This window comes from Streptomyces sp. NPDC005551 (assembly GCF_042871785.1).
Lineage (GTDB): Bacteria > Actinomycetota > Actinomycetes > Streptomycetales > Streptomycetaceae > Streptomyces.
The window spans coordinates 733,341-848,131 of sequence record NZ_JBIAJE010000001.1; the positions used below are offsets into that span (position 1 = coordinate 733,341).

Annotated in this window: 98 protein-coding genes and 1 pseudogene (1 of these 99 only partly in view); 55 read left to right on the forward strand and 44 right to left on the reverse strand. The window is 71.8% G+C overall.

Annotated elements, in window-relative coordinates; genetic code table 11:
* Nucleotides 1-13: 13 nt before the first annotated feature.
* Both allB and alc read left to right on the forward strand, forming a co-directional pair.
* On the forward strand, nt 14-1,351 hold the full coding sequence (gene allB, locus ACFYP4_RS03245; protein ID WP_388782316.1) for an allantoinase AllB: 1,338 nt from the start codon (nt 14-16) through the stop codon (nt 1,349-1,351).
* Between the two features lie 62 nt (nt 1,352-1,413).
* Nucleotides 1,414-2,553: an allantoicase gene (alc, locus tag ACFYP4_RS03250; RefSeq protein ID WP_388782318.1), complete on the forward strand. Its 1,140-nt coding sequence runs from the start codon at nt 1,414-1,416 to the stop codon at nt 2,551-2,553.
* 150 nt (nt 2,554-2,703) lie between these two features.
* On the opposite strand, the gene ACFYP4_RS03255 is transcribed toward alc, so the two are convergent.
* Nucleotides 2,704-3,477 (reverse strand): SDR family oxidoreductase, encoded by a 774-nt coding sequence (locus tag ACFYP4_RS03255; protein WP_358851549.1) that lies wholly within the window; start codon nt 3,475-3,477, stop codon nt 2,704-2,706.
* Between the two features lie 95 nt (nt 3,478-3,572).
* Between ACFYP4_RS03255 and ACFYP4_RS03260 the strand changes: the two genes are divergently transcribed.
* On the forward strand, nt 3,573-4,388 hold the full coding sequence (locus tag ACFYP4_RS03260; RefSeq protein WP_388782321.1) for an AIM24 family protein: 816 nt from the start codon (nt 3,573-3,575) through the stop codon (nt 4,386-4,388).
* Between the two features lie 143 nt (nt 4,389-4,531).
* On the forward strand, nt 4,532-5,140 hold the full coding sequence (locus ACFYP4_RS03265) for a dihydrofolate reductase family protein (protein WP_388782324.1): 609 nt from the start codon (nt 4,532-4,534) through the stop codon (nt 5,138-5,140).
* Here the strand turns inward: ACFYP4_RS03265 and ACFYP4_RS03270 are convergent.
* Nucleotides 5,134-5,331, reverse strand: coding sequence for a hypothetical protein (locus ACFYP4_RS03270; protein WP_388782327.1), 198 nt, complete (start codon nt 5,329-5,331; stop codon nt 5,134-5,136). The two genes, ACFYP4_RS03265 and ACFYP4_RS03270, sit on opposite strands and share 7 nt — an antisense overlap.
* A 258-nt stretch (nt 5,332-5,589) precedes the next feature.
* Here ACFYP4_RS03270 and ACFYP4_RS03275 point away from each other — a divergent pair, with 258 nt between their 5' ends.
* From ACFYP4_RS03275 to ACFYP4_RS03285, 3 genes are all read left to right on the forward strand, one after another.
* On the forward strand, nt 5,590-6,828 hold the full coding sequence (locus tag ACFYP4_RS03275; RefSeq protein WP_388782701.1) for a sensor histidine kinase: 1,239 nt from the start codon (nt 5,590-5,592) through the stop codon (nt 6,826-6,828).
* A 495-nt stretch (nt 6,829-7,323) separates the two neighbouring features.
* Nucleotides 7,324-8,064, forward strand: coding sequence for a hypothetical protein (locus tag ACFYP4_RS03280; RefSeq protein WP_388782330.1), 741 nt, complete (start codon nt 7,324-7,326; stop codon nt 8,062-8,064).
* A 146-nt stretch (nt 8,065-8,210) separates the two neighbouring features.
* The gene (locus ACFYP4_RS03285) at nt 8,211-8,882 is read left to right on the forward strand and encodes a response regulator transcription factor (RefSeq protein WP_358851545.1); all 672 of its coding nucleotides are present in this window, start codon (nt 8,211-8,213) and stop codon (nt 8,880-8,882) included.
* Here the strand turns inward: ACFYP4_RS03285 and ACFYP4_RS03290 are convergent.
* Nucleotides 8,879-9,895, reverse strand: coding sequence for a Gfo/Idh/MocA family oxidoreductase (locus ACFYP4_RS03290; protein WP_358851544.1), 1,017 nt, complete (start codon nt 9,893-9,895; stop codon nt 8,879-8,881). The two genes, ACFYP4_RS03285 and ACFYP4_RS03290, sit on opposite strands and share 4 nt — an antisense overlap.
* A gap of 128 nt (nt 9,896-10,023) precedes the next feature.
* Here ACFYP4_RS03290 and ACFYP4_RS03295 point away from each other — a divergent pair, with 128 nt between their 5' ends.
* The 10 genes from ACFYP4_RS03295 (at nt 10,024) to ACFYP4_RS03340 (ending at nt 24,068) form a co-directional block, all read left to right on the forward strand.
* A complete protein-coding gene (locus ACFYP4_RS03295; RefSeq protein ID WP_358851584.1) occupies nt 10,024-10,761 on the forward strand; it encodes a GntR family transcriptional regulator in 738 nt (245 codons plus the stop codon).
* A gap of 151 nt (nt 10,762-10,912) precedes the next feature.
* Nucleotides 10,913-11,905: a sugar ABC transporter substrate-binding protein gene (locus ACFYP4_RS03300; protein ID WP_388782334.1), complete on the forward strand. Its 993-nt coding sequence runs from the start codon at nt 10,913-10,915 to the stop codon at nt 11,903-11,905.
* Nucleotides 11,906-11,973: 68 nt separating this feature from the next.
* A complete protein-coding gene (locus ACFYP4_RS03305; RefSeq protein WP_388782337.1) occupies nt 11,974-12,978 on the forward strand; it encodes a sugar ABC transporter substrate-binding protein in 1,005 nt (334 codons plus the stop codon).
* Complete coding sequence (locus tag ACFYP4_RS03310; protein ID WP_388782340.1) at nt 12,975-14,030, forward strand: ABC transporter permease; 1,056 nt, start codon at nt 12,975-12,977, stop codon at nt 14,028-14,030. Before ACFYP4_RS03305 ends, ACFYP4_RS03310 begins: the two co-directional genes overlap by 4 nt.
* Entirely contained in the window at nt 14,027-14,878 is an 852-nt protein-coding gene (locus tag ACFYP4_RS03315) for an ATP-binding cassette domain-containing protein (protein ID WP_358851540.1), read from the forward strand. The genes ACFYP4_RS03310 and ACFYP4_RS03315 overlap by 4 nt, the downstream gene beginning before the upstream one ends.
* Nucleotides 14,879-14,938: 60 nt before the next feature.
* Nucleotides 14,939-16,120, forward strand: a complete 1,182-nt coding sequence (locus ACFYP4_RS03320) for an ROK family glucokinase (protein ID WP_358851539.1) — start codon at nt 14,939-14,941, stop codon at nt 16,118-16,120.
* Nucleotides 16,117-16,698, forward strand: coding sequence for a sugar kinase (locus ACFYP4_RS03325; protein ID WP_358851538.1), 582 nt, complete (start codon nt 16,117-16,119; stop codon nt 16,696-16,698). The genes ACFYP4_RS03320 and ACFYP4_RS03325 overlap by 4 nt, the downstream gene beginning before the upstream one ends.
* Before the next feature lie 135 nt (nt 16,699-16,833).
* Nucleotides 16,834-19,815, forward strand: coding sequence for a DEAD/DEAH box helicase (locus tag ACFYP4_RS03330; RefSeq protein WP_358851537.1), 2,982 nt, complete (start codon nt 16,834-16,836; stop codon nt 19,813-19,815).
* On the forward strand, nt 19,812-22,295 hold the full coding sequence (locus ACFYP4_RS03335; protein ID WP_388782344.1) for an SWIM zinc finger family protein: 2,484 nt from the start codon (nt 19,812-19,814) through the stop codon (nt 22,293-22,295). The genes ACFYP4_RS03330 and ACFYP4_RS03335 overlap by 4 nt, the downstream gene beginning before the upstream one ends.
* 447 nt (nt 22,296-22,742) lie before the next feature.
* Entirely contained in the window at nt 22,743-24,068 is a 1,326-nt protein-coding gene (locus ACFYP4_RS03340; protein WP_388782347.1) for a sulfite oxidase, read from the forward strand.
* Nucleotides 24,069-24,132: 64 nt separating this feature from the next.
* Here the strand turns inward: ACFYP4_RS03340 and ACFYP4_RS03345 are convergent, their stop codons facing one another.
* Together ACFYP4_RS03345 and ACFYP4_RS03350 are read right to left on the reverse strand one after the other, a co-directional pair.
* Complete coding sequence (locus ACFYP4_RS03345; protein ID WP_358851534.1) at nt 24,133-25,818, reverse strand: ribonuclease J; 1,686 nt, start codon at nt 25,816-25,818, stop codon at nt 24,133-24,135.
* An 80-nt stretch (nt 25,819-25,898) separates the two neighbouring features.
* Nucleotides 25,899-26,684, reverse strand: a complete 786-nt coding sequence (locus ACFYP4_RS03350; protein ID WP_358851533.1) for an MBL fold metallo-hydrolase — start codon at nt 26,682-26,684, stop codon at nt 25,899-25,901.
* A gap of 89 nt (nt 26,685-26,773) precedes the next feature.
* Here ACFYP4_RS03350 and ACFYP4_RS03355 point away from each other — a divergent pair, with 89 nt between their 5' ends.
* On the forward strand, nt 26,774-27,373 hold the full coding sequence (locus ACFYP4_RS03355; RefSeq protein ID WP_388782350.1) for a CGNR zinc finger domain-containing protein: 600 nt from the start codon (nt 26,774-26,776) through the stop codon (nt 27,371-27,373).
* A gap of 409 nt (nt 27,374-27,782) precedes the next feature.
* On the opposite strand, the gene ACFYP4_RS03360 is transcribed toward ACFYP4_RS03355, so the two are convergent.
* Nucleotides 27,783-28,310, reverse strand: a complete 528-nt coding sequence (locus ACFYP4_RS03360) for a peptidoglycan DD-metalloendopeptidase family protein (RefSeq protein ID WP_388782353.1) — start codon at nt 28,308-28,310, stop codon at nt 27,783-27,785.
* A gap of 288 nt (nt 28,311-28,598) precedes the next feature.
* On the opposite strand from ACFYP4_RS03360, the gene ACFYP4_RS03365 reads away from it, so the two are divergent.
* Both ACFYP4_RS03365 and ACFYP4_RS03370 read left to right on the forward strand, forming a co-directional pair.
* A complete protein-coding gene (locus ACFYP4_RS03365) occupies nt 28,599-28,964 on the forward strand; it encodes a hypothetical protein (RefSeq protein ID WP_388782355.1) in 366 nt (121 codons plus the stop codon).
* A 330-nt stretch (nt 28,965-29,294) separates the two neighbouring features.
* Nucleotides 29,295-29,639, forward strand: a complete 345-nt coding sequence (locus tag ACFYP4_RS03370) for a hypothetical protein (protein ID WP_388782358.1) — start codon at nt 29,295-29,297, stop codon at nt 29,637-29,639.
* 38 nt (nt 29,640-29,677) lie between these two features.
* Here the strand turns inward: ACFYP4_RS03370 and ACFYP4_RS03375 are convergent, their stop codons facing one another.
* The 16 genes from ACFYP4_RS03375 to ACFYP4_RS03450 form a co-directional block, all read right to left on the reverse strand.
* Complete coding sequence (locus ACFYP4_RS03375) at nt 29,678-31,003, reverse strand: DUF6519 domain-containing protein (protein ID WP_388782361.1); 1,326 nt, start codon at nt 31,001-31,003, stop codon at nt 29,678-29,680.
* A 53-nt stretch (nt 31,004-31,056) separates the two neighbouring features.
* Nucleotides 31,057-33,168 carry a hypothetical protein gene (locus ACFYP4_RS03380; RefSeq protein WP_388782364.1) on the reverse strand — a complete coding sequence of 704 codons (2,112 nt, stop codon included), beginning with the start codon at nt 33,166-33,168 and terminating at the stop codon, nt 31,057-31,059.
* Nucleotides 33,165-36,311, reverse strand: coding sequence for a putative baseplate assembly protein (locus ACFYP4_RS03385; protein ID WP_388782367.1), 3,147 nt, complete (start codon nt 36,309-36,311; stop codon nt 33,165-33,167). The genes ACFYP4_RS03380 and ACFYP4_RS03385 overlap by 4 nt, the downstream gene beginning before the upstream one ends.
* On the reverse strand, nt 36,308-39,025 hold the full coding sequence (locus ACFYP4_RS03390; RefSeq protein ID WP_388782370.1) for a putative baseplate assembly protein: 2,718 nt from the start codon (nt 39,023-39,025) through the stop codon (nt 36,308-36,310). The genes ACFYP4_RS03385 and ACFYP4_RS03390 overlap by 4 nt, the downstream gene beginning before the upstream one ends.
* Entirely contained in the window at nt 39,022-39,384 is a 363-nt protein-coding gene (locus tag ACFYP4_RS03395; protein ID WP_388782373.1) for a GPW/gp25 family protein, read from the reverse strand. Before ACFYP4_RS03395 ends, ACFYP4_RS03390 begins: the two co-directional genes overlap by 4 nt.
* Before the next feature lie 5 nt (nt 39,385-39,389).
* A complete protein-coding gene (locus tag ACFYP4_RS03400) occupies nt 39,390-39,743 on the reverse strand; it encodes a hypothetical protein (protein ID WP_388782376.1) in 354 nt (117 codons plus the stop codon).
* 7 nt (nt 39,744-39,750) lie between these two features.
* Nucleotides 39,751-40,290 carry a phage baseplate assembly protein V gene (locus ACFYP4_RS03405; protein ID WP_388782378.1) on the reverse strand — a complete coding sequence of 180 codons (540 nt, stop codon included), beginning with the start codon at nt 40,288-40,290 and terminating at the stop codon, nt 39,751-39,753.
* A complete protein-coding gene (locus ACFYP4_RS03410) occupies nt 40,287-41,405 on the reverse strand; it encodes a hypothetical protein (protein ID WP_388782381.1) in 1,119 nt (372 codons plus the stop codon). The genes ACFYP4_RS03405 and ACFYP4_RS03410 overlap by 4 nt, the downstream gene beginning before the upstream one ends.
* Nucleotides 41,405-41,731, reverse strand: a complete 327-nt coding sequence (locus ACFYP4_RS03415) for a LysM domain-containing protein (protein WP_388782384.1) — start codon at nt 41,729-41,731, stop codon at nt 41,405-41,407. The genes ACFYP4_RS03410 and ACFYP4_RS03415 overlap by 1 nt, the downstream gene beginning before the upstream one ends.
* Nucleotides 41,732-41,765: 34 nt before the next feature.
* Nucleotides 41,766-42,407 (reverse strand): hypothetical protein, encoded by a 642-nt coding sequence (locus ACFYP4_RS03420; protein ID WP_388782387.1) that lies wholly within the window; start codon nt 42,405-42,407, stop codon nt 41,766-41,768.
* Nucleotides 42,404-42,733 carry a hypothetical protein gene (locus tag ACFYP4_RS03425; protein WP_388782389.1) on the reverse strand — a complete coding sequence of 110 codons (330 nt, stop codon included), beginning with the start codon at nt 42,731-42,733 and terminating at the stop codon, nt 42,404-42,406. The genes ACFYP4_RS03420 and ACFYP4_RS03425 overlap by 4 nt, the downstream gene beginning before the upstream one ends.
* Nucleotides 42,730-43,932: a DUF4255 domain-containing protein gene (locus ACFYP4_RS03430; protein WP_388782391.1), complete on the reverse strand. Its 1,203-nt coding sequence runs from the start codon at nt 43,930-43,932 to the stop codon at nt 42,730-42,732. The genes ACFYP4_RS03425 and ACFYP4_RS03430 overlap by 4 nt, the downstream gene beginning before the upstream one ends.
* A 1,525-nt stretch (nt 43,933-45,457) precedes the next feature.
* Nucleotides 45,458-46,171 carry a hypothetical protein gene (locus tag ACFYP4_RS03435; RefSeq protein WP_388782394.1) on the reverse strand — a complete coding sequence of 238 codons (714 nt, stop codon included), beginning with the start codon at nt 46,169-46,171 and terminating at the stop codon, nt 45,458-45,460.
* A gap of 5 nt (nt 46,172-46,176) precedes the next feature.
* Nucleotides 46,177-46,698, reverse strand: coding sequence for a phage tail protein (locus ACFYP4_RS03440; RefSeq protein WP_388782397.1), 522 nt, complete (start codon nt 46,696-46,698; stop codon nt 46,177-46,179).
* Between the two features lie 29 nt (nt 46,699-46,727).
* A complete protein-coding gene (locus tag ACFYP4_RS03445) occupies nt 46,728-48,587 on the reverse strand; it encodes a phage tail sheath family protein (RefSeq protein WP_388782400.1) in 1,860 nt (619 codons plus the stop codon).
* 269 nt (nt 48,588-48,856) lie between these two features.
* Nucleotides 48,857-49,318, reverse strand: a complete 462-nt coding sequence (locus ACFYP4_RS03450) for a hypothetical protein (protein ID WP_388782403.1) — start codon at nt 49,316-49,318, stop codon at nt 48,857-48,859.
* Between the two features lie 79 nt (nt 49,319-49,397).
* On the opposite strand from ACFYP4_RS03450, the gene ACFYP4_RS03455 reads away from it, so the two are divergent.
* From ACFYP4_RS03455 to ACFYP4_RS03470, 4 genes are read left to right on the forward strand one after another with little or no spacing between them, the layout of a single operon-like run.
* A complete protein-coding gene (locus ACFYP4_RS03455) occupies nt 49,398-50,552 on the forward strand; it encodes a tyrosine-type recombinase/integrase (RefSeq protein WP_388782406.1) in 1,155 nt (384 codons plus the stop codon).
* The gene (locus ACFYP4_RS03460; RefSeq protein WP_388782409.1) at nt 50,549-53,143 is read left to right on the forward strand and encodes a tyrosine-type recombinase/integrase; all 2,595 of its coding nucleotides are present in this window, start codon (nt 50,549-50,551) and stop codon (nt 53,141-53,143) included. Before ACFYP4_RS03455 ends, ACFYP4_RS03460 begins: the two co-directional genes overlap by 4 nt.
* A complete protein-coding gene (locus tag ACFYP4_RS03465; protein WP_388782412.1) occupies nt 53,140-53,808 on the forward strand; it encodes a hypothetical protein in 669 nt (222 codons plus the stop codon). The genes ACFYP4_RS03460 and ACFYP4_RS03465 overlap by 4 nt, the downstream gene beginning before the upstream one ends.
* Nucleotides 53,805-54,068 carry an AAA family ATPase gene (locus tag ACFYP4_RS03470; RefSeq protein WP_388782414.1) on the forward strand — a complete coding sequence of 88 codons (264 nt, stop codon included), beginning with the start codon at nt 53,805-53,807 and terminating at the stop codon, nt 54,066-54,068. The genes ACFYP4_RS03465 and ACFYP4_RS03470 overlap by 4 nt, the downstream gene beginning before the upstream one ends.
* Before the next feature lie 387 nt (nt 54,069-54,455).
* Here the strand turns inward: ACFYP4_RS03470 and ACFYP4_RS03475 are convergent, their stop codons facing one another.
* A complete protein-coding gene (locus ACFYP4_RS03475; protein WP_388782417.1) occupies nt 54,456-55,859 on the reverse strand; it encodes a hypothetical protein in 1,404 nt (467 codons plus the stop codon).
* 15 nt (nt 55,860-55,874) lie between these two features.
* Entirely contained in the window at nt 55,875-57,242 is a 1,368-nt protein-coding gene (locus ACFYP4_RS03480; RefSeq protein WP_388782420.1) for a PASTA domain-containing protein, read from the reverse strand.
* Nucleotides 57,243-57,860: 618 nt separating this feature from the next.
* Between ACFYP4_RS03480 and ACFYP4_RS03485 the strand changes: the two genes are divergently transcribed.
* A complete protein-coding gene (locus ACFYP4_RS03485; RefSeq protein ID WP_388782423.1) occupies nt 57,861-58,214 on the forward strand; it encodes a peptidoglycan-binding protein in 354 nt (117 codons plus the stop codon).
* Nucleotides 58,215-58,226: 12 nt separating this feature from the next.
* Nucleotides 58,227-58,499, forward strand: coding sequence for a hypothetical protein (locus tag ACFYP4_RS03490; protein ID WP_388782425.1), 273 nt, complete (start codon nt 58,227-58,229; stop codon nt 58,497-58,499).
* A 28-nt stretch (nt 58,500-58,527) separates the two neighbouring features.
* Here the strand turns inward: ACFYP4_RS03490 and ACFYP4_RS03495 are convergent, their stop codons facing one another.
* Nucleotides 58,528-59,274: a hypothetical protein gene (locus tag ACFYP4_RS03495; protein WP_388782428.1), complete on the reverse strand. Its 747-nt coding sequence runs from the start codon at nt 59,272-59,274 to the stop codon at nt 58,528-58,530.
* 30 nt (nt 59,275-59,304) lie between these two features.
* Nucleotides 59,305-59,481: a hypothetical protein gene (locus ACFYP4_RS03500; protein WP_388782430.1), complete on the reverse strand. Its 177-nt coding sequence runs from the start codon at nt 59,479-59,481 to the stop codon at nt 59,305-59,307.
* A gap of 416 nt (nt 59,482-59,897) precedes the next feature.
* Between ACFYP4_RS03500 and ACFYP4_RS03505 the strand changes: the two genes are divergently transcribed.
* Nucleotides 59,898-60,281, forward strand: coding sequence for a hypothetical protein (locus ACFYP4_RS03505; RefSeq protein ID WP_388782433.1), 384 nt, complete (start codon nt 59,898-59,900; stop codon nt 60,279-60,281).
* A 105-nt stretch (nt 60,282-60,386) separates the two neighbouring features.
* On the opposite strand, the gene ACFYP4_RS03510 is transcribed toward ACFYP4_RS03505, so the two are convergent.
* A complete protein-coding gene (locus tag ACFYP4_RS03510) occupies nt 60,387-60,875 on the reverse strand; it encodes a transposase (RefSeq protein ID WP_388782436.1) in 489 nt (162 codons plus the stop codon).
* 1,025 nt (nt 60,876-61,900) lie between these two features.
* Here ACFYP4_RS03510 and ACFYP4_RS03515 point away from each other — a divergent pair.
* The 4 genes from ACFYP4_RS03515 (at nt 61,901) to ACFYP4_RS03530 (ending at nt 65,079) form a co-directional block, all read left to right on the forward strand.
* On the forward strand, nt 61,901-62,152 hold the full coding sequence (locus ACFYP4_RS03515) for a hypothetical protein (RefSeq protein WP_388782704.1): 252 nt from the start codon (nt 61,901-61,903) through the stop codon (nt 62,150-62,152).
* A 13-nt stretch (nt 62,153-62,165) separates the two neighbouring features.
* Nucleotides 62,166-63,461 carry a 4-carboxymuconolactone decarboxylase gene (gene pcaC / locus ACFYP4_RS03520; RefSeq protein WP_388782439.1) on the forward strand — a complete coding sequence of 432 codons (1,296 nt, stop codon included), beginning with the start codon at nt 62,166-62,168 and terminating at the stop codon, nt 63,459-63,461.
* A 163-nt stretch (nt 63,462-63,624) separates the two neighbouring features.
* Nucleotides 63,625-64,260: an MBL fold metallo-hydrolase gene (locus ACFYP4_RS03525; protein ID WP_358851530.1), complete on the forward strand. Its 636-nt coding sequence runs from the start codon at nt 63,625-63,627 to the stop codon at nt 64,258-64,260.
* A gap of 39 nt (nt 64,261-64,299) precedes the next feature.
* Nucleotides 64,300-65,079: an exodeoxyribonuclease III gene (locus tag ACFYP4_RS03530; RefSeq protein WP_358851529.1), complete on the forward strand. Its 780-nt coding sequence runs from the start codon at nt 64,300-64,302 to the stop codon at nt 65,077-65,079.
* A gap of 65 nt (nt 65,080-65,144) precedes the next feature.
* Here the strand turns inward: ACFYP4_RS03530 and ACFYP4_RS03535 are convergent, their stop codons facing one another.
* On the reverse strand, nt 65,145-66,920 hold the full coding sequence (locus tag ACFYP4_RS03535) for an SGNH/GDSL hydrolase family protein (RefSeq protein WP_388782443.1): 1,776 nt from the start codon (nt 66,918-66,920) through the stop codon (nt 65,145-65,147).
* A gap of 372 nt (nt 66,921-67,292) precedes the next feature.
* Here ACFYP4_RS03535 and ACFYP4_RS03540 point away from each other — a divergent pair, with 372 nt between their 5' ends.
* Nucleotides 67,293-67,733 (forward strand): DUF6278 family protein, encoded by a 441-nt coding sequence (locus tag ACFYP4_RS03540; protein ID WP_358851527.1) that lies wholly within the window; start codon nt 67,293-67,295, stop codon nt 67,731-67,733.
* A 197-nt stretch (nt 67,734-67,930) separates the two neighbouring features.
* Nucleotides 67,931-68,674: an amino acid ABC transporter ATP-binding protein gene (locus tag ACFYP4_RS03545; RefSeq protein WP_358851526.1), complete on the forward strand. Its 744-nt coding sequence runs from the start codon at nt 67,931-67,933 to the stop codon at nt 68,672-68,674.
* 431 nt (nt 68,675-69,105) lie between these two features.
* Here ACFYP4_RS03545 and ACFYP4_RS03550 read toward each other — a convergent pair whose 3' ends face one another.
* Nucleotides 69,106-70,689, reverse strand: a complete 1,584-nt coding sequence (locus tag ACFYP4_RS03550; RefSeq protein WP_388782447.1) for an alpha/beta fold hydrolase — start codon at nt 70,687-70,689, stop codon at nt 69,106-69,108.
* Nucleotides 70,690-70,954: 265 nt separating this feature from the next.
* Here ACFYP4_RS03550 and ggt point away from each other — a divergent pair, with 265 nt between their 5' ends.
* From ggt to ACFYP4_RS03585, 7 genes are all read left to right on the forward strand, one after another.
* Nucleotides 70,955-72,748 (forward strand): gamma-glutamyltransferase, encoded by a 1,794-nt coding sequence (gene ggt / locus ACFYP4_RS03555; protein WP_388782450.1) that lies wholly within the window; start codon nt 70,955-70,957, stop codon nt 72,746-72,748.
* Between the two features lie 173 nt (nt 72,749-72,921).
* The gene (locus ACFYP4_RS03560) at nt 72,922-74,550 is read left to right on the forward strand and encodes a hypothetical protein (RefSeq protein ID WP_388782452.1); all 1,629 of its coding nucleotides are present in this window, start codon (nt 72,922-72,924) and stop codon (nt 74,548-74,550) included.
* 170 nt (nt 74,551-74,720) lie between these two features.
* On the forward strand, nt 74,721-75,563 hold the full coding sequence (locus ACFYP4_RS03565) for a nitrilase-related carbon-nitrogen hydrolase (RefSeq protein ID WP_388782455.1): 843 nt from the start codon (nt 74,721-74,723) through the stop codon (nt 75,561-75,563).
* Nucleotides 75,560-76,843: an aspartate aminotransferase family protein gene (locus ACFYP4_RS03570; RefSeq protein ID WP_358851521.1), complete on the forward strand. Its 1,284-nt coding sequence runs from the start codon at nt 75,560-75,562 to the stop codon at nt 76,841-76,843. Before ACFYP4_RS03565 ends, ACFYP4_RS03570 begins: the two co-directional genes overlap by 4 nt.
* A gap of 192 nt (nt 76,844-77,035) precedes the next feature.
* Nucleotides 77,036-78,436: a dihydropyrimidinase gene (gene hydA, locus ACFYP4_RS03575; protein ID WP_358851520.1), complete on the forward strand. Its 1,401-nt coding sequence runs from the start codon at nt 77,036-77,038 to the stop codon at nt 78,434-78,436.
* Between the two features lie 11 nt (nt 78,437-78,447).
* On the forward strand, nt 78,448-79,470 hold the full coding sequence (locus ACFYP4_RS03580) for a TIGR03842 family LLM class F420-dependent oxidoreductase (protein WP_358851519.1): 1,023 nt from the start codon (nt 78,448-78,450) through the stop codon (nt 79,468-79,470).
* A gap of 170 nt (nt 79,471-79,640) precedes the next feature.
* Nucleotides 79,641-81,167 (forward strand): NCS1 family nucleobase:cation symporter-1, encoded by a 1,527-nt coding sequence (locus ACFYP4_RS03585; RefSeq protein ID WP_388782707.1) that lies wholly within the window; start codon nt 79,641-79,643, stop codon nt 81,165-81,167.
* Nucleotides 81,168-81,190: 23 nt separating this feature from the next.
* Here the strand turns inward: ACFYP4_RS03585 and ACFYP4_RS03590 are convergent, their stop codons facing one another.
* Together ACFYP4_RS03590 and ACFYP4_RS03595 are read right to left on the reverse strand one after the other, a co-directional pair.
* Nucleotides 81,191-81,853 (reverse strand): hypothetical protein, encoded by a 663-nt coding sequence (locus ACFYP4_RS03590; protein ID WP_388782458.1) that lies wholly within the window; start codon nt 81,851-81,853, stop codon nt 81,191-81,193.
* A gap of 285 nt (nt 81,854-82,138) precedes the next feature.
* Nucleotides 82,139-83,143 (reverse strand): carboxymuconolactone decarboxylase family protein, encoded by a 1,005-nt coding sequence (locus ACFYP4_RS03595; RefSeq protein ID WP_388782461.1) that lies wholly within the window; start codon nt 83,141-83,143, stop codon nt 82,139-82,141.
* Nucleotides 83,144-83,309: 166 nt separating this feature from the next.
* Here ACFYP4_RS03595 and ACFYP4_RS03600 point away from each other — a divergent pair, with 166 nt between their 5' ends.
* From ACFYP4_RS03600 to ACFYP4_RS03640, 9 genes are all read left to right on the forward strand, one after another.
* Complete coding sequence (locus ACFYP4_RS03600; RefSeq protein ID WP_358851516.1) at nt 83,310-84,422, forward strand: sensor histidine kinase; 1,113 nt, start codon at nt 83,310-83,312, stop codon at nt 84,420-84,422.
* The gene (locus ACFYP4_RS03605; protein ID WP_388782464.1) at nt 84,422-85,177 is read left to right on the forward strand and encodes a response regulator; all 756 of its coding nucleotides are present in this window, start codon (nt 84,422-84,424) and stop codon (nt 85,175-85,177) included. The genes ACFYP4_RS03600 and ACFYP4_RS03605 overlap by 1 nt, the downstream gene beginning before the upstream one ends.
* A gap of 65 nt (nt 85,178-85,242) precedes the next feature.
* Nucleotides 85,243-85,899, forward strand: a complete 657-nt coding sequence (locus ACFYP4_RS03610; protein ID WP_388782467.1) for a DUF4232 domain-containing protein — start codon at nt 85,243-85,245, stop codon at nt 85,897-85,899.
* Between the two features lie 82 nt (nt 85,900-85,981).
* Complete coding sequence (locus ACFYP4_RS03615; RefSeq protein ID WP_358851513.1) at nt 85,982-87,817, forward strand: gamma-glutamyltransferase; 1,836 nt, start codon at nt 85,982-85,984, stop codon at nt 87,815-87,817.
* Nucleotides 87,818-87,948: 131 nt separating this feature from the next.
* Complete coding sequence (locus ACFYP4_RS03620; RefSeq protein WP_358851512.1) at nt 87,949-88,776, forward strand: inositol monophosphatase family protein; 828 nt, start codon at nt 87,949-87,951, stop codon at nt 88,774-88,776.
* A gap of 189 nt (nt 88,777-88,965) precedes the next feature.
* Nucleotides 88,966-90,375: a phytoene desaturase family protein gene (locus tag ACFYP4_RS03625; protein ID WP_388782470.1), complete on the forward strand. Its 1,410-nt coding sequence runs from the start codon at nt 88,966-88,968 to the stop codon at nt 90,373-90,375.
* Nucleotides 90,372-90,884, forward strand: coding sequence for an O-acetyl-ADP-ribose deacetylase (locus ACFYP4_RS03630; protein ID WP_358851510.1), 513 nt, complete (start codon nt 90,372-90,374; stop codon nt 90,882-90,884). The genes ACFYP4_RS03625 and ACFYP4_RS03630 overlap by 4 nt, the downstream gene beginning before the upstream one ends.
* A 130-nt stretch (nt 90,885-91,014) precedes the next feature.
* Nucleotides 91,015-92,493, forward strand: a complete 1,479-nt coding sequence (locus ACFYP4_RS03635) for an AlkA N-terminal domain-containing protein (protein WP_388782473.1) — start codon at nt 91,015-91,017, stop codon at nt 92,491-92,493.
* A gap of 37 nt (nt 92,494-92,530) precedes the next feature.
* Entirely contained in the window at nt 92,531-93,016 is a 486-nt protein-coding gene (locus ACFYP4_RS03640; RefSeq protein WP_358851508.1) for a methylated-DNA--[protein]-cysteine S-methyltransferase, read from the forward strand.
* Between the two features lie 21 nt (nt 93,017-93,037).
* Here ACFYP4_RS03640 and ACFYP4_RS03645 read toward each other — a convergent pair whose 3' ends face one another.
* The 3 genes and pseudogenes from ACFYP4_RS03645 to ACFYP4_RS03655 form a co-directional block, all read right to left on the reverse strand.
* A complete protein-coding gene (locus tag ACFYP4_RS03645) occupies nt 93,038-93,775 on the reverse strand; it encodes a Sir2 family NAD-dependent protein deacetylase (protein ID WP_358851507.1) in 738 nt (245 codons plus the stop codon).
* A gap of 85 nt (nt 93,776-93,860) precedes the next feature.
* Nucleotides 93,861-94,361, reverse strand: coding sequence for an NUDIX domain-containing protein (locus ACFYP4_RS03650; protein WP_388782477.1), 501 nt, complete (start codon nt 94,359-94,361; stop codon nt 93,861-93,863).
* Nucleotides 94,358-95,442: pseudogene (locus ACFYP4_RS03655) on the reverse strand (ADP-ribosylglycohydrolase family protein). The gene ACFYP4_RS03650 and the pseudogene ACFYP4_RS03655 overlap by 4 nt, the downstream one beginning before the upstream one ends.
* 183 nt (nt 95,443-95,625) lie before the next feature.
* Here ACFYP4_RS03655 and ACFYP4_RS03660 point away from each other — a divergent pair.
* The gene (locus ACFYP4_RS03660) at nt 95,626-96,744 is read left to right on the forward strand and encodes a glycerate kinase (RefSeq protein WP_358851582.1); all 1,119 of its coding nucleotides are present in this window, start codon (nt 95,626-95,628) and stop codon (nt 96,742-96,744) included.
* Nucleotides 96,745-97,008: 264 nt separating this feature from the next.
* Here ACFYP4_RS03660 and ACFYP4_RS03665 read toward each other — a convergent pair whose 3' ends face one another.
* Nucleotides 97,009-98,214: a helix-turn-helix domain-containing protein gene (locus tag ACFYP4_RS03665; protein ID WP_358851504.1), complete on the reverse strand. Its 1,206-nt coding sequence runs from the start codon at nt 98,212-98,214 to the stop codon at nt 97,009-97,011.
* Nucleotides 98,215-98,411: 197 nt separating this feature from the next.
* On the opposite strand from ACFYP4_RS03665, the gene ACFYP4_RS03670 reads away from it, so the two are divergent.
* The 5 genes from ACFYP4_RS03670 to ACFYP4_RS03690 are packed head-to-tail and all read left to right on the forward strand — an operon-like array spanning nt 98,412 to nt 103,311.
* The gene (locus tag ACFYP4_RS03670; RefSeq protein WP_358851503.1) at nt 98,412-99,218 is read left to right on the forward strand and encodes an ABC transporter ATP-binding protein; all 807 of its coding nucleotides are present in this window, start codon (nt 98,412-98,414) and stop codon (nt 99,216-99,218) included.
* An 8-nt stretch (nt 99,219-99,226) separates the two neighbouring features.
* Nucleotides 99,227-100,042: an ABC transporter ATP-binding protein gene (locus tag ACFYP4_RS03675; RefSeq protein WP_358851502.1), complete on the forward strand. Its 816-nt coding sequence runs from the start codon at nt 99,227-99,229 to the stop codon at nt 100,040-100,042.
* Nucleotides 100,039-100,929: a branched-chain amino acid ABC transporter permease gene (locus tag ACFYP4_RS03680; RefSeq protein WP_358851501.1), complete on the forward strand. Its 891-nt coding sequence runs from the start codon at nt 100,039-100,041 to the stop codon at nt 100,927-100,929. The genes ACFYP4_RS03675 and ACFYP4_RS03680 overlap by 4 nt, the downstream gene beginning before the upstream one ends.
* Nucleotides 100,922-102,031 carry a branched-chain amino acid ABC transporter permease gene (locus ACFYP4_RS03685; protein WP_388782482.1) on the forward strand — a complete coding sequence of 370 codons (1,110 nt, stop codon included), beginning with the start codon at nt 100,922-100,924 and terminating at the stop codon, nt 102,029-102,031. The genes ACFYP4_RS03680 and ACFYP4_RS03685 overlap by 8 nt, the downstream gene beginning before the upstream one ends.
* The gene (locus ACFYP4_RS03690) at nt 102,028-103,311 is read left to right on the forward strand and encodes an ABC transporter substrate-binding protein (RefSeq protein WP_358851500.1); all 1,284 of its coding nucleotides are present in this window, start codon (nt 102,028-102,030) and stop codon (nt 103,309-103,311) included. The genes ACFYP4_RS03685 and ACFYP4_RS03690 overlap by 4 nt, the downstream gene beginning before the upstream one ends.
* Before the next feature lie 626 nt (nt 103,312-103,937).
* Here the strand turns inward: ACFYP4_RS03690 and pssA are convergent.
* The 9 genes from pssA to ACFYP4_RS03735 all read right to left on the reverse strand — a co-directional run.
* Nucleotides 103,938-104,789, reverse strand: coding sequence for a CDP-diacylglycerol--serine O-phosphatidyltransferase (gene pssA / locus ACFYP4_RS03695; protein ID WP_388782485.1), 852 nt, complete (start codon nt 104,787-104,789; stop codon nt 103,938-103,940).
* On the reverse strand, nt 104,776-105,432 hold the full coding sequence (locus ACFYP4_RS03700) for a phosphatidylserine decarboxylase (protein ID WP_358854613.1): 657 nt from the start codon (nt 105,430-105,432) through the stop codon (nt 104,776-104,778). Before ACFYP4_RS03700 ends, pssA begins: the two co-directional genes overlap by 14 nt.
* Nucleotides 105,433-105,601: 169 nt before the next feature.
* Nucleotides 105,602-106,807: an acyl-CoA dehydrogenase family protein gene (locus tag ACFYP4_RS03705; protein WP_358854612.1), complete on the reverse strand. Its 1,206-nt coding sequence runs from the start codon at nt 106,805-106,807 to the stop codon at nt 105,602-105,604.
* Between the two features lie 2 nt (nt 106,808-106,809).
* A complete protein-coding gene (locus tag ACFYP4_RS03710) occupies nt 106,810-107,322 on the reverse strand; it encodes a MaoC family dehydratase (protein ID WP_388782489.1) in 513 nt (170 codons plus the stop codon).
* Between the two features lie 5 nt (nt 107,323-107,327).
* A complete protein-coding gene (locus ACFYP4_RS03715) occupies nt 107,328-108,302 on the reverse strand; it encodes a CoA ester lyase (RefSeq protein ID WP_358854610.1) in 975 nt (324 codons plus the stop codon).
* Nucleotides 108,299-110,326 carry a protein meaA gene (locus ACFYP4_RS03720; RefSeq protein ID WP_388782492.1) on the reverse strand — a complete coding sequence of 676 codons (2,028 nt, stop codon included), beginning with the start codon at nt 110,324-110,326 and terminating at the stop codon, nt 108,299-108,301. The genes ACFYP4_RS03715 and ACFYP4_RS03720 overlap by 4 nt, the downstream gene beginning before the upstream one ends.
* Nucleotides 110,327-110,335: 9 nt before the next feature.
* On the reverse strand, nt 110,336-111,673 hold the full coding sequence (gene ccrA / locus ACFYP4_RS03725) for a crotonyl-CoA carboxylase/reductase (protein ID WP_358854608.1): 1,338 nt from the start codon (nt 111,671-111,673) through the stop codon (nt 110,336-110,338).
* Between the two features lie 438 nt (nt 111,674-112,111).
* Nucleotides 112,112-112,927, reverse strand: a complete 816-nt coding sequence (locus tag ACFYP4_RS03730; protein WP_358854607.1) for a TetR family transcriptional regulator — start codon at nt 112,925-112,927, stop codon at nt 112,112-112,114.
* Nucleotides 112,928-113,063: 136 nt separating this feature from the next.
* Nucleotides 113,064-114,791 carry the 3' portion of a 3-hydroxyacyl-CoA dehydrogenase family protein gene (locus ACFYP4_RS03735; protein ID WP_358854606.1) on the reverse strand. 78 nt of this gene lie beyond the right edge of the window, so only the last 1,728 of its 1,806 coding nucleotides appear in the window; its start codon lies off the right edge, out of view; it ends in the stop codon at nt 113,064-113,066.

The window sequence follows — 114,791 nt, forward strand, 5'->3', positions numbered from 1 at the left end:
GAGAGGGGTCCGGGTGTCCGACGTCGAACTGGTGCTGCGCTCGACACGCGTCATCACGCCGGAGGGGACGCGCGCCGCCTCGGTCGCGGTCGCCGCCGGGAAGATCACGGCCGTACGCGCGCACGACGCCGAGGTACCGCCCGGCGCCCGGCTGGAGGACTTCGGCGACGACGTCCTGCTGCCCGGGCTCGTCGACACCCACGTGCACGTCAACGACCCCGGCCGCACGGAGTGGGAGGGCTTCTGGACCGCGACGCGCGCCGCGGCCGCCGGAGGCATCACCACCCTCGTCGACATGCCGCTCAACTCCCTCCCGCCGACCACCACGGTCGGCAACCTGCGCACCAAGCAGGACGTCGCCCGCCCCAAGGCGCACATCGACGTCGGGTTCTGGGGCGGTGCCCTGCCCGACAACGTCAAGGACCTGCGGCCCCTGCACGACGCGGGCGTCTTCGGCTTCAAGGCGTTCCTGTCGCCCTCCGGTGTGGACGAGTTCCCGGAGCTCGACCAGGAACAGCTCGCCCAGTCCCTCGCGGAGATCGCCGGCTTCGGCGGGCTCCTCATCGTGCACGCCGAGGATCCGCACCACCTCGCCGCGGCCCCGCAGAAGGGCGGCCGCAAGTACGCCGACTTCCTCGCCTCGCGCCCCCGGGACGCCGAGGACACCGCCATCGGGAACCTCATCGCGCAGGCGAAGCGGCTCGACGCGCGCGTGCACGTGCTGCACCTCTCGTCCGGCGACGCCCTGCCGCTGATCGCCGCGGCGAAGGCCGAGGGGGTGCGGATCACCGTGGAGACCTGCCCGCACTACCTCACCCTCACCGCCGAGGAAGTCCCGGACGGCGCCAGCGAGTTCAAGTGCTGCCCGCCGATCCGCGAGGCCGCCAACCAGGACCTGCTGTGGCAGGCGCTCGCCGACGGCACCATCGACTGCGTGGTCACCGACCACTCGCCCTCCACGGCCGACCTCAAGACCGACGACTTCGCCACCGCGTGGGGCGGCATCTCGGGCCTCCAGCTGAGCCTGCCCGCGGTGTGGACGGCGGCCCGCACCCGCGGCCACGGGCTGGAGGACGTCGTCCGCTGGATGTCGACCCGCACGGCCCGGCTCGCCGGACTGAGCCAGAAGGGCGCCATCGAGGCGGGCCGCGACGCCGACTTCGCCGTCCTCGCCCCGGACGAGACGTTCACCGTGGACCCCGCCCGGCTCCAGCACCGCAACCGGGTCACCGCGTACGCGGGCAGGACCCTCAGCGGCGTCGTCAAGTCCACCTGGCTGCGCGGCGAACACATCGTGGCCGACGGCCGCTTCACCGAGCCGGCCGGGCAGCTCCTCGTCCGGCACCCCTGACCGACTCCGCGCGCCCGCACCCGCGGCGGCCGACTCCCGACCGAAAGGCAGACCTGATCATTGTGACGGCGATTACCGGCTTCACCGGCGACGCGAACCCCTACGGGGGCGGCGACCCGTACGCGGACTACCGCACCGCCGACCTCCCCTTCACCCAGTACGCCGACCTCGCCGACCGCCGGCTGGGCGCCGGTGTCATCGCCGCCAACGACGAGTTCTTCGCCGAGCGCGAGAACCTGCTGGTTCCCGGACCCGCCGAGTTCGACCCCGAGCGCTTCGGGCACAAGGGCAAGATCATGGACGGCTGGGAGACCCGCCGCAGGCGCGGCGCCTCGGCCGGACACCCGTGGCCGACCGCCGAGGACCACGACTGGGCCCTCGTCCGCCTCGGCGCCCCCGGCGTCGTACGCGGCATCGTCGTCGACACCGCTCACTTCCGCGGCAACTACCCCCAGGCCGTCTCGGTGGAGGGCACCTCGGTCCCCGGCTTCCCGTCCCCCGGGGAACTGCTGGGCGACGACGTGAAGTGGACGACGCTCGTCCCCCGCACGCCGGTCGGCGGCCACGCGGCCAACGGCTTCGCGGTCTCCGTGGAACAGCGCTTCACCCACCTGCGGGTCAACCAGCACCCCGACGGCGGCATCGCCCGCCTGCGGGTGTACGGCGAGGTCGTGCCGGACCCCGCGTGGCTGTCCGTACTGGGCGCGTTCGACGTCGTCGCCCTGGAGAACGGCGGCCGGGTCGAGGACGCGTCCGACCGCTTCTACTCGCCCGCCACCAACACCATCCAGCCGGGCCGCTCCCACAAGATGGACGACGGCTGGGAGACCCGCCGGCGCCGCGACGACGGCAACGACTGGATCCGCTACCGGCTGGCCGCGGAGGCGGAGATCCGCGCCGTCGAGATCGACACGGCGTACTTGAAGGGCAACTCGGCGGGCTGGGCCTCGGTCTCCGTCAAGAACGACCCCGACGGCCTCGGCGACGCGGACGGCTCGGGCGAGTGGACGGAGATCCTCCCGCGCACCCGCCTCCAGCCCGACACGAACCACCGCTTCGTACTCGACGGGCCGGCCGTCGCCACCCACGCGCGCGTGGACATCTTCCCCGACGGCGGCATCTCCCGGCTGCGGCTCTTCGGCTCCCTCACGGAGAAGGGCACCACCGGTCTCACGGCCCGCCACCAGGAACTGAGCGGCTGACCGCAGCGTTCCGGCCCCTCCAGCGTTCGAGGCGGAGCCCCGGGCCGGGAGGGGAGGGGGCCCGGCCGGGCTGTTCCCTACGCCCGGCCGGACCCGGTGCCGCTCCCCTGCGGGTGGGCTGCCGGATCGAGCGACCCCCCGGGGGCCGGCTTACGCGGCGTGTCCCCCGTCCACCGAGAACTCGGCGCCGGTGACGAAGGCGGCCTCGGCCCCGGCGAGGAACGCCACCATCGCCGCCACCTCACCGGCGGAGCCGAACCGTCCCACCGCGGTCATCGCCACCTGCCCCGCCGCGAACGGCCCGTCCGCCGGGTTCATGTCGGTGTCGACCGGCCCCGGATGGACGATGTTCGCGGTGACACCCCGCTCGCCCAGCTCCCGGGCGAGCGCCTTCGTCAGTCCGACCAGCGCCGACTTGCTCATCGTGTAGAGCGTGCCGCCCGGCCCCGGCACCCGCTGCGTCATGCACGTGCCGACGGTGATGATCCGCCCGCCGCGCTCCATGCGCGCGGCAGCGGCCCGGGACGCCAGGAAGGCCGAACGCACGTTCACGGCGAGCACCCGGTCGACGTCCGCGAGTGACAGCGAGCCGAGCGGGCCGAGCACCCCGACCCCCGCGTTGTTGACGAGCACGTCGATCCGTCCGAACGCTTCCGCGGTCCGGTCCACCGCCCCGGCGGCCTCCGCCGCGTCCCCGGAGTCCGCCCGCAGGGCGAGCCCGCGGCGGCCGAGCGCCTCCACCTCCCGTACGACGGCCTCCGCCGTCTCCTTGCCCCGCACATAGGTGATCGCCACGTCCGCGCCGTCCCGGGCGAGCCGCACCGCCGTCGCCGCGCCGATACCGCGGCTCGCGCCGGTCACCAGGGCCACCTTGCCGCGCAGGGAGTCCCGCGCGGTCGTCGTCTGTGAAGTCGTTGTCGTCATGGGTCCATCCCAGCGGGCGGGCGGCCCCGGTGCTGGCGGCGAACGGACACCGACCTGTGCGGAACTCTCGCCTCCGTTTCGTGCGTTCCCTCTTCGTGACCCTTCAGCGAGAGATCGTCGGCAACGCCATGCAGATGGCGGTCGTGAACCTGACCCCCGGCCAGACCGTGTACTGCGAGGCCGGGAAGTTCCTCTTCAAGACCACGAACGTGACCATGGAGACCCGCCTGTCCGGCCCCTCGGGCGGCGGTGGCGGTCAGCAGCCCGGCCCGGGCGGCGGCATGGGCGGCATGCTGCGCCAGGCCATGGGGACGGCCATGCAGGCCGGCCAGCGCGCACTGGCCGGCGAATCGCTGGCGTTCCAGTACTTCACCTCCACCGGCGGCGAGGGCACCGTCGGCTTCGCGGGCGTGCTGCCGGGCGAGATGCGCGCCCTGGAGCTGGACGGCACGCGCGCGTGGTTCGCCGAGAAGGACGCCTTCGTGGCCGCCGAGTCGACCGTGGACTTCGGGATCGCCTTCCAGGGCGGCCGGACCGGGCGCAGCGGCGGCGAGGGCTTCGTCCTGGAGAAGTTCACCGGCCGGGGCACGGTGATCATCGCGGGCGCGGGCAACTTCATCGATCTGAACCCCGCCGACTTCGGCGGCCGCATCGAGGTCGACACCGGCTGCGTCGTCGCCTTCGAGGAGGGCATCCAGTACGGCGTCCAGCGCATCGGCGGACTCAACCGGCAGGGGCTGATGAACGCCGTCTTCGGCGGTGAGGGACTCTCGCTCGCGACCCTGGAGGGCAACGGCAGCGTCATCCTCCAGTCCCTCACCATCGAGAGCCTCGCCAACGCGCTGAAGAAGGCGCAGGGCGGCGACAAGCAGGGCCCGACGGGAGGGGTGTTCTCACCGAACGCGGGCTGAGCACCCGCCCGGCCGTCCGCCGTGCCGCGGCCGACCGATGAGCTGCGGCCGTCCGCCGTGCCGCGGCCGACCGATGAGTTGCGGGTCCCGGCGGGGTCTGTCCTGATGACAGCAGACCCCGCACGTGGAAGAAGGCATCCGTCATGGGCAAGCTCACCCTCACCTCCTTCGTCACCCTCGACGGCGTCCACCAGGCCCCTGGCGGCCCCGACGAGGACCGCAGCGACGGCTTCGAGCAGGGCGGCTGGAGCGTGCCGTTCGGGGACGAGGACTTCGGCCGGTTCGTCACCGGGGTCTTCGACCGCGCCGACGCCTTCCTGCTGGGCAGGCGGACGTACGACATCTTCGCGAGCTACTGGCCGAAGGTGACCGACCCCGCCGACCCGATCGCCTCCCGGCTCAACTCGCTGCCGAAATACGTCCCCTCGTCGACCCTCACCGATCCCACGTGGTCCGGTACGACCGTGCTCGGCGGTGACCTCGCCGAGGAGGTGACCGCCCTCAAGCAGAGCACCGGGCGCGAACTCCAGGTCCACGGAAGCGGCGCGCTCGCCAGGTCCCTGCTCGCGCTCGACCTGGTCGACACGGTGCACCTGCTGACCTTCCCGGTCGTCCTCGGTGCCGGCCGCCGCCTCTTCACCGACGGCGTCGTCCCCACCGCGTTCCGCCACACGGGCGGCAGCACCACCGGCACGGGAGTCACGCTGCACACGTACGAGGCGGCGGGCCGCCCGGAGTACGGCAGCTACTGACTCTCGGCGGCCGCGAACAGGGCGAACGAGAGGACGAGCAGCGCGACGCTCGCATAGATCTCGTACCCGTCGAGGAGACCGAACCGCTGCACGAGGCCCCAGCCGTGCAGGAAGCCGGTGACCTCCTGCAGCAGGCCGACGGAGCCCTGCACGAGGGCGACGAAGCCGAGAACCTCCAGTATCTGTTTCACCCCGGAATCCTCGCCCCGCGGACCCCGCGCCTTCATCGGCCGCGGGGCTCGGTGCGGGCGACGGAAGGCGGCGCCCCCGCCGGACGTGCGCTACCGAAGGATGGCCGCGCCCGGCGGAATCCCGCCGAAAGTCGCAGCCCCGGCGACTTTGGTGGGCGATCACGCCCGCGACCGGATGCGGGCACCCGCACCTGCGTAGATTTGTCGACCGTGAGTGAGAGAAACCCGGCGTCCGCGTCGCAGGGGACACCGGAGCGGATGGTGCCGGCTCCACGCCCCCTGCCGGGCCCGCGGTGGCTGCTGCCGTCCGCCCTGACCGCCGAACTGGAAGCCGGCCGCACCGGACGGTCCGGGCGTCCGCGCCGTACCGTGCGCGACTGGCTCGTCGACTTCGGATGCTTCCTGCTGGCCGTGGGCATCGGCCTGCTGGCCGCGGACACGGTCACCGGCGACCCCAACACCCCGCACGGCGTCGCCGTCGTCGACCAGGTCCTCGGGGCGCTGGCCTGCGCGGCGGTCTGGCTGCGCCGCCGGTGGCCCCTCGGGCTGGCCGTGGCGATGCTGCCCGTGGGGCTGTTCTCCAACACCGCGGGCGGCGCGGGCATGGTCGCCCTCTTCACCCTCGCCGTGCACCGCCCGTTCCCGTACCTCGGCTGGGTCGGCGGGACGTCACTGGCCCTCGTCCCGTTCTTCTTCTGGCTGCGCCCCGATCCCGACCTGCCCTACGCCGCCGCGGTCGCCCTCACCGTGCTCGTGACCGTCTCGGTGGTCGGCTGGGGCATGTTCGTACGGTCCAAGCGGCAGCTGCTGCTCAGTCTGCGGGACCGGGCACGGCGGGCGGAGACCGAGGCGGAGCTGCGGGCCGAGCAGGCGCAGCGGCTCGCCAGGGAGTCCATCGCGCGCGAGATGCACGACGTGCTCGCCCACCGGCTCACGCTGCTCAGCGTGCACGCGGGAGCCCTGGAGTTCCGGCCGGACGCCCCGCGGGAGGAGGTCGCGCGGGCCGCCGGGGTGATCCGGGAGAGCGCGCACGAGGCGCTCCAGGACCTGCGGGAGATCATCGGCGTCCTGCGGGCGAGCGAGGGCGGTGACGCCTCGGGGCGTCCGCAGCCGACGCTGGCCGCGCTGGACACCCTGGTCGCCGAGTCGCGCGACGCCGGTATGAAGGTCGTCCTCCATCACCTCGTCACCGACCCGGCGGGCGTCCCCGCCTCCGTCGGGCGCACCGCCTACCGCATCGCCCAGGAGGGGCTGACGAACGCCCGCAAGCACGCTCCCGGCGCGGAGGTCACGGTGTCCGTCGCCGGCGCTCCGGGCGACGGACTCACCGTCTCCCTGCGCAACCCCGCGCCCCCGGGGGCCGTCCCGCCCGTCCCGGGTTCCGGACAAGGGCTCATCGGCCTGACCGAGCGGGCGACGCTGGCGGGCGGCCGCCTCGAACACGGCCCCGCGGAGGGCGGCGCCTTCGAGGTCCGCGCCTGGCTGCCCTGGAGCTGACCACGCCCGGCCCGGCGGTCCTGCGGGGGCGCGCGAAGTGTTTTCGGGGCGCACGCCGGACCAAGGTACGCAACCTCATGTCCTGGCGCCCGTAAGGCAGTTGACTGGGTCCCCAACAACAGGCACACGCGCAGCGGGAGGAACCACAGCGTGACTTTCGGGGGAAACAATCCGTACCAGCCGCCACCGGGGCCGTATCAACCGCCACCGGGGCCCTACCAACCACCATCCGGGCCGTACCAGCCGCCGTCGGGGCCGGGACCGTACTACCCGCCGCCGCAGGGAGGGTGGCCCCCGCCTCCGGGACCGTACGTCCCGCAGCAGGCCGGATGGCCGCCCCCTCCCGGACCGTACCCGCCGTACCTCCCGCCGCGGCCGCCCCTGACCGGATGGCAGCGCCTGCGTGAGGACTAGTGGCCCCCGCTGCGGGAGCTGGTCGCCGGCAGGAGCAGCGGCTGCGCGTGGTCGCTGCTGCTGATCCCGTGCACCTGGGCCGTGTTCCTGCCCGTGGTGCTGGGCTACCCGGTGGCCCGTTCGGCCCGTCGCAGCGCCCGGCGGATCTTTCCCTCGCGCGGTCACCGCCGTGTCGAGGACGCCGACATCATGCGGGTGCAGAGGACCCGTGCCTGGCTCGCCACCCTCATGTCCGTGGTGATCCTGGTCGCGTACGGCAAGCCGGAGGACATGGCCAAGGTGGAGCAGCAGTTCATGATCCGGCTGCTCGTCACGCCCTGGCTGCTGCTGCTGAGTACGCCCGTCGTCGTGGCGGTGCTGTTCCGCTGGGCCTCACCGGCCGCGAAGCGGAGCATGCGGGTGCGGCTGCGGGCCGCGGGAGAGTCGGCGGCCTGGTACATCGCGGCCTTCACCGCGGTGCCGCTGGTCAGCGTGGTGGCGTACGGCGTCGAACAAATCGCCGGGCCCGACGCGGCCGGCTGGACCATGATCGTGCTGATGGTGCCGATGCTCTGGGTGCTGCTCTTCGTCGTCTTCGCCACCGGTCCCGCCGTGCGGAGCGCCTTCAACACGGCGACGGTGCATGCCGCGCTGCCCGCCCTGCTGACCGGCGTCCTGGTGTGGGAGTTCGCGGTCATCGGGCTGCTCGTGGGAGGACTGCCGCCCGGCCCGCCCCTGATCAAGGTCTGTTCCCTCCTCGGCGGACCGGCGTCCGTGACGGCCGTGGTCTGGTGGGAGATCGACCGACTGCGCACCCGCTACGGTGTCGCCCTGCGCGGCTGAGACGACGAGGCGGCCGCTCCCGGCTCGTGGCTCCTGCCCGGGCAGGGACCCGTGAGGCACCGGGGTCCCTGCCCGGGCAGGGACCCCACGAGGCATCGGACCGAAACCGGTGCGGTCCGGCGCGGTGGCCTCACTACGGTAGGGCCATGACTGCCATCCGACTGCTCCTCGTCGACGACGATCCCCTGGTACGGGCCGGCCTGTCCTTCATGATGGGCGGCGCCGACGACATCGAGATCGTCGGTGAGGCCGCCGACGGCTGCGAGGTCGCCGCGCTCGTCGACCGCACCCGGCCCGACGTCGTCCTCATGGACATCCGGATGCCGACGGTGGACGGGCTCGCCGCCACCGAGCAGCTCCGCGGCCGCAAGGACGCACCCCAGGTGATCGTCCTGACCACCTTCCACGCCGACGACCAGGTGCTGCGGGCACTGCGCGCGGGCGCGGCCGGGTTCGTCCTCAAGGACACCCCGCCCGCCGAGATCCTCCAGGCGGTACGACGGGTCGCGGCGGGCGACCCGGTGCTCTCGCCCGCCGTCACCCGCCAGTTGATGGAACACGCGGCAGGAGCGCCCGCCGGCACCCGCAGGCTGGCCGCCCGCCCCCGGATCGACGCCCTCAACGACCGCGAGCGCGAGGTGGCAGCCGCGGTCGGCAGGGGCGGTTCGAACGCCGAGATCGCCGCGGAGCTGTTCATGAGCGTCGCGACGGTCAAGACGCACGTCTCCCGCATCCTCGCCAAGCTCGGTCTCAACAACCGCGTCCAGATAGCCCTGTTGACGTACGACGCCGGCCTTCTCGAGGAGGACACCCCTTAGTTGCCGTCCCGGCCGCCCGGGATCTCCGCCAGGCGTACCGGGCGGTGTTCGAGGCGGGACAGTTCGCAGGCCTCCGCGATGCGCAGGGCGTGCAGGGCCTCGCGGCCGTCGCACGGATTGGCGCGCTCACCGCGCACCACCTCGACGAACGCGGTGAGTTCGGCCTCGTACGCGGGCCCGAACCGCTCCAGGAAGCCGGTCCACGGCTTGTCCGCGGCCGGCGGCCCGGCCGGCTCGGTGGAGGCGATCGGCGTACGGTCGTCGAGGCCGACGCCGATCTGGTCCAGCTCTCCCGCCAGCTCCATGCGGACGTCGTAGCCGGCGCCGTTCAGCCGGGTCGCCGTCGCGGTGGCCAGCGTGCCGTCGTCCAGGGTGAGGACGGCCGCCGCCGTGTCGATGTCGTGCGCCTCGCGGAACATCGCGGGCCCCGCGTCGGACCCGGTCGCGTACACCTCGCTCACCTCGCGGCCGGTCACCCACCGCACGATGTCGAAGTCGTGGACCAGGCAGTCCCGGTAGAGCCCGCCGGAGAGCGGGAGGTACGCGGCCGGGGGCGGCGACTGGTCCGACGTCATCGCCCGGATCGTGTGCAGCCGCCCGAGCCGGCCGGCGCGCACCGCCTCGCGTGCGGCCGCGTAGCCCGCGTCGAAGCGCCGCTGGAAACCCAGCTGGAGGACCGTCCCGGCCGCGTCCACCTCGGCGAGCGCGGCCAGCGTGCCCGGCAGATCGAGGGCGATGGGCTTCTCGCAGAACACCGGCAGTCCGGAGCGTGCCGCCCGGCCGATCAGTTCGGCGTGGGCCGAGGTCGCCGCCGTGATCACCACGGCGTCCACCCCCCAGGTGAAGATCTCGTCCGTGCTGGGAGCCGCCGTCGCACCGAGCCGGTCGGCGAGGGCGTGTGCCCGCGCGGGATCCGCGTCCGTGACGATGAGGGAGCCGACCTCGCGATGGCGGGTGAGAGCGGTCGCGTGGAATGTGCCGATACGACCCGTTCCGATAAGTCCGATGCGCATGGGAACAAGCTGAAGGCCCACCCGGCACCCTGTCAATGGTTTGTCCTGACAATCGAACTTCACAACTTCCCGTCATCTTCTCCCGGAGCTACGCTCGGCCCGTGCCGAAACCAGATGTGGCCCCGACCGTGTCGCTCCAGCTCAGCGTCGACCGCAGCAGTCCGGTCCCGCTGTACTTCCAGCTGTCCCAGCAGCTGGAGGCCGCGATCGAGCACGGAACCCTGACTCCGGGCAGCCTCCTCGGCAACGAGATCGAACTCGCCGGACGGCTCGGTCTGTCCCGGCCCACGGTCCGGCAGGCCATCCAGTCCCTCGTCGACAAGGGGCTGCTGGTGCGCCGCCGCGGCGTCGGCACCCAGGTCGTGCACAGCCAGGTCAAGCGCCCCCTGGAGCTCAGCAGTCTGTACGACGACCTGGAGGCGGCGGGGCAGCGGCCGGCCACCCGGGTCCTGCACAACGTCGTCGAACCAGCCTCCGCCGAGGTCGCCGCCGCCCTCGGCATCGCCGAGGACAGCGACGTGCACCGCGTGGAGCGGCTCCGGCTCGCGCACGGCGAGCCGATGGCGTACCTGTGCAACCACCTGCCCCCGGGGCTGCTCCCGCTGGACGGCGAACGGCTCGAGGCCACCGGCCTGTACCGGCTGATGCGTGCCGCGGGCATCACCCTGCACAGCGCCCGCCAGACCGTCGGCGCCCGCGCCGCCACCGCCGAGGAGGGCGAGCGGCTCGGCGAGCCCGCGGGTGCGCCCCTGCTCACCATGCAGCGCACCACGTACGACGACACCGGCCGGGCGGTCGAGTTCGGCTCGCACACCTACCGCGCCTCGCGCTACTCCTTCGAGTTCCAGCTCCTCGTGCGGCCCTGAAGTTCCTCGGGAGCGTCCCGGGGCGCGCTCCGGGCACCGGTGAAATCTCAATCGTAAGAATGTTCAGACAAACCCATTGACGGGTGCGCGGGCCCGGAGCTAGAACTCCCCTCAGCCGCAACGGGGCGGCGCGAGAGAGGGTGGTCCCCCCATGCGTACAGCACGCACAGCCGCAGCGGTGATAGCCGCGATCGCGCTCGCCGCGGGATGCAGCAGCTCCGGCGGCAAGGACTCCGAGGACTCCGGTGACGGCGGCGCGGGCGGCGGCAAGGCCGTCAGCACCCCGCGCCTGAAGATCGCCATGGTGACCCACGCGGGCGCCGGTGACACCTTCTGGGACATCGTGCAGAGCGGCGCCGAGCAGGCGGCGGCCAAGGACAACGTGCGGTTCCTGTACTCCAACGACAAGGAGGCCAAGGGACAGGCCGAGCTCGTCCAGTCCGCGATCGACAAGAAGGTCGACGGCATCGTCGTCTCGCTCGCCAAGCCCGAGGCCATGAAGGACGTCCTCGCCAGGGCCGCGAAGGCGGGCATCCCGGTCGTCACGATCAACTCCGGGTCCGAGTTCTCGAAGCGGTTCGGGGCGCTGTCGCACATCGGCCAGGACGAGTCCGTGGCCGGCGAGGCGGTCGGCGACGAGTTGCGGGGGCGGGGCCTGAAGAAGGCGCTGTGCGTCATCCACGAACAGGGCAACGTCTCCCTGGAGCAGCGCTGCGCAGGCGTCAAGAAGACCTTCGGCGGCCCGGTGGAGAACCTCAACGTCGAGGGCACCGACGCGCCCTCCGCCCAGTCCGCGATCGAGGCGAAGCTCCAGGCGGCCAAGGACATCGACGCCGTCGTCACGCTCGGCGCCCCGATCGCCGCGGTCGCCGTCCAGGCCAGGGAGGGCGCGGGCAGCAAGGCGGAGATCGACACCTTCGACCTGAACGCCGAGGTCGTCAAGCGGCTCAAGGCCAAGGAGGTCGGCTTCGCCGTCGACCAGCAGCCCTACCTCCAGGGCTACCTCGCCGTCGACGAGCTGTGGCTGCACGCGTACAACGCCAACGCCCTCGGCGGTGGCAAGCCCGTTCTCACCGGCCCGCAGATCATCACCGAGAAGGACGTGCCGGCACTCGAGAAGTACACAGCGCGCGGTACCCGATGAACACGTGCACGCTCCCTGTGTTCGATACTTGGGCGGACCAAGTAGCAGAGCAAGAAGGGCACGGCCTCGTGGCACGGACTCGGACATGGGTATCCATCGCGCTGGCAGGGGCGCTCGGCGTGTCCCTCGCGGGCTGCAGCAGCACCGGCGGCAAGCGCGCCGAGGACGCCCGCAAGGCCGCGTCCGCCCAGGGCAGGGCGGCGGTGAACACCCCTCGCTGGACCTTCGCCATGATCACCCACTCGGGTGATGGCGACACCTTCTGGGACATCGTCCAGAGCGGCGCCGAGCAGGCCGCCGTCAAGGACAACATCAAGTTCCTGTACTCGCACAACGCCGAGGCCCAGCAGCAGGCGCAGCTGGTGGACGCGGCCGTCGACAAGAAGGTCGACGGCATCATCGTCTCGCTCGCCAAGCCCGACGCGATGAAGGCCGCCCTGGCCCGTGCCGGGAAGGCCGGCATCCCGGTGATCACCGTGAACTCGGGCTCCGAGCAGTCCAAGGCGTTCGGCGCGCTCACCCACGTCGGCCAGGACGAGACCATCGCGGGCGAGGCCGTCGGCGACGAGCTCGACAAGCGCGACCGCAAGAAGGCCCTGTGCATCCTGCACGAACAGGGCAACGTCGGCCACGAGCAGCGCTGCGCCGGAGTCAAGAAGACCTTCGACGGCGACGTGCAGAACCTGTACGTCCAGGGCACCGACATGTCCGCCGTGCAGTCCTCCATCGGCGCCAAGCTCCAGGCCGACAAGTCCATCGACACCATCGTCACGCTCGGCGCCCCCTACGCGGACACCGCCGTCAAGGCGAAGAAGGACGCGGGCAGCAAGGCCGAGGTCGACACCTTCGACCTGAACGCCAAGGTGGCCGCGGAACTCGAGGACGGCACGCTCGGCTTCGCCGTCGACCAGCAGCCCTACCTCCAGGGGTACCAGGCGGTGGACCTGCTGTGGCTGTACAAGTACAACGCCGACGTCCTCGGTGGCGGCAAGCCGGTCCTCACCGGCCCGCAGATCATCACCAAGGACCAGGCCGGCGCTCTCGAGGAGTTCACGAAGCGGGGGACGCGATGACCGCGACAGCACCGGCACCGGCACCGGAGACCGACGCCGACGAACGGCTCGTCAGGACCTCGCCGCTGCGCAGGCTCCTCGGCCGGCCCGAGCTCGGCTCGGTGGTCGGCGCCGTCGCCGTCTTCGTCTTCTTCGCCGTCGTCGCGGACAGCTTCCTGCGGGCCTCCAGCCTCAGCACGGTCCTGTACGCGGCCTCGACCATCGGCATCATGGCGGTCCCCGTCGCACTGCTGATGATCGGCGGCGAATTCGACCTGTCGGCCGGCGTCATGGTGACGTCGTCCGCGCTGATCTCCTCGATGTTCAGCTACCAGATGACCACGAACGTGTGGGTCGGCGTGCTGGTGTCCCTGGTGGTGACCCTCGCGATCGGCGCGTTCAACGGCTTCATGCTGACCCGCACCAAACTCCCGAGCTTCATCATCACGCTCGGCACCTTCCTGATGCTGACCGGCATGAACCTCGGTCTCACCAAGTTCATCAGCGGCACGGTCTCCACCAAGTCCATCTCCGACATGGAGGGGTTCTCGTCCGCCAAGGACGTCTTCGCCTCCGTCGTCACCATCGGCGGCGTCGACTACAAGATCACCATCCTGTGGTGGTTCGCCCTGGTCGCCGTAGCCTCCTGGATCCTGCTGCGCACCCGCGTCGGCAACTGGATCTTCGCGGTCGGCGGCAACAAGGACGCGGCCCGCGCGGTCGGCGTCCCGGTCAACCGGACCAAGATCGGCCTCTACATGGGCGTCGCCTTCGCCGCCTGGATCTCCGGACAGCACCTGCTCTTCTCCTTCGACGTGGTGCAGTCCGGTGAGGGCGTCGGCAAGGAACTGATCTACATCATCGCGGCCGTCATCGGCGGCTGTCTGATCACCGGCGGCTACGGCTCGGCGGTGGGCTCGGCGGTCGGCGCGTTCATCTTCGGCATGACCGACAAGGGCATCGTCTTCGCCGAGTGGAACCCCGACTGGTTCAAGTTCTTCCTCGGAGCGATGCTGCTCCTCGCGACCCTGCTCAACGCCTGGGTCCGCAAGCGCGCGGAGGCCACGAAGTGACGGACAAGACGGCGGCCGAGGAACGAACGGCGCTCGTGGAGCTGACCGACGTCAGCAAGTACTACGGCAACATCCGCGCCATCGAGGGAGTCTCCCTCGAGGTCCACGCGGGCGAGATCTCCTGCGTGCTCGGCGACAACGGCGCGGGCAAGTCGACCCTCATCAAGATCATCGCGGGACTGCACCAGCACGACTCCGGGACCTTCCGCATCGAGGGCGCCGACACCCGGCTGTCCTCCCCGCGCGAAGCCCTGGACCTCGGCATCGCCACGGTCTACCAGGACCTCGCCGTCGTCCCGCTGATGCCGGTGTGGCGGAACTTCTTCCTCGGCTCCGAGCCGACGAAGGGCGCCGGGCCCTTCAAGCGCCTGGACGTCGACTTCATGCGCAGGACCACCCGCGCGGAACTCCTGCGCATGGGCATCGACCTGCGCGACGTCGACCAGCCCATCGGCACCCTGTCGGGCGGCGAGCGCCAGTGCGTGGCGATCGCCCGCGCCGTCTACTTCGGCGCCAAGGTCCTCGTCCTGGACGAGCCCACCGCCGCCCTCGGCGTCAAGCAGTCAGGTGTGGTCCTCAAATATGTGGCCGCGGCACGGGACGCCGGACTGGGTGTTGTGTTGATCACCCACAATCCGCACCACGCCTACCTCGTCGGCGACCGCTTCGTGCTCCTCAAGCGCGGCGCCATGTTCGGCAGCCACACCAGGGACGAGATCACCCTCGACGAGCTCACCCGGCAGATGGCGGGCGGCAGCGAGCTGGACGATCTCCGGCACGAACTGGAGCGCGCCCCCGTCCCGACCCACCTCGGCGGACACTCCCGGGACGACGTCCCCGAGGGGTGACGGGCGCTTGTCAGGGCGCCGCCATGCGGGGCCGCGGCGGTGTGAGGCAGAATCGGCGCGATGAGCACCTACCGCGACCTCGCCCTGCCCCGAGCTCTCGGCTCGGCTCGCGCAGGGGGCGCCCCCATCGGCTCCCGCCGGGCCACCGTCCTGACCGTGGGCACGCGTGAGCGCCGATCCCACCTGACGGCGCCGCGCGTCCCCACCGTGGGCATCGACATCGGCGGTACGAAGGTGATGGCGGGCGTCGTCGACGCGGACGGCAACATCCTGGAGAAGGTCCGCGCCGAGACCCCGGACAAGTCCAAGAGCCCCAGGGTCGTCGAGGACACCATCGTCGAGCTGGTCCTGGACCTCTCCGACCGGCACGACGTGCACGCCGTCGGCATCGGCGCGGCGGGCTGGGTCGACGCGGACCGCAACCGCATCCTGTTCGCGCCCCACCTCTCGTGGCGCAACGAGCCCCTCCGGGACCGGATCGCCGGCCGCCTTGCCGTCCCGGTGCTGGTCGACAACGACGCCAACACGGCCGCCTGGGCGGAATGGCGCTTCGGCGCGGGCCGCGGCGAGGACCACCTCGTCATGATCACGCTGGGCACCGGCATCGGCGGCGCGATCCTGGAGGACGGCCAGGTCAAGCGCGGCAAGTTCGGCGTCGCGGGCGAGTTCGGCCACATGCAGGTCGTACCCGGCGGACACCGCTGCCCGTGCGGAAACCGCGGCTGCTGGGAGCAGTACAGCTCCGGCAACGCCCTGGTCCGCGAGGCCCGCGAACTCGCCGCCGCAGACTCCCCGGTCGCGTACGGGATCGTCGAGCGCGTCAAGGGCAACATCCCCGACATCACGGGCCCGCTCATCACCGAACTCGCCCGCGAGGGCGATGCCATGTGCATCGAACTCCTCCAGGACATCGGCCAGTGGCTCGGCGTCGGCATCGCCAACCTGGCCGCCGCCCTGGACCCGTCCTGCTTCGTCATCGGCGGCGGCGTCTCGGCCGCCGACGACCTGCTGATCGGCCCCGCGCGCGACGCGTTCCGCAGGCACCTCACCGGCCGCGGCTACCGCCCCGAGGCCCGGATCGCCCGCGCCCAGCTCGGCCCCGAGGCCGGCATGGTCGGCGCGGCCGACCTCGCCCGCCTGGTCGCCCGCCGCTTCCGCCGCGCCAAGCGCCGCCGCGTGGAGCGCTACGAACGCTACGAACGGTTCACCGAGTCCCGCCGCACGACGACGGACTCGCTGTGACGGCCTCGCTGCCGCGCCAGGCGACCCCGCCGGACGAGCCCCGGCGGCCGCCCGAGGACCGGCGTCATGTGATCCGCCGCCGCGCGCTGACCCTGCTGATCATCGTTCTCCTGATCGGGGTCCCGGCCGGCTATCTGGTGATCTCCGCCGACCAGAGCCGCAACAGCGGCAAGGACAAGGAGGCGAAGTACTCGGCGACCGGCCTCACCGAGGCCTGGCCCTCCCGCGTCCAGCGACGTCTGTACAAGATCCCCGTCCCCGGCGACTCCACCGACGTCGCCTACTACGAGACGAACAACTGGAAGACCAGCCGCCTGTACGTCCAGTTCCGCACCAGCGACGCGGAGCTGACCGAGTTCTTCCAGAACATCGGGACCAGCCGCGCCGCCCTGGAACAGGACCACATCACCATCGGTGCCCGCGACCGGCGGGTCGTCGGCTGGGAGTTCACGGGCCCCGGCCCGTGGTCGGGCCTCGTCCACGAGCAGAAGGACCCGGCGCCCACCCACGACGTCGTCGTGAACCTGGCGGACCCGGAGCACCCCATGGTGTACGTCGTCTCGCGCACGACTCCCTGACGGGACCGGGCCTCCGGGCCCCTCGGGCAGGCCTGGGGGGTGCTCGCCGGGGCCGGTGGCGCGATCGACTGTCAGACCTCGCCCGTACAGTCGAAGACATCCGATTCGACTGCGGGGCGGGAGGTGACCGGGCGTATGAGCGGTGCGGTGCTGTCCGCGACCCCCGAGACCGGCAAGGGCGCCCCCGGCGACATTTCCGCGCGCCCCGCGACGGGCGGCGGCCCCGCCGTCTCCGTGCGGCTCGCCGCCGTCTTCCTGCCCGCGCCGCTGCCGCGCCAGGGGCGGATCGCCTTCTGGGACCCGGACCCGGAGGACGCGTACCGGTCGTCCACCGGGCACCGGCCCGAGGGCGCGGGGTCCTCGCCCGCCGGACGGGGGAGCGGGCCGCCCGGACCGGGCGGGGAGAGCGCCGACGAGAGCGGGGCCGAGCCCGGGGAGCGGATCGAGCTCACGGTCGTACGGCGCCACGGGACCGGAGTGCGACGGGTGACCGTGCCCGCGCGGACGCTGGAGATCGCCGACGCCCTGCCCCTGCTCACCGACGCCCGCCGCCACCCGGGGGCCCACCCCGCCACCGCCTGCTGGGGCGCGGCCGCACTGCACGCGCTGCGGCTCGCCGCGCGCGGACGGCTGCTGCCCGGCCTGACGCCCGACGGCCACGACGCCTGGCGCGCGGGACCCCTCGACCCGGACGACATCGGCCACCTGAGGGCCGTCGCCGCGGCCCTGCCCCCCGAGGGACACGCGGTGCCGCTGCCCGGCAAGGGCCCGCTCCGGCTGCCCGACCCGGAAGCGCTGATGCGTTCCTTCCTGGACGCGGTCGCCGACACCCTGCCGCGCACCCCCGCCGCGCCGTACGCCTGTGGCAGGCCCTTCGCGGCGCGCGCCCCGCAGCACCTGCCGGGCGCCCACGACTGGGCGGCCGAGGTCGCCGCCGGCATGGACGCCGGCGTCCGCATCTCCCTGCGCCTCGACCTGTCCGCCTCCCAGCTCTTCGACACCGACGAGGGCGCACACCGCGCGGGTGCCGCCGTCGTCCAGGTGCACAGCCTCGCCGATCCCACCCTCGTGGTGGACGCGGCGGAGCTGTGGGCGGGCGCGGCCGACACGACGTTCGGGCCCCGCGCGCGGGTGGACGCCGCCCTCGCCGTCCGCCGCGCGGCCCGCGTCTGGCCGCCCCTGGACCGGCTCTCGGAGGCGGATGTGCCCCACGTCCTCGCCCTCTCCGAAGAGGAGCTGTCCGACCTGCTCGGGGTCGCCGCGACCCGGCTCGGCGCGGCCGGTGTCGCCGTGCACTGGCCGCGGGACCTGGCCCAGGACCTGACCGCGGCGGCCGTGGTGCGTCCGGCGCCCGGCTCGGCGACCGACGGCACAGGATTCTTCGAGAGCGAGGACCTGCTCCAGTTCCGCTGGCAGCTGGCGCTCGGCGGAGATCCGCTCAGCGACGCCGAGATGGACGTCCTGGCCGAGGCCCACCGTCCCGTCGTCCGGCTGCGGGACCAGTGGGTCCTCGTCGATCCGGCTCTCGTCCGCAAGGCGCGCAAGCGGGAACTGGGCCTGCTCGACCCGGTCGACGCCCTCTCCGTCGCCCTCAGCGGCACCGCCGAGATCGACGGCGAGACCGTGGAAGCGGTGCCCGTCGGAGCGCTCGCCGCGCTGCGCGACCGCCTCACCGCCGGGATCTCCCCGGTGCCGCCGCCGCCCGGCCTCGCGGCCACCCTCCGCGACTACCAGCTCCGGGGCCTGGCCTGGCTGGACACGATGACGTCCCTCGGACTCGGCGGCTGCCTCGCCGACGACATGGGCCTCGGCAAGACGATCACCGTGATCGCCCTGCACCTGCGGCGGGCCCGCAGCGAGCCGACGCTCGTCGTCTGCCCCGCCTCACTGCTGGGCAACTGGCAGCGGGAGATCACCCGCTTCGCCCCCGGCGTGCCCGTCCGCCGCTACCACGGCCCCGACCGCACCCTGGATGACCTCGGCCCCGGCTTCGTCCTGACGACCTACGGGACCATGCGGTCGGCGGCGACCCGGCTCGCCCAGCAGCCGTGGGGCATGGTCGTCGCGGACGAGGCCCAGCACGTCAAGAACCCGTACTCGGCGACCGCCAGGGCCCTGCGCACGATCCCGTCCCCCGCACGCGTCGCCCTGACCGGCACCCCCGTGGAGAACAACCTCTCGGAGCTGTGGGCGCTCCTCGACTGGACCACCCCCGGACTCCTCGGCCCGCTCAAGTCCTTCCGCGCCCGGCACGCGCGCGCCGTGGAGAACGGCGAGGACGAGGAGGCCGTGGCCCGCCTCGCCCGCCTGGTCCGGCCCTTCCTGCTGCGCCGCAAGAAGTCCGACCCCGGCATCGTCCCCGAGCTGCCGCCGAAGACGGAGACGGACCACCCCGTCCCGCTCACCCGGGAACAGGCCTCGCTCTACGAGGCGGTGGTGCGGGAGTCGCTGCTCGCGATCGAGACCGCCCAGGGCATCGCCCGGCGAGGTCTCGTCCTCAAGCTCCTCACCTCCCTCAAGCAGATCTGCGACCACCCCGCGCTGTACCTGAAAGAGGGCGCGGCAGCGGCCGTCCACGGCCTCGCGGCCCGGTCCGGCAAGCTGGCCCTGCTCGACGAGCTGCTGGACACCCTCCTCGCCGAGGACGGCTCCGCGCTGGTCTTCACGCAGTACGTGGGGATGGCCCGGCTCATCTCCTCCCACCTGGCCGCCCGCGCGGTCCCGGCCGAGCTGCTCCACGGCGGCACCCCGGTCATGGAGCGCGAGCGCATGGTGGACCGCTTCCAGAGCGGTGCCACGCCGGTCCTCGTGCTCTCCCTCAAGGCGGCCGGCACGGGCCTGAACCTGACCCGGGCCGGCCATGTCGTCCACTTCGACCGCTGGTGGAACCCGGCCGTCGAGGAGCAGGCCACCGACCGCGCCTACCGCATCGGCCAGACCCAGCCCGTCCAGGTCCACCGCCTCATCACCGAAGGCACGGTCGAGGACCGCATCGCGGAGATGCTGGAGGCGAAGCGTGCCCTGGCCGACGCCGTTCTCGGGTCCGGAGAGGCATCCCTGACCGAACTGACCGACCGTGAGCTGTCGGACCTGGTCTCTCTTCGGAGGACCACGTGAACGCGACGGCGGACGGCGCCCGGCCGGCGCGGGAGCCGAAGGACGCGGACGGCCCCCCGGAGAGCGCAGTCGCGGAGTCCGCCGGCGACGGACGCGCCGCCGAGGAGCGTTCCGAGGGCGAGCGCCCCGCCGATGTGGCGCGGCGGGCTCTGTGGGCCGCCCGGGGGCGTGAGGCGCGCGGGGCCGAGGCGGCCGCCGACCAGCCGGGTGCTCCTTCCGGGCGTGGCGCCCCGGCTGCCGCGCCCGCGACGACGTCCGCGGCGGGTGCCCGCCCCGGCGACGTGGCGCGCGAGGCGCTGCGGCGGGCCGCGGCGACGGGGAGCGCGCCGGGCCCCGGTGCTGCCGCCCCGGTTACCGGGCCCGAGCCCGACAGTCCCGAGGAGGCTGCGGGAGAGGGCCCTTCGGCCGCCGAGGCCACGGCGACGGAGGTGCCGGAAGGCACTGCGGGGACCGTCGAGACCGCGCAATCCGCGCAATCCGCGCAGTCCGCGGAGGCCGCGGAGACAGCGCAGTCCGCGGGGACCGTCGGGGGCGCGCGTCCCGGCGACGTCGCGCGGGAGGCGTTGCGTGCCGCGCGGGGAGCCCGCCCCCGGGAGCGGAAGGCCGCCCCGCGCAGGGGAGCCGAGCACGGAAGGCGGGCCCCGCAGGAGTCACCGGCCGGCTCCGGGGACCCTCGTGAGACGCGACCCGCCGCACCGGGAAACCGCGCCCAGGACGTACGGGACCTCCTCGCCGGAGCGTTCGCGCTCCCCACGGACGACGACCCGGCCCACCAACCCCCGGAAGCCGCCGAGGCCGCGTCCGCCTTCGGACGGCCCCACCCCGGTGCCGCCCCGACGGACCCACCCGCCCTCCCCGGCGACGGGACGCGGGCCTTGACACCGCGGCGGGCCCCGACGGACGCGGCCGTGGCGCTCGCGGGGACCGCGGCGAACACCCCTGACGAGACGCGGGCCGTGGCACCGCCGAAGGCCTCGGCGGAGGCGACCGAAGGGCCCGCGGAGGACGCGCCGGTCCGGGGTGACGAGACAGGGGCCGTGACCCCGCCGTACGGAGCGGACGCCACCGGAGCGACCCCCGGCGACGGGACACGCGGCGCCCCCTCGGGGACGGAGCACGCCGTAGTTCCCCCTGCTGACGTGGACGCCCCCCGCCCGGCCCGGCAGGGGAGCGGCGGGTCGGGCGCGCCCACCGGTGGGCCGGGACAGCGTTCCATGGCCTCCCCGGGACGGGACGGGGAGCTGCGACGGACGTTTCCCGCGTTCCCGGCCCGGCCCGCGGACGCGGCCGGCGCGTTCGCCGGGACATGGTGGGGGAACGCGTGGGTGACGGCGCTGGAGGAGGGCGCGCTGGACCGGGCGCGGCTGTCCCGGGGGCGCGGGTACGCAGAGCGCGGACACGTGGACGCGATCACGGTGACCCCGGGGCTCGTCCTCGCGTACGTGCACGGCACCCGCGCACGGCCGTACCGCGTGCAGGTACGGCTGCGGACGCTCGACGACGCCGCCTGGGACCGGTTCCTGGACGCCGCGGTCGAGCGTCCCGGGCACATCGCCGCGCTGCTCGACAAGCAGCTGCCGCACTCCCTCGCCGACTGCGGGGCGGACCTGCTCCCCGGCCCCGGAGACCTCCAGCCGCAGTGCAGCTGCCCCGACTCCGGCCACCCGTGCAAACACGCGGCGGCCCTCTGCTACCAGACCGCGCGCCTGCTCGACGAGGACCCCTTCGTCCTGCTCCTGCTGCGCGGCCGCGGCGAACGGGAACTGCTCGACGCCCTCTCCCGCCGCAACGCCGCGCGTGCGGCCCGCGCTGCCCAGGAGCGGGAACCCGCCCCGCTGCCCGGCGTACGGGCCAGCGACGCTCTCGCCCCGCGCTCGCTGCCGCCCCTGCCGGCGCCGCTGCCCGCGCCCTCGCACCCCGAGCAGCCGCCGGCGTACCCGGGTGCACCGGGCGGCCCCGACCCGTTCGCGCTCGACCAGCTGGCCACGGACGCGGCCGCCCGCGCCCACGCGCTGCTGACCGCAGGACGGGATCCGGTGGGGGACCTGACACTGTGGCAGGACGCGGTACGGCTCGCCGCCGCCCGCCCCGGCTCCGGCCTCACCGCCGGCACCCGCGCCCTGTACTCCTCGCTCGCCACCGCCACCCGGCGCACCCCGGCCGACCTGGCGCGCGCGGTGGCCGCCTGGCGCCAGGGCGGGATCGAGGGGCTCGCGGTCCTCGAGGAAACCTGGGATCCGCCGGCCGGCCGCTTCGACCGGGCCCGCCCGCTGCTCCTCGCGGCCGATCTCCCCGCCTTCCGCCCCTGGCGCAACCACCTCACGCACCCCCGCGGTCACGTCCAGATCCGCCTCGGCCGGGACGGCCTCTGGTACGCCTACGAATCCGAACCGGGCCACGACGACTGGTGGCCCCGCGGCACCCCCGACCTCGACCCGGTGGGCGCGCTCACGGGTCTCGGTACGTCCGGCGACCTCTGAGCGCCCCGCCCGCCGACGCCCGTGTCCGCCGTTCCCGGGGCCGGGGCCCGACTCCGCCGATTCCGCGACGCGTCGACGCTCCGCCTCGTACGATGACGCCCATGATTCTCGGCAGCCCCCGCCGCGCTCCGCGGAACCGCGCCCTCCGGTCGCGCGGCTGTTGTTGATCCTTCCCCCGGCGCGATGAGCGGGAGAAAGCCCGAAACAGCCCTGTAGTCACGGCGTTTCGGCACCGGGCCCGGCCCGGCTCCCCGCCCGTACCCGGCCGCGCGTCCGCCCTGGCTGCCCTCCGCTCCACGCCCCCGGCCGCCCCTGTACGCGCACCGCCCCGGCCGCCCCCGTACGTGCACCGCGCCCGGCCCGACGCAGTCGCGCCGTCGGGCTGTCGCACACGCTCCTCTCACGTCCCAGGCCAGTCGCCACCGCCCCGAAAGGCAGGTCCCGCCCATGTCCCTCTCCGAACTCGCCTACGACCGCCGCAGACTCCGCCAGTGGCTGGCCGGAGACGCCCGCGCCGACGGGGTCGCCCGGCGCGACATGCTCAGGCTGCTCGCCGCGGCCGGACTCACCGCGGCCGCGCCCGTCGCCCTGGGCTCCCCGGCCTTCGCCGCGGACGGGACGGCCGCCGCGGACGGGACGGCCGCCGCGGGGGGCCGGGCGGCCGGGGGTGCGAGCGCCGTGGCCGTCGCGCCCGGCATCGTCAAGCCGCTGCCCGAGGAGTGGTTCACCGTGCGGGGCACCAACGCGGAGACGAAGTTCGCCGCCCTCGCCGGCACCGGACTCCACACCCCGGCCGACCGTTTCTTCGTACGCAACCACACCGCGACCCCGGTCCTGGACGCCCGCGCGTGGACGCTGACCGTCCGGGGAGACGGGCTCCGCGGCGCGCGGCCCGTCACGTTCACGCTCGACGACCTGAAGCGGCTGCCGGTGACCACACGGACCGCGTTCGTCGAGTGCGCGGGCAACGGCCGCAGCCTCTTCACCACCCAGCAGGGGCAGAGCGTGACCGGCACGGCGTGGACGCTGGGCGCCGTCGGCACGGCCGAGTGGCGCGGCGTGCGGCTGGCCGAGGTGCTCCGGCGCGCCGGGCTGAGCCACCGCGCCGTGGACGTCATGCCCACCGGCCTCGACGCCGAGTACGTCACCGCGGACGGCACGAACCTGGGACACGTGCGCCGGCCCCTGCCGCTCTCCAAGGCGCTCGACGACGTCCTGCTCGCGTACGAGATGAACGGCGAGCCGCTGCCACCGGACCACGGTCATCCGGTGCGCGTGCTCGTGCCGTCCTGGATCGGCATCGCCTCGGTCAAGTGGGTCGGCGACATCGAGGTGTCCACGCGGCCCCTCTACTCGCCGTGGAACACCGACTTCTACCGCCTCTTCGGCGACGGACAGCCCGCGGGCGGCAGCGCGCCGCTCACCCGGCAGACGCTCAAGAGCGCCTTCGAACTGCCGTGGGATGCGACGGTCGCGGCCGGAGCCGAGCACCGGCTGACCGGCCGCTCCTGGTCGGGTGCGGGCGCCGTCGCCCGCGTGGACGTCAGCACGGACGGCGGCGCCCACTGGCACCGGGCCCGGCTGCACGACGCCCCGCGCCGCGCCTCGTGGGTCCGCTGGTCCACCGGCTGGCGGCCGTCGGCGCCCGGTCCGTACACACTTCTGGCCCGGGCCACCGACACGACAGGCCGCACCCAGCCGGACAGGACCGCGCCCAACACCCAGGGCTACCTGTTCGACGCGGTGGTCCGGCACCCGGTGCGGGCGGTGTGAGCGCCCTCCGGTGATGTGTTGCCCCCTGCCCTCCGGTCACGCCGCAGGGCAGGGCGGCCGCCGGTCAGGCGTCGATGATGACCGGGATGATGAGGGGCCTGCGACGGTGCGTACGGAAGGCCCAGTTCGCCACGGCACGGGCGATGAGCTGTTCCAGCTGGTGTGCGTCGCCGACGCCCTCCTGCGCTGCCGTCGCCAGGGTCTTCTCGATGACGGGGACGACCGGCTCGAAGGTGGTGTCGTCGTGGACGAACCCGCGGGCCAGGAAGTCGGGAGCCTCGGCCAGGGCACCCGTGTCGGCGTCGACGATCGCCACCACGGTGACGACGCCTTCCTCTGCGAGGGTGACGCGGTCCTTCAGGGACGCCTCGGTGGCGCCGCCGACCTCCATGCCGTCCACGTAGACGTTGCCGGCCGGCACCTTGCCGGTGATCGTCGCGCGCCCGTCCACGAGGTCGACGACGACGCCGTCCTCGGCGATGACCACCCGCTCGGGGTCGACCCCCGTACGGATCGCCAGGTCGGCGTTGGCCCGCAGGTGGCGCCATTCGCCGTGCACCGGCATGACGTTGCGGGGCTTGACGATGTTGTAGCAGTACACGAGTTCACCGGCGCTGGCGTGCCCGGAGACGTGCACCTTGGCGTTGCCCTTGTGGACGACGTGGGCGCCCCACCGGGTCAGCCCGTTGATCACCCGGTAGATGGCGTTCTCGTTGCCGGGGATCAGCGAACTGGCGAGCAGGACGGTGTCGCCCTTGCCGATGCGGATCACGTGGTCGCGGTTGGCCATCCGGGACAGCGCCGCCATCGGCTCGCCCTGGGATCCGGTGCACACCAGGGTGATCTTGTGATCGGGGAGCTTCTCGAGTTCCTTGGTGCTCACGACCAGGCCGCTGGGAACCTTCAGGTAGCCGAGGTCGCGGGCGATGCCCATGTTGCGGACCATGGAGCGGCCCACGAAGGCGACCTTGCGGCCGTGCTGGTGCGCGGCGTCCAGGACCTGCTGGATGCGGTGCACATGGCTGGCGAAACTGGAGACGATCACCCGGCGCGGGGCGGTACGCATCACCTGCTCGATCGCCGGGTTCAGTTCGCGTTCGGAGGTGGTGAAGCCGGGGACCTCGGCGTTGGTGGAGTCGGTGAGGAAGAGGTCGACGCCTTCCTCACCGAGGCGGGCGAAGGCACGCAGGTCGGTGATGCGGTCGTCCAGCGGGAACTGGTCCATCTTGAAGTCACCCGTGTGCAGCACCATTCCGGCCCGGGTGCGGATCGCGACGGCGAGACTGTCCGGGATCGAGTGGTTGACCGCCACGAACTCGCAGTCGAAGGGGCCGAAGGTGCGCCGGTCGCCTTCGCTGACCCGGACCGCGCGCGGCCGGATTCCGTGTTCTTTGAGCTTGGCCTCCAGGAACGCCAGGGTCAGCTTCGAGCCCACGACGGGGATGTCACGGCGCTCTCGCAGTAGGTACGGCACGCCACCGATGTGGTCCTCGTGGCCGTGGGTGAGCACCACGGCCACGATGTCGTCCAGGCGGTCGCGGATCGAGGTGAAGTCCGGCAGGATCACGTCCACGCCGGGCTGGGTCTCTTCGGGGAACAGCACGCCGCAGTCGACGATGAGCAGCTTGCCGGCGTGCTCGAAGACGGTCATGTTGCGGCCGATCTCCCCCAGGCCGCCCAGGGCGACGACCCTGAGCCCTCCTTCAGGCAGGGGAGGGGCGGCTTTCAGTTCGGGATGCGGATGACTCATATTCCGACGTTACCGGAGAGCCCGCCGAGGTGATCCACTGGCCGCCCGACCAGCCGGTCGGACCGGCACGGCCGCGGCGGTCAGGGGCGCCGGCCCCAGTCCAGGCAATCGGCCAGACCGGCCGCGGTGAAGGCGGCTTGCAGGGCGTCACGGCCCTCGGTGAAGTGGGCCCAGCTGTCGTAGTGGACGGGCACCACGCGGCGGGCGCCGAGGAGCCGGGCGGCTTCGGCGGCCATGGCACTGTCCAGGACGAGCACCTTTCCGTCGAAGACCTCGGTGAGGCGGGGGGCTCCCGCGAAGAGAAGGGCGGTGTCCACCGGGGCGAAGCGCTCGGCGATCTCCTTGACCGCGTCGAGGGAGGCGTTGTCGCCGCTGACGTAGACCGTGGGCAGGCCTTCCCCGGTCAGGACGAAGCCGACGACCTCGCCGGATATCGGCTCGACCTCCTCGCGCGGGCCGGGACCGTGGATGGCGGGGACGCCCGTGACGGTGACCGTGCCGCCGTCGGGGCGTTCGAGGTCGATGGACTGCCAGTCCGCGAGGCCCGTGGCCTTCTCGCCGAGGCGCCGGCCGCCCCCGGGCGTGGTGAGGGTGAGAGGTACGTCGGCGAGCAGGGCCCGGCCCGAGGTGTCGAGGTTGTCGGCATGTTCGTCGTGCGAGAGGAGTACGACGTCGACGGCGCCGAGGTCGGCGGGCGCGGCGGCGGAAGGGGCGGTCTTGGTCAGGACCACGGGGCCCTGAAAAGCGCCGGGGCCGTCGAAGGTCGGGTCGGTGAGAAAACGCAGACCGCCGTATTCGAAGAGCGCGGTCGGGCCGCCGAAGACGCGGACCTCGAACTGGTCGGTCGCAGCAGAGGGAGAAGACACGAGAGAGACACCTCACGGATAGATGTGCTTGAACCGTGAGATGACCGTAGCGTTTCTCACGGAAGCGCGCAAGCCGTACCATGAGAGGCATGGAGGAGACCGTGGTCGAAGAGCCCACCCCGCCGCCCGCGCAGGGGGAGGAGGAGCACCTGTCCCTCGCTCTCGTCAACAGTGCGATCGCGATGCCCGGCGGGCACACGGTCGACCGCCTGGGTACGCCCGCGCAGACCAACCGGTGGCTGACGGAGCGCGGCCTCGCGCCGGTCGACGCGGACCTGCGCGAAATGTGCGCGTCACAGTTGCGCTCGCTGCGCGAACAGATCAGGTCGCTGTTCGCCGCCCGCGCCGCCGGGCTGCTCGCTCTCCCCGCGGCCGTCACGGCCGTCAACGACGCGATGACCCGCGTCCCCACGGCCCCGCTGCTGCAGTGGGACGAGAAAACCGGCCCCTACCGCGCCACCCCCCACCCCACCACCCAGATCCTCGATCACGCCCTGGCAACGCTCGCCGCCGACGCGGCCGAACTGCTCACGTCCCCCGAGGCCGAACGCCTCACCGCCTGCGGCTCCCCGCCCTGCAACCGGTACCTGCTCCGTCGCGGACGCCGCCACTGGTGCTCCACCCGCTGTGGCGACCGCGCCCGCGCCGCCCGCGCCTACGCCCGCCGCACCCAGCCCGCGACCGACTGACGAGCCCGCCCGCCGAGAGGCGCGCCCTTTGGTCCACCTCCCCGTCGACCACACCGCTCCAAGCACCCGGGAGGCTCTGGCCGAAACTTTGAGTAGCTTCCGCCCACCTGTAACACTCCCTGACCTGGGACCAGGGCTCGGAGGGCTGCCCGCCGGACGTTCTGCTCGCGCCTTGATCAACCATCAGGTGTTGCAACGGCCCTCGAATTTGCCCCCATATCCGACGAACCGGTGGGACGGAACCACGGTGTCCTGTGGCAGCCCTTGACCGATCTGGAAGGCGCCCTGACCGCGCCTCGGGCTTCGGCCCGTCGATGCCGTCGATGACCCTGGGATCGAAGCCGAGGGCGGCCAGCCCCTGCTGGATGCCGCGGATCGACCCGAGGTGGAAGATCTGTCCGCCGTCAACTCAGGCGCCGCGGGTGGGAGGTGAGCCGTCCTGGTTGAAAGTGACCGGTGTGACCGTGCTGGAGCCGGCCGTGTCCAGAAACATTGGGTAGAGGTCCACGCCCTGGTACGTGCCGTTGGGCGCGCCGCCGATGATCTCGACCAGCGCCAGGTGCAGATGTGGGTCGATGCCCGCGAACTCGTGGACCTGGCCCAGCACATCCCCGCGGGAGACCTGTGTGCCGACGCCCAGCCCGCCCGGCACGTTGGTGAGGTGGGTGTAGAAGCCGCCCATCTCGTCGTTGGGGGAGCGCATGAAAAGTTGCGCGCCGTAGACCTTGCCGCTGTCGGTGGCCGGGTCGTGCGGGCTGTACTTGGTGATGTGGGCGTCGAAGGCGGCGAACACCTGTGTGCCCGCCGGAGCGCCGAGATCCATGCCGTACTGGATGTACCAGTGGGGCGACTGGTGGCCCCCGGTGCCGGGTCCACCCAGGCCGGCGGTGAAGCCGCTGGGGAACGGATTCGACATGTCGATGGTGAATGCGGACACCTGTCCTGCTCCTTGTTCGAGCCCCCGGCCCAACCGCATTCCAGTCTCGCGCGCTGCCTGGTCGATGGCGACTGCAATCACCCTTCGGGGAAAAATAGTTGTGGAATGCGAAACGAATTCTGCGGTGGCTGCCCGAGGTCGTCGCTCCTATACTGGAGCTGGTACCCGCTCGATCCGAATCTCCGTGATCCGCCGGCGGTGAATTCCCCCAGCCGCTGTTCCGCAATCTGCGCTCCCGCCTCTCGGAGCCTCTCGGAGGCCGTCATGACCTGGTTCAAAGTGACCGACTTGGAGTCTGACGAAGCCCTGAGTCTTGGCGCGTATCCCGGAAGCCGCAATGACGTCTTCGCGGTTTTCCCCGACGGCGAGACGGGATTCCACGGGTCCAACGACCCGCAGCGGTACGCCCGGCAGGTCGTCGACACGATCCGGCGGGTGGAGGCTTGGTGGCCCGACCCGGACGACCTGTACATCACGACGAGGGGCAACGGCTCGACGGGCTCGGTGAACTCCGACCACGACAGCGCCTCCGACGACGACCGGCTGGGCTCGACCCGCATCGAGGCGTCCGAGCGCGGGGTCGGCTCCGTCGCCAGGCTTGCTTCGTCACCCGTGAAGCGTTCGGCCTACTACGTCACCTACCTCGTCGACTAGGTCACGACGATGGACAGCGCCTGGACATGTGAGCGTTGCGGAGCCGAGGCACCGCCCGACGCCCAGCACTGCCGCAACTGCGGTCACTGGCTCCCGGCGTACGACGAGGGCCAGGACACGATGACGCGAGGGTGGCGGCGCCACTGGCCCGGGACCGTGTTCGCGCGGCCGAAGCCACCGCCTCCTCCGAAGCCACCGCCTCCTCCGGAGCCGCCGCCCCGTCCGTACGTCCCCCCACCGCCCCCGTCCAACTCCCCGGTCGAACCGGAGCCGGAACCGCAGCCCCCGCTCCCCGTCGGCACCCTCCACGGCAACGGCAGTGTTGAGGGCGTGGCGCGCAACGTGCAGGTGCGCACTGAGGTGCGCGGCAGCGGGGGCAACACCGGCACGGTCATCGTCTGCAATTTCCGCGTGGAGGACGACCGCCGAGGCCGCCCCACACGACTGGTCCCGGTGGAGATGCGCGGCGACTCCTTCGAGGGCGCAGTCAACGAGGGGGACCGGGTGCGCGCCGAGGGCGAGGCCAGACGCGGCACGCTGCGGGTCAAGAGGCTGTACAACCTGACCACCGGCGCCGAAGTGTCGACCGGCGGCACGCACTGGGTCGTGGCCCTTCTCGTCATCCTGGTCTTCGCCGCCTGGATGATCTTCATCATCTTCTTCGCCGGACGTTGAATGCTCTTCGCCGGACCATGACCGGCCCCCCCGTCGGCCTACCGCCGAGGCGGAAACGGCACCCGTAGATCGACCAGCTCGAAACCGTCGCCGCGTGGCTCGATGTAGGCGAGCGGGGCGTAGCGGTAGTGCACCCCGTGGGGGCGACGCCGCAGCGGCTCGCCCTGGCGGTTGCGGGACCATTCGACGTCCCCGGTGAGCACCCGGGCGGGGATGGTCCAGTAGTCGCCGCGGCGGTAGACGTGGGGCCCGTTGGTGCTGGCGAAGCGGATCTCGATGCCGTCCTCCAGTGGGAGCCACGCGCCCTCCCGTACGGAAAGGGCCGTTCCCTCCTGTCCGCACTCGCTGTCCCACCGGCGCAGGAAGGGGTGAAGGGACGGGCGCCGGCCGGCGCCGGTGGGTTCGGTGTCGAGCACGACCCCGTGTCCGGCGTAGTCGACCTCACGGACCGTGTACAGCCGTCCGCACCTCGCGTCGGGCTGGTCCGACGCGGAGCGGCACACCGCAGCGTCGTCGACGATCTCCACCACGTCGCCCGTATCCACACCGAGCGTGTCGTCGCGGCCCAGCGTCTCCAGCTCGACCGTGGCACCGTCGATCCTCCGGACGGGCAGCACGACCGAGCCGTTCTCCCGCGACCACTTGAACGTCGCCGTCCCGACCGGGCCGCCCTGGTGCACTTCGACCCGGTACAACTGGTTCTCGGGACCGCGGTAGCCGGAGGACGGGTGCGGCTCGTCGGGGGACAGCTCCTCGTCGGGGTGCCTGGTCCGGGCGGCGAGCCGACCACGCGGGTGGAAGTCGGCCCGAAGGCGCTCATCCAGGAAGCCGGCGGCGCTGCGCATGTCCGGCCGGAAGGAGCCGTGCTCCAGCGGGAGCCGGCACACCTGCCAGACCACGCGGGTACGTGCCGTCGTGTCCGGGCCGCCCGGTCCGAGTGCCACCTCACGGATCCAGGGCGCCTCCGCGGCGGTGATCAGGCGCTCCCACACCCGCAGGTACACGAGGAACGGCCCGGACGGCAGCCGGTCGTCCTCCAGGTCGGAGTCGAGGTGGCCGTCGGGCTGGTCCCAGTAGTCGGTGCCGTCGCACTCGCAGAGGAGGCCGTCGACGTACATCCGGCCCGGTGCCACGCTGAAGGTGCCCCCGTCGAATCCGTCGACCCCGAACCCGCCGAGGGCGTCCTTGTCGGGCGGGTATGCGGCCGGCCCCAGCAGATCGGCGGCGAGCGTGCGCACGTAGTGCAGGAGGATCGCGGACTGCTCGTTGATCTCGGCATCGAGCTGGACCCGCCCCTGTTGGGAGAGGACCGAGGAGAAACGCCGGGCGGGATCGAAGGTGATGCGGGAGAAGTCGCCGTGCATGAGGTGCTTCCTGCCTGGGCCGGGGGAGTTCGGGGATACGGGGTGCGATGGGCTCAGGTGACGAAGAAGAGCCCCGTGTCGCATCCCGCGGGGGTGTACTCGTCCAGCCGGGCGCGGAGGTTGTCCTCACGCTGCGGCTGGAAGAGGTGGTGCAGTGCGCCGGGTTCGCAGCTGTTGGCGCCGCCGCGGCGGATCGCGTCGGTGCAGTCGTCGGCGAGCCGCACGTAGCCGGGCGAGCCGTACTGGGTGGCGGCGAAGCGCAACTTCACCCGGTCCGGATCCATGGAGTGGTCGGGTTCGCAGTGGAACCGGGGTGGGGTCGGGGAGTCTTTGGGCAACCAGCAGAAGCGCAAGGAGCCCTGGTCGCGTCGCTCGACGGACACCTGGCCGGCCAGGAGGCAGTTCTCCAGCACGTCGACCGCGTGCACGCGGGCGGCTCCGAGAACGGTGGTGCGGCGGGCGGTGAGGAGGACGCCCGCGGGGTCGCCGCCCGGTGCGCAGATCGCCGCAGCACCGTCCTCGGAGGCGGCGTCCACCACGCTGTCGTAGAGCTCGACGCGGTTGTCCTCGCCCGCGTCGACGGACAGGGCGCCGATGATGCTGTGGTGGATCTCGGTACGCACCGGACTGTCGGCGATGTCAAGGCCCGGCGCCCCCGGCGCCAGCGGCCTGCCGCCCGCCTCCAGCAACCAGCCCGGTACGAACGTGCAGTGCCGGATCACGAGACGCTGCACCGCGCCCCGCACCCGCACGCTGCCGCCGGTCACCAGCAGACCGTCGAGGACGATCCGCGCCGTCGGCTTTCCGGCGCCCCTGATGGTCAGGGCGCGCTGACCGTCGCCGCCGTGCCGTTCGGTCAGCCGGACGATGGGCCGTACACCGTCCGCGGCGCGCAGGGTGAGGCGGTCGCCCGGGTCGAGGCGGATGTCGGTCAGGTCCTCGTACACCTCGTTGGCGGTGAGCTCCACGATCACCTCCGTCTTGTCGCCGTGCGCCCGCTTCCCGGCGGTCCAGCGGTCGAGCGCGTCGGCGATGCTCGTGTGGTCCTCGCCGGGGCCCACCCGGTATCGCTCCGGGGCGCCGGCCGTCGCGGGCTCGGGGCGCGGGTACTCGCCGCCGCCGAGGTCGCCCGAGAACGCGTGGTGGTACGTCACCCGGACGCCGTGGACGGGAGCCATGCCCGGCGACAGCGTGAGGCGGCCGAGCAAGGGGTCGACGGCGACCTTCCCACGGGCCGGACGGTAGCTCCAGTCGGACAGGTCGGCGGCGACGATCCGGTCGAGCGGTACGGCATCGTCCGGACCGGTCCACACGCACAAGCTCTTGCCGGGCCCGTAGTAGTCGTGGAGGCGCTCGGCCAGAGCCCTGCGGCCGATGGGCTCCGGCACGTTCGTCTCGTCGGCGACATGGCCGCTCGACGGGTCGGGCACCGGGGCGGTGTACAGGGGCGTGTCGATGGCGAGCACGTTGAAGGTGTAGCAGGCCCGCTCGCGATCCAGGCAGTACGCGGGGGTTCGTGTCACGGAATAGGTGCGCAGCCGCCACAGGTGCAGGCCGACGGACCGGACGCCGTAGCGGCCGGGGCGGCGGGCGGAACCGGCGCGCGGAACCTCCAGGGTGCGGGCGCAGTCGTCGAACGGGCCGCCCAGGCGGTCCAGGACACCGGCGCGGCGTACGTCGACCAGCGCACCGCGCGCCAACCTGCGGCGGGCGTCGCGGCCGTCGGTGGAGTAGCGGCGCACCGGCTGGGTGAGACAGAGCAGCCGGTGGTACTCGACGACCCGTGCCGGCCACCCGGCCACGCCGGACGCCAGGTCCTCAAGGAGAGTTACGGTGCCCTTGCGGCGCCGGTGCGTGACCGTGTCGGCGACGTCCCTGCGGGGCACTGCGGCGGCCGGAAGGCCGGTGGCCCGGGAGGTGTCGTCCGACAGGGCGGCCGCGATGCGGGGCAGGATCTCGTACCCCACGAGATCCCCGAGGTAGGGAACCACCCAGTCGTCGCAGGTCTCGATGAACCAGTTGTCGTAGAGCCGCTCGATGTCCTCCTGGACCACGGCCGCCTGCTCGGCGACGACCGTCAGCAGCGCGCGCAGCGGGCCGCCCTGTTGCGCGTCGCGCCTGCGGTGCACGGCGGGCAGCAGCGCGTACAGCTCGTCCGGGGTCATGGAATCCTCCGCAGCAACAGGGTCCCGGGCACCGCCGGGTCCAGCAGGACGAGTTGGGCGGGACGCAGCACAAGGCGCGGGGGCCGCCGCGCGACCGGGCTCGGCGCGGCCCGTAGGTCGAGGCGCACCGTGCGGGCCTGCGCGGCGTCGACGACGGCGGCCGGATCCGGCGGTCCGCCAATGGGGGAGAGGTCGCGCACGGCGCGCGGCCCCGCGGACAGGGCGGGCACGCAGGAGGCGACGGAGGGATGCTCGGCGAACCTGACCACCTCGGCCGGGTCGGCGCCCTCAGGGATGCCGCAGAAGGCGCTCACATTCACGAAGTCCACGCCCGTGACCCCGTGCGCGGCGGCGACGACGGCGCTCAGGTACACCGGCCGGGCCAAGTGCGCCTCCGCGAACCCCAGGCGGGCGGCCAGCGCCTCACGGACCCGGAGTTCGACCTTTTCCGGCAGGTGACCGGGGGCCGTACGCACACCGAGCACCAGCACGAGCCGGACGCGCTCGCAGGGCTCGACCTGTACGGACAGCCGGGGGTCGCCGTACCGCCGCAGTGCCGTGCGAAGCCCGGAGAGCAGCGAGGCGGAGGCATCCAGCGGGGCGTCGTCGACGGCCGCGATGGTGACGTGCAGTACAGGACGGCCGCCGTCCATGCAGCGCTGCGCGATGGCCTTGCCGACGCCCGCGAAGGCCCGCGCGAAGGACTGGTAGTCGCGCACCGACACCAGCCGGTCGAAGGCGGCAAGGCGCAGCGGGACGGCCCGGCGCAGTTGCGCAGGACCGTCGGCGTTGGCCCCGCCGGTCGCGGGCAGCGGGTTGGTGACCCCGCTGACGCCAGGCGGCCGGCTGACCAACTGGCTGATCCGCCCGGCCGCGACATTGCCGGCGCGGCCGCCGCCGACACGGTAGCGGGCGGTGACGTTCTCCGTGCCCGACGGCAGCCGGGCGCCGTGCAGGCCGTCGCCGAACTCCACGACGGCCCTGCCGTCCGGGCCCGCGCGCAGCCGGTAGACCTGGGCGGCAGGACCCGCCTCGCCCAGATCGGCGGTGCGCTGCCACGCCACGTCGTCGACCCGGACGGTCAGCGCCTCTTCGCCGCCCTCGGCGGTCGCCGACGGCAGCCACACCAGCGGACTCTGCCGCAGCGGAAGGACCTGGCCCGCCCGGCCGGAGTCACCGCTGCCGAGGATCTCCGTCACCGTCTCGCCCGCGGTGGCCGGGACGACATTGCCGTGCACGACGACCGTGTCCCGCCGGTAGCGGTGCGCGAGCGGCGCGGTCAACTGCAGCGTCGTGCACACCCGGTCGGCGAAGGTGTGACGCACGCCCGCGAGGACGGCGAGCTCGCAACCGGGCACTCCCGTGCCGGAGCCGGGAAGGACGTCCGTGCGCTCACCTGAGACGATGAGCAGCCGTCCGGGGGCGAATCCCTCGAAGATGCCGTCCAGCGTGAGGGCGCCGCCCTGCACGTCGGTCGGATCGGGCGGGGCGGCGAGCACCAGCGGCTCCCCCGCGGCCCACACGGTGGTGGCCCGCCGGGCGGCGATGTCGTCGCAGTCCTCGGTCCACGGCCCGGCAAGCCGCAGCCGCGTCACCCGTACGGCGTCCTGACCGTTCGCCACCGAAAGGCGGCCGACCTCGGTGACCTTGAGGACACGGGTACGTGGACGGCCCACCACGCCCACCGCGATCCAACTGCCCGGCTCGATCTCCTCGTGCACCGCGTCCAGGAGTAGAACGTCCGCCGCGAGCGGAACGGTTGCGTCCGGCTGCGCCCGTACGGCGGCGCGCAGCAGCCGTCTCACCCGGTCGTCGTCCGGGATGGAGGCACCCAGCGGGGCTGCCGTGACTCGGAAGCGCTGCACACCCCACCGGGGGGCGGCCCGGACGGAGACGGCGGCCAGCGCCTCGTACAGGGACGCGGTGAGGCCGGGCCGGTTGCCGGCCAGCAGGCGGGGCAGGCCGTCGGAGCCGGCGCCCAGGGCATCGGCGACGGCGGGCGGGGTGCACGGCACGGGCTCGCTCCGGTCGAGCGCCCGCAGCAGTGGGTCCACGGAGTGCAGCACCGGGCGGCCGGGACTGTCGAGATCGTGCAGCAGCGCCTCCGCTTCGGCCGATGCCGGCCGCGCGGGCTCGTTGGCCATACGGCGCACGGCATCCTGCACCGTGGCGAGCCGGAGGGCGGCCCGCTTGGCCAGGGCGTCGGCGTCGTCACCCCCGCCGAGGTCGGCGAGATGCTCGCGCAGTCGGCGCAGCCTGTGGTCGAGCCGGGCCGCGAAGGTGTCCGGGTCGCGCAGCTCCTCGGCACGGTCCCGCACCTCCCGCAGCAGCGCGAGGAGCTCCTCGAAGGGGCCGCGCGAGGGCGCCCGGCGGGCGGATTCCTCCACGTCCTCCATGAGTGCGTCCACCGCGCCGTCCAATTGCCGTGTCGCGTCCGGCACCCGCAGTCGTACGGCGGTCCGCCCTTGCGAGGGATCCGGTTTCACGTCTCCCACCACCCGGGTCACGTTCAGCCGGGCATCCCGGTACTTGAACAGCAGGCGGTCACCGGGGCGCAGGACGGCCCTGACCCCTTCGACGTCGATGGACGCGGTGGTGGCGGCGAGCTCGGCCGTGATGCCGGCCGACCCGGTGGTGCGCACGGGCAGCCGGTTCCAGTCGGCCCGCGCGGTGAGGTCCTCGGCGGTCTCGAAGACCAGCGGCAGCCCGCCGGGCTCCGGTTCGCTCCGCACCTGCGAGCCGGCCGGTACGACACAGGAGGTGCCGGCGTCCAGCGTGTAGGCGAGGTGGGTGGCGGCCGCCAGCGCGGGTCGCGGCCGGTGACCGACGAGGCGGCCGAGCCGGACCAGGGACTCCTGCTCGGTCGCGGTGCGCAGGAACCCCTCGTCGGCGATGCGCTCCTGATAGAAGGTCAGCACATCGGCGACCACGGCCCATGCGTCGAGCAGGGCGATCGAGGGGTCGTCGGGCTCCCGGGTCGTGAGCGCGGAAAGGGCGCACCTCGGGCCGGGTTCCTCCCCGGCCAGCGGGAGCCGGGCCAACATCACGTCCAGGAATTGCTGATGTGTGCCGACGCGATACGACAGCGCGGGCTGTCCGGGTTGGTTCCACACCGGCGTCGACGGCGGCTCAGGAGTGATCATCGTCCGCCTCTCAGGCGCAGCACGAGCAGCCCGTTCTCCGGGCGCCTGATATCGCCGTCGAGCCGCGGGACCTCCCGCGGGCGCAACCGCAGCTCCCCCGAGGGCGGCACGTCCGGGCTGTCGGCCACCGGTCCGGAGGCGTGCCGTCTGCGCAGCAGTGTGACCTCTGCGTGCCGCACTCCGGGCACCGCCATGGCGACGGCCACCAGGGCACTGGCCGCCACCGGCGTGCCGAAGGTGAGCGCCGCCGGGTCGAAGAACCCTGCGTACCTGGGCAGGAAGCGGCGCTCGAGCGCCTGCCGTACATCGGCGGTGACGTGGTGCGGGTCGACCAGGACGTACAGGGCCACATCCAACGGCACCAGCTGCGCGGGGTGGGTGACGACCTCGTGGCCGAGGCGCCGGTAGCGGTACAGGGCGGAGCGCACGTCCTCTAGCAGCTCCGGCGACGCCACGGCGGTGCGCTCCGGATCGACGGCCACGTCGGCCTCGTACCAACTGCCGTTCCAACGCAGGGTGGCGGCGGCGCGCTGCACACCGGGGCGGCCTTCGGCGAGCGTGGCGTAGTCCTCGGCGGTGATGGCGCGCAGCAGTGTGCGGAAGGGGGCGCGGGGCGCGGCGAGGCGCACGTCGGCCACCGGCTCCGGATCGGTGCCACCGGTCGCCGGCACCGGGTTGCGCACCCGCGTGACCAGGCCCGCCAGGTCCCCGTCGCGGTGGGCGATCCCGTTGACGGCCTCGCTGCCGGCGTTGCCCGCACTGCCGTTGCCCACGCGGTAGACGGCGCGCAGCATGGTGCCCGGGCGGGGCGACCGTCCGCAGCGGTCGTCGCCGAACCGCAGGGTGAGCGCCCCGTCGTCGTCGCTCTCGCCGACCACATGCCGGTCGCGCGGGCCGCTCTTCAGCAGGTCACGGCGCGGTGTCCACTGAGCCCGTGCTCCCTCCGCCTCCACCAGACGTACCGCGGGCAGAGCCTCGCGCGGGTCGGGTCGCAGGGCGGTGCTCGCGGGGCCGTGCAGGGAAGGGTTGGCCGGGTGCAGGCCGTCTGCGGCCCGGGCACCCCAGGTGTGCCGGATCTCCCAGTCCACTTCGTCGGGGTCGAGCACGTATCCGGCGTCGGCGCGGCGGGCAAGGGCTTCGAGGCGGCGCAGTGGGGCGGTGAGTACGTGGTCGAAGCGGGAGAGCAGGCGGGCGGCCCGGTGGGGATCGCCGAGCCGGGAGGTACCGAAGAGCGCTTCCAGGAGGTCCCGGCCTCCGTCGTCGATGCCCGCCTGCTGGTGCAAGTCGCGCAGCAGTTCACGGGCCCGGGCGGCGAGGCCGCGCAGGTGCCGGGCCTGGGCGGCGGCCAGGTCCGTCGGGCGGGGGTGGGGCGGGGACCAGGTGACGGGCACACCGCGCACCGCCGCCCTGAAGCGGCGGACCGTCTCCGGCACCTCGATGAGCTCGTCGGTATCGCCGCCGGGCAGCCATGTGTTCGCCAGACCGTGCTCGACCAGGAGCGCGTTGCCGCGGGCCAGCACGGTCGCGCCCGTCCGGCCGTCGGGTCCGGGCGGGTTGCCCACCCACAGCGGGAACGTGAGCGCGTCCTCCTCGGCCCAGGCGATCTTCACGACCGGGGTGCCGTCGGTCGCGTCGTGGTCCTGGACGGCACGGGTGAGCCGGACCGCCTGCCGGTGGCCGGGGTCGGGTGCGCCGCCGTCGGGGGCCCGCAGCTCCTCCAGAACGAGGAGGTCGCCGGGGGCGAGGTCCAGCGCACGCTCCGCGTCGAGCAGCGCTGCCCGCGTCGTGCCGACAGGCAGGTGGAACGCGTCCTGGCCCCAGGCCCACAGCGCGATGCCATTGTGCTCCGGACGCAGCCGCATCTCGCGCCGCTCCAGGGGCCGGTAGACCGGGTGCGGCCCCGAGACGAGGGCCTCGACGGACAGCACCGGGCCGCTCTCCGGGCCGGGCGCGTCATCCGGCTGCGCGGCGAAGGCCAAATCGTCGGTCCGCACCGACCGCGGTGCGGCCGTCTCCACGCACGCGACCGTGCGAGCCGCGCAGCCGTCGTGCATGGGGTAGCCGACGAGGCGTGCGTGCCGCCGCACCGAGGTGCGCAGCCGCGCGGTGTCGAGGTACGCCTCGGTGGCGACGGCGTCCTGCTGGTAGCTCAGCCGGTCTCCGACATGGGCCAGCAGCTCCACCAGGGTGACCCAGAGGTCGGGGACGTGGCGCTCGGTCCACTGCGGCAGGGTGAGGGACAGCCGCTCCAGGAGAAGGCGGCGGAAACTGGCGTAGTCCTTGGCCAGGTAGTCGATGGACGGTGCGGGGCGGCTCGGCGCCCGGGTCGTGCCGCAGATGTTCTCCGGGCGGTGGGCGGTGGGGCGGAAGGTGAAGTCGGCCCGGTCGAGGGCGCCGTGGAAGCCGTGCCCCAGAACGCGCAGGCGGTACGTGGACTCGTCCCCGGGACGGTCGAGGAACAGCCGGAACCGGTGCGCGGGCGCACCGCTTCCGGACTCCTCCGTTCTGGGCTCCAGCTCCTCGCCGAGCTCGGGGACGACCCGCAGTACGCGGATGCCGACGACCCGCTGCCCGCCCTCGATCACGAAGCTGGCGCGGTCCACGTGCCGCGGCAGCACCCCGGAGAACCTCACGCTCAGCGTTCGCCGGTCCGGGTGTGCCCGTACCTCCTCGATGCCGGCCGGACCGCTCCGGCGCCCGTACGCCACGGTCATGAGCCGGTCCCCCCACTCACGGTCAGTGTGTGGTTCTCCCCGGTGGCCATCAGGACATAGGCGACCCGCACATGGAGCGTCGCCTCGTCCGCGGTCACGGTGAGGGACTCCACGGTGAGAAGGTCGCCGAGCCAGCGCTGCAGGGCCGCCTGGGCGGTCACCTCCAGGGTCGCGGCGAGTTCGGGGCTGTTTCCGGAGAAGACCAGGTCGAGCAGGCCGGAGCCGAAGTCGGGCCGGTTGACCCGCTCGCCCGGGCTGGTGAAGAGGACCAGTTCGACCATCTCCCGAACGTGTTCGGTGTAGGCGGCCGACGCCGTGCGGCCACAGACGTCGACGCGATAGGGGAAGGCGACGTCCATGGCGCTCACATCCCCCGGACCCGCAACTGCATGGCTTGCACGAGCGGGGGATTGGGCGGCGGCGTGCCGACCCCCATCGCCGGGCCGGGGCTGACCGGCGGGCTCGGCTGGAGCAGGACGGGCAGCCCGCCCACGAACACCCGCGTGGAGGTCTGCAGCCACACGATGCTCGTGCAGGGCGGCGCCCCGAGGGTGGCTGCCGGGAAGCTGCAGCCCGCCACCAGGAACGTGTCGGCGCTGGTGGCGACGGGATGAGGGCCGACCAGAACGCGCTGCTGCACCGGTGCGGGAATGGTCACGAGGCCGGGCGGATGGGCGCACATCATCAACGCGCCGTAGTGGAGCAGTAATCCGGGCATGTCATCCTCACACCACCGTCAGCGCACCGTCGTTGACGATGAGTTGGGGTCCGACGAGCTTGAGCGTGGCGAGTCCGGACCCGCAGGAGATCTCGATCGACATCTCATCGATCTTGATGAACGGTCCGTTCTCGCCGTGCAGTTGGAGCTTGATCCCGCCCGCAGGTCCGGGCATGTCGCTGATGACCAGGGCGTTGCCGGAAGGGGTGGCCAGCACGATCTGCGGGACGCCGGGCGGCGCCGACTTCGCCGCCGACGGCACGTCCTGCGACCCACCCCACCGGTACCCGGCACACACGGCCCGCTCGGGGTCCCCGTCGAGGAACCGCACCCACACACCGCAGTCCGCCGGAGGCACCACATACATGCCGCAGTCCGGACCGGCCAGCGGGGTGGACGGGGCGGCCCACACCTGTGCCTCGTCGCCCAGCACTTCCGGCACCCGCACCAGAAGCCTCCCGACCCCGGTCGGGTCCTTGGCGTCGACCACTACGGCCTCGTACAGGCCGTGCCATTGATGCGTCGTGTGCGTCTGCGCTGTTGTCATACGGTCACCACCCGGGTGTCGGCGCCGAGTCCGTCGCGGACCAGCGTGAAGTGCTGCCTGAACGTGTCCCGGGTGAGGTCGTGGGTCACCGCGGCCACGAGATAGCGCCCGTCGTACGCCGCTCCCGCCCCGCGCACGCCCACCAGGGCGTGGGCGGCCAGGACATGGCCGTAGCGCAGGACGTCGACGGTCCCGTGCCCGGTGACCGCGTCGGCGGCGACCTCGCGGCCGAGTCCGGCCAGCAGGGTCCGGGTCAGGGAGCGGCCGGTCTGCCCGGCGAGCGCACCGACGCGCAGCGCCTCGGCCGGGCGGGCCGCCAGGGATCCGCGCAGGACGAGCGGCTCGGGCGCGCTCGCCTCGGAGGCCGTCGTGGACGGAGGTTCGAGCCGGTACGTGCCGTAGCGGGACGTGGCAAGACCGTCGAAGGAGAACGTCAGCTCCTCCACGTTGTCGGCCGCGCCGCACCCGGTCGTCAGAGCCGGCTGGAGGGCCCCCTCGCGGCGCTGCGGCCCCCAGTAGGCGGTGCTGACTCCCGGGGCAGGCCCCGGCTCGAGCTGGAAGACATGGCCGACGTCCGCGGCCATCGCCCGCAGGTAGGCAAGGTCGGTCGCCGCCTGCACCGGAATGTCGATCAGCGGATTCGGCTGGTCCGAGAGCACCGGCGCCACGGCCTTCGGTGTGATGCCGTACTGCGCGTACGCGGCGCAGACCGCCGTCGCCCGCAATTCCGGCGAGAGTCCCGGGTACGCCCGCCGGACGTGCCGCAGATTCATCAGGAGCGACAGATCCTCACCGATGACGACGAGGAACGACCCACCGGGAGCCCGCACAGCGTGCAGCTCCTGATGCGTGATCACACCGTCCACGAGCACATGGCACCGGCCCGCGAGGACCACGGCGACCACGACCCGCTTCTTCGCGTGCAGCGCCCCGTCCGGCAGGACCGCCCGGGACAGCGGGGAGCCGGGAGCGACCGAGAAGGTCAGCTGGAAGCCGCTCGTCGCCCCGCCGGCCGAGGTGATCCGCACTCCGTGCAGCGCGTCGACGAACGCCGCCGGGGCCGGAGCGGGCACGGTGTCGCCGAGGAGCAGCATCACCTGCGGGCTGTGCCTCATCACCACGCCCGTTCGCCGCCGACAGCCGCCGCCGACGCCTCGGTGGGCAGGGTGATCCGCAGTCTCCGGCCCGGCACGGCCGTCAACTCGTCCGGCTGCATCGCCCGGTTGGCGTCGGCGATCCGCCACGACTGCTCCGGGTCGCCGTACCGTCGGGCCGCGATGCCGTCGAGCCGTTCGCCGGCGGTGACGACATGCTCGCCGACGGAGGTCAGCTCCCCTGGCCGGGGCAGGATACGGCGGCGCAGGTGCGTGACGGTCCGGCCGTCCGCAAGAGTGTGCGTCGTCGTAGGGACCCCGTGGTACCTGCTGCTGGGCTCGAACATGCCGATTTCCTTCGACTGTTGGTGGGTGGACGGCTCAACCGCCCGTGTAGCCGACGGTCGCCGGGCCGTTCGCGACCGTTGCCGCGAGGCGGTCCCGGCCCTGCTGGTACTGGAGGTAGAGACCCCCGGCCTTGTGGCCGAATCCGACGTCGTCGACGGTGAGGACCCGCACCGTCAATGTCACGCGCGCCCGGATGGGATTCAGCTCCCCGTCGTACGCCTCCTCCGTCACATCGATGTCCAGCATCCGCACGGGCAGAACCCGGCGCGGCCCCAGCACCAGGACGGACAGCGGGGCCTGCACGGGGGCGATCTCCAGGATTCCCTGCCCGGCCAGGTCGTTCTGCCGGGTCAGCTGGGCGCTCGTGGGGGTGACGGCGCTCTCCAGCGCGGCCAGCGTCGCACTCAGCCCCGACCCCGTGGGCGGTGCCGGCATGGCCTTCGAGGCCAGTTGGTCCACGGCGTCGAACTCCGCGTCGATCCGAAACGTCTCCCGGGCAGGCCCCTGCAACCGCAACGCCTCCAGCCGGTCACCGGCATCGGCGCCGATGCCGCGCGGCTGGAGGGTGCGGTTGATGCTGTCGGGGTTGTACTGGAAGGGCGTGATCCGCAGGACCTGGCCCTGCTCAGGGTCCAGGAAGACGAAGCCGCCGCGGCGGGGAGCGGGTGCGGTCATGGGGTGGGGGCTCCTGCCTTTGGCGTGGGCGTGGGGGCGACGTCGGGGGCCAGTGGCCTGTCGACGTGGGGAAATCGGTGGTGCGGGTCCGGCGGTTGCCCTGCCCGGAGCACCTCTTGGATGGCGCGGGCGATCCGGCGGGCGTGCGCGGCGAGGGCGGAGTCCGCCGGCAGGGCCGGATCGAGGTCCCCGACGGTGAGGGAGTTGCCGAGCAGCACGGCGAGTTCGGCCTCGACAGCCGCGCACAGCGCAACAGGCGAGGGTGGGCCGGCCCCGTCCCACACCAGCCGACGGACGCACACCTCGACGCGCGTGTTCGTCGTCATGTGATCACCACCGCCACGTCGACGTCGAACCGCCCGGCCTCCACATCGATCAGCGGGCTGTCCACCCCGTCGACGCGCAACCGCAGCGGATAGCGCCCTGGCGCGCTCGCCTCCGGCCGGAACCGCAGTGTCCGGGTCGCCCGGATGAACGGCTCCGCGAGCACGGGCCGATCCGCCAACAACAGCTCGGCCCGCTGGCCGGGATGCACGGGGGGCGCGCACTTCACGACCAGCGCAACCGTCCCCTTCTTGTCCCGCTCGGCGTTCATCGGCAGCGAGTTGGTGATGCGCGGCGCGATGTGGAAGTGCCGTGGCTCGGTGGTCCGGACACTGCCGTCGGGCGCGGTGAGGACGACGACGGCCGACCAGCGCCCCACGCCGAGTTCCTCGCCGAGCGTCGCCCGCAACGAGCCGGCCTCGTCCGCGCGGGCCGGCAGCACGATCGGCCCGCCGAGCAGGGGGTGCGTCAGACGAACGCTCGGCGTCCCCGCCTGAAACCCGCTCCCGCTGAGCACGATGTCCGAGCCGGACGTGGCGATCGACGGTACGACGTCCAGCAGTACCGGCCAGCGCGCGGCCGCCGTAGGCATCGCCTCGGGCCCGGTCCCTGCCGCCCCGCGCCGTAGCACCGGCAGGGGTGCCCGGCCGGGCGTCGCGCTGTCGATGAGCACGACACGTGCCTCGTAGGCAACGGACAGCCGGTAACCGTGGCCCAGGGCCGCCCACAGAAGGCGCATCTCGTCGGCTGTCATCATCGCCGGGGTGACCTTCACCGGCTCCTGCTGGAGATGCAGATCACTGAAGCCGGCGGCGGCCATGAGGTCGTCGGCACGCAGCTGCGGCCGCTCGTGCAAGGCCGCCATGGCCGCACCGAGCAGCCGCTCGGGGACAGTCGAGTTCTCACCGGCGGGTACGTGCGCGGTGAACAGGTAGTGCAGGACCAGCGGCAGCGCGGGATGCCGAGACTCGCCGGGACGCGAGCCGTCGGGATCGGCGTTGCGCCAGGCGGGGTCGATGCCGGTCTGGTGGAGGAAGAGGTTGAGCACGCCTTTCGTGCCGCCGCCCTCGGCGATGGCTGCGGCGACATCCCCCGGATGTCGGACCGTCACCTCCGCTCCGGGCACAGTCCGTTGGAGGTGCCCGTGCAGCACGGCCCGCAGTGTCTCGGTCACGGCGGCGATCGCCAACGCATCACTCACGCCCGCCTCCCGAGGTACTCCTCAAGACTGAGCCGGGGCTTGCGGTGCGGAGCAGGGTCAGTGCCGTCGACGAGGCGGGGAGAGGCGGTGCGGACGACCAGGTGGTCAATGGTGACGCGGACGACGGTTGAGTGCGTCGGGGGTCTCTGCGCAGCGGTGGAGTCGGCGGCGGGGTCGCGTGGGAGTTCGGGGCGGGTCGGGGGTGGTCGACGGAGGGAACCCGAAGTGGAGGGTTTGGTTGGCCGAAACTCCGGCGACGGCGACGATGTCCGTGTAGGCGTAGGCGCCGGTGAGGGCGACGACGGCGCCTGTGGACGTGCCGAAGCTGGTGACGGTGTCGGCGCTGATGGGGGCGGATTCGAAGCGGGTGCAGATGTCCGTGATGGTGAGGGCGAGAGAGTCGGCGGGACCGGTGGCCTTTCGGGCGCTGTCGTTCGTAGCGGTGATGCGGCTGGTCGCGCTGCGGCGTGCGCGGCCTCGGCGGGCACCGGGGAGGGAGATGTGGCGGAGCTCCCGGCGGATACGCCGAAGCCCTCGCTCCGCGTTTCGGACTCCCGCATCGGCGCGCCTGGTCTCCCGGGAGACACCGTGTCACCTTGAGGCGCTGCGCCGGCCCCTGTCGGCAAAGGAGGGAGGTGTGGGCTGGGCGTCTGTGCGGGAGCGGGAGGGTGAGTTGGGCGTGGTGTGGGTGGCTTGTTGGTTGTGGGGTCTTGGCCGGGGTCTGTCGTGGCCGGGCCGTTCGGTGGAGTGTTGTGGGTGATGGCGGGGCTGGGCGTCTGTGCGGGAGCGGGAGGGTGAGTTGGGCGTGGTGTGGGTGGCTTGTTGGTTGTGGGGTCTTGGCCGGGGTCTGTCGTGGCCGAGCCGTTCGGTGGGGTGCTGTGGCCGACGGCGGGGCTTGTGCGTGCGGGCTGCGATCGCTGTGCCTGCGGTGCTTCGGACACGGTCGCTTCGTCGGGGACCTGGCCCCCGAGGGCTGGAGGGAACGCCCTCCCCCCGGCTGGCCGTGCAGTGTCATCCCGCTCACGATGGCCGCGACCGCGAGCCTCTGCAGAGGGCTCGGCATCCGACGTCGGTCGCGACGACGCGCTCGGCCAAGGGCTCCCTCCGGTCAGTCGTACGTCCTTCCCGCTGAGCACTGGTACACCTTCCCCGCCAACCGGATGTGCGCTCTTGCCGGCGGCGGGGCGTGCGACCTCCACGACACCCCCACGCCCACCTGCCCCACCGGTCGTACCGAGATCCGCCTCCTCGCCCCCGACCACGCCCATCCCCTCGCCCGGAGCCGCCTCGTACGAGAGCTCCCCAACTCCCGTCTTCAGCTCGTGCATCGGCTCCACCACCGCTTCCCCGGACGGCAGCGCCTGCGCCTCCACCTCCCCCTCGACCTCGACCTCGACCTCAGGGGCGTACACCGACGACCCCTGATCAGATCCCGGCAACCGCGGAGCGCCTGGATCGAACGCGTTCGGTGTGAGCGGCCTCAACCTCGGTCCCGGTGTCCCGAGGAGACGGTCCACGAAGTCGTTCATCCGGTGCTCGCCTCCAGATAGAACTTCCGCCGCGTCGGGCTGATCGCGAGCACGTCGGCCTCCGTCCAGCCGTAGGCCCGAGCGAGGGCGTGTACTTCGTGCAGGAGACGGCGCGCGTACTCGGACACGTCGGCCCACAGGTGGTCGGCGAGGTCGAGGGCCGCATCCCAACTGTGTTCGCACTGCGGGCAGCTCAAGGAAACAACGGAGTCGGCCCCGGGGTCGTCGTCGGCGAGCCGCCGAGCGACGTCCTCGAGGACCTCGTCGGGCAGGTCGCCGGCGGGCGGGTCGACGCGCAAGACGCAGCGACGCAGCAGGGCCTGGCGGGCGCGGGGCGTGGCGGGATCGACGGAGCGGATGTCTCGGCCGGTCAGCGCGCGATACGTGACCGTCCTGCCGTACGACTTCACAGTCGCCGTGGCGGCCACGGCAGCGCCACCCCCGGGAGGCAGCAGCTCGGCCGCAGCCACGGTGACATCGAGACTCTCACCGCATTCCGGGCACTCCGCCGTGCACGGCAGCGCGTCGCCGAAGGCACCGCGGCGCAGCTCGAGCAGAAGGGAGTTGAGCGCACTCAGGGGCAAGTCCGCGACGTTGCTCCCGCTAGGTGCCGCCATCGAGGCGAACAGGAGGGAACGAGCCACCGGTGGCCCGGCGAGCCCGTTCTCCCACACGTCGAGGACGTTCGCCTCGGTCAGCTGCCGCGGCACGCCGCTCACCCCGCAGTGTCTGAGAACTGCGGTTCCTGCGGCGGGTTGGTGTGCTCCCGTACCCAGCCGTGGTGCTCCACCTGGATGTGCTCGAAGGCCACGCCGTTGGATCCGGCGTCGAGTTCGGGCAGTCCCTGATACTGGGACACCCAGCAGTCGTGGACGGAGTAGCACAGCACCTGCTGCCCGCCCTCGTCGAAGACGTCGATGATGAGGTCGCGCCGGAAGTCCTTCAGCGAAGTCTCAAGCCCGCCCGCCGAGTTCTTGAGGCTCCAGACGCGGTTGGCCCATTCCTCGAAGGCGGTGTCGACAGTGCAGCCGCGTTCGAAGGTGATGGCCTCGTATTCCGTCCGGCCGGGAAGTTTTCGGCTGGTGCCGGGGTCTCCGCCGTCGCGATGCCGAATGACCTCTGTGGTGCGCTTCAGCCCACTGACCTTGCTGATTCCCGCGATGTAGTCGGTCTCCCCGCTGAACTTCACCCGGAACCGGAAGTTCTTGTACGGGTCCCGGCGCTTGACTTCAGGCATTGGTCGTCCTCCTGGAGCTGGATCTCGACCTAGACCTGGATCTGGCCGGCGAGCTGTTGGATGTGCACGATCACGAACTCCGCGGGCTTGAGCGGAGCGAAGCCCACCTGGATGTTGACGATGCCGCGATCGATGTCGTTCTGCGGGTTTGTGTCCTTGTCGCACTTCACGAGATAGGCGTCCTGGGGCGTCCGGCCCTGGAACGCGCCTGCTCGGAAGAGGGAGTTCATGAAGGCGCCGATGTTCAGCCGGACCGAGGCCCACAGCGGCTCGTCGTTCGGCTCGAACACCACCCAGTGCGTGCCCCGGAACAGACTTTCCTCGATGAAGAGCGCCAGCCTGCGCACCGGGAGGTACTTCCATTCGCTGGCGAGGCGGTCGGCGCCGCGCAGGGTGCGCGCGCCCCAGGCGACGGGACCGGCTGCGGGCAGCCGCCGCAGGCAGTTGACGCCGACCGGGTTTAGCCGCCCGATCTCCAGATCCGTCAGCGGCACTTCGAGTTCACTGACGCCGCTCAGCGAGGCATCCGTACCGGCAGGGGCCTTCCAGACTCCGCGCTGGACGTCGGTCCGGGCGAGCACGCCGGCCATCACCCCGCAGGGCGAGAAGGGCCTGAGGGCACCGTCGAGTAGCGGATCGGGCGCGATCACTCGGGGGTAGTACACCGCGGCGTTCTTGCCGGCCTCACCCAGCGCCTCCAACTCCGTCATCTTCTTCAGGACGGTGTCCACGACATCGGCGTTGGAATCGCCGCCGGCCGGCCCACCGGTCCACAACGAGGGCGGGTCGACCAGCAGAAGGGCCCGCCGTTCGACGCACAACTGCAGCGCCGCCTCCCGCAGTGCCTGCACACCACCGCCCGTGGCCTGCAACTGTTCGTCGAGCCAGTGGCTGTCGGGCAGGCACAGCATGTTGAAGATGTCGGTCTTCAGCAGCTGGTTGAGGCCGGTCTTGGCAGCTTTATCGCCCAGGTACGGGTCCAGTGTCCGCGGCCGTTCGTCCTCGTCGTCCCGACCGCCTCCGGCAGGGGCATAGCAGAACGGCGGCTGCCCTGCCCTCCCGCCTTGGGGGATGAACGTGAAGGGATCCGCTCCGTTCTCCGGAACATCGTTCTTCGGCGGCACCGCCGTGATGGGAGCGCTCGGGGTCTCGACGCGCACGAGACGCGAGGACTCCAGCAGGTGCGCGAGGTTGCGGGGACTGTGCGGCTCGATACTGACGTTGAGGTAGCGCTCCTCCACGCCTGTATCCAGGTCACGGACCGTCAGATTGAATAACTTGCGCTGCGGTTCCGAGAGATCCTTCCCTTCGGCGGTGTCCCAGTCGACGTGGGCGCGCAGGTTGCGCGCCCACCGTCCCGGGGAGGCGGCGCGCAAGGCCGGACCGTTGGCGGATGCGCTCCCCGACGAGCCGGCTGCCGAGGAACCCTTGGCGTCACCGCTGGGCTCGTGCCCGCCTCGGCCGCTCTGTTTGTCCTCGCCGGAGGAGTCGTCCTCCCTGGTGCCGCTGGAGGACTGACTGCCCTCACCGCTCGCTGCGGGGGCGGGCGGGGGTGAGGCCCCGACGGACTTCTTCGCGCGTGGGGTCGTGCTCGTGCTGAGGGGCAGCTGGACGGTCTTGTCGTCCTGCACCACCCTGACGATCTCGGCTTCACTGCCGCCGTTGAGATAGAACTGGTAGACCGCGTAGCTGAGCGGGCAGTTCGTCCGCAAGCCGCCGAAGACGGCCTCGTAGTCGGCCCAGCCGGTAATGTGTACGGGCCGGTCGACCGGGCCGCGGGGCGCGTGACCGACGAAGGCGGCTACGGCGGTGGGCACGCCTGTGATCGTCTTGACGGCACTCTTGACCTCGTCGACGTAGACACCCGGGTATGTGACGTTGACCGGCACGCTGGCCCCTTCCGATGCTGCTCACGATCCGTGATCACCATAAGAGGACAAATCGCTATTCCGCACTCTGTGTGGTGACCTGGCTACGCCGTCCGGGTGGCGAGGCCATCGCTCGCGGACGGCGGCAGGAATCCGCTCAACGATTCCTGAACTGTCGCGGGTGGATCCCTCGAACGATCGATGCGTTCAGGTGTCGGGCCAGTTCGGCGTGGATTCGCGGGTGAGTCGTCGGCTTTCCGATCGGCGCGGGTGGTGTGCGGCGGTCAGCTTCAGGCCTGACCTTTCAGGCCGATGCTCGCGGAGGGGCCGGTGATCGATCCCGTGCTGGCCGACAGCGAAACATGGGCGTTCTCGCCGCGCTCCACCCGTAGACGGGTCGACCCTTCGTTGTATTCCAGTGTGAAGCGGGGGAGTTCTTGGCAGAAATTCGATGTCCGTCCCGGCCCCGTGGCGAGTCCGCGAACTGAGCCGAGGGCTCGACGCCCAGTTCCTTGTTCAACCAACTGGCGGAACGCGCAATAGTGGCGCACCGCGTCGCTGACGTTGCCCTCCACGAGATGCGCCGACGCGATGGCCCGATGCCCGATTCCCTGCAGGGCTGTTGGGTCAGATGCCGGGTTGCGGTGCTTCCCCGCCAGCGCGATCCTTACATTGATGACTTCTGCGAATCGCGTCTGAGCATCGACTGACTCGTACCGTTCGCGAGCAGGCGGTCCAGTGAGGCGAATCATCCCTGCGCTCTTTGATGCACTCGCGCCCGGCCCCAACATCGGATACTTCGTTGAGTAATTGAGCTGCTACATTCCGTTGGTGTTCATTGTGGACAGGCCAACCGCCGAGATCCTCCGGGTCGAGGTCACTGACACGTTGGCCTACTGGACGGTTCTTGCCGGGCCCACCTTGACGGTCGTCGAGGACGTGGACGGCTTCCTCTGCCACCTGCGCTTCGGCCGGGCCCGCGCGGAATCGACCACGAAGACGTACGCCGGTCACCTCAAGCGCTTCCACGCCTGGTGCGGCGAGCACAGTCTGTCGCGGGAGCACGCGGCTGCCGAGCTCCCGCGCTACCTGATGAAGCTGAGGACCACACACCGGCTGACGAGCGGCCGCGGCCAGGGGCAGCTCCCACAGGACTCCACGCTCGCCCCCGCCCTCGCGGCAATCCACGGCTTCTACCTGCACCTGGCCGACCTCCGCCGAATCAGCGCGAAGGTGGTCGACGCCCTGTTCATCACCGCTCCGCACCCGGCCACGAGAAAACTCGTCCTGGAACCGCGCATCCGCGTGGATCCGCGACCGAGCCACGCTTCCGGCCGGGCACCGGCCGCCAGCCACGAGGAGTTCGCCGCACTCCTACATGCCACGAAGACCGCCCGCGACCGCTGCATGGTCGCCCTGCTCGGCGCGTGCGCGCTGCGCGTCGGCCAGGTCGTCGGCCTGCTCCGCGAGGACATTCACCTTGTCCCGGCCGGCAGTACCGTCCCGGGCTGTCCCTACAGCCTGGGCCCTCACCTGCACCTGGAGAAGCGTGACGGTCACCCACGCGGGGCGGCGAACAAGAACCGCGGCACCGTTATCGTTCCCGTGCCACAACCCGTGGTGATGCTCTACGCCGACTGGATGCGCGAACGCCTCACCATCCCCGGGGCGGGCAACGCCGTTTGGGCCTTCGTGTCGTTCCCGGGCCCCACGGGAGAGCCGGGCGGGCAGGTCCTCGGAACGCGGCGGGTTCAGGACCTTGTATCGGATCTCGCCCGGGACGCCGGCATCCGGCACATCCATCCGCACATGCTGCGGCACACCTTCGGCGAGACCGCAGCCGACCTCGACGTCGCGTGCGACGTCCTCCAGCGCCTGCTCGGCCACCGTGACGTGACGAGCCAGAACGTGTACCGCAACCCTTCCGACGCCCGGGTCGCCCACGCCGCACGGGCCGTGAACGACAAGATCTTCGGACCAAGATGACGACTTCTGCACCTCTGCCCGCTCCAGCTCCCGCGGCCGGATGGGAACCGGCCTGGGACTACTTGGCCCGGCACGGCCTCGACCGGTCCCCGCTCCAGCTGCGCTTCCCCCTGGGCGCCGACTGGCACTCGCTGCGCCGCTGCCGGCACACCGATTGCGAGCGGCCGGCCACGAGCTGGCCCTGGCTGTGCCACCGCTGCGCATCCGACTGGCAGGAGGCTGGCGCCCCGGACGACATCGACAGATGGAGCGCAAACGCACCCGTGCCGCTCGCCCGCCGCACCTACGCCGAGTATCGGTGCAGGGTGGGCTGCGACCGCGCCGCAGAAGTCCATGGCCTGTGCAAGAGCTGTGCCTCCGAGCGCCGAGTACTCCGGCTGACCGTCGAGGAGTACCTCGCCCGGGGCCGCGAGCCTCGTCCGGGCTTCGGGAAGTGCCTGGTCCGCGTGTGCCCACGCATGGCCGTGGTACGGCGGAGCCGACTGTGCCTGCCTCACCAGCGGCAGTGGTCCAACGCGGGGACGCCCGACCGCGAGGCTTGGGCTCTGACGGCAACCGCGGTCTACACATCCATCGACGTGGTGCCGCTCGCCGATCTTGCGCCGACGGTCGTGGCGCAGGTGCTGCGCGGGTACGAGGCCCAGCTCCGTCAGGGCGGCCGGATCAACCCCGCACAGGTCAAGTCGGCGGTGCGCTGGCTGTGCGACCACACGGTCAACGACCTGACCGCCGCGGAACTGCCGTCCAAGGGCGCGAAGACGACGTATCTGCGGCTCTGGCAGCGGACCCTGCCGCTCCTGGAAGCCGACCCCGCGAGGGAGCACACCCGACCCCTGGTCAGGCTGCACATCCTCAACCCCCGCTACAAGGGCGGAAGCGTCGATCTGCAAGACGTCCACGCCCCCTGGGTCACGCACCTCGCCCAGCAGTACCTGCACCACCTCGCCGCCGCCGGCGCCTCCTCGGCACGGTTAATGACCGTCGGCTACGCGTCGCGGTGGTTCGCGCTGTTCCTGCGCTCCCTGCCCGGCGAGGGCCGAAGGCCGGGCGACGTAGGCCGCGACGGCATGCTCACCTACCTGCGCTGGCTCACGCACCGAGCCCGAGACACCAGCGACTACCAGCTCGTCAACGAGGACGACCCGGTACGGCAGATCGTCGCAGAGCGCCTCCTGCCATCCCGCCAAGGCGCCAGACCGTTGCTGGTCACGCCCGTGCGCCACTACGAGCTGGTGAAGGTGCTGCGTGAGGTCCTCGAACATGGCAGGACATGGCTCGCGGACAATCATGCTGCGGACGTCCATCTGCTGGAGATGGACGTGCCGCCCTACCCGGAGCGGGACGACACGGCCAGCGAGCTGGAGGGCCGCTCCCAGGACGCCCTGCCCGAACAGGTCTTCTTCCAGCTCATGGACGAGCGCAATCTCGCCCTGCTGCCGGCCGGGAGCCGCCGCAACTGCGTCGAGCTGGCCATGCGCGTGGGCCGGCGGCCGTGGGAGCTTCGCCACCTGGAGTTCGACTGCCTGGAGTGGCACGACATCGAGGTGGAGGACCCGGACGGGACGGTGCGCCGCCGGTCCTACCCCTTCCTCGCGTACTGGATGCAGAAGGTCCGCCGGCGGCACAAACTCCCGCTCCACCCCAGCGACGCCGAGGTCATCACCCGCCAGCAGGACCACCTGCGGCGCGAGTGCCCGCACCCGTTCCACGAAGACGGCCGGCCCCGCTCCACCCGCATGGTGCTCTTTCCCACTCCCCGCCGCTCCCGTGCCAACGCGCTCGGCGAGCGACCGTACGACAGCAGCACGATCGGCTACTGGCTTCAGACCTGGCTCGACCAGTTCACCGTGACCGACGAGCGCGGCAAGCCCTTCGACCAGGCACGGGTGTTCCCCTACGCCTTCCGGCACACCTACGCCCAGCTCCGCGCCGACGCCGGCGTCCCGCTCGACATCCTGCAAGTCCTCATGGCCCACCAGGACCCCTCCACCACGCAGGTCTACTACCGGCCCTCGCACCCCCGGCGGGTGGAAGCGGTGCGCGCCATCGCCGCCAGGTACCAGTTCGACCTCACCGGCGGCCGCATCCGCGCACGTACCCCCGACGACGACCTCGCCGACCGGATCCGCGCGGGCGTCGGCTCGGTGCCCGTCCCCGCGGGACGCTGCCACGAGATGAACAACGTTCGCGCCGACGGGCACGGCTGCCCGGTGTACAACCGCTGCTTCTCCTGCACCTTCTACACCACCGACTTCACCCACCTGCCCGAGCTGCGCCAACTCCGCGCTGGGAAGGCGGAGCAGCTCGCCGCGCTGGAGAGCGCCTACGGCGGCGTGCTCACCGCAGGCCCCTTGAGCGCGGCAAACCTAGAACTGCTGCGCCGGGAGATCCAACAGATCGACGAACTCGTCGGCAAATGCGAAGCCGACGTCGACTCCCTCACCCGCGAAGAACGGGCCACGGTGGAGTCCTGGCTCCACACCAGGGACCGGTTCCTCACCGTCGTCCCCGTAGCGGCGGTTCTGGCCGGACGGCAGCGTCTGGACCAGCCGACCGTCGACCCGATCGTCACCGAAGGGACGACCGGATGACACGATCGGCTACCCCGCGCAAGCAGCCAGGCCGGGCGACGATCCCCGCCAGCCGGGTCGAAGTCCTCGATGCCGGCAGGGCGGCCGCCGTTCAGCGGCGCCGTGCCGACAGTGAACAGTGCCGACAGCGGGTTCTCGACGTCCTGGCCGCGATGCGCAGGAGCCGCCAGGCCCTCTCCGACGCGGAGATCACCCGGCGGGCCGCCGTCAACCCGCAGTACCTTCAACGCCACCGCGACCTCAAAGCGGAAGCCGAGACCGTCCGCGCCCACCTCGTCCAAGACGGGCCGCGGGCGGCGGCAGCAGCGACCGCCCGCAGGGAGGCGGCCCTCGAAGTCGAGAACCGCATGCTGCTTGAACAGAACGCAGTCCTGCAACGAACCCTTCACGAGGTCCAGAACGAGCTGCGCACGCTGCGCGCCCACGAATTGGGCGCCCGCCTCCGCGACGGCCTGGACGCCCGCCCGCTGCGGGATGCGGAGATTCAGGAACTACGCGAGCAACGGGACGCAGCACTCGCGGCCAGCCGCCAGGCAGAGACCGCCATGCAGGCCCTCCGCAACGTCAACCAGCGGCTGATGGTCGAAAACAGTCGGCTGATCGCCGCAGGTGCTGCGGAACCAACCGGGACAGCCGCAGCTGCCCGCAAGCCGTGCGGCCCATGAGAAGCCCGCTGCTCGACGAACTCCCCGCCGACGCGGCGGCCGCGGTGGTGCGCCTGCTCGGCGACACCTACCAGCTCGCCGCCGTCGAGGCCAGGGGAGCGCTACGGCTCATCGCTGGGGCGGGCGGCGCCGCCGCACTCGACCAGCTGCACGGCTTCCGCGCGGCCGGGGAAGCCGACGCCTCCCTCACCCTGCGCGTCGGCAACGACCACGGGACGGCCGAACCGTTCACCGCGCAGCCGCCTCGGTCTTCACATTGAATGCGCCGACAGGCCCCGACGCCTACGAATCGAAGCCGACAATGACCCGGCCCAGCACGAGTGGTTGGCTCTACTGCTTCTTGGTATACCGCACGAAGAGCTCGTAACACGATCATGATCGGGCCTTCTTGAGGCGTCTCCAGCAGATGAGGCTGGTGGAGCAGGGCGAAAGTCTGCTCGACGACGTAGCGGAACTTGCCGATGCCCTTGATGTTTGGTGATCCCTTGCGTGAGATGACGGGCAGGATGCGCCGTTGCCGCAGTGCGTCTCGTCCACTTCACGCCTCGCCGTCCGCTGGGAACGCCGCACCGAGTCTTCTCAAGGTTGCCGTATTCTACTGCGCTTACGAACTTCGGCAGTCCGGACCGCCGGTGGTACGGACGGCCTCACGGCGCCGTGTCGCCGATTCGCAGCGCTAGCTTGACTGTGGACCCCTTCGACACCACCGACCCGCCTGGCGGGTCCTGCGCCTTAACGAAGAGTCCCCCACCGAAGAACGGTGGTGGATGGATGTCGTCGGCGGCGAGGTCAGCGACATACGCGAGGTTTCCGAACTCGCCCGCGAGGACGATCGGCTCGTCGGTAAACGGGGCGGAGAAGCTGGGGTTCGCCGGGACCGGGGTATCGAAACCGAGGATCGGGAATGGCACCGGTGGGAGAAGACCGTTGATCGGGAATTGCTCCGCCAGATTCGGGACCGTGACCTGGGTGGAATCTGCGATCTTCGGGAGCAGGCGCGCGAAGTCCTCCGGAGCGGACTGGACGCGCATGCACGTGGTGGCATCGTTGGAGCACTTCGACATCTGCAACCGGATCGCATCCACCTGCTGCAAGCAGTCCTTACGCGCCTTGGCCAGCACCGCGTCATCGACGTTGCTGCCATCCGCGTTCTTGAACTGGTCGATGTTCTTGCGGACGAAGTCGATGTCGTTGATGACGGTGCTGAACCCGTTCAGCAGGCTCGCATTGAAGGTCAGCACGTCCTGCTGGTTCTGCACGTCGATGAACGTGAGCTCGTCGCCGGGGAGCTTCAGTTCCCTATAGTCGTGCACCAGCATCGAGTACGGCACGCCCTGGTCGACTCCGACCAGGGTCGGGAACACGCGAGCCTTCTGCATGATCGCGTCGAGGGTGGTCTCGGTCCCTGTATTGGAGCCACCAGCTTGGAAGACGTAGACGCTCACGTCGAGCTTGCTCTTGGAGGCGGCGATCTTCGAGGAGATGGCGGCGTCGAGCGAGCCGCCCGCGACACCGGGTACGCCTGCGCGGGCATGAATCTCCCCCGCGATCGACGTGCGTTCCGTCGTGTCCAGGCTCTCCACCTTGTAGATCGCGAAGTACTCGCCCCCGGTTTTGATCCCGTGGATGAACCGGTCCCCGAACCGGTCGCGGAAACGGGCGGTCTTGTGTTTGCGCAAGAGGTCTGCAGCCTCCTCAGACAGCACCGGGTTGTCCAGCGTCCGGGTCGCGTTGGAGACCTGCACGCCCACCACCACGTAGAGCGAGAAGCTGTTCACCGCGATGTCGCTGGCGAACTTGAACTTCGCGCTGGCATCACCAAACATGCTCCCCGCACTCACGTCGACGGAGATGCCCAGTGCCTTATGCAGGACGCTCGACTCCTGCGCGATCTGCAGGGTTTTCGTCACGGTCTGCCCGCCGGCCTGCGCTGGCGCCGTCAGCGACGTGCCCGTCACCGCCGGGCTCTTGGTCGCTACGCCGGTCAGCACGTCGTAGCCCAGGCCTACCTTCATTCCGTCCAGGAACGGGATCTCTGTCTGCGCCGCCATCGTCGCCTCGCTCGACTATTCCGTCGGTCCGGGATTTTCCTGCAGTGGGGACACTCTGACGTGCAGTACGCTGCCGCGCGGAACAGACGTGCCCTCCGGGGGAGTCTGTCCGACGATGGTGCCCGCGTCGGGCAGCGGGTCTGAGCCCAGCACCCCGAAGTGCAGTACCTCAGGATTGTCGATGATGAAGTAGAACCCCTGCTCGCCCAGGAGGTCCACGACCACCTGGTTCTTCGTGAACGAAAGGGGGTGGTCGGGGATTACGGCCCTCGTCCCGATCAGGCGCGGAACCCGCTGCAGACCCGGCCGGGGTTCGCGCAGGATCGGCAGCCGATTTGTGAAGTCCTCGGGTGACTGGGTGAAGTGCACACAGGTGGAGGCATCCCGGGTGCAGTCGGAGATGGCCCTGGTCAACTGGTCGACGATGGCCAGGCACTGCTGACGGGCCTGCTGCAGGGCCACGTCGTCCGGCGGTGACCCGTCCGGATTGTGGAATCGATCGAGGTGCTTGCGGATAAAGTCGATATCGTTGACCAGCGTCGTGAAGTCGTTCAGCAGCCGGGAATTGAAGAGGAGGCACTCGGTCTGTTGCTCCTGATCGAAGAAATTCAGATTGTCACCCGGGAGTTTCAACCCATTGTACTCGTCGAGGAGGACCTGGTAGGGAATAGCTTGGCCGCCAGAGACCAGGTTCGGGAACTTGTGAGCCTTCTCGATCATCTCTGACAGCTCCGTCTCCGTCTCACTGATCCCGCCGGCCGAGTAGACGAAGACGTTCACGTTCAGCTCGTTGCGCGAGGTGGACTTCATGCTCTCGACGGCAGCGTTTAGATTGGCCCGCAAGGCGGGGTTGTGGAAGCTCGCCGAGATTTGCGCCGCAACGTCAGTGCGCTCCTGCTCGTCGAAACTCTGCACGTGGTATACGGCGTAGTACTCACCACCGGATTTCAGGCCGGAGATGTATCGGTTGCCGAAGCGCTCACGGAAAATATCCGTCTTCCTGGTGGTCAGCAGGTCGGTCGCGTCCGGAACGAGAGCCGGCGCGTCCACCGTCACACAGGAGTTGATTACCTCCACCGCCAGCACCGCGTACAGGCAGTACTGCGTTACCGCGCACTGGTTCGCGAACTGCATCTTCGCCGTCGCGGAGAAACCCGCGTAGCTGCCGGACACTGCGGCGGACAGTCCCAAGGCCTCCTGGAGCGAGTTGGTCTCCTGCACCAGGCGGAAGGTCGTCGTGACGGTCTGCCCGCCGCCAGTCTGTGGCGGACTGGCCTGCGGGTTCTGGATGACCCGGGCGCTCGATGGGCTGCCGGTCAGCAGATCGAAGCCTAGGCCAACCTTCATCCCGCTCACGAATGGGATCTTCAACTGCTGTCCCATGTCTGTCCTCCAGCGAAGGCGCGAACGCTGATCCGGTGGCTGCACCGGGATCCTCGCAGGTCTGGCGCTCAAAAGACGATAGTTCAACCCTCTTGCTTGGCTTGCTCTGCGGTGTAAGAGACGCCATAGATCTTGATGCTGGCGGTCTTCGAGGGAGCATGCGCCCCAGGACGGCGACACCTCAGGGAAATCCGTGGCCTAGCTCGTGGTGCGTGGGCGTAAGGTGCGTGTCTTCTCCCATGAGGTTCTCATTCGTGCGAAGGACACGACCCACAACTTCACTTTGGATCGGGACGTCTCATGTTGCAACGCGGGGCAGGCTGCCGGACTCTGGAGTCGAGACGAGGGAGGCACGTCATGGCGACAGTCTGAGTCAGCCTTCCGACATTCAATGTAACCGTCCGCGAGGTCACCGGCACCAATGCCACTGGGCTGGGCAGCTCCTTCAATGTCGGCAGCTTGGCACCCGCTACTGGCACGGCACGTGGACTTGTCCAGGGCGCTCCCAACCATGCGCTGGACGGTGATCGGTTTAGGGTTCGAATAACGAGCGGGTCGACACCTATGGGGACAGCAGAAATGATGTGAGAATCACTCGATTGGATTGAGGTGGTGCAGGTGCCGTTTGAACAGCCTTTCTTGCAGGCTGGGGACCAAGGCGAGGCCGTGTCGCGACTCCAAGAGGATCTGCTCGCTGTCGGATGTCTCGAGGGCGGCGCCGGGGGAGGCTTCTTCGATGACGCGACGGCTGCAGCGGTTAAGTTCTTCCAGTCGTGTGTGGGCCTCGAAGCGACCGGTGTCGTCGACGATGCGACGTGGGCGGTGCTCGAGGGCCCCGAACCGAGCGAAGACCAGTCGATCGATGTGAGCGACCTGCCAGGCATGGCGATTGTGGGGGCCCACGGCTCCGACGGAACCGCTGAGGGCTATCTGTCCGAGCTTGGGGTTTCCTTGGACGGCGACAACGCGTGAGGGGAACACGGCATGGCTTGTGAACTGCAGAAAGTCGCGACCGCGGTCGCCCTGGGCAACGCCGTGGCATCGACCCCGGGGGTAGCGTTTGGGGCTGTCGCTCCTCCGCTCGAACCCTTGCTGGCACTGAGGATGTGGCTCTCGTGGGCGGCCCTGCTCGTGGCCTTGTCGACCCTCATCACGTGTCTAGAGGAGAACGGTCGACACGAAGACGCCGAATCGGTACGCCGAGAGCTAGAGCGACTGCGCCGTGAAGTGGAAGAGCTGAAGAGTCGCGTCCACTGACCGAACTTAGTACTCCGGCAACGGTTCGCTATCTGGCCTGGTCAGAGGCATCGTCGGGAGTGTAGTTGGCTGCTGGCATGTCAGGGCGGTCTTGCCAAACCGGCCTTCCAACGAATGACATCGTCGTCGGTTGTGACAGTGCCGGGCGACGGCCTGGCGCCTTCGCCGCCATCGCAACTATCTCAGCGCATGGATGCGAAGTGGCGGGCGAGGCCAGTTGCCAGGAGCTGGCGGACTTCTGCCACGGTGAGCGGAACCAGGGTGGAACCGTTTCTGCATCCCCCTTTGCCGCCGCCTGTGCCGCCGTAGCCGCGCGAAAGGCATGCGCGAGCATCGCCAGGGTGATGTGCCTCATCCAGCCGACGTAGCGGCGGACTTCGTACTGGTCCGGGCCGCACTCGTTCGTCGCGGCCTGGAAGCATTCCTCGATCGCCCACCGGCGCCCGGCAACGCGCACGAGCCGGTCGACGTCGGCGCCCACCGGCGCGTATGCGAGGTAGTAGGCGGTCTGTTCGGGCCTGCTGATACTGCGCCGGGCCAGCGCCCAACGGTGATGGGTCGGCCGCTCACCGTCGAAGTCCTCGATCACCGGGAGCTGGACGGCCGTCCAGTCATAGACGCGCGGGCCCTTGGCGCCGTCGCCGCACGAACGTTGCTCCCATGCCTGATCCGGCGCCTGGCTGAAGAGATAGTCGATCCGGCCGAAGCGGGGCACCGGCTGGGACTTCGGGACGGCGAGCACGTAGCCGACCGCGGCTTCGACAATTCCAAGCAAGGACAACCCAGGTGCCGGTCAGCTGCCGGGTCAGACCTCCAAGCGGTGCCGCTGCTGCAGCAGCCCGCCCTCGCCGGTCAGCTGCAAGCCGGTCGCGCGGGCCGGGTCGACCAACTGCCCGATCAACTGCTCGTCCAGCAGGTCCGCCGGCAACTCGGCTGGCCGGACCTCTTCAACCGCCTCGGCAGAGACAGTCACGTCGCTCATCGGGTGCTACTTCCATGATCGGAAGTTACACCGAAGACCGTACAGATCCCGTGGGCCACCAACCCAGTCCATCAACGCATCGACTCACAGATCGCGTGTTCTGTGACCTGCAACTACGGCCGCAGCCGGTGCGCAGAATGCTCCCAACCTTGGAACGCTGTACTGCAAAACCTGAAGGCGGAAGTAGGGGAACAGGCCCGCCGTCACGGGAATCGCCGGATTGGCAGTGCCGTCTGACGAGTAATCGATGGGCCTGAACCGATGCTTGATCCAGGGACCCCGTCATGATCATCCCAAGGCTGAAGGTTAAGGCCTAAACCGACGGCCACTTGACTTCTGGTGGCCCCCTGATCATGACTTTCTTGGCCTTGTCGAACTGGCCGAGCCACCTTGGGTACGGACGTAAGGGAGACGCCATGAGCTTCGACAATGAATTTACGTTCTGCATGCACAGTTCCGGCTTGCCCACGCCGACGGAGGCGTTGGACTCAGCCGAGGGAGTTCTGGATTTCCTTGAGAAATTCCACCATGCCGCGGAGGCGGCGGGGGGAATGGAGGTCACGCTGGTAGCCCTCGAGGCGGCCGGATTCTCGGGGCTCGGCACGATTGCGGCAGAAGCGGCAGCAGTGACGGCTGCGGCATATGCCGGAGCAGTGACAGGGTGTCTCATCGGAGCGACCGGAGCGTCCATCTTCGATCTGCTTTCGCAAACGGACCACAGCCCGGCGGTGAAGCAAGATGTTCTTGTAGCGGCCAACGACGCCGGCGTATCTGTCCCGGAGGATTTCGCGGTTGCGTGAGTGGCATCGGACTTTCGCCCTGTTGTCCGACCAACCGCTTCGGTGTCTGCAACCAACGGGCCGACTGGCGCCACAGCATGGGCCCCAGATGTTCGTAGGCGGAGATCATCTGGGTGCCGTGGTCGGCCGGTCCGCGTCCAGCAACCGCCCGGCGGACCGCGGGTGGCTCGTGCAGGAGGCGTCGGGGATGTTCAGCGCCGGCCGGCGACCCGTGGCCGTGCACCGTGGCCGTGCCAGGCGACGGCTCATCCGGGTGACCATCGACCACCGGATCATCGCCTCGCTGCTGGTCGGCAACTTCTCGTAGTCCCGGGCCAGGCAGCGCGAATGCATCAGCCACGCGAACGTGCGCTCTGCCACCCAGCGCCGGGGCAGCACCACGAACACTGTCATGTCGTCGGTGCGCTTGACGACCTTGAGGGTGAGCGCGAGTTTGTCCCGGCACCAGTCGACGAGGCCGCCGTCGGCCCAGACCAGGCAGATGTCACGGTGCAGGCGTCGCAGCCGGGTCAGCAGGCCCGTCGCGGCGTCGCGGTCGCCGATGTTCGCGGCGGTGACCGCGACGAGCAGGAGCAGGCCGAGGCAGTCGGTCACGATGTGCCGCTTGCGGCCGCCCCCTTCCTCCCGCCGTCGTAGCCGCGTGAGACGGACGGCACCGAGGCTGCGGCCTTCACCGACTGCGCATCAATGATCCCGGCCGTCGGCTCCGCCTCACGGCCCTCCCGCTCACGCACCCGTCCGCGCAGCCGGTCGTGGAACTCCGTGATCAGCCCGTGCTCGCGCCAGCGGCGGAAGAAGGCGTAGACCCGGCCCCAGTCAGGGAAGTCCGTGGGTATCGCCCGCCAGGAGATCCAGCCCGCGACAAGCAGCGGATCGTATGTCAGCCCGTCAGCCCGTCAGGCCGCCGGTTCGGACGAGGCCGTCCGGCTGTGGTCGGGTCAGGCTGTTGTGCCGGGATCAGCGGGACGGTTGCGCGGTGCCGTCCCGGACGAGGGTCTGACTCATGGCATGTATGACTGAAGTGTCCAGTCGCAAGCGTGTCGACTGTTGTTGCGGGAAAGCGCCTACTCGTACCGAGCCACAGGGCGTGTCCCAGTAGGGGCCTTGCCGAGCACTAGGCGCCATCACGGTTCAGACCGCCCGAGCAGGGCGGTGCCATCCACCCTGCACGTCACTGCGCGGGAGGCGAACCATCATGACGACCCGACGTCACAGCACTTCCTCCAGCACGGATCCTCCCGTTCGGGGCGAGGTCGTCCTGGGCGCGGACACGCACAGCGAGTGCATGCTGCCGCCGTGGTCTCCCCGCTGGGGAAGGTTCTGGGTACCGAGTCCTTTCCGGCCACGGCATCCGGCTACCGTCGACCTGCTCGGCTGGGCCCGAAAGCGGGGGACGGTGCGCCGGGCGCGACGGTCCGGTGAACAGCGCCCGGATGTTCAAACTCGCCAAGGACTCCGCGGTCAAGGCGCGCACCCAGGCGATCGACGAGCAACTCACCGCACAGATCACAGATCGACGAGCTGAAGCGGCGCCCGACCCGGCTCGTCGAACGCCACGCTGGTCAGCTGCCATGCCGGTGGGCATCGGCCCGGACAGCGCCGTCACTCCCCTGATCACCATGGGAGACAACCCAGAGCGGCTGAACACCGAGGCGTCCTTCGCCGCTTTGTGCGGAGTCAGCCCCATCGAGGGCTCATCGGGCTGCGCGTCGATCCCCGCAACCAGGCGTACTACGAGCGCCGCACCCAGGAGGGCAAAACCCGTCGTGAGATCATCCGTAGCCTCGAGCGATATGCCGCCCGCGAGGTGTTCAACCTCGTCAAGTCGGTCTCTACCGAACCCCTGTTATAGGGGCGTCCGTGACAGATGAGAGGCTCAGGCGGGTGAGTGAGACACCGATGAACACCCTGCAATACCGCTTCGACGGGCCGGAAGACGCCCCGGTCCTGATCCTCGGTCCCTCACTGGGTACCACATGGCACATGTGGGACCGGCAGATCCCGGAGCTCGTGCAGCACTGGCGGGTCTTCCGGTACGACCTCCCCGGGCACGGCGGCGCGCCGGCGTATCCGACCGGTTCCGTCACCGAGGTGGCCGGGCGGCTGCTCGCCACCCTCGACGCGCTCGGCGTCCAGCGGTTCGGGTACGCGGGCTGCGCGTTCGGCGGCGCGGTCGGCGTCGAGCTGGCGCTGCGCCACCCGCAGCGGCTCGCCTCCCTCGCCGTGATCGCGGCCTCGCCCCGCTTCGGTACGGCCGACGAGTTCCGTCGGCGCGGTGTGATCGTACGGACGAACGGGCTCGAGCCGATCGCGCGCTCCGCCCCGGAGCGGTGGTTCACGGGCGGGTTCGCCGCCGCCCAGCCCGCGATCACCGAATGGGCCGTGCAGATGGTGCGGACCACCGACCCGGGCTGCTACATCGCGGCCTGCGAGGCCCTCGCCGCGTTCGACGTCCGTGCCGAGCTCGGCCGTATCGGGGTGCCGACGCTCGTCCTGGTCGGCTCCGAGGACCGGGTCACCGGGCCCGCCGAGGCGCGCACCCTGGTCGCCGGCATCCCGGACGCCCGGCTGGCCGTCGTACCCGGCGCCTCGCACCTGGTGCCGGTGGAACAGCCCGCCGCCGTCACGGACCTGCTCGTACGGCACTTCTCCACCGCCTGGCAGAACGCCTTCGACGCGGCGACCGGCCAGACGGCGGTCGCGGCGGCCCCGGCACAGCCGGTGCCGGCCCCGCCCGCACCGGTGGCGCCCGTCGCCGAGATCGCGCCCGCCGTCGCGCAGCCCGAGGCGCTGGGCCGGCCCGATCCCTACGACGCCGGGATCAAGGTCCGCCGCGAGGTGCTCGGCGACGCGCACGTCGACCGGGCGCTGGCCTCCGCGGACGCGTTCTCCGGGGACTTCCAGGAGTTCGTCACCCGGTACGCGTGGGGCGAGATCTGGGACCGTCCCGGCCTGGACCGGCGCACCCGCAGCTGTGTCACGCTCACCGCGCTGGTCGCGGGCGGCCACCTCGACGAGCTCGTCTTCCACACCCGCGCCGCCCTCCGCAACGGCCTCACCCCGGACGAGATCAAGGAAGTGCTGCTCCAGGCCGCCGTGTACTGCGGTGTCCCGGCCGCGAACAGCGCCTTCAAGGTGGCGCAGCAGGTCATCCGGGAGGAGACCACTCCCCAGGAGTGAGCGCCCGGGCCGCCGCGGGCCGCCGCGCGGACCGGCACGCGGCCGCGCTCTCCCCGGTGCCGCAGGACCGAGCCGGGTGCCGGGTGCCGGGTGCCGGTGCATGTGGGTGCCGGGAGCACCCCTGCGCGGCCCCTCGGCGTGCCGACGGAGGCAGGATGGACGCATGAAGCTCACGAAGAAGTCGCACGCCTGCATCCGTCTCGAGAAGGACGGGCGGACGCTCGTCCTCGATCCGGGTGTGTTCAGCGAGGAGGACGCCGCGGCCGGCGCGGACGCGATCCTCGTGACCCACGAGCACCCGGACCACTTCAGCGAGGAGCGGCTGCGGGCCGCCATGGAGGCCAACCCGGCCGCCGCGATCTGGACCCTGAAGTCCGTCGCGGAGAAGATCTCCGCCGCCTTCCCGGGCCGGGTGCACACCGTCGGCCACGGGGACACCTTCACCGCCGCGGGTTTCGACGTGCAGGTGCACGGCGAACTGCACGCGGTGATCCACCCGGACATCCCGCGCGTCACCAACGTGGGCTACCTGATCGACGGCGGCCGGGTCTTCCACCCCGGCGACGCCCTCACCGTGCCCGACCGGAGCGTCGAGACGCTGATGCTGCCGGTCATGGCCCCCTGGAGCAAGATCTCCGAGGTCATCGACTACGTCCGGGAGGTGAAGCCGCAGCGCGCGTACGACATCCACGACGCCCTGCTCACCGACCTCGCCCGGCCGATCTACGACAACCAGATCGGCAGCCTGGGCGGCTCGGAACACCTGCGGCTGGCACCGGGAGCGTCCGCGCAGGTCTGAGCGACCGCGTTGTCGTACCCGCCCGGTAGGTTGGACGGCATGCGCATCGCCACCTGGAACGTGAATTCGATCACCGCCCGACTCCCGAGGCTGCTGGCCTGGCTGGAGAGCAGCGGCACCGACGTGCTGTGCATCCAGGAGACCAAGACGACCCTCGAGGCCTTCCCGGCCGACCAGCTGCGCGAGCTGGGCTACGAGTCGGCGGTGCACGCCACGGGCCGGTGGAACGGAGTGGCGGTGCTCTCCCGCGTGGGCCTGGAGGACGTGGTCACGGGCCTGCCCGGCGACCCGGGCTACGAGGGCGTGCAGGAGCCCCGCGCCGTCTCCGCGACCTGCGGCCCGGCCCGCGTCTGGTCGGTGTACGTGCCGAACGGACGCGAGGTCGGCCACCCGCACTACGCGTACAAGCTCCAGTGGCTCGAGGCGCTGAGGGCGGCGGTCGCGGGCGACGCGGCGGGCAGCCGCCCGTTCGCGGTCCTCGGGGACTACAACGTCGCGCCGACGGACGACGACGTCTTCGACGTCGCCGCGTTCGAGGGCGTCACCCATGTCACCCCGGCCGAGCGCGCCGCCCTCGCCTCCCTGCGCGAGACCGGTCTCTCGGACGTGGTCCCGCGCCCCCTCAAGTACGAGCAGCCGTTCACCTACTGGGACTACCGCCAGCTCGCCTTCCCCAAGAACCGCGGCATGCGCATCGACCTCGTCTACGGCAACGAGGCCTTCTCCAAGGCCGTCACCGACGCCTACGTGGACCGTGAGGAGCGCAAGGGCAAGGGCGCCTCGGACCACGCGCCGGTCGTGGTGGACCTGGACGTGTAACCGCCGGGGACACGCGGGGAAGCGGCCCCGCCGACCCGCGTCCCCGACCTCACAGGGCCATACACCTAGGGCGCCAGCAGCCCCAGATCCACGGAATCCGCCAGCGCCGCCAGCCCCGCGTCCCCCGGATGCAGATGATCCCCGCTGTCGTAGGCGGGACGCAGCCGCGCCGGGTGGTCCGGATCCCGCAGCACCGCGTCGAAGTCCAGGACCGCGTCGAACTCGTCGTTGTCCCGGATCCACGCGTTCACCGCGACCCGCTGCGCGTCCGCCGCCGCGGTGCACAGGGCCTCGCCCTCGCAGGGCGCGATCGTCGCGGCGAGGACCCGGATCCCGCGGGCGTGGGCGCGGTCCGCGATCTCGCGCAGGCCCGCGGTCACCTGGTCCGCCAACGCGCCCCAGCGCACGTCGTTGACGCCCTGGAAGACGACCGCCGTACGGGCCGAGGTCTGGGCGAGGACATCACGGTCGAGCCGGTGCAGGGCGCTCACCCCGCCGCTGTCGGTGGAGACCCCGTCGCCGGGGTAGCGGTCGGTGACCACGCGGTTCGCCGACACGCCCTGGTTGAGGACGCCGTAGCGGGGGACGGCGGAGGAGGCGCGGATCCGGTCGGCGAGCAGGTCGGGCCAGCGCCGGTCGGCGTCGGGCGCCGACTTCTCCCCGTCGGTGACGGAGTCGCCGAGCACCACCACGGAACCGGGGCCGCCGCCCACGTCCACACCGGTCAGCAGCGGCCAGCTGGTGATCGTGGACGTGTACGCGTCGGGCGCCGAGTCGCCGGCGTGGTCGCCGGGCTCGCTGACGTACGAGCGCTGCACCGCGAGCCGGTGCACCGGCGCCGCCGTCACCGTCCCCGGCAGATGGAAGCTGACGAGCAGACCGGCGTCCGCGGGCACGTCGAAGCCCACGGGATCGCTGAACGCCTGGGCGCCCGCGGGGACGGTGGTCCCGGCCGCCCCCCGGAAGGACAGCGGGACGGGCGCGGCGGCCGGACGCGCGCCCGCCGCCTGGACGGCCACCGTCGCACCACCGATGTCCACCGGTGCGGACGCGAAGGTGTTGTCGAGCCGGACCCGCAGGCGCGACCCGCCCACCGAGGTGTGCACCACCAGGCGCAGCGTCCGGTCCGTCCAGGGACCGACGGCCTGGTAGCCGGAGGTCGCTGCGGCCCAAGTGCCCGTCCAGGCCCGCGTCGAGGGACGCACCGCGAGCGCGAACACGTGCAGTCCCCGGTTCCGGGGGAGCCGCACGGAGGCGACCTCGCGGCCCCGCGCGAGCGGCACCGTGACGACGTACAGGCGCGCCTTCTCGGCGAGCCGGCCGCCGGGCGTGTTGAGGTGCGGAAGCGCCACGGCCTTGGTGGCGAGCGGGCCGGTGCGCCAGTCCGGGGCCGTCAGCCGGTACGAGGACGCGGAGCCGTTCGCGTACCGGACCGCGCCCGTGCCGCTCACGTCACCGCCGCCGGTGCCGGCGACGAGGAACGCGAGCGCGTCCCCGCGGCCTCGCAGCCGCACCGCCTGTCCGTCGGCGCGCACGTTGTCGGGCTCGCCCGCCGCGCGGCGCGGCCAGGTCAGCCGGGCGCCCTGGACCGTCAGCGCGCGGCCGGGCGTCCAGCCCGCGGCCGTCAGGTCGCGCGCCGACAGGGAGCGTCCAAAACCGTCGAAGTCGGCTTCACCCGGCCGTGCGTCGTCGCTGACCGCGGTGTTGTCGAAGAGCCGCTCCAGGGGCAGCGGACCGGCTTGCGGGGCCCGGGCGGGGGCCGCGGACTCGGCGTACGCGACGGGCGTGGCGGCGAGCGACAGACCGAGGATCACGGCCGCTCCCCAGAGACATCGGCGCATCCCGGTTCCTCCCTGAGCGGTGACCGACGGGGTGACAGGTGCACCATGAAGCTAGGGAGGCGGCGGGTACGCGTCAATGAGCCGCGTCCGAACGAGCCGTGAACTCACCTGGTGTCAGGTCGCCGCGGACAAGGCCCATGGGCCCGGCACGCACCGAGAGCGGGCGAGCGTGCGTCCGAGGGCACGGGGCGTCGGCGCTGGGCGGCGACCTGCCGGCGGCCGTCCTGCGCCGAGCCGCTCCCCGGCCCATGACGGCGCGGTCAAGGTGGATCATTCCGTGATCAACTGCCGCACGATACATTCGTGGACATGCCGGGAACGCGGGCCCGTCGGCGGACGTTCCCCGATGGAGAGGCCGGTGATGGACAGGTGATGGACATCCCCTTCCTGGACAGGTGGCGCAGGCGGCACCTCGCGGGGCGCGGTCAGGTGCTCGCCGCGGCTTTCGAGGACGACCCCGAGGGCGTGGCCGAGCTGCTCTCGGAGTGCGAGCTGCTCCGCTCCCAAGCCGCCATGGCCGGACTCGAACTGGACGACTCCCCGGCCTCGTTGACCGCCCTGGACCAGCTCCTGCCCCGCTGGCGGGACGACCCGGAGGCGCTGCCCTGGCTGGCGAACGACGCGGGCCTCTACCTCGGCTCGGTCGTCGTGCGGACGGTCCCCGGCGCCTCCTGGCACGTGTGGCCCGGCGGCAGCCCCGCGGTGCGCCTCGCGTCGGGCCGGGAGATCCCGGTCGTCGAGGCGGGCCTGGACTGGGCGGTGCACGGCGTCCCGCAGCTCTCGCAGGTCTACGCGGAGGCGGCGGAGGCCTGACAGCCGCTGTCCGGATGGTCCCGGACCCGCGCTGCCCGGTGGCCGGCAGGGCGTGCGTTCGTCGGCCGGCGTCGTCGCGCCGTCGTCGCGGTCCCTTCAAATACGGTTAATCGCGGGCAGGGCGTGTCGTTCGGTGCGTCCCGTTGCGCGTGGATAGTTTGCGCTGACCGACACGGCTGAGAGTGGGCAGGTCCGGGATGGCCGTCGATCCGCTGATCGAACTGCATGGCGTGAACAAGTACTACGGCGAGCTGCATGTCCTGCAGGACATCGACCTCACCGTCGGCAAGGGGGAGGTGGTCGTGGTCATCGGCCCCTCGGGGTCGGGCAAGTCCACACTGTGCAGGGCGATCAACCGGCTGGAGACGATCCACTCCGGGTCGATCAAGCTCGACGGGCAGCCGCTGCCCGACGAGGGCAAGGACCTCGCCAGGCTCCGCGCCGAGGTCGGCATGGTCTTCCAGTCCTTCAATCTCTTCGCCCACAAGACGGTTCTGCAGAACCTCTCACTGGGTCAGATCAAGGTACGAGGCCGCAAGAAGGCCGAGGCCGACAAGCGCTCGCACGAACTCCTCGACCGGGTGGGTGTCGCCGAGCAGGCCGACAAGTACCCGGCGCAGCTCTCCGGCGGCCAGCAGCAGCGCGTGGCCATCGCCCGCGCCCTCGCCATGGACCCCAAGGCACTCCTGTTCGACGAACCGACCTCGGCCCTCGATCCGGAGATGATCAACGAAGTCCTCGAGGTCATGCAGCAACTCGCCCGCGACGGCATGACGATGGTCGTCGTCACCCACGAGATGGGCTTCGCGAGGTCGGCCGCCAACCGCGTCGTCTTCATGTCCGACGGCCGCATCGTCGAGGACCGCACCCCCGAGGAGTTCTTCACCGACCCGCGCAGTGACCGCGCCAAGGACTTCCTCTCCAAGATCCTTAAGCACTGAGCGGGGGCGCTTCGTATGATCCGCACGACAGGTGCGCACCGCGCGCCCCGCCTTCGCCGGATCCACGTCACGTCGTACGCGTCCGCACCGAGGTCCGCACGGGCCGAACTGCGTCCCGTTCCACACCGGTTGGCCGTGGTGTCGAGGGGTGTTTCCCCCTCGCCTTCGACCGCCCGCGAGGAGTTGCGCACCTCCGGGCGACGCGTCGCGCCGAACCTCGACTACGATTTGCTGTTCATCCCCGCGGTGACGGTGACCTCGCCGATCCGCACCGGGATGTGCGGGCCGCTCGTCCGGTACACCCCTCGGGTGTCCCGGTGCGAACGGCGCGGTCCCGAGACCGAGGCCGCGGCACCGGCCGAACACCAGGGACGCTGCTGCCGGGTGTGCAGTAGCTGAGAGGGCCAGGCCCGCCCGGCAGCAGCCGGAGATCACTGCTCGCGCAGGGGCACCGTCACATACGACGGGTCGTGCTCCGGCGAGGAGAAGGTCAGCTGCGCGCCGGTCGGGTTGTGCTCGATGTAGAGCGGGTCGACCGTGTCGACCACCAGCGCGAGCCGATGCCCTGCCGGGACGTCGTAGGCCGTGGAGAACAGCTCCAGGTCGACGCCGAACGGCTTGCCGGGCGTCTGCCCGTGGAAGGTGTACGGCGCGTGAGCGACCAGCTTGCCGAGGCCGAGCGGGCCCACGTCGTAGAGGTACGCGACGAGGGTGCCGCTCTCCTTGGTGCCGGTGACCGTGGTGTGCAACCGGGGCGTGCCGCGCACCTGCTGGGCGGCCGGGTACGCGGGCGACTGCCACACGGCGGCCCAGCGGCGCGGCAGCAGCGGGATCGAGGCCGTCGGCGGCAGCTGGGCGAGCTGGTCCAGGAGGCTGGAGAGGACGACGACCCCGCCGTTCGCGCCCGAGTCGACGTTCGTGTGGACGGTCCTGTCGCCCGCGAGGGAGATCTTCCGGCCGGCGGCGCCCACCGACTTCCAGTCCGGGTAGCCCTCGTAGCCGCCCGTCGAGCGCGGTTTGAGCCGGACCGGCTGCTCGCGGTCGACGCCGTTGTCCTCGCCCTTGAGGTAGTGGTCGAACCACCTGCCCGTGTCCGTCCACACGTCGTTGGGCAGCCCGAGCAGGCCGGTCGCCTCGGCGGTGGCGTGGTCACCGGGGCGGAACTGCAGTCGTTTGGGGCCGGTCAGCCGCTCGTAGAAGTCGGCGTACTGGTTGGGCGGGAAGATCGAGTCCCCCCAGGCGTTGGCGAGCATGACCGCCGTGCCGTTGGCGTTGATCCGGTCGACGGCGTAAGCAGCGGAACGTTTCTTCCCCCAGTCGATCATCTCCTGCTCCTTCGACAGGTTCGAGCCGAGGAAGTTCTTGAGGGTCTCCTGGAGTTCGGCACCGGGGCGGCCGGTGAGGTAGCCCGTGCCGCCCAGGAGCGCGGCGGCCTGGACGTGCTGGGTGCGGCCGGAGTAGATCGAGTCGATGAGGTCGGCCCAGCCGCTGAGGGCGGCCACGGCCTTGATGCGCTCGTCCTGTGCGGCGGCGAGCAGACTGATGCCGGCTCCGTACGAGACGCCCGCCATGCCGACCTTCGCGGCGTCGGCCGGAGTGTGCGCCAGCGCCCAGTCGATCACCTTGGACGCGTCGGCGGTGTCGGGCGGGCCGGCCACTTCTATCTCCCCGCCGGACTGCCAGAATCCCCGGGAGTTGTAACTGACCACCACATAGCCGGAGTCGGCCAGCTTCCGCGCCTGGGCGAGGTACTCGATCTGCGGCACGGACCAGCTGGTCGGCAGCACGAGCAGCGGGTAGCGCCGGGTGCCGTCGGAGCCCGCGGGCGTGACCACGTTGGCCCTGAGGATCGTGCCGCCGTCTCCGGCGATGTCGACGAAGCGGATGTCCGCCGTGCTGCTGGTGGCGGGCGCCGCCTGCGCGGTGGGGGCGAGGCCGAGGGCGGTGCCGGCGATCAGGGTCGCCGAAACGGCTCCTGCGGCGGTGGTTCGCAGGGCCTTGCGCGGGTGTCCCACGGGTCACTCCTCACTCGTGTCCGTGCAAAGTGCCCCGAAGGTAGCCGCGATGGCTTACTGCCGGTAACCCGTCGGTAAGTTACGTGCGAGTAACGATTGTTGAAGTGTTCATTTCGTGCGCGCCCGCGCCGAGTCCGACGGCATCGGTCCCGTACCCGCGAGTCGGCGACCTCCGGCACTCGCGCCGAACCGTGGTCGAGGCGGTCCTGACGGGCGGCGTGGAGGGACGTTACGCTGCGCGGACGGCTGTTGACTGGAGGTACGGATGCGTCGCCCTGTGGCACGGAGTCTGGCGGTTCTGGCGGCTTCGGCCGCGATGGTGTCGGTGGGTGCGGCGGCACCGCCCTCGGCCGGCGCCGCGGAGAAGGTGCCCGTCGCCGTCGGCTATGGCGGCGCCGTGGCGAGCGTCGACGCGGACGCCTCCGCCGCCGGGATCGAGGTCCTGAAGAACGGCGGCAACGCGGTCGACGCGGCGGTCGCCACGGCGGCTGCGCTCGGCGTCACCGAGCCGTACTCGGCCGGCGTGGGAGGGGGCGGCTACTTCGTCTACTACGACGCCAAGTCCCGTAAGGTGCACACGGTCGACGGCCGGGAGACCGCGCCGCTCACCGCCGACGAGAACCTGTTCGTGGAGGACGGAAAGCCGGTCCCGTTCGCGGACGCCGTGACCAGCGGGCTGGGTGTGGGCACGCCGGGGACGCCGGCCACCTGGCAGGAGGCCCTGGACAGCTGGGGCAGCAAGCCGCTCGGTTCCCTCCTGAAGCCGGCCGAGCGGCTGGCCCGCAACGGCTTCACGGTCGACGCGACCTTCCGCTCCCAGACGGAGTCCAACCAGGCCCGCTTCGCGGACTTCCCCGACACGGCCGACCTGTTCCTGCCCGGCGGCGCGCTGCCGGTGGTCGGGTCGACCTTCAAGAACCCCGATCTGGCGCGCACCTACCGGGAGTTGGGCCGCCGCGGCGTGGACGCGATGTACCACGGCGAGCTGGGCCGGGACATCGTCGACACGGTGAACGATCCGCCGGTGGACCCCGCGTCGGGACGCGTGGCCCGCCCCGGCGAGCTCACGCTGAAGGACCTGGCCGCCTACGAGGCGAAGAGGCAGGCGCCGACGAAGACCTCGTACCGAGGTCTGAAGGTCTACTCGATCGCCCCCTCCTCCTCGGGCGGCACCACGGTGGGGGAGGCGCTCAACATCCTGGAGCGGACCGACCTCTCCAGGGCGAGCGAGGTCCGGTACCTGCACCGCTTCATCGAGGCGAGCCGGATCGCGTTCGCGGACCGCGGGCGATGGGTGGGCGACCCCGCCTTCGAGGACGTACCGGCCAAGGAACTGCTGTCGCAGCGGTACGCGGACTCACGCGCGTGCCTGATCAAGGACACCGCGGTGCTCACCAGCCCGCTGGCACCCGGTGACCCGAGGCACCCGGCCGCCTGCAACACCGCGGGAACGGCGGCCCCCACGACGTACGAGGGCGAGAACACCACGCATCTGACGGCCGCCGACAAGTGGGGCAACGTCGTCGCCTACACGCTGACCATCGAGCAGACCGGCGGCAGCGGCATCACGGTCCCCGGGCGCGGCTTCCTGCTCAACAACGAGCTCACCGACTTCTCCTTCACCCCGGCGAGCCCCGGCGTCCACGACCCGAACCTGCCGGGACCGGGCAAGCGTCCCCGTTCCTCGATCGCCCCGACGATCGTCCTCGACCGGCACGACCGGCCGGTCGTGGCCCTCGGTTCCCCGGGCGGTGCGACCATCATCACCACGGTGCTGCAGACCCTCACCGGCTTCGTCGACCGGGGTCTGCCGCTGGTCGACGCCATCGCGGCGCCGCGGGCCAGTCAGCGCAACCAGACGACCACCGAGCTCGAACCGGGCCTGTGGAACAGCCCGTTGCGGGCCCGGCTGGAGTCCCTCGGACACGGCTTCCGGCAGAACCCGGAGATCGGCGCCGCCACGGGCGTGCAGCGACTGCCGGACGGTAAGTGGCTCGCGGCGGCGGAGCGGGTGCGCCGGGGAGGCGGCTCGGCGATGGTGGTGCGGCCCGGGCGGTAGAGCACTGCGGCTCCGGCCCGGGCGCGCGAGGGCGTCCGGGCCGGACGCCGCCGTCGAGGAAGCGCGAGCCGCGGGAGCGCCCGCGCCCGCCTGAAAACTCTTCGTAGCCGTCCCGTAACACGATTGGTGTTCGCTACCGGGTCGGAGCACTCCAGTCGGCGGGGAGTTGGGCGATGGCTGTGGAACAACTCCCTTTCGAAGTGCGGCAGTTCGCTGCCTATCTGAACGGTCTTGTGGCACGCCTCGACCAGGGCGGCGGCTGGTGCGGGGTCTTCTGGCAGCGTGACCCCGACGGCATGCGGGCCTGCCTGGACGGCTGGGAGGTGCCGCCCTGGGACGTCGTGGAGGCGCTCCTCCAGGACCTCGCTGCGGAGTACGGCTCCGGAGTCGCCGCCGGGGAGGCGGAGCGGGCCCGCGCGCTGCACGGGGCCTCGCTCGCCGCGTTCGATGCCCGGCCCGGCGGCCGTGACGCCCTCGGCGACCGCCTCGACGTGCTGCTCCGCGAGCAGCGCTACGCCGTCGAACGCCAGGCCGAACTCGGACGCCTGCTGGGTACGGCTTCCCGGGAGGCGGCCGCTTCGATCCGCCTCGACCTGGACTGGGCCCGCGACGACCACGAACGTGCCACGGCGCGCTGCGCGGAGCTGCGCCGGCGGATGCGGGAACTGGACCGCCGTGCCGGGCGCGCCCGCGAGCGGCCGGGCGTGGACCTCCCGGCCGACGGGGGCGGGGCCGCGCCATCCCCGACGGGGGACCCGCGGGGCGGGGCGCCCGCCTCCTGGTCCGCGTTCGCGGTGCAGCAGACTCCGCACCACCGGGACGGGCCCGGGATCCCCGGCACCCCGGACCCCGCCGCCCACGCCGACGCCGCTCACCTCGCGGAGGCCCGGGCGGTCTCGTACGCAGCTCACCCGGATTCGGCCGACGAAGGCACGTACGCAGCTCACCCGGCCCCGGCCGGCCCCGGCCCTGACGCCTACGCCGCCAATCCGGTCGCGGCGGCCGACCCGGGCGTCGGCACGTATGCCGCTCACCCGACCCCCGCCGACCCCGGCGGCAAGCCCGCCGCGCCTGCGGTCTCCGGGTCCAAGCCGCGTTCCAAGCGCCGCGCCCGCGGTGGGGCCCGGTTCGCCGGGATGGTGGAGGCGGACGACACTCGTGTCGTCGCCCCCGCGGAGCCGGGTCCCGCCCGCCGTACGCCCCGAGGCGCCCGCTTCGCGGGAGCCGCCGAGGAGGTCGCGCGCCCGCAGCCCCGCAGGCAGCCGCTGGACGACGAGGGAAGGCGGGACACCGTGGACACCGTCGCGGCCCTGGTGCGCCTGCGCGCCGAGGGCCGCAGCGGCGAGGCGCACGCCCTGCTCGTCGAGGCGGCGTACTGGCCCGCCGCCCGCTTCCCGCTGCTCGCCGCCGAACTGCACCGGGCGGGCCTGGACGCCGACTGGGCCACACTGCTGTGGGAGGCGGCCTCGCTGCCCGCCGGCCGGCTGGTCGCCGCGGCGGACGCCCTCGTCGCGGCGGGCCGCGTCGCGGACGGCCGGCAGATGCTGCGCCAGGGCGTCGCCCGTCCCGCCCCGGAGATGGGGGCCGCCGTACTGGAGCTGGCGGCGGCGGGCCGGGACCGGGACGTCCGCGCGCTGCTCGACGCCTACGTACGCGTCCGCCCGCCCGAGGAGGCCGCCCGCAGCGCGGCCGCGGACCCGCCCCACCTGGTCCCCCTGCTGCTGGAGTCCGCCCGCGGCGCCTCCGAGGAGTGCTACTGGGACCTCGTGCACGCGCTCCGCGTCGCCGGGTTCGCCGCCTGAACCGGCGTCCCGGAGGCCCGCGCTCACCCACAGGAGTGTGAAACATGATCGACTCAGCGGGTTCACGACGATGGTCTTGGCAAGGCCGCCGCGGAGGCTTACTTTCGAGCCTCTACCGCCTTTGTCTACGGGCGTAGAAGCTCTCTGACGTCCCGTCGAAGGAGCACACCATGGCCAACGTCGTACGCGCCGCCCTGGTCCAGGCCACCTGGACCGGCGACACCGTATCCATGATCGCCAAGCACGAGGAACACGCGCGCGAGGCGGCCCGCCAGGGCGCGAAGGTCATCGGATTCCAGGAAGTCTTCAACGCGCCCTACTTCTGCCAGGTCCAGGAGCCGGAGCACTACCGCTGGGCGGAGCCGGTACCGGGCGGCCCGACCGTCCGCCGGATGCAGGACCTCGCCCGGGAGACCGGCATGGTGATCGTCGTGCCCGTCTTCGAGGTCGAACAGTCCGGCTTCTACTACAACACCGCGGCCGTGATCGACGCCGACGGCAGCTACCTCGGCAAGTACCGCAAGCACCACATCCCGCAGGTCAGGGGATTTTGGGAGAAGTACTACTTCAAACCGGGCAACCTCGGCTGGCCGGTCTTCGACACCGCGGTCGGCAGGGTCGGCGTCTACATCTGCTACGACCGCCACTTCCCGGAGGGCTGGCGTCAACTCGGCCTCAACGGCGCCCAGCTCGTGTACAACCCGTCCGCCACCCACCGCGGTCTGTCCTCGCACCTGTGGCAGCTGGAACAGCCCGCCGCCGCCGTCGCCAACGAGTACTTCATCGCGGCGATCAACCGGGTCGGCATCGAGGAGTACGGCGACAACGACTTCTACGGAACGTCGTACTTCGTCGATCCGCGCGGCCAGTTCGTGGGGGACGCGGCGAGCGACAAGACCGAGGAACTCCTCGTCCGTGACCTCGACTTCGACCTGATCGAGGACGTGCGGCAGCAGTGGGCGTTCTACCGGGACCGCCGTCCGGACGCGTACGAGGGGCTGGTGCGGCCGTGACCGGCCTGTACGCGCGCCACCGGGCCGTCCTGCCCGACTGGCTCGCGCTCTACTACGCCGAACCGATCGAGATCACCCACGGCGAGGGCCGTCACGTCTGGGACGCCGACGGCAACAAGTACCTCGACTTCTTCGGCGGCATCCTCACGACGATGACGGCGCACGCCCTGCCCGAGGTGACCAAGGCGGTCAGCGAGCAGGCCGGGCGGATCATCCACTCCTCGACGCTCTACCTGAACCGGCCGATGGTCGAACTCGCCGAGCGCATCGCCCAGTTGTCCGGGATCCCGGACGCGCGGGTCTTCTTCACCACGTCCGGCACCGAGGCCAACGACACCGCCCTGCTGCTCGCCACCGCGTACCGGCGCAGCAACCAGATCCTGGCGATGCGCAACAGCTACCACGGCCGCTCCTTCAGCGCGGTCGGCATCACCGGCAACAAGGGCTGGTCACCGACCTCGCTGTCACCCCTCCAGACGCTGTACGTCCACGGCGGTGTCCGCTCCCGCGGCCCGTATGCCGGCCTGGGCGACGCCGACTTCATCGCCGCCTGCGTCGCCGACCTGAAGGACCTGCTCGGCCACGTGCGCGCGCCCGCGGCCCTGATCGCCGAACCGGTCCAGGGCGTCGGCGGTTTCACGGCACCCCCCGACGGCCTGTACGCGGCCTTCCGCGAGGTGCTCGCGGAGCACGGCATCCTCTGGATCGCCGACGAGGTGCAGACCGGCTGGGGCAGGACGGGCGAGCACTTCTGGGGCTGGCAGGCACACGCCACGGCCGGCCCGCCCGACATGCTGACCTTCGCCAAGGGCATCGGCAACGGCATGTCCGTCGGAGGAGTCGTCGCCCGCGCCGACGTCATGAACTGCCTCGACTCCAACAGCATCTCGACCTTCGGCGGCTCCCCGGTGACGATGGCCGCGGGCCTCGCGAACCTCACCTACCTCCTCGAACACGACCTCCAGGGCAACGCCCGCCGGGTCGGCGGTCTGCTCATCGAACGGCTCCGGGCCGTCGCCGCGCAGCTGCCGGAGGTACGGGAGGTGCGCGGCCGCGGACTCATGATCGGCATCGAGCTGGTCAAGCCCGGCACGGGCGAGGCGCACCCGGAGGCCGTCGCGGCGGTCCTGGAGGCGGCCCGCGGGGCGGGCCTCCTGGTCGGCAAGGGCGGCGGCCACGACACGAGCGTGCTGCGCATCGCCCCGCCGCTGTCGCTGACCGTCGCCGAGGCGGAGGAGGGCGCCGCGATCCTCGACCGGGCGCTGAGAAGCGCCCTGTAGCGGTCACGGTCGTCCCCCGCCCGGCGCGGGGAGCCGGGGCCGCCCACGGTGGTCCATCGGCCCTTCCGCTTGAGCGAGTTGCCCGAAGAGGTGCAGGCCCCTCGACCCCACGGATTCACAGCAGCGGTATTGCCTCAGTGCCCGCGGGCCCGGCGGATCCGGCGCAGCGGGCGAACCGGAAGGAGAGGGAGCATGAGCCGTACCGTCATCCGCGGTGGCCTCGTCATCACCGCGTCCGACGAGATCCACGCCGACGTCCTGATCGAGGACGGACGCATCGCAGCCCTGGCCGCGTCGGGCACCCCGGCCGCCGGGGCGTGGACGGCCGAGCGCCTGATCGACGCCACCGGGAAGTACGTCATTCCGGGCGGCGTCGACGCCCACACCCACATGGAGCTGCCGTTCGGCGGCACCGCCGCCTCCGACTCCTTCGAGACCGGCACCCGGGCCGCGGCCTGGGGCGGCACCACCACGATCATCGACTTCGCGGTGCAGAGCCCCGGCCACTCGCTGCGTGAGGGCCTGGACACCTGGAACGCCAAGGCCGACGGCACATGTGCGATCGACTACGGCTTCCACATGATCGTGTCCGACGTGAACCAGGAGACGCTCAAGGAGATGGATCTGCTGGTGGGGGAGGGCGTCACCTCCTTCAAGCAGTTCATGGCCTACCCCGGCGTCTTCTACAGCGACGACGGCCAGATCCTGCGCGCCATGCAGCGCTCCGCCGAGAACGGCGGCCTGATCATGATGCACGCCGAGAACGGCATCGCGATCGACGTCCTCGTCGAGCAGGCGCTGGCCCGCGGCGAGACCGATCCGCGCTACCACGGCGAGGTCCGCAAGGCCCTCCTGGAGGCCGAGGCCACCCATCGCGCCATCAGGCTCGCGCAGGTCGCGGGAGCACCCCTGTACGTCGTGCACGTCTCCGCGCAGGAGGCCGTCGCCGAAATCACCCGCGCCCGCGACGAGGGCCTCAACGTGTTCGGCGAGACCTGCCCGCAGTACCTGTTCCTGTCGACGGACAACCTCGCCGAACCCGGCTTCGAGGGCGCGAAGTACGTGTGCTCCACCCCGCTGCGCCCGAGGGAGCACCAGGCCGCCCTGTGGCGCGGGCTGCGGACGAACGACCTCCAGGTCGTCTCCACCGACCACTGCCCCTTCTGCTTCACCGGCCAGAAGGACCTCGGCCGCGGCGACTTCTCGAAGATCCCCAACGGTCTGCCGGGCGTCGAGAACCGCATGGACCTGCTCCACCAGGCCGTCGTCGACGGGCACATCTCGCGCCGCCGCTGGATCGAGATCGCCTGCGCGACCCCGGCCCGGATGTTCGGCCTGTACCCGAAGAAGGGCACCATCGCGCCCGGCGCCGACGCCGACGTGGTCGTCTACGACCCGCGCGCCGAACAGGTCATGTCCGCCGGGACGCACCACATGAACGTCGACTACTCCGCCTACGAGGGCAAGCACGTCACCGGCCGGGTGGAGACGGTGCTCTCGCGGGGTGAACTCGTCATCACCGAGCGGGAGTTCACCGGACGTGCGGGGCACGGCGTCTACACCCCCCGCTCGACCTGTCAGTACCTGAACTAGGAGCGGCGCCCATGGACTTCGGACTCGTCCTGCAGACCGACCCGCCCGCCTCGCGGGTCATCAGCCTGATGAAGCGCGCGGAGCGCAACGGCTTCAGCCACGGCTGGACCTTCGACTCGGCCGTCCTGTGGCAGGAACCCTTCGTCATCTACAGCCAGATCCTCGCGAACACCCAGAGGCTGACGGTCGGCCCGATGGTCACCAACCCGGGCACGCGCACCTGGGAGGTCACCGCCTCCACCTTCGCCACCCTCAACGACATGTACGGCAACCGCACGGTGTGCGGCATCGGGCGCGGTGACTCGGCGATGCGGGTCGCCGGACGCAAGCCCAACACCCTCGCCAGGATCAGCGGGGCCATGAAGGTCATCCGCGCCCTCGGCCGCGGCGACGAGGCCGACCTCGGCGGCACGGTCGTCCGGTTCCCGTGGGTCAGGCCCGGCGCCGAACTCCCCGTCTGGATGGCCGCGTACGGGCCCAGGGCGCTGAAGATGGCGGGGGAGGAGGCCGACGGCTTCATCCTCCAGCTCGCCGACCTCTATCTGACCGAGTACATGGTCAAGGCCGTGAAGCGGGCCGCGGCCGAGGCCGGACGCGACCCGGCCGAGGTGACGGTCTGTGTCGCCGCACCGGCGTACGTCACCGAGGACGACTCGCCCGAGGCACTCGCCCACGCCCGCGAGCAGTGCCGGTGGTTCGGCGGCATGGTCGGCAACCACGTCGCGGACCTGGTGTCCCGGTACGGCGACCACTCCGGCATGGTCCCGGACGAACTGACCGCGTACATCAAGGCCCGCGAGGGGTACGACTACGCGCACCACGGACGCAGCGGCAACCCCGACACCGCGTTCGTGCCCGACGAGATCGTCGACCGGTTCTGCCTGATCGGCCCGGTCGAGAAGCACATCGAGAAGCTGCGCGCCCTGCGCGGCCTGGGTGTCGACCAGTTCGCCCTCTACGACATGCACGACGCGCAGGAAGCCGTCATCGACACGTACGGGACGAAGGTCATCCCCGCCGTCAACGGCCGGTAGCCCGGTCACGGCCGCCCTCTCGTCGACGGCCGCCCGTACGAGGGCGGTTGTGCCCTTCCTCGGTTCCTCCCCCTTCCCGCCGTCCCGGGGAGGGGGCCGGCGCGCTCCCCGAACCCCCCTCGGGACACCCGCACGGCCTTTCCCGACACTCCTCACTGATGGGCCTGCTCATGACCGACACCGCCCCCGCCGACAGCCCCCGGCCCGCCCAGGTCGTCCTCGCCGACAGCCGGGTGGAGACCGCGCCGGGCGCACCCCGGCCCACCGGTCCCTACGCCAACGAGGACCTGCTCCCGGTCCCGGTCGAGAAGCGCACCTGGACCACGTACAACTTCTCGGCCCTCTGGGTCGGCATGGCCCACAACACCGCCTCCTGGACCCTGGCCTCGGGGCTGATAGCCGTCGGCATGGACTGGCGGCAGGCCGTCCTCACCATCGCCCTGGCCAACCTGATCGTGCTGGTCCCGATGCTCCTCACCGGGCACGCCGGACCCAAGTACGGCATACCGTTCCCGGTCTTCGCCCGTGCGTCCTTCGGTGTCCGGGGCGCCAACCTGCCCGCGGTCGTACGGGCGTTGGTGGCCTGCGGCTGGTTCGGCATCCAGACCTGGATCGGCGGCGAGGCCATCTACTTCCTCGCCGGCAAACTCTTCGGCGACGGCTGGGCGGACGCCTCGCGGGTCGGCGGCCACGCCTGGACCATGTGGCTGTCCTTCGCCCTCTTCTGGGTCCTTCAAGTCGCCATCATTCACCGGGGCATGGAGACCATCCGCCGCTTCGAGAACTGGGCCGCGCCGTTCGTGCTCGTCGGCGCCGGTGTGCTGCTGTGGTGGATGAGCGGCAAGGCGGGCGGCTTCGGACCGCTCTTCGACCAGCCCTCCGAGCTGGGGTGGGGTCCGGACTTCTGGAAGCTGTTCGCACCCGCCCTCATGGGCATGATCGGCTTCTGGTCCACCCTGTCACTGAACATCCCGGACTTCACCCGGTACGGAAAGAGCCAGCGCGCCCAGACCTGGGGCCAGGCGCTCGGCCTGCCCACCACCATGACGCTCTTCGCCTTCCTCTCCGTCATGGTCACCTCCGGGTCCCAGGCCGTGTACGGCGAGGCGGTCTGGGACCCGGTCCAGCTGGCCGCCAGGACCGACAACGTCTTCGGCCTGCTCTTCGCCCTGGTCACCGTGCTGGTCGCGACCCTGTCCGTGAACGTCGCGGCCAACCTGGTCTCCCCGGCCTTCGACTTCTCCAACATCGCCCCCCGCAGGATCAGCTTCCGCACCGGCGCGCTGGTCACCTGCGTACTCGGCGTGCTGATCTGCCCGTGGAGGCTGTACGCCGACCCGCAGGGCTACATCTTCACGTGGCTCGGCCTGGTCGGGGGTCTGCTCGGCACGGTCGCCGGCATCCTCATCGCCGACTACTGGATCCTGCGCCGCACGGAGCTGGACCTCGCGGACCTGTACCGTGCCCGCGGCCGCTACTGGTACCACGCCGGGTGGAACTGGCGGGCGGTCGTCGCCTTCGTCACCGGCGGTGTCCTCGCCGTCGGCGGCGCCGACTTCCACCCGCTGGTCGACGGGCGGCCCGTACCGGTCCTCGAACCGCTCGCCGACTACGGCTGGGCGGTGGGTCTCGGCACGTCGATGCTGCTGTACCTGGTCCTGATGACGTTGCGGGGGAAGGAACCGAAGAGTGCGTGAACCGGCGGTGCGCCGTGCCGGGGCTACCCGGCGGCCTTCAGCGCGGCCACCGCCTCTTTCGCGGCCTTGATGGCGCCCTTGTTGATCTCGTCCGTACCGGGCGCCTTCTTCGTCTCGAAGTCACTGCCGTTGTAGGTGATGATCACCAGCGCGTTGGACGCCCGGGCGACGACCACGCCCTCGCGGGTCTGCTGCTTGTCCTTGGTGGTGAGGTCCACGACGGAGTAGGCCGCGTCCCCGAGTCCGGGGACCACCCCGCCGCCGCTCCGCTCCGTCGTGCGCTGCCGGTAGGCGCCGACGGCCGCCTCGTCCGACTTCTTGATCTCGTACGAGATGTCGAGCCAGCGGTAGTCGAAGCCCTTCAGCGCGTTCCAGGAACAGGTGCGCCGTGCGGACTTGTCCGTCGACGCGATCTCCTGCCCGGCCGCCCTGGCACCGGGGACGAGCGACTTGACGGTCTTTTCGCTCACGCCCTCGCACGGCGCGGGCGCGGCGGTGTACGTCCTGGGCGCCGCCGAGGCGGAGGGGGCGGACGCCGTGGCGGTGGCGGTCGTCGGCGCCGGTTCGTGGTCGGCGGCGGGAGCCGCGGCCAGCGGGCCGGACGTCAGGGCCCAGCCCGCCGAGGCGAGCACGGCGACCGGCAGCAGACGCGCGGTGAGAGCGAGCGGCAGAGGAAGAGAACGCACGGCGCACTTCTCGTGGGGGACGGTGCGGAGAGAGTCCGCACTGCGGACGGGACGACAGTGTCACACGACTGCCTGTGGGGCGGAAGTGCGAACTCGCTCCGTGCCCGCGCGGTGACAGTGACACGCCGCCGACGGCCGGCGGTGCACCGGAGCCGAGCGGCCGTCACCGGCCGGACGCCCGCGGGGAGCCGGACCCCGCCCGCCCTCTCCTGCCGGCGCGACGGGCCCTCGGGGGAGCGGCGCGCGTGCCCACGGGGACCGCGCCCGGGACCCGGTCGCCCTCGGTCATCCGATCTCCTCGCGCAGACTCAACGGCAGTTCGCGCTCGATGCGGTCGACGGCGGCGAACGCGCCGTACGCGATCAGCCGGACCAGGCAGTGGTCGGTGTACGGCCGCTGCTTCCACGCGGCCACGTCCTCACCGGTGATGCGGTACGGCGCCAGCGCGGCCAGCAGCGCCAGACGCGCGCCCGGACGGTCGGCGCGGCCGGGCAGCCCCGGAAAGCCGAGCGGCGGATGCGTGCCGTCCCACGCCTCGACCACCTCCCGTACGAGGGCACGGTCCTCCTCGGCCAGCAGTGCGGCGCCCGCGCTCGCCGCCGTCCGCAGCGCCGCGTACGCCGGGCCGACCGTCGTCCCGGCCGCCCAGGAAGGACCGGTGCCCGGCTCGTCCAGGAATGCCGCCGCGGCACCCGGCGCGACGTCCCGCCGCACCGCCGCCGACACCGAGCGGCCCACCAGGCTGCGTACCGCCCGGAAGCGCTGGACGTTGCCCGGGAGCAGGTTCTCGGTCAGGAGGGAGGAGACGATCCGGTTGATGAAGTGGAAGGAGAGCACCGTGCCGAGGTACGCGGGGGCGTGCCCGGCAGGGAACGGGAGCGACGCCACGCCCGGGCTGCCCGGGACGCGGGTCGCCTCGCCCCAGGCGAGCACGCGCGCGTGTCCGCCGTCCCGCGGGAGCTCTCCGCGTGCCAGCCGCTCCGCGAGGGCGTGGTCCCCGGTGGCGTGCAGCAGCACGGTGTGCGCGTCCACGCAGAACGGGCACCTGTTGGCACGCGACACCCCGAATGCCGCGAGTTCCTTGCCGGTGCGGCTGCCGGCGCCCGCGATCAGTGACTCGCGCATCAACGCCCAGGTGGCTGCGAGAAGTTCGGGATCGGCGGAGAGGACGACGAAGGTCGGCGGGTGGTCGATGCCGAAGTCCCGGGCCAGTTGGGCGTAGACCTCGGCGGTGCGGCCGGTGGCCGACTCGGGCGGGACGGGCTCGGTGTGGCGGAAGGGCGAAGTCATGGGGGAACCCTGGCCCCCGGGGGCGCCCTCCCGCGTCGTACGGGCGGACGGAACCGGGCCTGCGCCGGCGGGGCCCCTCGCACCGCGGACTACTGCCCCGGGAGTAGTCCGATTACCGTTCACAGGTCTGACGCGTCCCCCGATGGTGCCGGTCTAGGGTGCGGACATGCACGGGGAGCGGCTGACGCGCAGGGACCTCGCCGACGCGGCACTCGCCGTCGTCGTCGGCGCGGCCGTCGTGACCGCCGCGGCCTTCGACCGAGACACGGCCCCGCTCGACCTCGCGCTGATCGTCATCGGTTCGCTGGTGCTCGCCGCCCACCGGCGGGCACCGCGCGTGGTCCTGGCCGTCAGCACGGCCGCCCTCACCGGACACGTCCTGCACGCCCAGCCGGGCACGCTGTCCGCCCTGCCGGTGCTGGCCGCCGTGCACACCGCGGCACGGGCCGGTCACCGGGCGGTGGCGGGCGCCGCGAGCGCCGTGTTCCTCGCCGGCTGCCTCACCACCGGGCCCACGACGCGGGAGGCCGTCGAGCGATCGGCCCTGCTCGCGGGATGGTTCCTGTGCGCCCTCGTCGCCGGGCTGGCCGACCGCAACTGGCAGGCGTACCTGCGCCAGACCGAACAGCGCGCGCTGGAGGCCGAACGCACCCGTGAGGAAGCGGCCCTACGGCGGGCGGACGAGGAACGGCTGCGCATCGCACGGGAGTTGCACGACTCGCTCACGCACAGCATCTCGATCGTCAAGCTCCAGGCGGGCGTCGCCGTCCACCTCGCCCGCAAGCGCGGCGAGGAGGTGCCGCCCGCCCTGCTCGCCATCCAGGAGGCGGGCGGCGAGGCGATGCGCGAACTGCGCGCCACCCTCGACGTGCTGCGCACCGAGGAGCCCACCGGGACGCCCGCACTGCTCGTGGAGCGGGCCCGCGCGGCGGGACTCGCCGCCGAGCTGACCGTGACCGGCGACGAACGCCCGCTCACGGCCACGGTGGACCGCGCGGCCTACCGCATCGTCCAGGAGGCCCTGACGAACGCGGCCCGGCACGCCGGACCGGCGAAGGTGAGCGTGCGACTCGACTACGGACGCGACGAGTTGGCGGTGCGCGTGGACGACGACGGAAGTGCCGTACCGTCCCGGCCGCCCGAGCCGGGCACCGGTCTCACCGGCATGCGCGAACGGGTCACCGCACTCGGCGGCACCCTGCACACCGCGCCCCGCCCGGAAGGCGGCTTCTCGGTGCACGCCGTACTGCCCCTCGGGCTGCCGGAGAGCGCCGCGTGATGGGCGAGGGCACGGTGGGGGGCGGGCGCGGGGCGACGGGGGCGAACGGTCCGGACGGTGCGTGCGGCGGGAGCGCGGCACGCAAGCCCGTCCGGGTCGCCCTGGTGGACGACCAGGCCCTGATGCGGGCCGGTTTCCGGGCCCTGCTGGAGTCCGAGGACGGCATCGAGGTGGTGGGCGAGGCCGCCGACGGCCGGCAGGGCCTGGAACTGGTGCGCGCCCAGCTCCCCGACATCGCCCTCGTCGACGTGCAGATGCCCGTCATGAACGGCATCGAGGCCACCCGCCGCATCGCGGCCGACCCGCACCTGTCCGCCGTCCGCGTCGTGATGCTCACCAACTACGGCCTCGACGAGTACGTCTTCGAGGCGCTGCGCGCCGGGGCCGGCGGCTTTCTGCTCAAGGACACCGAACCCGCCGACCTGTTGCATGCCATCGAGGTGGTCGCGGGCGGCGAGGCGCTGCTGTCGCCGTCCGTCACCCGCACCCTGATCGGCGAGTTCGTCGCCCGGCCCCCGGACCGGGCCACCGCTCCCGGTCTGGAGAGCCTCACCCGTCGCGAGCGCGAGGTGACCGCTCTCGCCGCGCGCGGCCTGAGCAACGAGGAGATCGCCGCCCACATGGTCGTCAGCCCCTTCACGGCGAAAACGCACATCAGCCGCGCGATGACCAAGCTCGGCGCCCGCGACCGCGCCCAACTGGTCGTGTTCGCCTACGAGTCGGGACTGGTGACGGCGCGGCGGACCCTCGGATGAGGGCCCTTGCCGGGAGCGCGGCCGAAGACGTGGCCCCGGCACGGGCCGCCTGCGATGATCGGCGGGTGATCGCGATACGTGCGAGAGGGGCCCGCGGGACCGCCCTGGCCTGTGCGCTGGCGCTGGGAGCGAGTGGATGCGGGCTCTCGGCCGAGCTGGACCGGGAACGCCATCCCCAAGGCCGGCCGACGCCCACCCCGTCGCGGACCCGCACGGTCCGGCCGCCCGCCCCCGCCCCCATCTCGCCCGCCCCCGTGACCCCCGCCTCCGGGCGCTCGCACGCCGTGCCCGTCCAGCCGCGGACCGGCTGCCCGAGCTCCGGTGTGCGCCTCGACACCGGCGACGAGGACGCCGCCATGGGACTGCGCAGCATGACCCTCACCCTCACCAACTGCGGCGACCGGCCGTACCGGCTCAACGGACACCCCACGCTGCGGGTCCTCGACGAGGCGGGCGCCCCCCTCCCCGGAGTGCGCACCGTCGCCGGGACCGACGAGGTGTTCATGGCGCCCGAGGACCCGGGCCCCGAGCCGCTCACCCTCGCCCCCGGCGAGAGCGCCCGGTCCGGCCTGTACTGGCGGATGGCGGCCGAGAACGGCACGTACCTCCGCGTCGGCCCGCAGCGGGGCCGCGCCGCCGTGACCGTACGCGCCCGGGAACCCCTCGACATCGGACCGGAGAACGTCCTCGGGACGACGGCCTGGGCCCCGACGGCCCGGTAGTCGGGCGTCGCACGGCCGCCGGGCGGGCGGGCCGGGACGCGCACGCTCACCGAACGCCCGCCCCGCAGCGAGGAGTCCGCCCTTGTTCACCACCCGACCCACCCTCCAGGGCACCTTCGGCATGGTGTCCTCCACGCACTGGCTCGCCTCGCAGTCGGCGATGGCCGTCCTGGAGGACGGCGGCAACGCGTACGACGCCGCGGTGGCCGCGGGATTCGTCCTGCACGTCGTCGAACCGCACCTCAACGGGCCCGCGGGCGAGGTCCCGGTCATCCTCGCCCCGGCGGGCGGTGAGGTCCGCGTGCTGTGCGGGCAGGGCGTCGCACCCGCCGGAGCGACCGTCGCCCACTACCGCGCCCTCGGCCTCGGCCTCGTACCGGGCACCGGCCCCCTCGCGGCCGCCGTGCCCGGCGCCTTCGACGCGTGGATGCTGCTCCTGCGCGACCACGGCACCAAATCCCTCGCGGACGTCCTGACGTACGCGATCGGATACGCCGAGGACGGACACGCGCCCGTGGAGGGCGTCACCGAGACCGTGGAGACGATGCGCGGGCTCTTCGAGACGGAGTGGACGTCGTCGGCCGAGGTGTACCTGCCGGACGGCGACCTGCCGCGCCCCGGTGAGCTGCTGCGCAACCCGGCCCTCGCCGCCACCTGGCGCCGGCTGCTCGCCGAGGTCTCCGGCGCCGGGGACCGGGTGGCGCAGATCGAGGCCGCACGGCGGGTGTGGCGCTCCGGCTTCATCGCCGAAGCCCTGGTGCGCCAGGCGCGGCGGCCCACCCTGGACACCAGCGGCGAGCGCCACACCGGCACCCTGACCGCCGCCGACCTGGCCGCCTGGTCCGCCACCTACGAGGCCCCGGTGACCTACGACTGGCGCGGCTGGACCCTGTGCAAGGCGGGACCCTGGAGTCAGGGCCCGGTCCTCCTCCAGCAGCTCGCGCTGCTCCCCGACGAACTGCCCGCCCACGGCTCCGCCGACTACGTGCACCTCCTGGTCGAGGGCTGCAAGCTCGCCATGGCCGACCGGGAGGCGTGGTACGGCGACGCCGCCGACGTACCCCTCGACGAGCTGCTGTCCGAGCCGTACAACGCGTCCCGGCGGGCCCTCGTCGGGACGCGTGCCTCGTACGAGCTGAGGCCGGGCGGCCCGGGCGGGCGCACCCCGCGGATCAGCGGACACGCGCGCGTGGCGGCCGCCGGGGAGACGGGACCCGGCCCCGCCGCGATGCCGGGAGCGGGCGAGCCGACCGTCGCGAGGAGCCCGCGGTCGCCGGTGCCGGGCGAGCCGGAGACCGCGGCGGACGGGGGCACCCGCGGCGACACCTGCCACCTCGACGTCGTGGACCGCTGGGGCAACATGGTGGCCGCCACCCCGAGCGGCGGCTGGCTCCAGTCCAACCCCGTCGTACCGGAGCTGGGCTTCCCGCTCGGCACCCGGCTCCAGATGGCCTGGCTGGAGGAGGGACTGCCGAACTCCCTCACCCCGGGCCGCCGGCCGCGTACGACCCTCACGCCTTCCCTGGCCCTGCGCGACGGCGTGCCCGTCCTCGCCTTCGGCACCCCCGGCGGCGACCAGCAGGACCAGTGGCAGACGCACTTCTTCCTGGCCGTCGCCCTGCGCTCCGAGGTACGGGGCGGTCTCGACCTGCAGGGCGCCATCGACGCCCCGAACTGGCACACGGACAGCTTCCCCGGCTCCTTCCATCCCCGCGGCATGCGTCCCGGCAGCCTCACCGTGGAGTCCCGCCTGGATCCGGGGGTCGTCGAGGAGCTGCGGCGCCGCGGCCACGACGTGCTGGTGGGCGGGGCGTGGTCCGAGGGGCGCCTGTGCGCGGTCGCCCGGGACCCGCGCACGGGTGTCCTGTCGGCGGCGGCGAACCCGCGGGGCATGCAGGGCTACGCCGTGGGCCGCTGAACTCCGCGGGCCGTCCCCGGCCGTGTGCGCCCGGGGACCGCCGGGCGCGCGGGGCTCCGGTTTCATGGCGATTCCACCCGGCGTACACCGGCAGGGTAGGGATTGTCAGCGGGCCATGCTGTCATGGAGGCATGATCGAAGAGTTTCTCGCACAGCGCGCGGCCGACGTCGAAGAGGCGGTCCGCAAGGCGGCCGCCGCCGAGATCATGCCGCGGTTCCGGCAGCTCGCGGCGCACGAGATCGACCAGAAGACGGGCCCGCACGACCTGGTGACCGACGCCGACCGCAAGGCCGAGGAGTACCTGACCGAGGCGCTCACCGCGCTGCTGCCCGGCTCGGTCGTCGTCGGCGAGGAGGCGGTGCACGCCAACCCCGCGACCTACGCGTCCATACGCGGCGCCGCCCCGGTCTGGATCGTCGACCCCGTCGACGGGACGCGGCAGTTCGTCCACGGCGACCCCGGCTTCTGCACCCTGGTCGCGCTCGCGCTGGACGGAGTCGTGCACGCGTCCTGGACGTTCGCCCCCGTGCGCGAGGAGTTCGCCACGGCGGTCCGCGGCCAGGGCGCCCTGCTGGACGGCGCGCCCCTGCGCTCCGGTTCCCCGGCCCCCGGCAGCGACCTGCGCGTGGCCACGTCCCACCCGGACTACACCACCGACGAGCAGAAGCGGGCCCTGCTCGCCCTGCGCGCCGAGGGCGTCCGGCCGCGCCCGTGCGGCTCGGCCGGCCTGGAGTACCTCGCCGTCGCCCGCGGCGAGCTGGACGCGACCGCGTTCAGCTGGGAGGCCGCGTGGGATCACGCGGCCGGTCTGCTGCTGGTCGAGGAGGCGGGCGGCGCGCATCTCACGCTCGCGCGTGAACCGTTCCGCATCACCGGGGGCAACGCGCTGCCCTTCACCGCGGCCCGGGACGCGGACACGGCCCGACGCGTGGTGGACCTGCTGGCACAGGGCGTCTGACGAGCCGGACGCCGACGGCGGGCCTACCGGATCGGCCCCGTGCCGGCCCTCGGGCGGGACCCGGCGCGGGAGAGCCGACGCGGGACGGCACGCGCGTTCAACCGCCCTCGCCGCCAAGGCCGTCCGTCCCCCGGCCTATCCTGATGTTCAGTGGCCGTCGGCTGACAAAGGAGTCCGAAGGTGCCGTCGATGCTCGATGCGGTCGTGGTGGGTGCGGGGCCGAACGGACTGACGGCTGCCGTGGAGCTGGCCCGGCGCGGCTTCTCGGTGGCGGTGTTCGAGGCGCACGGCACCGTGGGCGGGGGAGCGCGCACCGAGGAGCTCACGCTCCCCGGTTTCCGGCACGACCCGTGCTCCGCGGCCCACCCGCTGGGAATCAACTCGCCGGCGTTCCGCGCCATGCCCCTGGAGCGCTACGGACTGCGGTGGCTGCACGCCGAGCTGCCCATGGCCCACCCGTTCCCGGACGGCACGGCCGCGGTGCTGTCCCGCTCGGTGGCCGAGACCGCCGCTTCATTCGGCCCGCGCGACGCGGGCGCGTACCGCCGACTGGTCGAGCCGTTCCTGCCCAGGTGGGACACGCTGGTCCACGACTTCATGTCCCTGCCGCTCAGCTCGCTGCCGCGCGACCCCCTCACCCTCGCCCGCTTCGGACTGACCGGGCTGCCCCCCTCCACCTGGCTGATGCGCCGCTTCCGCGACGAACGGGCCAAGGCGCTGTTCGCCGGCCTCGTGGCCCACGTCATCGCCCCCCTCGGCGGCATCGCCACGAGCGCGGTGGGCCTCGTCTTCGCCCTCGCCGCGCACGCCCGCGGCTGGCCCGTCGCCCGCGGCGGCTCCCAGTCCATCTCGGACGCGCTCACCGCCTATCTGAAGGACCTCGGCGGCACCGTCCACACGGACTACGAGGTCAAGCACTTCGACGACCTGCCGCCCGCCCGGGCGTACGTCTTCGACACCTCGCCCACGGCCCTGGCCCGCATCGCCGGCTTCGGCCGCTACTACGAGGGCTACCGGTACGGCGCGGGAGTCTTCAAGATCGACTACGCGCTGGACGGGCCGGTGCCCTGGACGGCTCAGGAGGCGCGCGCCGCGGGGACCGTACAGGTCGGCGCGAGCCGGCAGGAGATCGCCACCGCGCTGCACGCGGCCTCCCGCGCGGGCCGCGCACCGGACGTGCCCTTCCTGATCACCGTGCAGCCAGGCGTCGCCGACCCGTCCCGGGCACCCGCCGGGAAGCAGGTCTTCTGGACGTACGGCCACGTCCCGAACGGCTGGAGCGGAGACCTCACGGACGCCGTCGAGCGCCAGCTGGAGCGCTTCGCGCCGGGCTTCCGCGACCGGGTCCTCGCCCGCGCGACGGCCGGGCCGCCCGAGCTGGCCGTCCGCAACGCCAATTACGTGGGCGGGGACATCGCCTGCGGAGCCGCCTCAGGACTCCAGCTCATGCTGCGGCCCAAGCTCTCCCTGTCCCCGTACGGCACCCCGCACCCCGCCGTCTTCATCTGCTCCTCGGCCACCCCGCCCGGGCCCGGTGTGCACGGCATGTCCGGGCACAACGCGGCCAAGGCCGTCTGGAGGAGGCTGCGCCAGTCATGACCACCCTCACACTCGTCCAGGGCGACATCACCCGGCAGACCGTCGACGCCGTCGTCAACGCGGCCAACTCCTCGCTGCTCGGCGGAGGAGGCGTCGACGGCGCCATCCACCGGCGCGGCGGCCCGGCCGTCCTCGCCGAATGCCGCAGGCTCCGTGCCTCCCGGTACGGCAAGGGCCTGCCCACCGGCCGGGCCGTCGCGACCACCGCGGGCGAGCTGGACGCGCGCTGGGTGATCCACACCGTGGGCCCGGTCTGGTCCGCCGACGAGGACCGCAGCGAGCTGCTCGCCTCCTGCTACCGGGAGTCCCTGCGGATCGCCGCCGAACTCGGCGCGCGGACCGTGGCCTTCCCCGCGATCTCCACCGGCGTCTTCGGCTGGCCGATGGACGACGGTGCGCGGATCGCGGTGCAGACCGTCAGGGAGGCCGCGGCTCCCCCCGTCGAGGAGGTGCGGTTCGTGCTCTTCGACGAGCGTGCCCACGCGGCGTTCGCCGACCAGCTGGGGTGAGCCCGGGAGGGACGGCGTCCCCGCCGGTCTCCGCGCCGAGCCCGCCCCGGCGCGCGGGCCCGCGGGCCCCGCGAGGTACACGTCGGATTTCCGCGAGCCAGGGCCCCGGCCGGTGCCGGATCCTTGAGGCATGCGGAACGGGATGCACACCGACACCGAGCGCTGCGTACGCGCCGTCCAGTCCAAGGACGCACGCTTCGACGGCTGGTTCTACACAGCGGTCCTGACCACCCGGATCTACTGCCGGCCCAGCTGCCCCGTGGTGCCGCCGAAGCCGGAGAACATGACGTTCCACCCGAGCGCCGCCGCCTGCCAGCAGGCCGGGTTCCGGGCCTGCAAGCGGTGCCGCCCCGACACCAGCCCCGGCTCGCCCGAGTGGAACCAGCGCGCCGACCTCGTCGCCCGCGCCATGCGCCTGATCGGCGACGGGATCGTGGACCGCGAGGGCGTACCCGGCCTCGCCGCCCGCCTCGGCTACAGCACCCGCCAGATCGAGCGGCAGCTCCTCGCCGAACTGGGCGCCGGTCCCCTCGCGCTCGCCCGGGCCCAGCGCGCCCAGACCGCGCGACTCCTCATCGAGACGACGACCCTGCCCATGGCGGAGGTCGCCTTCGCCGCCGGCTTCGCCTCCATCCGCACCTTCAACGACACCGTGCGCGAGGTCTTCGCACTCACCCCGAGCGAGCTGCGCACCCGGATCCCGCGGAAGGCGGCCCCCACACCCGGCGCGCTCAGCCTCCGGCTCCCCTTCCGCGCCCCGCTCAGCCCCGACAACCTCTTCGGCCATCTCGCGGCGACCGCAGTGCCCGGCGTCGAGGAGTGGCGCGACGGAGCCTTCCGGCGCACGCTGCGCCTGCCGTACGGCCACGGCGTCACCGCGCTCACCCCGAAGTCCGACCACATCTCCTGCCGCCTCACCCTCAGCGACCTGCGCGACCTGCCCGTCGCCATCAGCCGCTGCCGCCGCCTGCTCGACCTGGACGCCGACCCGGTCGCGGTCGACGACCGGCTGCGCGCCGACCCGCTGCTCGCCCCGCTCGTCGACAAGGCGCCGGGCCGCCGGGTGCCGCGCACCGTCGACGAGGCGGAGTTCGCCGTACGGGCCGTGCTCGGACAGCAGGTCTCCACGGCCGCCGCCCGCACCCACGCGGCCCGTCTGGTCCTCGCGCACGGCGAACCCGTCGACGATCCCGAGGGCGGCCTGACCCACCTGTTCCCCACCCCCGGGGCGCTGGCCGCCCTCGACCCCGAGTCCCTCGCGATGCCGCGCACCCGCCGCACCACGTTCACCACCCTCGTACGCCAACTCGCCGACGGGTCACTTCACCTGGGCGTCGAGAGCGACTGGGCGGAGAGCCGGGCCCGCCTCCTCGCGCTGCCCGGCTTCGGGCCCTGGACCGTCGACGTCATCGCGATGCGCGCCCTCGGCGACCCCGACGCCTTCCTGCCCACCGACCTCGGAATCCGGCGCGCAGCCGAGGAGTTGGGCCTGCCCGCCACCCCGTCCGCGCTCACCGCACGCGCCGCGGCCTGGCGCCCCTGGCGGGCGTACGCCGTCCAGTACCTGTGGGCGACCGACAGCCACCCCATCAACTTCCTTCCCGTATGAGCGACTTGCCGACACGACGACTTCGAGGACCCCGCCCGTGAAACAGCACACCGTGATCGACAGCCCGTACGGACCGCTCACCCTCGTCGCCACCGACGGCGTCCTGTCCGGCCTCTACATGGCCGGTCAGCGCCACCGCCCGTCCGAGGAGCACTTCGGCGACCCCGACGACACGCCGTTCGCCGAGACACGCGCCCAGCTGGACGCCTATTTCGCGGGCGAGTCGAAGGACTTCGACCTCCCCCTGCACCTCGACGGCACACCGTTCCAGCGCAGCGTCTGGGAACAACTGCGCCTGATCCCCTACGGCGAGACCCGCTCGTACGGTGAACTGGCCGCACTCCTGGGCAAACCGGGCGCGTCCCGCGCGGTGGGCCTCGCCAACGGAAGGAACCCCGTCGGCATCATCGTGCCCTGCCACCGCGTGGTGGGCGCCGACGGCGGCCTCACCGGATACGGCGGCGGCCTCGACCGCAAACGCCGCCTCCTCGACTTCGAAAGGGGAGCCGCCCTCTTCGACTGACCCGACCCCAAGGGGGAGGGCTCAGGAACCGTTCCCGGCGCTCAGGCGGTGCAGCACCGCGGGCAGGGCCGTGCCGATCGGTTCCCGTACGATCTCGTCGGCGCGGTCGTCGTACGGGGTCGGTTCCGCGTTGACGATGACGAGGCGGGCCCCGTGGTCGGCGGCGACACCCGCGAGACCGGCCGCCGGCTGGACCTGGAGGGTGCTGCCGACGGCGACGAACACCTGGCAGGCCTTGGTGATCGCGACCGCCTCGCCGAGCACCACCGGGTCGAGCCGCTCGCCGAACATGACGGTCGCCGGCTTCAGGATCCCGCCGCACTCCAGACACGGCGGATCGTCCTCACCGGCGTCGATCCGGGCGAGAGCGTCCTCCATCGGCCCCCGTACGTGACACTTCGTGCACACCACGCTCCGTGCGCTGCCGTGCAGTTCGAGGACCTTCCGGGCCGGCATGCCCGCCAGCTGGTGCAGCCCGTCCACGTTCTGCGTGATCACCCGCACCGGCACCCCGGAGCGCTCCAGCCCGGCCACGGCCCGGTGCGCCGCGTTCGGCTCCGCCCGCAGCGCGCCGGTTTCGCGCCGCATCCGCCACGAGCGGCGCCGGATCTCCGGGTCGCCCGTGTAGTACTCGTACGTGACGAGCTTCTCCGCCTCGGGGTCCCGCCGCCACAGGCCGTGGGGGCCGCGGTAGTCCGGGATCCCGGAGTCGGTGGAGATCCCGGCACCGCTGAGGATCGCGACCAGGGGCTTGTTCATACCGCCGAGGGTAGGACCCGGAACACGGGCCCGGCCAACGGATATCGCGCGCACGGGCGTTGTCCCCGAGGCGCCCGCCCGCGGCTCAGCCCACCCGGTGGCCGTTCTCCAGCTCCGCCGTGCCCGAGCCCTCCGCGAGGACGTCCAGCGCGGCCAGCACCCGGCGGCCCAGGGCGCCCGGCAGGTGGTCGGGGAGATCCTCCGGCGACACCAGCCGCCACGACAGCAGTTCCTCCTCCTGCAGGCGGATCGCTTGGAAGTCGTCCGCGCCGAGGACTCCGCCGTCGTACAGGTACGCCACCAGCGGCGGCCTGTCCGCTCCCGGCACCCAGTCCACCGCGAGCAGCCGCCCCAGGGCCACGTCGAGCCCGATCTCCTCGGCCGTCTCCCGCCGCGCCCCCTGCCGCGGGCTCTCGCCGTCGTCCGACTCGACGGTGCCGCCGGGCAGCGCCCAGCCCTCCCGGTAGTTCGGCTCGACGAGCAGCACGCGCCCCTCGGCGTCGCTGAAGAGCGCGGCCGCCCCGGCGATGACGCGGGGCAGACCGGCGATGTACGTGGCGAAGGCCGCGGTCTGTGAAGTGGTCATCCGGAAAGGGTAAAGGCGCCGCCCGCCGCCGCCAGCCGCACCGTGCGCTCCGCCAGCTCGCTGATCCGCACCCCGTCGAAGCCGAACACCGCGCTGCGGACGGTGTCCTCCAGCGGGTCCCGCCACTGGGGCCCGATCGCGGCGGCCCCGCACATGACCCCCGCGACCGAGCCCGCGGTCGCCCCGTTCGAGTCGGTGTCCAGACCGCCGCGGACGGTCAGCGCGATGCTGCGGGTGAAGTCACCGTCGCCGTACAGCAGCCCGGCGGTGAGGACGGCGGCGTTCGGGACCGTGTGGATCCAGTGCAGCCCCGCGGTCTCCTCGGCGAGGGTGCCGAGGGTGTCCTCCCAGCTCAGCCCCGCCTCGTGCAGCGTGAGCACCCGGCGTACGGTCCTGGCGAGGCGGCTGCTCGCCGGAATCACCGTCAGCGCCGTGTCCAGGGCGTGCCGCACACCGGGCGCGGTGAACGCCGCCGCGATCAGTGCGGCCGCCCACATCGCCCCGTAGACGCCGTTCCCCGTGTGCGACAGGACGGCGTCCCGGCGCGCCTGGGCCGCCGCCCGTCGCGGATCACCGGGGGAGGTCCAGCCGTGGACGTCGGCACGGATGAGGGCGCCGATCCACTCCTGGTACGGATTGTCTACGTCGCCGTCAGCGGCGGCCTGATGCCGTTGGCGAGGTTGCGGTAGGCGGCCCGCTCCGCGGTGAACGTCTGCAGGTACGGCAGCCGGAGCAGCCACAGGTCACCGACCTGCTCGGTGCTGAACCCGAAGCCGTGCGTCTCCAGCAGGTCGAGGCCGAGGATCGCGTAGTCCACGTCGTCGTCCCGGCAGCTGCCGTGGATCCGGCCCCGGACGCACTGGCGCCACTCGGGACGCAGGGCCGCCCCGGCGGCCTCGTCCACGGGCTCGGGAAGGTAGTCGGTGAGCGGCAGGGCCGCCGCCCGCCGCAGATAGCGGTCGATGCGTTCCCGCGTCCAGTGGTCGCCCTGCTCGACCGGTTTGCCGAGCATGTTGCCCGCGATCCGGCCCAGCCAGCCCCCGAGAACGCGGTCGTCGAGCTCGGTGCCCACAGGGGTCATGGCTCCGGTCTACCGGATTCCGGGCTGCTCCGCGCGGGTTCGAGGCGCGGGACGGGGCATGACGGGGCACCCCTCCTGCGGTTAAGGTCGCAGCGGCGCGACTGCCTTGACGTGAGCAAGGCGCGAAAGCAAGGGGAATGCAAGGTGGCGGACGCTGTGAATCGGACTCCGCGGGCGGCGCGCGTGCTCATCGCCGCGGACAAGTTCAAGGGATCACTGACGGCCGTGCAGGTCGCTGAGCGGGTGACGGCCGGGCTGCGCCGGGTCGCCCCGCACGCGGAGGTCGAGGCGCTGCCCGTCGCCGACGGCGGGGACGGCACCGTGGACGCGGCGGTCGCGGCCGGGTTCGAGCGCCGCGAGGTCCGGGTCGCCGGGCCGCTGGGCGACGAGGTCACCGCCGCGTTCGCGCTGCGCGGCGACACCGCCGTCGTGGAGATGGCGGAGGCGAGCGGGCTCCAGCGGCTGCCCGCGGGGGTCTTCGCGCCGCTCACCGCCTCGACGTACGGGTCCGGGGAACTGCTGCGCGCGGCGCTGGACGCCGGGGCGCGGACCATCGTGTTCGGTGTGGGCGGCAGCGCGACGACCGACGGCGGCGCCGGCCTGCTGTCCGCCCTCGGGGCACGCTTCCTGGACGCGGACGGGGAGCCCGTGGCTCCCGGCGGCGGCTCGCTGGGCGACCTGGCCACCGCCGACCTCTCCGGCCTGGACCCGCGACTGCCCGGCATCGACCTCGTCCTCGCCAGCGACGTGGACAACCCGCTCACGGGCCCCAAGGGGGCGCCCGCGGTGTACGGCCCGCAGAAGGGCGCGAGCCCCGACGACGTGGCGGCACTGGACGCCTCCCTCGCCCATTTCGCCACGGTGCTCGAGAAGGCCGTCGGCTCACAGGCCGCCGAGTACGCCCAGGCGCCCGGCGCCGGCGCGGCGGGCGGCATCGGCTACGGCGCCCTGATCCTCGGCGCCCGCTTCCGCCCCGGCATCGAGGTCATGCTCGACGTCCTCGGCTTCGCGCCCGCCGTGGAGCGCGCCACCCTGGTGATCACCGGCGAGGGCTCCCTCGACGAGCAGACCCTCCACGGCAAGGCCCCGGCGGGTGTCGCCACGGCGGCCCGCGCGGCGGGCAAGGAGGTCGTCGCGGTCTGCGGCCGCCTGGCCCTTCCCCCCGAGGCCCTCGGCAAGGCCGGCATCCGCCGCGCCTACGCCCTCACCGACGTCGAACCCGACCTCGCCGAGTGCATCGCGAACGCCGGCCCCCTCCTGGAGCAGGTCGCCGAGAACATCGGACGGGACTTCCTGATCTGACCCGGGAGAACCGGAGGCAAAGGCTTCTCGGACGATCATTCAGCCCGGCAGGTTGTTTCAGCCCGTCCGGCGTTTGAGGACGAGGCCGTCCAGGCCGACTCGGGGGCCCGGGGGCGGAGCCCCCGAAGACGGGACGGGAAGGGGCGGAGGGGGCGAAGACCCCAAGGGGGCCCCACCACCCCGGGACACCGCGGACGGCACACCCCGCCCCCGCCGGACCACGAGAGCGCTCCCACCCCCGGTGGGGAACCGACGCATCCGGCGTCACCCCCGCGCCCCCGACAACCGGTACGCATCCAGCGCCAGCGTCATCTCGATCAGGTCCCGAGGCCGCGCCAGCGACCGCGCGGTCAGCTGCTCCAGCCGCCGTAACCGGTTGAAGACCGTGTTCCGGTGGCAGTACAGCCGCCCCGCGGCCCGGCCCGCCGAGCCCTCGCACGCCAGCCACACGTCCAGCGTCTCCAGCAGCACCGCCCGGTCCGCCGGCTCCAGCGCGAGCAGTTCCCCGAAGATGTCCGACACCAGCCGCCCGGCCAACTCGGGCTGGCTGACCACGAGAGCCGTCGGCATCCGCTGGTCCAGCCGTACGACCTCGCTCGCGTCCGGCGGGCACGTGCGCAGCGCCAGCTCGGCGAGGCGCCGGGCCCGCCCCAGTTCGGCGAGGCCCGCCACCACGGGACTGATCCCGCCCGGCCCCACGCACCGCCCCGCGAGCACCCGGGCCACCCCGTCCAGATCCTGGCCGGGCCCGAGCGCGACCACGCCGACCTCGCAGTCCGCCCGCATCCGCCACACGAACCGGAACCCCGCCCCCTGCACCGGCCGGTGGAACGCCTCCCGGCCGTCCCGCCGCTCCGCCCGCAGCACCACCACGGCGTAGGGCCCCCGCTCCGGAAGGTCGAGCCCGGCCGCCGCCCGCGCCGCGAGCCCGGGAGCCTCCTGGCCCTCCAGGAGCGCGTCGAGGAGGGCCTGCAACTGCTCGTCGGTGCGCCGCCGCAGCTCCAGCTCCGTCGCGCGGTACGCCTCCGACGCCGCCGCGGCCTGGGCGTCCACCGCCGACCACACCATCGTCGCCGAGCGCATCAGCGCCCCGAGCCGCTCCGGTTCCTTCCCGGCCGCTCCCTCCATCAGCGCGTCCCACACCAGATAGCCCGCGCTGCGGTACGCGTGCACCAGCAGTTCCAGCGGCAGCCCCTGCTGGGCCCGCCGCCGGCCGGCGTCCTCCGCGTGCGCCAGGTCGCGGCGCGGTGCGTCCCGCGGCGCGGAGATCGTCTCGATGCCGATCCGCATCGCCTCCTCCGCCTCCCGCCACTGCTGGTCGTACGCGAGCACCTTCCCGTAGACGGGGGAGTGCTCCGCCAGCTGCCGCACGTGCTCGTCGACCAGCTCCGGCAGCCGCCGCAACAGCGCGGCACAGGCTTCCGCGAGCAGTTTCCAGTCATGACCGGTACGCCTTCTGCGCGCTCCCATGGCCGCAGCATGCCACCGGTGCGACGCCCCCGGCAGGCCCCTGACACGCGGTGTTGTGCGCGCGCACAACGGCCGGGCGCCCTCGCTGGTCACCCGCAGCGTTTCGCCACCCGTCCGTGGACGAACGCCTCTGGCGGTGCTGGGCTGAGCGCCATCGAGCGAGGTCGGCGAGCGAGGACGAGCAGGAGGGAGAAGCCATGGACGGTTCCGGTCTGGTCGTGCGGGACCTGTCGGTCGGATACGGCCCGGTGCGCGCACTGCGCAGGGTGTCCCTGGAGGTGCCCGAGGGATCCGTGGTGACGGTGCTGGGCGGCAACGGCGCGGGCAAGTCGACGCTGTTGCGGGCGGTGTGCCGGACGCTGGCGTTCCACGGAGGCGCGGTGACCGAGGGCACGGTGACCCTCGGCGGGCGGCGCCTGGACGGCGTGGCGCCGGACCGGGTGGTGGCCGCCGGGGTGTCCCAGGTGCCCGAGGGACGGCAGGTGTTCGCCCGGATGACCGTCGCGGACAACCTGCGGGCCGGAGCGCTCGGCGCGAGCGGCGGGCGCACGGACCGGGCCGCCGCCCTGCGCCGCGTCCATGAACTGTTCCCGGTGCTCGCCGACCGTGCCCAGCAGCGCGCGGGGCTGCTGTCGGGCGGCGAGCAGCAGATGCTCGCCGTCGGCCGCGCGCTGATGGCGGCGCCCGGCGTGCTGCTCCTCGACGAACCCTCCCTCGGTCTCGCCCCGCTGATGGCCGCCCGGATCGCCGACACCGTGCGGGAGATCAACGCCCAGGGCACCTCGGTGCTCCTCGTCGAGCAGAACGCGGCGCTCGCGCTGCGCCTCGCCTCCCGCGCCTACGTCCTGGAGGTCGGCGAGGTCACGCTGTCCGGCCCGGCCGACGAGCTGGCCGCCTCCGACGAGGTGCGCCGCCGCTATCTGGGCGTGGTCGACGAGGACGCGGCCGCCGACGCCGCACGAACCGGCGGTGCGCTGCCCGCCCTGTCCCGGTGGAAGGGGTGACGCGCCGTATGAAGACCGAGACCGCCGCTGCCGACGGCACCGGAACCGCTGACGTCCCCGCCCTCGAGGTGAGCGGGCTGACGGTCCGCTTCTCCGGGCTGCTGGCCCTGGACGACGTGAGCTTCACCGTCCGTCCGGGCACCGTGCACGCGCTGATCGGCCCCAACGGGGCCGGCAAGTCGACCTGCTTCAACGTGCTGTCCGGTGTCTACCGCGCCACCGCGGGCAGCGTCCGCTTCGGCGAGCACGAACTGACCGGGCTGCCGCCGCACCGCATCGCCGGGCTCGGAGTGGCCCGCATCTTCCAGAACCTCGCGCTGCCGCCGCTCGCCACGGTCGAGGACAGCCTGCTGCTCGGCCGTCACCGGCTGACCCGGGCCGGTTTCGTGGCAGCGGGGCTCCGGCTGCCCGCGGCGGCCCGCGAGGACCGCCGGCACCGCGAACGCGTCCGGGAGATCGCCGACTTCGTCGGTCTCGGCGACTGTCTGGACCGGCCGGCGGGTTCCCTCCCGTACGGGCAGCAGAAGCTCGCCGAGCTGGCCCGGGCGCTGTGCATGGAGCCGCGCCTGCTGCTCCTCGACGAGCCGGTCGCCGGCATGACGGGCGACGAACGACGCCGCACCGCCGCGGTGATCGCGGGCGTCCGCGACAGCCTCGGCATCTCGATCGTCCTGGTGGAACACGACATGGGGGTGGTGATGCGGCTCGCGGACGCGGTGACCGTACTCGACTTCGGGCGCCGGATCGCGGACGGTGCCCCCGCGGACGTCCAGAACGACCCGGCCGTGGTCCGCGCCTACCTTGGGGAGGAGACCGCTTCATGAGCACCTTCGCCGAACTCCTGCTCAACGGCGTCTCGATGGGCTCCGTCTACGCGCTCATCGCACTCGGCTTCGTGGTCATCTTCCGGGCCACCGAGGTCGTCAACTTCGCGCACGCCTCGCTGCTGCTCGCCGGCGGGTACGTCACCGCCGTCCTGCACGACGACATCGGCTTCTGGCCCGCCCTGCTGGCGGGCATCCTGGGCGCCGCGCTGGTCGGCGCGGCGGTCGAGTTCCTGGTCATGCGCCGCTACCGGGGCTCCGACCACAGTGTGCTGGCGATCGTCACCATCGGCGTCGACATCCTGCTCACCACCGAGCTGACCCGCCGGATCGGTACCGACGTCCTGTCACCCGGCGACCCGTGGGGCGACGCGGTGCTCCGGATCGGACCGATCTCGCTCGCCCACACCAGGATCGCCGCGTTCGTCGCCGCGGCCCTGCTCATCACGGTGTTCCTGCTCGCCTTCCGCTACACCTCCTGGGGCGTGGCGATGCGGGCGGCCGCCGAGAGTTCGGAGACCGCCGCGCTCATGGGCATACGGCTGGGCCGGGTGTCCCTGGGCGCCTGGGCCGTGGCCGGCGGTCTCGCGGCGGTGGCGGCGCTCTTCCTCACCGTCTTCCCCACCCCGGGGCTGGAGCGGGCCACCTCGCTGGCCGCGCTGAAGGCCTTCCCGGCGGCGATCCTCGGCGGTCTGGACTCGACCACGGGTGCCCTGGTAGGCGGCCTGCTCGTCGGCATCACCGAGTCGCTGGCCACCGGCTACCAGAGCGATCTGACCTTCCTCGGCCGGGGCCTCGGCGACCTGGCCCCCTACCTGGTGATGGTCGCGATCCTGCTCGTCCGGCCCGCCGGACTGTTCGGCACGAAGGAGCTGGCCCGTGTCTGAGGTCCTCACCCGCACCGAAACGGCCCCGGTCCGCCGCCGGCCCGCCCGCCTCACCCGCCCGCGGCCCTACGTCCTGGCCGCCGGGGTGGCCCTGCTGCTGGCCTTCCCGTTCTACCTGGACCGCTTCTGGCTCCAGGCCGGGCTGTTCGCGATGGCCGCCGCGATCGGCGCCATCGGCATCAACCTGCTGACCGGCGCGACCGGCCAGCTGTCGATGGGACACGCCTTCTTCCTCGCGGTCGGCGCGTACGGCTACTGCGTGTTCGCCGGCGACGGCTCCGACGGCCTGACCGGGCTCGGGCTGCCGACCTGGCTCGCGGTGATCCTCGCCGTGCTGGTGGCGGGAGCCGCGGGCGGACTGTTCAGCCCCATCGCCGGACGGCTGCGCGGCGCCTACCTCGGCATCGCCACCCTCGCGCTGATCTTCATCGGGCAGCACGTGCTGTTCAACGCGCGGGACCTCACGGGCGGTTTCAACGGCCGTGACGTGCCGGCCCTGAGCCTGTTCGGTCTCACCTTCGACGACCGGGAGACGATGGTGGCGGCCGTGCCCTTCGGCTCCGCCGAGAAGCTCTGGTACGTCGGTCTCGTCATGCTGCTGGCCGGCGCGCTGTTCGCCCGCGGGGTGCTGCGGGGCCGGCCGGGCCGGGCCATGAACGCGATCCGGGACCACCGGATCGCGGCCGGGGTGATCGGCGTCCCGGTGGCCCGCTACCGCGCCGCGGTCTTCGTCCTGTCCTCGATGTACGCGGGTCTCGCCGGTGTGCTGCTGGCGCTGATCTTCCAGCGGACCGTGCCGGACTACTTCGGCATCACGCTCTCGCTGGAGTACCTCGCCATGATCGTCATCGGCGGTCTCGGCTCGGTCTCCGGGGCGGTGGTCGGCGCGGCGTTCGTCTCGCTGCTGCCGCAGCTGCTGACCCGGTACAGCGACGCCCTGCCCCTCGTGTCCGCGCCGGGCATGGGCGGAATCACACCGGGCGAGGCGTCCCGGTACCTGTACGGCGCCGCCGTCGTGGCGGTGGTGCTCTTCTTGCCGGGCGGCCTGGTCAGGGTGGCCGCGCGGCGTCGCGTAGGAACGACTTCTGTGGAGGAACGATGACTACGGGTACCACTGGCAGATCACGGGTGTACGCGACCCGGGCCGCCGCAGGCGCGCTGGCCGCGCTGATCGTGCTGTCCGGGTGCAGCTCCAAGGCCAAGGACGACGACGGGGACAAGGCGAGCGCGGGCGGGGTGAAGACCGGTGAGGGCATCTCCGGCAAGACCATCACGCTGGGCGTCCTCACCGACATGACCGGCGTCTACGCCACGCTCGGCAAGAGCGTGACCCAGGCCCAGCAGCTGTACGTGAAGCAGCTCAACGCGGACGGCGGTGTCTGCGGCTACAAGGTGGACCTCACCATCCGCGACCACGGCTACGACCCGCAGAAGGCCGTGGCCGGCTACACCGAGCTGGAACCGAAGGTGCTGGGATTCGCCCAGTTCATCGGCTCGCCGTTCGTCGCCGCCGTCAAGAAGCGCATCGACGGGCAGGACAAGGGCCTGGTGCTGCCGCAGGCGTGGTCCGGCTCCCTGCTCGGCAGCCCGTACATCCGGGTCATCGGCTCCACCTACGACGTCGAGACGATCAACGCCATCGACTTCCTGATGAAGGAGAAGGGCGTCAAGAAGGGCGACAAGATCGGTCACGTGTACTTCGAGGGCGACTACGGCGAGAGCGCCCTGGCCGGCTCCAAGCACATGGCGAAGGAGTCGGGGCTCAAGATCGTGGAGCAGAAGATCAAGCCGACCGACAACGACATGACCGCGCAGGTCGCCGCGCTGAAGAAGGCGGGTGTCAAGGCGGTCGTGGTCAGTGCGGGTCCGCGGCAGGCGGCCTCGCTCGTCGGGGTCGCGGCCGCCGGCGGCTTCGACGTCCCGGTGATCGGCAACAACTCGGCCTTCTCCCCGCAGCTGCTCGCCACCCAGGCGGGGCCGGCGCTGGCGAAGAACTACTACGTGGCCTCGCCCGCCCTGCCCATCGGCGGCGACACTCCGACCGCCAAGAAGCTGGTGAAGGACTACAGGGCCGCGTATCCGAAGGACTCGCTCGACAACGGCGTGGTGGCCGGCTGGACGGCGGCCTCCGTCTTCGGAGAGGCGCTGAAGACGGCCTGCAAGAGCAAGGACCTGACCCGGGAGGGCGTCGGCAAGGCGCTGCTGACCCTCGACAGCATGGACACGGGCTTCGGAATCACGCAGAACTTCTCCGACCCCGCGGCGCCGTCCTCGAAGGAGAGTGTGATCATCCAGCCGGACAAGAGCGCGGTGGGCGGCACGAAGGTCGTGCGCGAGCCCGAGGCGGCGTCGGCGGCGGAGGGCTACACCCCCGGGGGGTGACCCGCTCCTGACGCCGAGGGGCCCCGAACCACTGCGGTTCGGGGCCCCTCGGCCGTACGGCCGACCCGTCGCGCCCGCGTGCGGCCACGTCCCTTCCACCGGGGAGAGCCCACCGTGGGCGGTCCGCATGGCGGGCACCCGCCCGGGGCCAGGACCTCGTACGTCGAGGGCGGCGGCCCGTAGGGCGAGGGGCGGGCCCGCCGGGGGCTGCGGCCTGTGAACGCCGTACGGCCCGTACGGCGTTGGCGTGCAGGAACGGGGCCTCAGGGCCGGGGACGCCCTGTACCGCCGTAGGGCGGCACGTACCCGATACGGCGGCGGGACCAAGCCCTCCAGGGCCGAGTGAGGCCCTCGACCCCGTGAGGCGGCCGCAAAGCCGGAGCGAGGGACGGGCTCGCGGCGGGCCGTAGGCGTCCTGCGGCCGTGGGCGCCCGTACGGCGGGAACCGCTCGCAGCGGGCCGGAGCCAGGCCGTGGGGCCGCTCGTGCGGCGGGAACGGCTCGCGCGGTGGGCCGGAGTGGCCTTGGTGCCGTAGCAGCCCGCACGGCGGGCGGGAAACATCCCGCGCACAGCCGAGGGGCCCCGAACCGTCCGGTTCGGGGCCCCTCGGCTGTGCTGCGGGGCGTCTACGGCTGCGCCGCACGCGCCTCGCGACGGTTGTCGCGGAAGGTGTTCACCCGCCGCGCCGTGGCGAAGAGGGGGATCACCGCGCCCAGCACCAGCTGGAGCGCACAGCCGGTCTGGAGCAGGAGCTGCCCGCCCGGGGCCTCGAACGCCCAGGCCGCCAGCAGACCCATCGCCGCGACGATCCACGAGAGCATCGCCACCGCCAGCGGACCGCGCGGCTTCGGGTACTCGACCCGGCTCACCATCAGCCAGGCCGTGCCGATGATCGCCAGGAGCGTGGCCACGAAGGGCAGCTCCAGGAGCACGATCGACACCACCGTCAGTGCCCCGAAGGGACTCGGCATGCCCTGGAACGTGCCGTCCTTGACCGTGACGCAGGAGAACCGCGCGAGTCTGAGGACGACGGCCAGCAGGACCACGATGGCCCCGACCGCGGCCACCCGCTGGTGCGCGTCGTCCGCGACCATGCCGTAGACCAGCACGAAGTACGCCGGCGCGAGGCCGAAGCTGATCAGGTCGGACAGGTTGTCCAGCTCCGCGCCCATCGGGGACGAGCGCAGCTTGCGGGCGACCAGGCCGTCGAACAGGTCGAAGACCGCCGCGCAGAGCATCAGGATGACGGCCGTGGCGGCGCTGTGCCGCGCCATGCCGGTCTCCTGGCTGCCCGTGAGGTGCGGGATCAGGATGCCGGTGGTGGTGAAGTACACCGCCATGAAGCCGCACGTGGCGTTGCCGAGCGTGAGCGTGTCCGCTATCGACAGGCGCATGGACAGCGGCATGTCCTCCGCGTCGTTCAGCTCGTCGGCCTCCGGCACCCAGCCGGCCTGTGTCTCGGGATCAACCACGGTCAATGCGAGTCACCCCTGCCACGGTCTTCTGACCGACCTCCACGTCCACCTCGACGCCCGCCGGCAGGTAGATGTCCACACGCGAACCGAAGCGGATCAGGCCGATCCGCTCGCCCTGCTCGACCTTGGTCCCCTGCGGGACGTAGGGCACGATGCGGCGGGCGACCGCACCGGCGATCTGGATCATCTCGATGTCACCGAGCTCGGTGTCGAAGTGCCAGACGACGCGCTCGTTGTTCTCGCTCTCCTTGTTGAACGCCGGCACGAACCCACCGGGGATGTGCTCGACCGACGTCACCGTGCCGGCCAGCGGCGCGCGGTTGACGTGGACGTTCAGCGGGCTCATGAAGATCGCGACGCGGGTGCGCCCGTCCTTCCACGGCATGATGCTCTGCACCACGCCGTCGGCCGGCGAGATGACCCTGCCCTGGGTGATCTCGCGCTCGGGGTCGCGGAAGAACCACAGCATGCCCGCCGCGAGCGCGGTGACGGGTACAGCCACGGCCTTGGCGGCGCCGGAGCGCCGCGCGCGGGCGAGGCTGAGTGCTGCGGTGGCGACGGTCGGGAGAAGCCACGGCGATGCTCCGCGCGCGAGGCGTACGCCGACTCGGCTGTCGCGAGGTGCAGAGGTTTGGCTGTGGGGCATGGATGACCTTCGTAGCGGATGATGCCGCGCTGAACGGGGGACGGCGGCTTTCCCGGAATCGTACCGGGCGCGGGCCGCAACTGGGCAAGCCAGGAAGCCGAGTCGACGGCCGAAGAGCGTTCACGGGGTGTGATCTTCTTCTCGGAGAAAACACCCCGTACCCGGACAATCAGCCCTGGAGCCGATACTCTTCGAGCAGCCTGCGCCCGATGATCATTTTCTGGATTTCGGCGGTACCCTCGCCGATCAGCAGCATCGGCGCCTCGCGGTAGAGACGCTCGATCTCGTACTCCTTGGAGAAGCCGTAGCCGCCGTGGATCCTGAAGGCGTCTTCCACGACTTCCTTGCAGTATTCGGAGGCGAGGTACTTCGCCATCCCTGCTTCCAGGTCGTTTCGCTCCCCGGAGTCCTTTTTGCGTGCCGCGTTCACCATCATGGCATGCGCGGCCTCGACCTTGGTAGCCATCTCCGCGAGCTTGAACTGGATCGCCTGGTGCTGCGCGATCTGCTTGCCGAAGGTGTGCCGCTGCTGCGCGTAGGAAACCCCCAGCTCGAAGGCGCGCTGGGCGACGCCGCAGCCGCGGGCCGCCACGTTCACGCGGCCGACCTCCACGCCGTCCATCATTTGGTAAAACCCGCGGCCGGTGGTCCCGCCGAGCACCCGATCGGCCGGAATGCGCAGTCCGTCCATGATCAGCTCGGTGGTGTCGACGCCCTTGTAACCCATCTTGTCGATCTTCCCGGGGATGGTGAGGCCGGGGCGGACCTCTCCGAAACCGGGCTCCTTCTCCACGAGGAAGGTCGTCATCGACTTGTGGGGGGCGGTGCCCTCGGGGTGTCCTTCGTCACTCCGGACGAGAACGGCCACCAGCGTCGACGTGCCGCCGTTCGTCAGCCACATCTTCTGGCCGTTCAGGACGTACTCGTCGCCGTCCTTCACCGCCTTCGACGTGATGGCCGACACGTCCGAGCCGAGGCCCGGCTCCGACATGGAGAACGCGCCGCGCACCTCGCCGGCCGCCATGCGCGGCAGGAAGTGGTCCTTCTGCTCCTGCGTGCCGTGCTGCTTGAGCATGTACGCCACGATGAAGTGCGTGTTGATGATGCCGGACACCGACATCCAGCCGCGCGCGATCTCCTCCACGCACAGCGCGTAGGTGAGCAGCGACTCACCCAGACCCCCGTACTCCTCGGGGATCATGAGCCCGAAGAGGCCCAACTCCTTGAGACCGTCGACGATCGCCTGGGGGTACTCGTCGCGGTGCTCCAGCTCGGTCGCGACCGGGATGATCTCCTTGTCCACGAACCCGCGGACGGTGGAGAGGATCTCCCGCTGGATGTCGGTGAGACCGGCGGTCTGGGCAAGTCGCGCCATGGCTACTTCTCCTGTGCCTTCAGCTCCGGGCGGCCGGGCTGCTCGCCGCCGCGCTCCTTGATGTACGTCTCGGTGGGGACCATCACCTTGCGGCGGAACACGCACACCAGCGTGCCGTCCTGCTTGTAGCCCTTGGTCTCGACGTACACGATCCCGCGGTCCGACTTGGACCGCGACGGCGTCTTGTCGAGGACCGTGGTCTCGCCGTAGATGGTGTCGCCGTGGAAGGTCGGCGCCACGTGCTTGAGCGACTCGACCTCCAGGTTGGCGATCGCCTTGCCCGAGACGTCGGGGACCGACATGCCGAGCAGCAGCGAGTAGATGTAGTTCCCGACGACGACGTTCTTCCCGAAGTCGGTCGCCCGCTCCGCGTAGTTGCTGTCCATGTGGAGCGGGTGGTGGTTCATCGTCAGGAGACAGAAGAGGTGGTCGTCGTACTCCGTGACGGTCTTCCCGGGCCAGTGCTTGTAGACCGCGCCGACCTCGAACTCCTCGTAGGTGCGTCCGAACTGCATGCTGCTCAGGCCTCCGGGGCTTCGAACTTGCTGGTGCGCTGCATGCCGGCGGCCCGGCCCTTGCCCGAGATGACGAGCGCCATCTTGCGGCTGGCCTCGTCGATCATCTCGTCGCCGAGCATCGCGGAGCCCTTCTTGCCGCCCGCCTCGGACGTGTAGAAGTCGTAGGCGTCCAGGATCAGTTCGGCGTGGTCGTAGTCCTCCTGGGAGGGCGAGAAGATCTCGTTGGACGCCTCGACCTGTCCCGGGTGCAGCACCCACTTGCCGTCGAAGCCGAGCGCCGCGGCGCGCTGGGCGACCGCACGGTAACCGTCGATGTTGCGGATCTGGAGGTAGGGGCCGTCGATCGCCTGGAGGTTGTTGGCGCGGGCGGCCATCAGGATCTTCATCAGGATGTAGTGGTAGGCGTCCGCCGGGTAGCCGGGCGGCTGCTCACCGACGACGAGCGACTTCATGTTGATGGACGCCATGAAGTCGGCCGGGCCGAAGATGATCGTCTCGACGCGCGGGGAGGCCTGCGCGATCTCGTTGACGTTGTTCAGGCCCTGCGCGTTCTCGATCTGCGCCTCGATGCCGATCTTGCCGACCTCGAAGCCCATCGTCTTCTCGATCTGCGTCAGCAGCAGGTCCAACGCGACGATCTGCTGCGCGTCCTGGACCTTCGGCAGCATGATGCAGTCGAGGTTGGGACCCGCGCCCTCGACGACCGTGACGACGTCGCGGTACGTCCACTCGGTCGTCCAGTCGTTCACGCGCACGACCCGCGTCTTGCCGGTCCAGTCGCCCTCGTTGAGGAACTTGACGATGGTGTGCCGCGCCTCCGGCTTGGCGAGCGGCGCGCACGCGTCCTCCAGGTCGAGGAAGACCTGGTCGGCCGGGAGGCCCTGGGCCTTCTCCAGGAAGCGCGGGTTCGAGCCGGGCACGGCCAGGCAGGAGCGCCGCGGACGCAGGCGGTTGACCTGGGGAGCAGGGCTGGTCATGCGGGGACCTCCAGGGGGTCGAGCTTGTTCGCTTTCCGGATCTCGTCGACGATACGGCCGATGATTCCGGTGATGTCGAAGTCCTTCGGGGTGAAGACGGCGGCCACTCCCGCGGCGCGCAGCTGTTCGGCGTCCGCGTTCGGGATGATCCCGCCAGCGATGACCGGGATGTCCGCCGCGCCCGCCACGCGCAGCCGGTCCAGCACGTCCGGCACCAACTGGGCGTGCGAGCCGGACAGGATGGACAGACCCACGCCGTGCACGTCCTCGGCGAGGGCCGCGGCGACGATCTCCTCGGGCGTGAGCCTGATGCCCTGGTAGACCACCTCGAACCCGGCGTCGCGGGCCCGCACGGCGATCTGTTCCGCGCCGTTGGAGTGCCCGTCCAGGCCCGGCTTGCCCACCAGGAAGCGCAGCTTGCCGACGCCCATGTCCCGCGCCGTCAGCTCCACCTTGCGGCGGACGGCGGCGAGCGCGGTGCCCTCCGCGGCGGCGATCGCGACAGGCGCGGAGGAGACGCCGGTGGGAGCGCGGAACTCGCCGAACACCTCGCGCAGGGCCCCGGCCCACTCGCCGGTCGTGACGCCGGCGCGGGCGCACTCCAGGGTGGCCTCCATGAGGTTCTCGCTGCCCTTGGCGGCCTCCTTCAGCCGCTCCAGCGCCTTGCAGGGGCGCGGGTGGTTGAACGGCGGCTGGTAGCGGTTGTCGCGCCAGTTCCCGAGCGCGGCCACCACACCGGCCTCCACCGTCGGGTCGACCGTCATGATCGCCGCGTCCAGGTCGGCGGTGAGCGGGTTCGGCTCGGTCGACTGGAAGACGTTGACGCCGACGATCTTCTCGGTGCCGCCCTCGATCCGGGCCCGCCGCTCGGCGTGCGAGGAGACGAGCTGCGACTTCAGATAGCCGGACTCGACGGCGGCCATCGCGCCGCCCATCTCCTGGATGCGGTCGATCTCCGCGAACGACTCCTCGACCAGCTCCGCCACCTTCGCCTCAATGACGTGCGAGCCCTCGAAGATGTCCTCGTACTCCAGCAGGTCGCTCTCGTGGGCCAGCACCTGCTGGATGCGCAGCGACCACTGCTGGTCCCAGGGCCGGGGCAGCCCCAGCGCCTCGTTCCACGCGGGGAGCTGCACGGCACGCGCGCGGGCGTCCTTGGAGAGCGTCACGGCCAGCATCTCCAGGACGATCCGCTGGACGTTGTTCTCCGGCTGGGCCTCGGTCAGGCCGAGGGAGTTGACCTGGACGCCGTACCGGAAGCGCCGCTGCTTGGCATCCTCGATGCCGTACCGCTCGCGGGTGATCCGGTCCCAGATCCGGCCGAACGCCCGCATCTTGCACATCTCCTCGATGAAGCGGACGCCCGCGTTCACGAAGAAGGAGATGCGGGCGACGACGTCACCCCGGCGCTCCTCGGGGATCTGGCCCGACGCGAACACCGCGTCGAGCACGGCGATCGCCGTGGACATCGCGTACGCGATCTCCTGGACCGGAGTGGCTCCCGCCTCCTGCAGGTGGTAGCTGCAGATGTTGATCGGGTTCCACTTCGGGATGTGGTTCACCGTGTAGGTGATCATGTCCGTCGTCAGCCGCAGCGACGGACCCGGCGGGAAGACGTGCGTCCCGCGCGAGAGGTACTCCTTCACGATGTCGTTCTGGGTCGTCCCCTGGAGCTTGGTGACGTCCGCACCCTGCTCCTCGGCGACGACCTGGTAGAGCGCCAGCAGCCACATGGCGGTGGCGTTGATGGTCATCGAGGTGTTCATCTGCTCCAGGGGGATGTCCTGGAACAGCCGGCGCATGTCACCGAGGTGCGAGACCGGCACCCCGACCCGGCCGACCTCGCCGCGGGCGAGGACGTGGTCGGGGTCGTAGCCGGTCTGGGTCGGCAGGTCGAACGCGACCGACAGACCCGTCTGCCCCTTGGCGAGGTTGCGCCGGTACAGCTCGTTCGACGCCTCGGCGGTGGAGTGACCGGCATACGTGCGCATCAGCCACGGCCGGTCCTTCTGACGCTCTGTCATCAGGAGACCTCAGACGTTCCGGAAGCGGTTGATGGCGTCGATGTGCTTCGCGCGCTTCTCCTCGTCGCGCACGCCCATGCCCTCGCGGGGGGCGAGCGCGAGCACACCGACCTTGCCCTGGTGGAGGTTGCGGTGCACGTCGTACGCGGCCTGGCCGGTGTCCTCCAGCGAGTACACCTTCGACAGCGTCGGGTGGATCTTGCCCTTGGCGATGAGGCGGTTGGCCTCCCAGGCCTCGCGGTAGTTCGCGAAGTGCGAGCCGATGATGCGCTTCAGGGACATCCACAGGTAGCGGTTGTCGTACTCGTGCATGTAACCCGAGGTCGAGGCACAGGTGGTGATCGTGCCGCCCTTGCGGGTGACGTACACGCTCGCGCCGAAGGTCTCGCGGCCGGGGTGCTCGAAGACGATGTCGATGTCCTCGCCGCCGGTGAGCTCGCGGATGCGCTTGCCGAAGCGCTTCCACTCCTTGGGGTCCTGGGTGTGCTCGTCCTTCCAGAACTTGTAGTCCTCGGCGTTGCGGTCGATGATCGCCTCGGCGCCCATCGCGCGGCAGATGTCCGCCTTCTGCGGCGACGAGACGACGCAGATCGGGTTGGCGCCGCCGGCGAGCGCGAACTGGGTGGCGTACGAGCCGAGTCCGCCGCTCGCGCCCCAGATGAGGACGTTGTCGCCCTGCTTCATGCCGGCGCCGTTGCGGGAGACCAGCTGCCGGTAGGCGGTGGAGTTCACCAGGCCGGGGGAGGCGGCCTCCTCCCAGCTGAGGTGGTCCGGCTTCGGCATCAGCTGGTTGGACTTGACGAGCGCGATCTCGGCGAGGCCGCCGAAGTTCGTCTCGAAGCCCCAGATGCGCTGCTCGGGGTCGAGCATCGTGTCGTTGTGGCCGTCCGAGGACTCCAGCTCCACCGAGAGGCAGTGCGCGACGACCTCGTCACCGGGCTTCCAGGAGTTCACGCCCGGGCCGGTCCGCAGGACGACGCCCGCGAGGTCGGAGCCGATGATGTGGTACGGCAGGTCGTGGCGCTTGGTGAGCTCCGACAGGCGCCCGTAGCGCTCCAGGAAGCTGAAGGTGGACACCGGCTCGAAGATCGAGGTCCACACCGAGTTGTAGTTGACGGAGGAGGCCATGACGGCCACCAGGGCCTCGCCGGGGCCGAGCTCCGGCACCGGCACGTCGTCCAGGTGGATCGACTTGCGGGGGTCCTTGTCGCGCGTGGCGAGCCCGGAGAACATCTCCGTCTCGTCCTTGTGCACGGTGATCGCGCGGTACGACTCGGGGAGCGGCAGGGCGGCGAAGTCGGCGGAAGTCGACTCCGGCGACTGGATCGCGTCCAGGATTTCCTTCACTGTGTTGCCTCCGGCGAATGGCGTCTTGAGGGGAGACGCTGGGGGTCACGTCGGTGCTGCTGGGTGTGAGGGTGCCGTCGGTTCGGCGGAGTTGCTGCTGGCGGCGCTTTGTGGCGCGAAGGTTGCCTGTGACGCAGGCGTCCGGGCGCGCTTGCCGGGGTACCCGCGGGCGGTGCCCGAGGGAGGCTTGCGGGGACAGCCGGCGTACGTGAGGTCTCTGCACGCCGGCCGCCCGGACGCCTTCAACGTATGGCACGCCGTGTCACCTGACAAGGCACGCAGTGCCAGAAATCCCGCTCAGGTGAAATCTTTACGTAACACGTGAGCGATGATCGATCAAGTCGCCCTGAAAAATGGGTACGAAAACGCCGAACGGGCTCAAAGAGAGCCCGTCCGGCGCTGAGGTGCGGCAGGGGCCGCGAGTCGGGGGCGAGGGCGCTACGACCGTTCCTTGAGCGCCTGCTCGATGGTGCGCATCACCTGGTCCAGCGGGGCGTCGACCCGGGCGACGGTCACCAGGACGTCCCCTTCCGTGAAGGCGGAGGAGGCCGGCGCCGTCTGCGGGGCGACGTCACGGCCGGCGCCGATGCCGGAGCCGAACGTCTTCCGCACGATCGAGAAGGCGTGATCCAGCTGGGCCTCGACGTCCCCCTGCCCGCCCGCCCGCAGCCAGCGCCGCAGCACGTGGTTGTGCGCGGTGACCACGGCCGACGCCGCGACCTCCGCCAGCAGCGGATCGTCGTTGGCGTCGTCGTCGTGCGCGTGCTCGTCGAAGTGGCCGAGCAGGTACCGGGTGAACAGCCGCTCGTAACGGGCCACGGAGGCGATCTCCGCCTCGCGCAGCGTCGGCACCTCGCGCGTGAGCTTGTAGCGCGACACGGAGATCTCGGGGCGCGCGGCGTACATCCGCATGACTTCCTTGATGCCACGGCACACCGTGTCCAGCGGGTGCTCGTGCGCGGGCGCCGCGTTGAGCACCGCCTCCGCCCGGATCAGGGTGTCGTCGTGGTCGGGGAAGATCGCCTCTTCCTTGGAGCGGAAGTGGCGGAAGAACGTACGCCGTGCCACTCCGGCCTGCGCCGCGATCTCGTCGACGGTCGTCGCCTCGTACCCCTTGGTGGCGAACAGCTCCATGGCCGCTGCCGCCAGCTCTCGGCGCATCTTGAGCCGCTGCGCGGCGGCGCGACTGCCCGCGGCACTTTCCGGCGCGTCGGGCGTGGCTGAGGTACGGGAGGACTTGGCGGGCTGGGACATGACCCGAACGTACTGCATCCGCGCAGCGGAGTGCGCGGATGCGCAGATCCCCCCGCCCTCCCCGGGCGGGGGGCCGCCGGCCGGGCCGAGGAGCCCGCCCCAGTCGGCGGACTCCCCGTGCCGGTCCTCGCGCGCCTCAGCGCCGGGCATATTCGCGGAAGCCGCGGCCCGTCTTGCGGCCGAGGCAGCCCGCGGCCACCAGGTGCTCCAGCAGCGGCGCCGGGGCCAGGCCCGGGTCGCGGAACTCGCTGTGCAGGACCTTCTCGATGGCCAGCGACACATCGAGGCCGACCACGTCCAGCAGCTCGAACGGGCCCATCGGGTAGCCGCCGCCGAGCTTCATCGCGGCGTCGATGTCGTCGAGGGTCGCGTAGTGCTCCTGGACCATCTTGATCGCGTTGTTCAGGTACGGGAAGAGCAGCGCGTTCACGATGAAACCGGCCCGGTCGCCGCAGTCCACCGGGTGCTTGCGGATCTTCGCGCACACCTCGCGGACCGTGGCGTGCACGTCGTCCGCGGTCAGCACGGTGCGGACCACCTCGACGAGCTTCATGGCGGGCGCCGGATTGAAGAAGTGCATGCCGATCACGTCCTGCGGGCGCGAGGTGGCGCGGGCACAGGCGACGACGGGCAGCGAGGAGGTGGTGGTGGCCAGCACCGCACCCGGCTTGCAGACCTTGTCGAAGGCGGCGAACAGCTGCCGCTTGACCTCCAGGTCCTCGGCGACGGCCTCGACGGCCAGGTCGACGTCGGAGAAGGCGTCGTACGAGCCGGCCGGGGTGATCCGGTCCAGGGTCTGCGCGGCGGCCTCGGCGGTCAGCCGGCCCTTGTCGACGGAGCGCGAGAGCGACTTGCCGATCCGGGCCTTGGCGACCGCCGCCTTCTCCTCGCTGCGGGCGGCGAGGACGACGTCGTAACCGGCCTTGGCGAAGACCTCGGCGATCCCGGAGGCCATCGTGCCGGAGCCCGCGACGCCGACGGAGCGCACGTCCCGTCCCGGCGTGCCGGACGCGCCGGCGGCCGGCGTCAGCGCGTCCCCGACCACCGTGTCGCTGCCGGGAGCCTCGTACGAGTAGAAGCCGCGCCCCGCCTTGCGGCCGGTCAGACCCGCCTCGGTGAGCTGCTTGAGGATGGGGGCGGGCGCGTGCAGCCGGTCGTGGGACTCCGCGTACATGGCCTCCAGCACCGTGCGGGCCGTGTCGATGCCGATCAGGTCGAGCAGCGCGAGCGGACCCATGGGCAGACCGCAGCCGAGCCTCATCGCCGCGTCGATGTCCTCGCGGGAGGCGTACCGGGCCTCGTACATCGAGGCCGCCTGGTTGAGGTAGCCGAACAGCAGCCCGTCCGCGACGAATCCGGGACGGTCGCCGACCGCGACGGGCTCCTTGCCGAGCTGGACGGCGAGGTCCGTGACCGCGGCGACGGCCTGCGGCGAGGTGAGCACCGAGGAGACCACCTCGACCAGCTTCATCGCCGGGGCCGGGTTGAAGAAGTGCAGTCCGAGCACCCGCTCCGGACGGGCCGAGTCGGCCGCCAGCCGCGTCACCGAGAGGGCGTTGGTGCCGGTCGCGAGGATCGTCTCCGGGCGCACGACCTCGTCGAGCGCGCGGAACACCTGCTGCTTGATCTCGTACGACTCCGGGGTCACCTCGATGACCAGGTCGGCGTCGGCCGCCGCCTGAAGATCGGTGAAGGTGCGGAAGCGGGCGAGGACGTCGCCGCGCTCCTGCTCCGTGAGGCGCCCGCGCTGCACGGCGCGGGCGGTGGAGGCTTCGACCGCGGTGACGGCCTGGGCGGCCGCGGCCTCGCTGACGTCGATGCCGACGACTTCGCGGCCGGCCCGGGCGAGGACCTCGGCGATGCC

Excerpts from the sequence above, each read along its gene's own strand:
- ACFYP4_RS03275 (WP_388782701.1), top strand. The coding sequence starts at position 5,590 with ATGGTGCCGGCTCCACGCCCCCTGCCGGGCCCGCGGTGGCTGCTGCCG.
- ACFYP4_RS03450 (WP_388782403.1), bottom strand. The coding sequence starts at position 49,318 with ATGATTCGCCTCACTGGACCGCCTGCTCGCGAACGGTACGAGTCAGTC.
- ACFYP4_RS03690 (WP_358851500.1), top strand. The coding sequence starts at position 102,028 with ATGACTACGGGTACCACTGGCAGATCACGGGTGTACGCGACCCGGGCC.
- ACFYP4_RS03525 (WP_358851530.1), top strand. The coding sequence starts at position 63,625 with ATGAAGCTCACGAAGAAGTCGCACGCCTGCATCCGTCTCGAGAAGGAC.
- hydA (WP_358851520.1), top strand. The coding sequence starts at position 77,036 with ATGAGCCGTACCGTCATCCGCGGTGGCCTCGTCATCACCGCGTCCGAC.
- ACFYP4_RS03375 (WP_388782361.1), bottom strand. The coding sequence starts at position 31,003 with ATGCACGGCGACTTCTCCCGCATCACCTTCGATCCCGCCCGGCGTTTC.
- ACFYP4_RS03390 (WP_388782370.1), bottom strand. The coding sequence starts at position 39,025 with ATGACCGTGGCGTACGGGCGCCGGAGCGGTCCGGCCGGCATCGAGGAG.
- ACFYP4_RS03320 (WP_358851539.1), top strand. The coding sequence starts at position 14,939 with ATGAGCACCTACCGCGACCTCGCCCTGCCCCGAGCTCTCGGCTCGGCT.
- ACFYP4_RS03310 (WP_388782340.1), top strand. The coding sequence starts at position 12,975 with ATGACCGCGACAGCACCGGCACCGGCACCGGAGACCGACGCCGACGAA.
- ACFYP4_RS03460 (WP_388782409.1), top strand. The coding sequence starts at position 50,549 with ATGACGACTTCTGCACCTCTGCCCGCTCCAGCTCCCGCGGCCGGATGG.
- ACFYP4_RS03385 (WP_388782367.1), bottom strand. The coding sequence starts at position 36,311 with ATGATCACTCCTGAGCCGCCGTCGACGCCGGTGTGGAACCAACCCGGA.
- ggt (WP_388782450.1), top strand. The coding sequence starts at position 70,955 with ATGCGTCGCCCTGTGGCACGGAGTCTGGCGGTTCTGGCGGCTTCGGCC.
- ACFYP4_RS03700 (WP_358854613.1), bottom strand. The coding sequence starts at position 105,432 with ATGCCCCACAGCCAAACCTCTGCACCTCGCGACAGCCGAGTCGGCGTA.
- ACFYP4_RS03265 (WP_388782324.1), top strand. The coding sequence starts at position 4,532 with ATGGGCAAGCTCACCCTCACCTCCTTCGTCACCCTCGACGGCGTCCAC.
- ACFYP4_RS03585 (WP_388782707.1), top strand. The coding sequence starts at position 79,641 with ATGACCGACACCGCCCCCGCCGACAGCCCCCGGCCCGCCCAGGTCGTC.
- ACFYP4_RS03545 (WP_358851526.1), top strand. The coding sequence starts at position 67,931 with ATGGCCGTCGATCCGCTGATCGAACTGCATGGCGTGAACAAGTACTAC.
- ACFYP4_RS03530 (WP_358851529.1), top strand. The coding sequence starts at position 64,300 with ATGCGCATCGCCACCTGGAACGTGAATTCGATCACCGCCCGACTCCCG.
- ACFYP4_RS03580 (WP_358851519.1), top strand. The coding sequence starts at position 78,448 with ATGGACTTCGGACTCGTCCTGCAGACCGACCCGCCCGCCTCGCGGGTC.
- ACFYP4_RS03565 (WP_388782455.1), top strand. The coding sequence starts at position 74,721 with ATGGCCAACGTCGTACGCGCCGCCCTGGTCCAGGCCACCTGGACCGGC.
- ACFYP4_RS03380 (WP_388782364.1), bottom strand. The coding sequence starts at position 33,168 with ATGACCCCGGACGAGCTGTACGCGCTGCTGCCCGCCGTGCACCGCAGG.
- ACFYP4_RS03355 (WP_388782350.1), top strand. The coding sequence starts at position 26,774 with ATGGAGGAGACCGTGGTCGAAGAGCCCACCCCGCCGCCCGCGCAGGGG.
- ACFYP4_RS03415 (WP_388782384.1), bottom strand. The coding sequence starts at position 41,731 with ATGTTCGAGCCCAGCAGCAGGTACCACGGGGTCCCTACGACGACGCAC.
- ACFYP4_RS03720 (WP_388782492.1), bottom strand. The coding sequence starts at position 110,326 with ATGACAGAGCGTCAGAAGGACCGGCCGTGGCTGATGCGCACGTATGCC.
- ACFYP4_RS03560 (WP_388782452.1), top strand. The coding sequence starts at position 72,922 with ATGGCTGTGGAACAACTCCCTTTCGAAGTGCGGCAGTTCGCTGCCTAT.
- ACFYP4_RS03405 (WP_388782378.1), bottom strand. The coding sequence starts at position 40,290 with ATGACAACAGCGCAGACGCACACGACGCATCAATGGCACGGCCTGTAC.
- ACFYP4_RS03680 (WP_358851501.1), top strand. The coding sequence starts at position 100,039 with ATGAGCACCTTCGCCGAACTCCTGCTCAACGGCGTCTCGATGGGCTCC.
- ACFYP4_RS03400 (WP_388782376.1), bottom strand. The coding sequence starts at position 39,743 with ATGCCCGGATTACTGCTCCACTACGGCGCGTTGATGATGTGCGCCCAT.
- ACFYP4_RS03705 (WP_358854612.1), bottom strand. The coding sequence starts at position 106,807 with ATGGCGCGACTTGCCCAGACCGCCGGTCTCACCGACATCCAGCGGGAG.
- ACFYP4_RS03620 (WP_358851512.1), top strand. The coding sequence starts at position 87,949 with ATGATCGAAGAGTTTCTCGCACAGCGCGCGGCCGACGTCGAAGAGGCG.
- ACFYP4_RS03490 (WP_388782425.1), top strand. The coding sequence starts at position 58,227 with ATGGCTTGTGAACTGCAGAAAGTCGCGACCGCGGTCGCCCTGGGCAAC.
- ACFYP4_RS03730 (WP_358854607.1), bottom strand. The coding sequence starts at position 112,927 with ATGTCCCAGCCCGCCAAGTCCTCCCGTACCTCAGCCACGCCCGACGCG.
- ACFYP4_RS03470 (WP_388782414.1), top strand. The coding sequence starts at position 53,805 with ATGAGAAGCCCGCTGCTCGACGAACTCCCCGCCGACGCGGCGGCCGCG.
- ACFYP4_RS03290 (WP_358851544.1), bottom strand. The coding sequence starts at position 9,895 with ATGCGCATCGGACTTATCGGAACGGGTCGTATCGGCACATTCCACGCG.
- ACFYP4_RS03505 (WP_388782433.1), top strand. The coding sequence starts at position 59,898 with ATGAGCTTCGACAATGAATTTACGTTCTGCATGCACAGTTCCGGCTTG.
- ACFYP4_RS03710 (WP_388782489.1), bottom strand. The coding sequence starts at position 107,322 with ATGCAGTTCGGACGCACCTACGAGGAGTTCGAGGTCGGCGCGGTCTAC.
- ACFYP4_RS03600 (WP_358851516.1), top strand. The coding sequence starts at position 83,310 with ATGCACGGGGAGCGGCTGACGCGCAGGGACCTCGCCGACGCGGCACTC.
- ACFYP4_RS03540 (WP_358851527.1), top strand. The coding sequence starts at position 67,293 with ATGGACATCCCCTTCCTGGACAGGTGGCGCAGGCGGCACCTCGCGGGG.
- ACFYP4_RS03255 (WP_358851549.1), bottom strand. The coding sequence starts at position 3,477 with ATGACGACAACGACTTCACAGACGACGACCGCGCGGGACTCCCTGCGC.
- ACFYP4_RS03465 (WP_388782412.1), top strand. The coding sequence starts at position 53,140 with ATGACACGATCGGCTACCCCGCGCAAGCAGCCAGGCCGGGCGACGATC.
- ACFYP4_RS03665 (WP_358851504.1), bottom strand. The coding sequence starts at position 98,214 with ATGGGAGCGCGCAGAAGGCGTACCGGTCATGACTGGAAACTGCTCGCG.
- ACFYP4_RS03300 (WP_388782334.1), top strand. The coding sequence starts at position 10,913 with ATGCGTACAGCACGCACAGCCGCAGCGGTGATAGCCGCGATCGCGCTC.
- ACFYP4_RS03635 (WP_388782473.1), top strand. The coding sequence starts at position 91,015 with ATGCGGAACGGGATGCACACCGACACCGAGCGCTGCGTACGCGCCGTC.
- ACFYP4_RS03650 (WP_388782477.1), bottom strand. The coding sequence starts at position 94,361 with ATGACCACTTCACAGACCGCGGCCTTCGCCACGTACATCGCCGGTCTG.
- ACFYP4_RS03675 (WP_358851502.1), top strand. The coding sequence starts at position 99,227 with ATGAAGACCGAGACCGCCGCTGCCGACGGCACCGGAACCGCTGACGTC.
- ACFYP4_RS03330 (WP_358851537.1), top strand. The coding sequence starts at position 16,834 with ATGAGCGGTGCGGTGCTGTCCGCGACCCCCGAGACCGGCAAGGGCGCC.
- ACFYP4_RS03440 (WP_388782397.1), bottom strand. The coding sequence starts at position 46,698 with ATGCCTGAAGTCAAGCGCCGGGACCCGTACAAGAACTTCCGGTTCCGG.
- ACFYP4_RS03480 (WP_388782420.1), bottom strand. The coding sequence starts at position 57,242 with ATGGGACAGCAGTTGAAGATCCCATTCGTGAGCGGGATGAAGGTTGGC.
- ACFYP4_RS03500 (WP_388782430.1), bottom strand. The coding sequence starts at position 59,481 with ATGAGCGACGTGACTGTCTCTGCCGAGGCGGTTGAAGAGGTCCGGCCA.
- ACFYP4_RS03425 (WP_388782389.1), bottom strand. The coding sequence starts at position 42,733 with ATGACGACGAACACGCGCGTCGAGGTGTGCGTCCGTCGGCTGGTGTGG.
- ACFYP4_RS03535 (WP_388782443.1), bottom strand. The coding sequence starts at position 66,920 with ATGCGCCGATGTCTCTGGGGAGCGGCCGTGATCCTCGGTCTGTCGCTC.
- ACFYP4_RS03625 (WP_388782470.1), top strand. The coding sequence starts at position 88,966 with ATGCTCGATGCGGTCGTGGTGGGTGCGGGGCCGAACGGACTGACGGCT.
- ACFYP4_RS03515 (WP_388782704.1), top strand. The coding sequence starts at position 61,901 with ATGGGAGACAACCCAGAGCGGCTGAACACCGAGGCGTCCTTCGCCGCT.
- ACFYP4_RS03715 (WP_358854610.1), bottom strand. The coding sequence starts at position 108,302 with ATGACCAGCCCTGCTCCCCAGGTCAACCGCCTGCGTCCGCGGCGCTCC.
- ACFYP4_RS03645 (WP_358851507.1), bottom strand. The coding sequence starts at position 93,775 with ATGAACAAGCCCCTGGTCGCGATCCTCAGCGGTGCCGGGATCTCCACC.
- ACFYP4_RS03345 (WP_358851534.1), bottom strand. The coding sequence starts at position 25,818 with ATGAGTCATCCGCATCCCGAACTGAAAGCCGCCCCTCCCCTGCCTGAA.
- ACFYP4_RS03605 (WP_388782464.1), top strand. The coding sequence starts at position 84,422 with ATGGGCGAGGGCACGGTGGGGGGCGGGCGCGGGGCGACGGGGGCGAAC.
- ACFYP4_RS03410 (WP_388782381.1), bottom strand. The coding sequence starts at position 41,405 with ATGAGGCACAGCCCGCAGGTGATGCTGCTCCTCGGCGACACCGTGCCC.
- ACFYP4_RS03475 (WP_388782417.1), bottom strand. The coding sequence starts at position 55,859 with ATGGCGGCGCAGACAGAGATCCCGTTCCTGGACGGAATGAAGGTAGGC.
- ACFYP4_RS03595 (WP_388782461.1), bottom strand. The coding sequence starts at position 83,143 with ATGACTTCGCCCTTCCGCCACACCGAGCCCGTCCCGCCCGAGTCGGCC.
- ACFYP4_RS03340 (WP_388782347.1), top strand. The coding sequence starts at position 22,743 with ATGTCCCTCTCCGAACTCGCCTACGACCGCCGCAGACTCCGCCAGTGG.
- ACFYP4_RS03420 (WP_388782387.1), bottom strand. The coding sequence starts at position 42,407 with ATGACCGCACCCGCTCCCCGCCGCGGCGGCTTCGTCTTCCTGGACCCT.
- ACFYP4_RS03630 (WP_358851510.1), top strand. The coding sequence starts at position 90,372 with ATGACCACCCTCACACTCGTCCAGGGCGACATCACCCGGCAGACCGTC.
- ACFYP4_RS03670 (WP_358851503.1), top strand. The coding sequence starts at position 98,412 with ATGGACGGTTCCGGTCTGGTCGTGCGGGACCTGTCGGTCGGATACGGC.
- ACFYP4_RS03395 (WP_388782373.1), bottom strand. The coding sequence starts at position 39,384 with ATGGACGTCGCCTTCCCCTATCGCGTCGACGTCTGTGGCCGCACGGCG.
- ACFYP4_RS03285 (WP_358851545.1), top strand. The coding sequence starts at position 8,211 with ATGACTGCCATCCGACTGCTCCTCGTCGACGACGATCCCCTGGTACGG.